This window comes from Nocardioides maradonensis (assembly GCF_054777115.1).
Genome location: NZ_BAAHAZ010000013.1, coordinates 1 through 108,996, shown reverse-complemented (window position 1 = coordinate 108,996; position 108,996 = coordinate 1). Strand labels below are relative to the sequence as shown.

At 70.9% G+C, this 108,996-nt stretch carries 128 protein-coding genes, 2 tRNA genes, 1 pseudogene and 1 riboswitch; of the genes and pseudogenes, 62 read left to right on the top strand and 69 right to left on the bottom strand.

Annotation, left to right across the window (positions count from 1 at the left end):
* Positions 1-2 precede the first annotated feature (2 nt).
* The 3 genes from ychF to ACYVAQ_RS16540 are packed head-to-tail and all read right to left on the bottom strand — an operon-like array spanning position 3 to position 2,519.
* Positions 3-1,076, bottom strand: coding sequence for a redox-regulated ATPase YchF (ychF, locus tag ACYVAQ_RS16550; protein ID WP_460791512.1), 1,074 nt, complete (start codon positions 1,074-1,076; stop codon positions 3-5).
* A 44-nt stretch (positions 1,077-1,120) separates the two neighbouring features.
* Positions 1,121-1,357: a hypothetical protein gene (locus ACYVAQ_RS16545; RefSeq protein WP_460791511.1), complete on the bottom strand. Its 237-nt coding sequence runs from the start codon at positions 1,355-1,357 to the stop codon at positions 1,121-1,123.
* A 55-nt stretch (positions 1,358-1,412) separates the two neighbouring features.
* On the bottom strand, positions 1,413-2,519 hold the full coding sequence (locus tag ACYVAQ_RS16540; protein ID WP_460791510.1) for an oxygenase MpaB family protein: 1,107 nt from the start codon (positions 2,517-2,519) through the stop codon (positions 1,413-1,415).
* A gap of 93 nt (positions 2,520-2,612) precedes the next feature.
* Here ACYVAQ_RS16540 and ACYVAQ_RS16535 point away from each other — a divergent pair, with 93 nt between their 5' ends.
* From ACYVAQ_RS16535 to ACYVAQ_RS16505, 7 genes are all read left to right on the top strand, one after another.
* A complete protein-coding gene (locus tag ACYVAQ_RS16535) occupies positions 2,613-3,257 on the top strand; it encodes a TetR/AcrR family transcriptional regulator (protein ID WP_460791509.1) in 645 nt (214 codons plus the stop codon).
* A 54-nt stretch (positions 3,258-3,311) separates the two neighbouring features.
* Positions 3,312-3,578, top strand: a complete 267-nt coding sequence (locus tag ACYVAQ_RS16530) for a hypothetical protein (protein ID WP_460791508.1) — start codon at positions 3,312-3,314, stop codon at positions 3,576-3,578.
* Between the two features lie 84 nt (positions 3,579-3,662).
* A complete protein-coding gene (locus ACYVAQ_RS16525; protein ID WP_460791507.1) occupies positions 3,663-3,899 on the top strand; it encodes a hypothetical protein in 237 nt (78 codons plus the stop codon).
* A gap of 17 nt (positions 3,900-3,916) precedes the next feature.
* Entirely contained in the window at positions 3,917-4,693 is a 777-nt protein-coding gene (locus tag ACYVAQ_RS16520; protein ID WP_460791506.1) for an exodeoxyribonuclease III, read from the top strand.
* 151 nt (positions 4,694-4,844) lie between these two features.
* Positions 4,845-5,270, top strand: a complete 426-nt coding sequence (locus ACYVAQ_RS16515; RefSeq protein ID WP_460791505.1) for a DUF6542 domain-containing protein — start codon at positions 4,845-4,847, stop codon at positions 5,268-5,270.
* Positions 5,271-5,351: 81 nt separating this feature from the next.
* Positions 5,352-5,933: a TetR/AcrR family transcriptional regulator gene (locus ACYVAQ_RS16510; RefSeq protein ID WP_460791504.1), complete on the top strand. Its 582-nt coding sequence runs from the start codon at positions 5,352-5,354 to the stop codon at positions 5,931-5,933.
* Positions 5,930-8,062 (top strand): alpha/beta fold hydrolase, encoded by a 2,133-nt coding sequence (locus ACYVAQ_RS16505; RefSeq protein ID WP_460791503.1) that lies wholly within the window; start codon positions 5,930-5,932, stop codon positions 8,060-8,062. The genes ACYVAQ_RS16510 and ACYVAQ_RS16505 overlap by 4 nt, the downstream gene beginning before the upstream one ends.
* A gap of 11 nt (positions 8,063-8,073) precedes the next feature.
* Here ACYVAQ_RS16505 and ACYVAQ_RS16500 read toward each other — a convergent pair whose 3' ends face one another.
* The 12 genes from ACYVAQ_RS16500 to ACYVAQ_RS16445 form a co-directional block, all read right to left on the bottom strand.
* Positions 8,074-9,231 (bottom strand): LCP family protein, encoded by a 1,158-nt coding sequence (locus ACYVAQ_RS16500; protein ID WP_460791502.1) that lies wholly within the window; start codon positions 9,229-9,231, stop codon positions 8,074-8,076.
* Between the two features lie 184 nt (positions 9,232-9,415).
* Positions 9,416-10,033, bottom strand: coding sequence for an L-threonylcarbamoyladenylate synthase (locus tag ACYVAQ_RS16495; protein ID WP_460791501.1), 618 nt, complete (start codon positions 10,031-10,033; stop codon positions 9,416-9,418).
* Position 10,034: 1 nt separating this feature from the next.
* A complete protein-coding gene (locus ACYVAQ_RS16490) occupies positions 10,035-11,027 on the bottom strand; it encodes a 4-hydroxy-3-methylbut-2-enyl diphosphate reductase (RefSeq protein ID WP_460791500.1) in 993 nt (330 codons plus the stop codon).
* A 96-nt stretch (positions 11,028-11,123) separates the two neighbouring features.
* The gene (gene rplQ / locus ACYVAQ_RS16485) at positions 11,124-11,705 is read right to left on the bottom strand and encodes a 50S ribosomal protein L17 (protein WP_460791499.1); all 582 of its coding nucleotides are present in this window, start codon (positions 11,703-11,705) and stop codon (positions 11,124-11,126) included.
* A 239-nt stretch (positions 11,706-11,944) separates the two neighbouring features.
* Positions 11,945-12,973 (bottom strand): DNA-directed RNA polymerase subunit alpha, encoded by a 1,029-nt coding sequence (locus tag ACYVAQ_RS16480; RefSeq protein WP_460791498.1) that lies wholly within the window; start codon positions 12,971-12,973, stop codon positions 11,945-11,947.
* Positions 12,974-13,133: 160 nt separating this feature from the next.
* A complete protein-coding gene (rpsD, locus tag ACYVAQ_RS16475) occupies positions 13,134-13,742 on the bottom strand; it encodes a 30S ribosomal protein S4 (RefSeq protein WP_460791497.1) in 609 nt (202 codons plus the stop codon).
* A 22-nt stretch (positions 13,743-13,764) separates the two neighbouring features.
* Positions 13,765-14,166, bottom strand: coding sequence for a 30S ribosomal protein S11 (rpsK, locus tag ACYVAQ_RS16470; protein ID WP_460791496.1), 402 nt, complete (start codon positions 14,164-14,166; stop codon positions 13,765-13,767).
* A 5-nt stretch (positions 14,167-14,171) separates the two neighbouring features.
* On the bottom strand, positions 14,172-14,546 hold the full coding sequence (gene rpsM / locus ACYVAQ_RS16465) for a 30S ribosomal protein S13 (protein ID WP_344772110.1): 375 nt from the start codon (positions 14,544-14,546) through the stop codon (positions 14,172-14,174).
* Positions 14,547-14,700: 154 nt separating this feature from the next.
* On the bottom strand, positions 14,701-14,814 hold the full coding sequence (gene rpmJ / locus ACYVAQ_RS16460) for a 50S ribosomal protein L36 (RefSeq protein ID WP_004008316.1): 114 nt from the start codon (positions 14,812-14,814) through the stop codon (positions 14,701-14,703).
* A gap of 43 nt (positions 14,815-14,857) precedes the next feature.
* Entirely contained in the window at positions 14,858-15,079 is a 222-nt protein-coding gene (gene infA, locus ACYVAQ_RS16455; protein ID WP_028656368.1) for a translation initiation factor IF-1, read from the bottom strand.
* 163 nt (positions 15,080-15,242) lie between these two features.
* The gene (locus ACYVAQ_RS16450) at positions 15,243-16,289 is read right to left on the bottom strand and encodes an LLM class flavin-dependent oxidoreductase (protein WP_460791495.1); all 1,047 of its coding nucleotides are present in this window, start codon (positions 16,287-16,289) and stop codon (positions 15,243-15,245) included.
* Positions 16,286-17,731, bottom strand: a complete 1,446-nt coding sequence (locus ACYVAQ_RS16445; protein ID WP_460791494.1) for an MFS transporter — start codon at positions 17,729-17,731, stop codon at positions 16,286-16,288. The genes ACYVAQ_RS16450 and ACYVAQ_RS16445 overlap by 4 nt, the downstream gene beginning before the upstream one ends.
* Positions 17,732-17,810: 79 nt before the next feature.
* Here ACYVAQ_RS16445 and ACYVAQ_RS16440 point away from each other — a divergent pair, with 79 nt between their 5' ends.
* Positions 17,811-18,614 carry a MerR family transcriptional regulator gene (locus ACYVAQ_RS16440; protein ID WP_460791493.1) on the top strand — a complete coding sequence of 268 codons (804 nt, stop codon included), beginning with the start codon at positions 17,811-17,813 and terminating at the stop codon, positions 18,612-18,614.
* Between the two features lie 78 nt (positions 18,615-18,692).
* Here ACYVAQ_RS16440 and ACYVAQ_RS16435 read toward each other — a convergent pair whose 3' ends face one another.
* The 27 genes and pseudogenes from ACYVAQ_RS16435 to rpsJ all read right to left on the bottom strand — a co-directional run bounded on the left by ACYVAQ_RS16435 (position 18,693) and on the right by rpsJ (position 35,838).
* Positions 18,693-21,098 carry an ATP-binding cassette domain-containing protein gene (locus ACYVAQ_RS16435; RefSeq protein WP_460791492.1) on the bottom strand — a complete coding sequence of 802 codons (2,406 nt, stop codon included), beginning with the start codon at positions 21,096-21,098 and terminating at the stop codon, positions 18,693-18,695.
* Between the two features lie 47 nt (positions 21,099-21,145).
* Entirely contained in the window at positions 21,146-22,135 is a 990-nt protein-coding gene (locus tag ACYVAQ_RS16430) for a TerC/Alx family metal homeostasis membrane protein (protein ID WP_460791491.1), read from the bottom strand.
* A gap of 155 nt (positions 22,136-22,290) precedes the next feature.
* Positions 22,291-23,430: an isochorismate synthase gene (locus tag ACYVAQ_RS16425; protein WP_460791490.1), complete on the bottom strand. Its 1,140-nt coding sequence runs from the start codon at positions 23,428-23,430 to the stop codon at positions 22,291-22,293.
* Positions 23,431-23,434: 4 nt separating this feature from the next.
* Positions 23,435-24,262, bottom strand: a complete 828-nt coding sequence (gene map, locus ACYVAQ_RS16420) for a type I methionyl aminopeptidase (RefSeq protein ID WP_460791520.1) — start codon at positions 24,260-24,262, stop codon at positions 23,435-23,437.
* An 11-nt stretch (positions 24,263-24,273) separates the two neighbouring features.
* Positions 24,274-24,849: an adenylate kinase gene (locus ACYVAQ_RS16415; protein ID WP_460791489.1), complete on the bottom strand. Its 576-nt coding sequence runs from the start codon at positions 24,847-24,849 to the stop codon at positions 24,274-24,276.
* A 6-nt stretch (positions 24,850-24,855) separates the two neighbouring features.
* Positions 24,856-26,163 (bottom strand): preprotein translocase subunit SecY, encoded by a 1,308-nt coding sequence (gene secY / locus ACYVAQ_RS16410; RefSeq protein WP_460791488.1) that lies wholly within the window; start codon positions 26,161-26,163, stop codon positions 24,856-24,858.
* A 131-nt stretch (positions 26,164-26,294) separates the two neighbouring features.
* Positions 26,295-26,735, bottom strand: a complete 441-nt coding sequence (gene rplO, locus ACYVAQ_RS16405) for a 50S ribosomal protein L15 (RefSeq protein WP_460791487.1) — start codon at positions 26,733-26,735, stop codon at positions 26,295-26,297.
* 2 nt (positions 26,736-26,737) lie between these two features.
* Positions 26,738-26,926, bottom strand: a complete 189-nt coding sequence (gene rpmD, locus ACYVAQ_RS16400; protein ID WP_460791486.1) for a 50S ribosomal protein L30 — start codon at positions 26,924-26,926, stop codon at positions 26,738-26,740.
* Complete coding sequence (gene rpsE / locus ACYVAQ_RS16395) at positions 26,926-27,582, bottom strand: 30S ribosomal protein S5 (protein WP_460791485.1); 657 nt, start codon at positions 27,580-27,582, stop codon at positions 26,926-26,928. Before rpsE ends, rpmD begins: the two co-directional genes overlap by 1 nt.
* 25 nt (positions 27,583-27,607) lie before the next feature.
* Positions 27,608-27,991 (bottom strand): 50S ribosomal protein L18, encoded by a 384-nt coding sequence (gene rplR, locus ACYVAQ_RS16390; protein ID WP_460791484.1) that lies wholly within the window; start codon positions 27,989-27,991, stop codon positions 27,608-27,610.
* Between the two features lie 2 nt (positions 27,992-27,993).
* A complete protein-coding gene (gene rplF / locus ACYVAQ_RS16385; RefSeq protein WP_460791483.1) occupies positions 27,994-28,533 on the bottom strand; it encodes a 50S ribosomal protein L6 in 540 nt (179 codons plus the stop codon).
* 29 nt (positions 28,534-28,562) lie between these two features.
* Complete coding sequence (gene rpsH / locus ACYVAQ_RS16380; RefSeq protein ID WP_460791482.1) at positions 28,563-28,967, bottom strand: 30S ribosomal protein S8; 405 nt, start codon at positions 28,965-28,967, stop codon at positions 28,563-28,565.
* A gap of 78 nt (positions 28,968-29,045) precedes the next feature.
* Complete coding sequence (locus ACYVAQ_RS16375) at positions 29,046-29,231, bottom strand: type Z 30S ribosomal protein S14 (protein ID WP_011757321.1); 186 nt, start codon at positions 29,229-29,231, stop codon at positions 29,046-29,048.
* 9 nt (positions 29,232-29,240) lie between these two features.
* Positions 29,241-29,810, bottom strand: coding sequence for a 50S ribosomal protein L5 (rplE, locus tag ACYVAQ_RS16370; RefSeq protein ID WP_460791481.1), 570 nt, complete (start codon positions 29,808-29,810; stop codon positions 29,241-29,243).
* Positions 29,810-30,184, bottom strand: coding sequence for a 50S ribosomal protein L24 (gene rplX, locus ACYVAQ_RS16365; protein WP_460791480.1), 375 nt, complete (start codon positions 30,182-30,184; stop codon positions 29,810-29,812). The genes rplE and rplX overlap by 1 nt, the downstream gene beginning before the upstream one ends.
* Positions 30,184-30,552 (bottom strand): 50S ribosomal protein L14, encoded by a 369-nt coding sequence (rplN, locus tag ACYVAQ_RS16360; RefSeq protein WP_460791479.1) that lies wholly within the window; start codon positions 30,550-30,552, stop codon positions 30,184-30,186. Before rplN ends, rplX begins: the two co-directional genes overlap by 1 nt.
* 66 nt (positions 30,553-30,618) lie before the next feature.
* Positions 30,619-30,894: a 30S ribosomal protein S17 gene (gene rpsQ / locus ACYVAQ_RS16355; protein WP_460791478.1), complete on the bottom strand. Its 276-nt coding sequence runs from the start codon at positions 30,892-30,894 to the stop codon at positions 30,619-30,621.
* On the bottom strand, positions 30,894-31,130 hold the full coding sequence (rpmC, locus tag ACYVAQ_RS16350; RefSeq protein ID WP_460791477.1) for a 50S ribosomal protein L29: 237 nt from the start codon (positions 31,128-31,130) through the stop codon (positions 30,894-30,896). The genes rpsQ and rpmC overlap by 1 nt, the downstream gene beginning before the upstream one ends.
* Positions 31,130-31,549 (bottom strand): 50S ribosomal protein L16, encoded by a 420-nt coding sequence (rplP, locus tag ACYVAQ_RS16345; protein WP_460791476.1) that lies wholly within the window; start codon positions 31,547-31,549, stop codon positions 31,130-31,132. The genes rpmC and rplP overlap by 1 nt, the downstream gene beginning before the upstream one ends.
* Before the next feature lie 3 nt (positions 31,550-31,552).
* Positions 31,553-32,377: a 30S ribosomal protein S3 gene (gene rpsC / locus ACYVAQ_RS16340; protein ID WP_460791475.1), complete on the bottom strand. Its 825-nt coding sequence runs from the start codon at positions 32,375-32,377 to the stop codon at positions 31,553-31,555.
* The gene (rplV, locus tag ACYVAQ_RS16335; RefSeq protein ID WP_460791474.1) at positions 32,377-32,784 is read right to left on the bottom strand and encodes a 50S ribosomal protein L22; all 408 of its coding nucleotides are present in this window, start codon (positions 32,782-32,784) and stop codon (positions 32,377-32,379) included. The genes rpsC and rplV overlap by 1 nt, the downstream gene beginning before the upstream one ends.
* Positions 32,781-33,062: a 30S ribosomal protein S19 gene (gene rpsS, locus ACYVAQ_RS16330; protein ID WP_460791473.1), complete on the bottom strand. Its 282-nt coding sequence runs from the start codon at positions 33,060-33,062 to the stop codon at positions 32,781-32,783. The genes rplV and rpsS overlap by 4 nt, the downstream gene beginning before the upstream one ends.
* Before the next feature lie 5 nt (positions 33,063-33,067).
* Positions 33,068-33,904 carry a 50S ribosomal protein L2 gene (gene rplB, locus ACYVAQ_RS16325; RefSeq protein ID WP_460791472.1) on the bottom strand — a complete coding sequence of 279 codons (837 nt, stop codon included), beginning with the start codon at positions 33,902-33,904 and terminating at the stop codon, positions 33,068-33,070.
* 29 nt (positions 33,905-33,933) lie between these two features.
* Entirely contained in the window at positions 33,934-34,239 is a 306-nt protein-coding gene (gene rplW, locus ACYVAQ_RS16320) for a 50S ribosomal protein L23 (RefSeq protein WP_460791471.1), read from the bottom strand.
* An 8-nt stretch (positions 34,240-34,247) separates the two neighbouring features.
* Positions 34,248-34,856, bottom strand: a pseudogene (gene rplD / locus ACYVAQ_RS16315) (50S ribosomal protein L4); the annotation flags it as partial.
* Positions 34,857-34,861: 5 nt separating this feature from the next.
* The gene (rplC, locus tag ACYVAQ_RS16310) at positions 34,862-35,512 is read right to left on the bottom strand and encodes a 50S ribosomal protein L3 (RefSeq protein WP_460791470.1); all 651 of its coding nucleotides are present in this window, start codon (positions 35,510-35,512) and stop codon (positions 34,862-34,864) included.
* A 17-nt stretch (positions 35,513-35,529) separates the two neighbouring features.
* The gene (rpsJ, locus tag ACYVAQ_RS16305; protein ID WP_007078637.1) at positions 35,530-35,838 is read right to left on the bottom strand and encodes a 30S ribosomal protein S10; all 309 of its coding nucleotides are present in this window, start codon (positions 35,836-35,838) and stop codon (positions 35,530-35,532) included.
* Between the two features lie 548 nt (positions 35,839-36,386).
* Here rpsJ and ACYVAQ_RS16300 point away from each other — a divergent pair.
* The 5 genes from ACYVAQ_RS16300 to ACYVAQ_RS16280 are packed head-to-tail and all read left to right on the top strand — an operon-like array spanning position 36,387 to position 41,333.
* On the top strand, positions 36,387-37,271 hold the full coding sequence (locus ACYVAQ_RS16300; RefSeq protein WP_460791469.1) for a hypothetical protein: 885 nt from the start codon (positions 36,387-36,389) through the stop codon (positions 37,269-37,271).
* Positions 37,268-37,873 (top strand): DUF4129 domain-containing protein, encoded by a 606-nt coding sequence (locus ACYVAQ_RS16295; RefSeq protein ID WP_460791468.1) that lies wholly within the window; start codon positions 37,268-37,270, stop codon positions 37,871-37,873. Before ACYVAQ_RS16300 ends, ACYVAQ_RS16295 begins: the two co-directional genes overlap by 4 nt.
* Complete coding sequence (locus ACYVAQ_RS16290) at positions 37,870-39,039, top strand: DUF4350 domain-containing protein (protein ID WP_460791467.1); 1,170 nt, start codon at positions 37,870-37,872, stop codon at positions 39,037-39,039. The genes ACYVAQ_RS16295 and ACYVAQ_RS16290 overlap by 4 nt, the downstream gene beginning before the upstream one ends.
* A complete protein-coding gene (locus ACYVAQ_RS16285) occupies positions 39,036-39,986 on the top strand; it encodes an AAA family ATPase (RefSeq protein WP_460791466.1) in 951 nt (316 codons plus the stop codon). The genes ACYVAQ_RS16290 and ACYVAQ_RS16285 overlap by 4 nt, the downstream gene beginning before the upstream one ends.
* A 15-nt stretch (positions 39,987-40,001) precedes the next feature.
* Complete coding sequence (locus tag ACYVAQ_RS16280) at positions 40,002-41,333, top strand: DUF58 domain-containing protein (protein ID WP_460791465.1); 1,332 nt, start codon at positions 40,002-40,004, stop codon at positions 41,331-41,333.
* A 78-nt stretch (positions 41,334-41,411) separates the two neighbouring features.
* On the opposite strand, the gene ACYVAQ_RS16275 is transcribed toward ACYVAQ_RS16280, so the two are convergent.
* Positions 41,412-42,416, bottom strand: a complete 1,005-nt coding sequence (locus ACYVAQ_RS16275; RefSeq protein ID WP_460791464.1) for a stage II sporulation protein M — start codon at positions 42,414-42,416, stop codon at positions 41,412-41,414.
* 32 nt (positions 42,417-42,448) lie between these two features.
* Between ACYVAQ_RS16275 and ACYVAQ_RS16270 the strand changes: the two genes are divergently transcribed.
* The 7 genes from ACYVAQ_RS16270 (at position 42,449) to ACYVAQ_RS16240 (ending at position 48,442) form a co-directional block, all read left to right on the top strand.
* Complete coding sequence (locus ACYVAQ_RS16270) at positions 42,449-43,261, top strand: RDD family protein (protein WP_460791463.1); 813 nt, start codon at positions 42,449-42,451, stop codon at positions 43,259-43,261.
* An 82-nt stretch (positions 43,262-43,343) separates the two neighbouring features.
* Positions 43,344-44,387, top strand: coding sequence for an AAA family ATPase (locus ACYVAQ_RS16265; protein ID WP_460791462.1), 1,044 nt, complete (start codon positions 43,344-43,346; stop codon positions 44,385-44,387).
* Between the two features lie 7 nt (positions 44,388-44,394).
* Complete coding sequence (locus ACYVAQ_RS16260) at positions 44,395-45,291, top strand: DUF58 domain-containing protein (RefSeq protein WP_460791461.1); 897 nt, start codon at positions 44,395-44,397, stop codon at positions 45,289-45,291.
* The gene (locus ACYVAQ_RS16255; protein WP_460791460.1) at positions 45,275-45,769 is read left to right on the top strand and encodes a hypothetical protein; all 495 of its coding nucleotides are present in this window, start codon (positions 45,275-45,277) and stop codon (positions 45,767-45,769) included. The genes ACYVAQ_RS16260 and ACYVAQ_RS16255 overlap by 17 nt, the downstream gene beginning before the upstream one ends.
* Positions 45,757-46,809, top strand: coding sequence for a VWA domain-containing protein (locus tag ACYVAQ_RS16250; protein WP_460791459.1), 1,053 nt, complete (start codon positions 45,757-45,759; stop codon positions 46,807-46,809). The genes ACYVAQ_RS16255 and ACYVAQ_RS16250 overlap by 13 nt, the downstream gene beginning before the upstream one ends.
* Positions 46,806-47,702, top strand: coding sequence for a vWA domain-containing protein (locus ACYVAQ_RS16245; protein ID WP_460791458.1), 897 nt, complete (start codon positions 46,806-46,808; stop codon positions 47,700-47,702). Before ACYVAQ_RS16250 ends, ACYVAQ_RS16245 begins: the two co-directional genes overlap by 4 nt.
* Positions 47,699-48,442 (top strand): hypothetical protein, encoded by a 744-nt coding sequence (locus tag ACYVAQ_RS16240; protein WP_460791457.1) that lies wholly within the window; start codon positions 47,699-47,701, stop codon positions 48,440-48,442. The genes ACYVAQ_RS16245 and ACYVAQ_RS16240 overlap by 4 nt, the downstream gene beginning before the upstream one ends.
* A gap of 1 nt (position 48,443) precedes the next feature.
* On the opposite strand, the gene ACYVAQ_RS16235 is transcribed toward ACYVAQ_RS16240, so the two are convergent.
* The 12 genes from ACYVAQ_RS16235 to ACYVAQ_RS16180 form a co-directional block, all read right to left on the bottom strand.
* Positions 48,444-49,136, bottom strand: a complete 693-nt coding sequence (locus tag ACYVAQ_RS16235) for an SRPBCC family protein (RefSeq protein WP_460791456.1) — start codon at positions 49,134-49,136, stop codon at positions 48,444-48,446.
* Between the two features lies 1 nt (position 49,137).
* Entirely contained in the window at positions 49,138-49,995 is an 858-nt protein-coding gene (locus ACYVAQ_RS16230; RefSeq protein WP_460791455.1) for an FAD binding domain-containing protein, read from the bottom strand.
* Positions 49,992-52,481 (bottom strand): xanthine dehydrogenase family protein molybdopterin-binding subunit, encoded by a 2,490-nt coding sequence (locus tag ACYVAQ_RS16225; protein ID WP_460791454.1) that lies wholly within the window; start codon positions 52,479-52,481, stop codon positions 49,992-49,994. The genes ACYVAQ_RS16230 and ACYVAQ_RS16225 overlap by 4 nt, the downstream gene beginning before the upstream one ends.
* A complete protein-coding gene (locus ACYVAQ_RS16220) occupies positions 52,478-52,951 on the bottom strand; it encodes a (2Fe-2S)-binding protein (RefSeq protein ID WP_460791453.1) in 474 nt (157 codons plus the stop codon). Before ACYVAQ_RS16220 ends, ACYVAQ_RS16225 begins: the two co-directional genes overlap by 4 nt.
* A 70-nt stretch (positions 52,952-53,021) precedes the next feature.
* Complete coding sequence (locus ACYVAQ_RS16215; RefSeq protein ID WP_460791452.1) at positions 53,022-54,269, bottom strand: transcriptional regulator; 1,248 nt, start codon at positions 54,267-54,269, stop codon at positions 53,022-53,024.
* A gap of 30 nt (positions 54,270-54,299) precedes the next feature.
* Complete coding sequence (locus ACYVAQ_RS16210; RefSeq protein ID WP_460791451.1) at positions 54,300-55,436, bottom strand: XdhC family protein; 1,137 nt, start codon at positions 55,434-55,436, stop codon at positions 54,300-54,302.
* Positions 55,429-56,553, bottom strand: a complete 1,125-nt coding sequence (locus tag ACYVAQ_RS16205) for a vWA domain-containing protein (protein ID WP_460791450.1) — start codon at positions 56,551-56,553, stop codon at positions 55,429-55,431. The genes ACYVAQ_RS16210 and ACYVAQ_RS16205 overlap by 8 nt, the downstream gene beginning before the upstream one ends.
* Entirely contained in the window at positions 56,550-57,425 is an 876-nt protein-coding gene (locus ACYVAQ_RS16200; RefSeq protein ID WP_460791449.1) for an AAA family ATPase, read from the bottom strand. The genes ACYVAQ_RS16205 and ACYVAQ_RS16200 overlap by 4 nt, the downstream gene beginning before the upstream one ends.
* A 148-nt stretch (positions 57,426-57,573) precedes the next feature.
* Positions 57,574-59,205, bottom strand: a complete 1,632-nt coding sequence (gene groL / locus ACYVAQ_RS16195; protein ID WP_460791448.1) for a chaperonin GroEL — start codon at positions 59,203-59,205, stop codon at positions 57,574-57,576.
* A 214-nt stretch (positions 59,206-59,419) separates the two neighbouring features.
* The gene (locus tag ACYVAQ_RS16190; RefSeq protein WP_460791447.1) at positions 59,420-59,959 is read right to left on the bottom strand and encodes a GNAT family N-acetyltransferase; all 540 of its coding nucleotides are present in this window, start codon (positions 59,957-59,959) and stop codon (positions 59,420-59,422) included.
* A gap of 30 nt (positions 59,960-59,989) precedes the next feature.
* The gene (locus ACYVAQ_RS16185) at positions 59,990-60,865 is read right to left on the bottom strand and encodes an SGNH/GDSL hydrolase family protein (RefSeq protein ID WP_460791446.1); all 876 of its coding nucleotides are present in this window, start codon (positions 60,863-60,865) and stop codon (positions 59,990-59,992) included.
* 72 nt (positions 60,866-60,937) lie between these two features.
* Positions 60,938-61,408 (bottom strand): OsmC family protein, encoded by a 471-nt coding sequence (locus ACYVAQ_RS16180; RefSeq protein ID WP_460791445.1) that lies wholly within the window; start codon positions 61,406-61,408, stop codon positions 60,938-60,940.
* A 54-nt stretch (positions 61,409-61,462) separates the two neighbouring features.
* Here ACYVAQ_RS16180 and ACYVAQ_RS16175 point away from each other — a divergent pair, with 54 nt between their 5' ends.
* Positions 61,463-63,049, top strand: coding sequence for an AMP-binding protein (locus ACYVAQ_RS16175; protein ID WP_460791444.1), 1,587 nt, complete (start codon positions 61,463-61,465; stop codon positions 63,047-63,049).
* Positions 63,050-63,123: 74 nt separating this feature from the next.
* On the opposite strand, the gene thrC is transcribed toward ACYVAQ_RS16175, so the two are convergent.
* The 4 genes from thrC to ACYVAQ_RS16155 form a co-directional block, all read right to left on the bottom strand.
* A complete protein-coding gene (thrC, locus tag ACYVAQ_RS16170) occupies positions 63,124-64,410 on the bottom strand; it encodes a threonine synthase (RefSeq protein ID WP_460791443.1) in 1,287 nt (428 codons plus the stop codon).
* An 11-nt stretch (positions 64,411-64,421) separates the two neighbouring features.
* Positions 64,422-64,564: riboswitch (SAM riboswitch) on the bottom strand.
* Positions 64,565-64,640: 76 nt separating this feature from the next.
* Entirely contained in the window at positions 64,641-65,495 is an 855-nt protein-coding gene (gene otsB, locus ACYVAQ_RS16165; protein ID WP_460791442.1) for a trehalose-phosphatase, read from the bottom strand.
* Positions 65,496-65,733: 238 nt separating this feature from the next.
* On the bottom strand, positions 65,734-66,285 hold the full coding sequence (locus ACYVAQ_RS16160) for a LytR C-terminal domain-containing protein (protein WP_460791441.1): 552 nt from the start codon (positions 66,283-66,285) through the stop codon (positions 65,734-65,736).
* Positions 66,286-66,287: 2 nt separating this feature from the next.
* Positions 66,288-66,590 (bottom strand): DUF3263 domain-containing protein, encoded by a 303-nt coding sequence (locus ACYVAQ_RS16155; protein WP_460791440.1) that lies wholly within the window; start codon positions 66,588-66,590, stop codon positions 66,288-66,290.
* Positions 66,591-66,696: 106 nt separating this feature from the next.
* Between ACYVAQ_RS16155 and ACYVAQ_RS16150 the strand changes: the two genes are divergently transcribed.
* The 11 genes from ACYVAQ_RS16150 (at position 66,697) to ACYVAQ_RS16100 (ending at position 79,861) form a co-directional block, all read left to right on the top strand.
* Complete coding sequence (locus ACYVAQ_RS16150) at positions 66,697-67,698, top strand: Gfo/Idh/MocA family protein (RefSeq protein ID WP_460791439.1); 1,002 nt, start codon at positions 66,697-66,699, stop codon at positions 67,696-67,698.
* 4 nt (positions 67,699-67,702) lie between these two features.
* The gene (locus ACYVAQ_RS16145; RefSeq protein WP_460791438.1) at positions 67,703-69,118 is read left to right on the top strand and encodes an alpha,alpha-trehalose-phosphate synthase (UDP-forming); all 1,416 of its coding nucleotides are present in this window, start codon (positions 67,703-67,705) and stop codon (positions 69,116-69,118) included.
* Positions 69,119-69,128: 10 nt separating this feature from the next.
* A complete protein-coding gene (locus tag ACYVAQ_RS16140) occupies positions 69,129-70,352 on the top strand; it encodes an alpha/beta fold hydrolase (RefSeq protein WP_460791437.1) in 1,224 nt (407 codons plus the stop codon).
* 386 nt (positions 70,353-70,738) lie between these two features.
* Positions 70,739-71,437, top strand: coding sequence for a uracil-DNA glycosylase (locus ACYVAQ_RS16135; RefSeq protein ID WP_460791436.1), 699 nt, complete (start codon positions 70,739-70,741; stop codon positions 71,435-71,437).
* A 44-nt stretch (positions 71,438-71,481) separates the two neighbouring features.
* A complete protein-coding gene (locus ACYVAQ_RS16130; RefSeq protein WP_460791435.1) occupies positions 71,482-72,255 on the top strand; it encodes a dioxygenase family protein in 774 nt (257 codons plus the stop codon).
* 147 nt (positions 72,256-72,402) lie between these two features.
* Complete coding sequence (locus tag ACYVAQ_RS16125) at positions 72,403-74,901, top strand: type 2 periplasmic-binding domain-containing protein (protein WP_460791434.1); 2,499 nt, start codon at positions 72,403-72,405, stop codon at positions 74,899-74,901.
* On the top strand, positions 74,898-75,803 hold the full coding sequence (locus ACYVAQ_RS16120) for a sortase (RefSeq protein ID WP_460791433.1): 906 nt from the start codon (positions 74,898-74,900) through the stop codon (positions 75,801-75,803). Before ACYVAQ_RS16125 ends, ACYVAQ_RS16120 begins: the two co-directional genes overlap by 4 nt.
* Positions 75,804-75,945: 142 nt before the next feature.
* Positions 75,946-77,187, top strand: coding sequence for a hypothetical protein (locus tag ACYVAQ_RS16115; RefSeq protein ID WP_460791432.1), 1,242 nt, complete (start codon positions 75,946-75,948; stop codon positions 77,185-77,187).
* A gap of 80 nt (positions 77,188-77,267) precedes the next feature.
* Positions 77,268-77,852 carry a hypothetical protein gene (locus ACYVAQ_RS16110; RefSeq protein WP_460791431.1) on the top strand — a complete coding sequence of 195 codons (585 nt, stop codon included), beginning with the start codon at positions 77,268-77,270 and terminating at the stop codon, positions 77,850-77,852.
* Positions 77,853-77,875: 23 nt separating this feature from the next.
* Positions 77,876-78,973, top strand: a complete 1,098-nt coding sequence (locus ACYVAQ_RS16105; RefSeq protein ID WP_460791430.1) for an Ig-like domain repeat protein — start codon at positions 77,876-77,878, stop codon at positions 78,971-78,973.
* A 66-nt stretch (positions 78,974-79,039) separates the two neighbouring features.
* The gene (locus tag ACYVAQ_RS16100; RefSeq protein WP_460791429.1) at positions 79,040-79,861 is read left to right on the top strand and encodes a phosphate ABC transporter ATP-binding protein; all 822 of its coding nucleotides are present in this window, start codon (positions 79,040-79,042) and stop codon (positions 79,859-79,861) included.
* On the opposite strand, the gene ACYVAQ_RS16095 is transcribed toward ACYVAQ_RS16100, so the two are convergent.
* Entirely contained in the window at positions 79,837-80,127 is a 291-nt protein-coding gene (locus tag ACYVAQ_RS16095) for a MerR family transcriptional regulator (RefSeq protein ID WP_460791428.1), read from the bottom strand. The two genes, ACYVAQ_RS16100 and ACYVAQ_RS16095, sit on opposite strands and share 25 nt — an antisense overlap.
* A gap of 121 nt (positions 80,128-80,248) precedes the next feature.
* On the opposite strand from ACYVAQ_RS16095, the gene ACYVAQ_RS16090 reads away from it, so the two are divergent.
* Positions 80,249-80,686: an Hsp20/alpha crystallin family protein gene (locus ACYVAQ_RS16090; protein ID WP_460791427.1), complete on the top strand. Its 438-nt coding sequence runs from the start codon at positions 80,249-80,251 to the stop codon at positions 80,684-80,686.
* A gap of 103 nt (positions 80,687-80,789) precedes the next feature.
* On the opposite strand, the gene ACYVAQ_RS16085 is transcribed toward ACYVAQ_RS16090, so the two are convergent.
* From ACYVAQ_RS16085 to ACYVAQ_RS16075, 3 genes are read right to left on the bottom strand one after another with little or no spacing between them, the layout of a single operon-like run.
* Positions 80,790-82,349: a succinic semialdehyde dehydrogenase gene (locus ACYVAQ_RS16085; RefSeq protein ID WP_460791426.1), complete on the bottom strand. Its 1,560-nt coding sequence runs from the start codon at positions 82,347-82,349 to the stop codon at positions 80,790-80,792.
* A gap of 2 nt (positions 82,350-82,351) precedes the next feature.
* Positions 82,352-84,004: a GMC family oxidoreductase gene (locus ACYVAQ_RS16080; protein WP_460791425.1), complete on the bottom strand. Its 1,653-nt coding sequence runs from the start codon at positions 84,002-84,004 to the stop codon at positions 82,352-82,354.
* Between the two features lie 58 nt (positions 84,005-84,062).
* On the bottom strand, positions 84,063-84,701 hold the full coding sequence (locus ACYVAQ_RS16075) for a PadR family transcriptional regulator (protein WP_460791424.1): 639 nt from the start codon (positions 84,699-84,701) through the stop codon (positions 84,063-84,065).
* Positions 84,702-84,770: 69 nt separating this feature from the next.
* Between ACYVAQ_RS16075 and ACYVAQ_RS16070 the strand changes: the two genes are divergently transcribed.
* Positions 84,771-85,589 (top strand): maleylpyruvate isomerase family mycothiol-dependent enzyme, encoded by an 819-nt coding sequence (locus tag ACYVAQ_RS16070; RefSeq protein ID WP_460791423.1) that lies wholly within the window; start codon positions 84,771-84,773, stop codon positions 85,587-85,589.
* 21 nt (positions 85,590-85,610) lie between these two features.
* On the opposite strand, the gene ACYVAQ_RS16065 is transcribed toward ACYVAQ_RS16070, so the two are convergent.
* Positions 85,611-85,802, bottom strand: a complete 192-nt coding sequence (locus tag ACYVAQ_RS16065) for a hypothetical protein (RefSeq protein ID WP_460791422.1) — start codon at positions 85,800-85,802, stop codon at positions 85,611-85,613.
* Positions 85,803-85,939: 137 nt separating this feature from the next.
* On the opposite strand from ACYVAQ_RS16065, the gene ACYVAQ_RS16060 reads away from it, so the two are divergent.
* A tRNA-Thr gene (locus ACYVAQ_RS16060) sits at positions 85,940-86,010 on the top strand.
* A gap of 161 nt (positions 86,011-86,171) precedes the next feature.
* Positions 86,172-86,447 (top strand): HNH endonuclease signature motif containing protein, encoded by a 276-nt coding sequence (locus tag ACYVAQ_RS16055; RefSeq protein WP_460791421.1) that lies wholly within the window; start codon positions 86,172-86,174, stop codon positions 86,445-86,447.
* Positions 86,448-86,451: 4 nt separating this feature from the next.
* On the opposite strand, the gene ACYVAQ_RS16050 is transcribed toward ACYVAQ_RS16055, so the two are convergent.
* Positions 86,452-88,092 (bottom strand): ABC-F family ATP-binding cassette domain-containing protein, encoded by a 1,641-nt coding sequence (locus ACYVAQ_RS16050; protein ID WP_460791420.1) that lies wholly within the window; start codon positions 88,090-88,092, stop codon positions 86,452-86,454.
* A gap of 263 nt (positions 88,093-88,355) precedes the next feature.
* Here ACYVAQ_RS16050 and ACYVAQ_RS16045 point away from each other — a divergent pair, with 263 nt between their 5' ends.
* The 8 genes from ACYVAQ_RS16045 (at position 88,356) to ACYVAQ_RS16010 (ending at position 95,834) form a co-directional block, all read left to right on the top strand.
* Entirely contained in the window at positions 88,356-88,940 is a 585-nt protein-coding gene (locus ACYVAQ_RS16045) for a hypothetical protein (protein WP_460791419.1), read from the top strand.
* Positions 88,931-90,445 carry a hypothetical protein gene (locus tag ACYVAQ_RS16040; protein WP_460791418.1) on the top strand — a complete coding sequence of 505 codons (1,515 nt, stop codon included), beginning with the start codon at positions 88,931-88,933 and terminating at the stop codon, positions 90,443-90,445. Before ACYVAQ_RS16045 ends, ACYVAQ_RS16040 begins: the two co-directional genes overlap by 10 nt.
* A gap of 11 nt (positions 90,446-90,456) precedes the next feature.
* Positions 90,457-91,428, top strand: a complete 972-nt coding sequence (locus ACYVAQ_RS16035) for a glycosyltransferase family 2 protein (protein ID WP_460791417.1) — start codon at positions 90,457-90,459, stop codon at positions 91,426-91,428.
* 30 nt (positions 91,429-91,458) lie between these two features.
* On the top strand, positions 91,459-92,562 hold the full coding sequence (locus ACYVAQ_RS16030) for an ATP-dependent DNA ligase (RefSeq protein WP_460791416.1): 1,104 nt from the start codon (positions 91,459-91,461) through the stop codon (positions 92,560-92,562).
* 25 nt (positions 92,563-92,587) lie between these two features.
* Positions 92,588-93,091 carry a hypothetical protein gene (locus ACYVAQ_RS16025; protein WP_460791415.1) on the top strand — a complete coding sequence of 168 codons (504 nt, stop codon included), beginning with the start codon at positions 92,588-92,590 and terminating at the stop codon, positions 93,089-93,091.
* Between the two features lie 48 nt (positions 93,092-93,139).
* On the top strand, positions 93,140-93,760 hold the full coding sequence (locus tag ACYVAQ_RS16020; RefSeq protein WP_460791414.1) for a hypothetical protein: 621 nt from the start codon (positions 93,140-93,142) through the stop codon (positions 93,758-93,760).
* A 139-nt stretch (positions 93,761-93,899) separates the two neighbouring features.
* Positions 93,900-94,280 (top strand): DUF1304 domain-containing protein, encoded by a 381-nt coding sequence (locus ACYVAQ_RS16015; RefSeq protein WP_460791413.1) that lies wholly within the window; start codon positions 93,900-93,902, stop codon positions 94,278-94,280.
* A gap of 69 nt (positions 94,281-94,349) precedes the next feature.
* A complete protein-coding gene (locus ACYVAQ_RS16010) occupies positions 94,350-95,834 on the top strand; it encodes a serine/threonine-protein kinase (RefSeq protein WP_460791412.1) in 1,485 nt (494 codons plus the stop codon).
* Positions 95,835-95,837: 3 nt separating this feature from the next.
* On the opposite strand, the gene ACYVAQ_RS16005 is transcribed toward ACYVAQ_RS16010, so the two are convergent.
* Entirely contained in the window at positions 95,838-96,419 is a 582-nt protein-coding gene (locus tag ACYVAQ_RS16005; RefSeq protein ID WP_460791411.1) for a DNA-3-methyladenine glycosylase, read from the bottom strand.
* Positions 96,420-96,438: 19 nt separating this feature from the next.
* Positions 96,439-96,987, bottom strand: coding sequence for a hemerythrin domain-containing protein (locus ACYVAQ_RS16000; protein ID WP_460791410.1), 549 nt, complete (start codon positions 96,985-96,987; stop codon positions 96,439-96,441).
* 53 nt (positions 96,988-97,040) lie between these two features.
* Between ACYVAQ_RS16000 and ppnP the strand changes: the two genes are divergently transcribed.
* The 4 genes from ppnP (at position 97,041) to ACYVAQ_RS15980 (ending at position 100,085) form a co-directional block, all read left to right on the top strand.
* Complete coding sequence (ppnP, locus tag ACYVAQ_RS15995) at positions 97,041-97,349, top strand: pyrimidine/purine nucleoside phosphorylase (RefSeq protein WP_460791409.1); 309 nt, start codon at positions 97,041-97,043, stop codon at positions 97,347-97,349.
* A 21-nt stretch (positions 97,350-97,370) separates the two neighbouring features.
* A complete protein-coding gene (locus tag ACYVAQ_RS15990) occupies positions 97,371-98,468 on the top strand; it encodes an ABC transporter permease (RefSeq protein WP_460791408.1) in 1,098 nt (365 codons plus the stop codon).
* A gap of 9 nt (positions 98,469-98,477) precedes the next feature.
* Complete coding sequence (locus ACYVAQ_RS15985) at positions 98,478-99,773, top strand: MFS transporter (protein WP_460791407.1); 1,296 nt, start codon at positions 98,478-98,480, stop codon at positions 99,771-99,773.
* Between the two features lie 99 nt (positions 99,774-99,872).
* Positions 99,873-100,085, top strand: coding sequence for a DUF4332 domain-containing protein (locus ACYVAQ_RS15980; protein WP_460791406.1), 213 nt, complete (start codon positions 99,873-99,875; stop codon positions 100,083-100,085).
* Positions 100,086-100,145: 60 nt separating this feature from the next.
* Here the strand turns inward: ACYVAQ_RS15980 and ACYVAQ_RS15975 are convergent, their stop codons facing one another.
* Together ACYVAQ_RS15975 and ACYVAQ_RS15970 are read right to left on the bottom strand one after the other, a co-directional pair.
* Entirely contained in the window at positions 100,146-100,955 is an 810-nt protein-coding gene (locus tag ACYVAQ_RS15975; protein ID WP_460791405.1) for a DUF1206 domain-containing protein, read from the bottom strand.
* A gap of 46 nt (positions 100,956-101,001) precedes the next feature.
* Positions 101,002-101,439, bottom strand: a complete 438-nt coding sequence (locus tag ACYVAQ_RS15970; RefSeq protein WP_460791404.1) for a VOC family protein — start codon at positions 101,437-101,439, stop codon at positions 101,002-101,004.
* 22 nt (positions 101,440-101,461) lie between these two features.
* Between ACYVAQ_RS15970 and ACYVAQ_RS15965 the strand changes: the two genes are divergently transcribed.
* From ACYVAQ_RS15965 to ACYVAQ_RS15900, 14 genes are all read left to right on the top strand, one after another.
* Positions 101,462-101,893, top strand: a complete 432-nt coding sequence (locus tag ACYVAQ_RS15965; protein WP_460791403.1) for a hypothetical protein — start codon at positions 101,462-101,464, stop codon at positions 101,891-101,893.
* A 1-nt stretch (position 101,894) separates the two neighbouring features.
* Positions 101,895-102,248 (top strand): iron chaperone, encoded by a 354-nt coding sequence (locus ACYVAQ_RS15960; protein ID WP_460791402.1) that lies wholly within the window; start codon positions 101,895-101,897, stop codon positions 102,246-102,248.
* 37 nt (positions 102,249-102,285) lie between these two features.
* Entirely contained in the window at positions 102,286-102,660 is a 375-nt protein-coding gene (locus ACYVAQ_RS15955; RefSeq protein WP_460791401.1) for a YccF domain-containing protein, read from the top strand.
* A gap of 50 nt (positions 102,661-102,710) precedes the next feature.
* On the top strand, positions 102,711-103,151 hold the full coding sequence (locus ACYVAQ_RS15950; RefSeq protein ID WP_460791519.1) for an HNH endonuclease: 441 nt from the start codon (positions 102,711-102,713) through the stop codon (positions 103,149-103,151).
* Positions 103,152-103,220: 69 nt separating this feature from the next.
* Positions 103,221-103,613, top strand: coding sequence for a DUF2237 family protein (locus ACYVAQ_RS15945; protein WP_460791400.1), 393 nt, complete (start codon positions 103,221-103,223; stop codon positions 103,611-103,613).
* A 37-nt stretch (positions 103,614-103,650) separates the two neighbouring features.
* Positions 103,651-104,094, top strand: a complete 444-nt coding sequence (locus tag ACYVAQ_RS15940) for a PPOX class F420-dependent oxidoreductase (RefSeq protein WP_460791399.1) — start codon at positions 103,651-103,653, stop codon at positions 104,092-104,094.
* Between the two features lie 51 nt (positions 104,095-104,145).
* Complete coding sequence (locus ACYVAQ_RS15935) at positions 104,146-104,541, top strand: (deoxy)nucleoside triphosphate pyrophosphohydrolase (RefSeq protein ID WP_460791398.1); 396 nt, start codon at positions 104,146-104,148, stop codon at positions 104,539-104,541.
* 8 nt (positions 104,542-104,549) lie between these two features.
* Positions 104,550-105,158 carry an Imm63 family immunity protein gene (locus tag ACYVAQ_RS15930; protein ID WP_460791397.1) on the top strand — a complete coding sequence of 203 codons (609 nt, stop codon included), beginning with the start codon at positions 104,550-104,552 and terminating at the stop codon, positions 105,156-105,158.
* A 181-nt stretch (positions 105,159-105,339) separates the two neighbouring features.
* Positions 105,340-105,413 (top strand) — tRNA-Arg (locus tag ACYVAQ_RS15925).
* A 47-nt stretch (positions 105,414-105,460) separates the two neighbouring features.
* On the top strand, positions 105,461-106,672 hold the full coding sequence (locus ACYVAQ_RS15920; RefSeq protein ID WP_460791396.1) for an RtcB family protein: 1,212 nt from the start codon (positions 105,461-105,463) through the stop codon (positions 106,670-106,672).
* Between the two features lie 112 nt (positions 106,673-106,784).
* Positions 106,785-107,981, top strand: coding sequence for a CorA family divalent cation transporter (locus tag ACYVAQ_RS15915; protein ID WP_460791395.1), 1,197 nt, complete (start codon positions 106,785-106,787; stop codon positions 107,979-107,981).
* 19 nt (positions 107,982-108,000) lie between these two features.
* Positions 108,001-108,105, top strand: a complete 105-nt coding sequence (locus ACYVAQ_RS15910; protein WP_460791394.1) for a hypothetical protein — start codon at positions 108,001-108,003, stop codon at positions 108,103-108,105.
* Between the two features lie 90 nt (positions 108,106-108,195).
* Positions 108,196-108,426: a type II toxin-antitoxin system VapB family antitoxin gene (vapB, locus tag ACYVAQ_RS15905; RefSeq protein WP_460791393.1), complete on the top strand. Its 231-nt coding sequence runs from the start codon at positions 108,196-108,198 to the stop codon at positions 108,424-108,426.
* On the top strand, positions 108,423-108,818 hold the full coding sequence (locus ACYVAQ_RS15900; protein WP_460791392.1) for a PIN domain-containing protein: 396 nt from the start codon (positions 108,423-108,425) through the stop codon (positions 108,816-108,818). The genes vapB and ACYVAQ_RS15900 overlap by 4 nt, the downstream gene beginning before the upstream one ends.
* Positions 108,819-108,996: the final 178 nt, after the last annotated feature.

The following is a 108,996-nucleotide window of genomic DNA, read 5'->3' as shown; positions in this document are numbered from 1 at the left end:
ACTCACACGTTGAAGCGGAACTCCACCACGTCCCCGTCGGCCATGACGTAGTCCTTGCCCTCCATCCGGACCTTGCCCGCCTCCTTGGCCTTGGCCATGGATCCGGCGGCGTCGAGGTCGGAGAAGGTGACGATCTCGGCCTTGATGAAGCCCTTCTCGAAGTCGGTGTGGATCACGCCGGCGGCCTGCGGGGCGGTGTCGCCCTTGCGGATCGTCCAGGCGCGCGACTCCTTGGGGCCGGCGGTGAGGTAGGTCTGCAGGCCGAGGGTGTCGAAGCCGACCCGGGCCAGCACCTCGAGACCGGGCTCGGTAACGCCGGCCTCGGCGAGGAACTCGGCGGCCTCCTCGTCGTCGAGCTCGATCAGCTCGGACTCGAACTTCGCGTCGAGGAAGATCGCCTCGGCGGGCGCGACGATCTCGCGCATCTTCGCCTTGAGGTCCTCGTCCTGGAGCTCGTCGGCGTCGCAGTTGAAGACGTAGATGAACGGCTTCGCGGTGAGCAGGGAGAGCTCGCGCAGCAGGGCGCGGTCGATGGAGGTCGCGATGATCGGCGTACCGGCCTCGAGGGCGGCCTTGGCCTCCACCGCGGCGGCGAGGTTGGCGGCGAGGTCCTTCGACTTCCGCGCCTCCTTCTCCAGCCGTACGACGGACTTATCGACCGTCTCGAGGTCGGCGAGGATCAGCTCGGTCTGGATCGTGGAGATGTCGTTCGCGGGGTTGACCTCGCCGTCGACGTGGGTGACGTCCTCGTCGCGGAAGACCCGCGTGACCTGGCAGATCGCCGCCGACTCGCGGATGTGCGCGAGGAACTTGTTGCCCAGGCCCTCACCCTGCGACGCGCCGCGGACGATGCCCGCGATGTCGACGAACTCGACGGTGGCCGGCAGGATCCGCTCCGAGCCGAAGATCTCCGCGAGCCGGTCGAGGCGCGGGTCGGGCACGCCGACGACACCGACGTTCGGCTCGATCGTCGCGAACGGGTAGTTCGCCGCGAGCACGTTGTTCTTGGTCAGTGCGTTGAAGAGCGTCGACTTGCCCGCGTTCGGGAGACCGACGATGCCGATGGTGAGTGCCACGGGTGGCCATCCTAGGTGCGGGATCGGCCCCCGCACGATTCGCCTCAGTCGCGCCTCTCGATGACCACGCGGCGCTCGGTCACCTCCGGCCCGGCACCGCTGTCGGTCTGTTCCTCCTCGACGACGACCTCGCGCCTCCCCACCAGCGAGCGGGCGATGAAGGCGAGCCCGCCGAGCATCAGGATCGCGCCCAGCGCGCGGGTGTCGATCCAGGTGCCGTCGGAGCGGATCGCGAAGGCGAACACCGCACCGAGGATCAGCAGCACGATTCCGGGGACCATGCGGCCGAGGTACCCCAAGGCCCCGGCCGCATGCCCGGAACAGGCGTCCGGAGCCTCAGGCGCCGAGGACCTCGGGGTGCAGCACGTCCATCGAACCGATGTGCTGCTGCGACTCCTCGAGCCCCTCGTCGGACGGCTTGACGCCCTGGTTGAAGACCCGGTCCCGCTGCTTCGCGCGGAGGTCGTGGTGCGCCTCGGCCGGGTAGGCGAAGCCGAAGTGGTCCTGCGCCTCGCGCACGCCCCAGACCCGGTCGCTCAACGGCTCGATGCCCAGGATCGCCGGCGCGGCGATGTCGACGGCGGCGGGGGCGAGCACCTGGAACAGTGCGAGCCGGGCGTTCATCGACCGCGCGAGCGCCGTGTGCAGCAGCTTGTTGGCGACCCGCGCATAGAGATCGAGGAGGCGGCCCTGCGGCAGGTTCGCCATGTCCCGCATGTGCTTCGGGTACGTCGAGATGACGCCCTTGCTCATCGTCCAGACCGCCGGTCGCAGCAGCGTCTTCTGCCAGGTCGGCATCGTCGGCGGCAGCGCGACCATCAGCGGCATGATGAAGTGGATCATGTCTTGCGCGCCCTCGGACGCGGCCAGCCGCGGGCGCCACTCCTCGAAGTAGCGGTGCACCTCGGCGCGGTTCGTCGGCACGTCGTCCGGGTTGATCGTCTGCAGCTTCGCGATCTCGCCCATCTCGGCCCAGAACTGGTTCTCCTCGGCCTCGGTGAGCTTGCCGGGGCCGAACATCTCGTAGCACTTGAGGATCGAGTGCCACGCGGTCACGTGGATCCACAGCTGCGAGGACGGGTCGTTGGCGTCGTACGTGCCACCCGTGACGGGGTCGTTGCCGACCGCCTTGGAGTGGACCTTGACCAGCACGTCGGCGGCCTTCGCGGTCTGCTCGGCACCACCGAAGAGCTGCATCGCGAAGTAGCGCAGGGTGCGGCCGTAGCGCGTCGAGGGGCGGTACTTCACGCCACCGGACTGGATGACGGCCGCGGCCAGGTTGGGATCGAAGTGCTCGATGGTGACCGCACGCGCGAAGCCGAGCACGTACGACGTGGGGTGCGACCACACCTTCCACGAGACCGAGTCCGGGCCGAGGAAGCCGTAGTCGGCCATCGGCTCGTACTTCGCCAGCATCTGGTTGCGGGTCATGATCCCGAACATCGGGGCCTCCTCACTGCGACCGCGACACGGTGTCGCAATTGCTACAGATCCGTAGGTTCGCACAATTTTACGGCGCTGTATATTGTCGGTAACGTGACGGAGGCCACGCCCGGGAAGCGCCGCTACGCACCTCGCCAACCCGTCGAGGTACGCCGCGAGCACCTGCTCGACGCCGCGCTCCGCCTCCTCGCCCGCGACGGCTACGACAAGCTCACCGTCGAGGCCATCGCCCGCGAGGCCGAGGTGACCCGGCCGGTCGTCTACACGGCGTACGACGGCCTCGAACCGCTCCTCAACGCCCTGCTCGACCGCACCCAGCGTCGCGCCCTCGCCTCGGTCATCCACCTGCTCCCCCAGGGCACGCCCGACCACATCGACGTGTGGCTGGTGCAGATGCTGCGCGCCTTCCTCGACGTGGTGCAGAAGGAGCCGGAGGTGTGGCGACCGGTCCTCGGCCTGACCCGCAACGCCCCCGACGTGGTGCGCGAGCGGATCGAGAGCACCAAGGACCTGATCCGCGGCTACATCGCGGACGCGGTCGAGGTCGGCCTCGAGCGGCGGGGCGGGCCGTTCCTCGACGCCGAGGTCCTGGCCTTCATGGTGATGGCCGCGGCCGAGGAGTTCGCACGGCTCGTCCTCGCCGATCCCGAGGCGTTCCCGCCCGAGCGGCTGATCGGCACCTTCGAGGGCATGCTCGCCGCCCGATTCCTCGTCGACGGTGCTTCCCCCGAGGCCTGACCTGGCGTAACTTCGGCCGCACCAACCCCGGAACCCCCGGAACAGAGGGTGTCAATGACGACTCATTCGGTTCACTACTGGTTCAACCGCCGCAACCTGGGTCAGCTGCTCGTGCCGGTGACCTGGCAGGCGTTCGTCCTGATCGCGATCCAGGCGGTCATCGTGGTGACGGGTGGTCTCCTGGTCTTCGACGCCGGCTCGACGCTGGAGGCGTTGGGGTGGGTGGCGCTCTTCGGGTTCCTGCTGATGTGCACGTTCGCGGTCGCCATCGCGCGCAGTCCCATGCCGCACTGGCTGCGCAGCTTCGGTCACGACGACTGACCCTGTTGGCGAGTGAGGACATCGTTACCGACGGTGTCCTCGTCGGTGACCGGTGGCGGTCGCCCGCTTCCTAGGTTCGGCCGCATGAACAGGCGGCACTGGTTCGGACGCAGGCGGACGTCGTACGGCGGCGTGCCGATCACGTGGCAGGGGTGGGTGTCGGTCGCGGTCCTCGTCCTCCTGACCGTGCTGGCCGGCGTGCTGCTGCCCTGGCCCGCGTCGGTGCCGGTGGGGGCTGTGGCGCTGCTGGCGTTCCTCGTGCTGTCGGTGGCCAAGGGCCCCATCCACACCCGGTGGCACGGGTCGGGCCAGGACGACTGACCCGCTAGCCTCGCCGGGTGCGGATCGCCACCTGGAACGTCAACTCCCTCCGTTCGCGCATCGACCGGGTCGAGGCCTTCCTCGAGCGGCACGACATCGACGTGCTCGCCGTGCAGGAGACGAAGGCCCGCGAGGAGCAGCTGCCGCTGATGGGCCTGCAGGCGCGTGGGTACGACATCGCCGCGGTCGGCTACGACCAGTGGAACGGTGTCGCGCTGATCAGCCGCGTCGGCATCGAGGACGTGACGGCCGGGTTCCCGGGGATGCCCGCGTTCAACGAGAAGGCGGAAGCGCGGGCCCTCGGCGCGACCTGCGGCGGCGTACGCATCTGGAGCCTGTACGTCCCCAACGGCCGCAAGCCCGACGACCCGCACTACGTCTACAAGCTCGACTGGCTGCAGCGGCTCCGCGAGGCCGCCGCGGGCTGGCTCGACGCGCCCGCCGCCCTGGTGGGCGACTGGAACATCTGCCCCACCGACGACGACGTCTTCGACGTCGCCCAGTTCGCCAGTTCGACCCACGTGACCCCGGCCGAGCGCGCCTCGTTCCAGGCCTTCCTCGACGGCGGCTGGACCGAGGTCACCCGCTCCTACGCGCCCGGCTACACCTACTGGGACTACTACCGCCAGCGCTTCGAGCGCGACCGCGGCCTGAAGATCGACTTCGTCCTCGGCTCCCCCGCCCTCGCCACCCGCGTCACCGGCGCCTTCGTCGACCGCGACGAGCGCAACCCCGCGATCGGCACCGGCTCCCCCTCCGACCACGCCCCCGTCGTGGTCGACCTCGCCGACTGACCGTCCCAGGAGCGGACCAACCGGGACTGCTGAGGCAGCACGCGACCCCGCACCTGCCGCCGAGTCCCACCCGTCACGATTCGTCCGCGCCAGGGCCGCCCATCGGCGTGCCGACCCCGGACTCCGGCCGTCCGGGCCTACCGTGGAGAGCGTGAGCCAAGTGGCACAGCCACGGCCCCGCACGCTGTGGGAAGAAGGACGCGAACCTGGGCGGGAGGTCGCGGCGCTGACCGCTGCCCTGCTGCTGACGGTGACAGCGGTCGAGGTCGGCATGGCCGACCACCTGGGCGGCCTCTTCGACGTCGTCTTCGTCGCGCTCTGCCTGTACGCCGCCCTGTCGGTCCGCCCCACCGACTTCTTCACCGTCGGGGTGCTGCCGCCTCTCGCGATGGCCGGCGTCGTCGCCCTGCTGGGCTTCTGCCAGCCCGGATCCGTCGCCCAGGCATCCGACGGCACGGTCCAGGCCACGGTCACCGGCCTCTCCCACCACAGCCTGGCGCTCGTCGCGGGCTACCTGGCCTGCCTCGCCATCCTGGCGGTACGCCGGCGGGTGCTCACCCGCCTCGGCGCGATCTGAACGCACCTCGCGACCTGCCGTCAGCCGGCCGTCCGGGGCTGACCCCTTGACGCGCGTGCCCGTCGGTGCGATTTTAGTCGAGTGACTAAACCGGACGGCCCCGCACGGATCCAGCTGCTCGACGCGGCCGAGCGGATCCTGGTGCGCGAGGGGCATGCGGGCGTCACGACGCGGCGCGTGGGTGCCGAGGCGGGCCTGAACCACGGCCTGATCCACTACTACTTCGGCAGCCTCGACGAGCTGTTCGTGCAGGTCTTCGAGCGGTTCACCGCCAACCTGCTGGAGCGCCAACGCGACCTCTACTCCAGCGGCCGACCGTTCATCGAGGTGTGGCGCGACGCGATGTCCTACCTCGACAAGGACGTGGCCGACGGCTACCAGAAGGTCTGGGGCGAGCTCTCCTCGCGTTCGCTCAACTCCCCCTCGCTCGCCCCGCGCGTCGCGGCGGCGTACGAGGCATGGCGGCAGGTCCTGCGCGACGGCTTCAGGCAGCCGTACGACGACCTCGGGATGGCCGAGCTCGGCCTCAGCCTGGAGAGCGTGGTGACCCTGGTGATCACCTTCAACGCCGGGCTCGGGATGGAACAGCTGGCGGGAGTCCGGACCGGACATGCCGAGCTCCTCGCCGATCTCGATCGATGGATGGAAGGACGAGCACGATGAAGGTGGACCGCACCATCGAACCCACCCGATCAGGCCGCTGCGAGCGTGGCGGCGTGGAGCTGGCGTGGGAGGTCTTCGGCGACGGCGCACGCACCGTCGTCCTGCTGCCCCCGTGGAACCTGCAGGACTCCCGGGTGTGGCGCCTGGTGATCGGGTGCCTCTGGCCCGGCTTCACGGTCCTCACCTTCGACCCGCCGGGCAACGGCCGGTCGTCGCCGTCCCCCGACCCTGCACGCCACACCCCGGCAGCGCTGACCGCCGACACCCTGGCCGTGATGGACGCGGCGGGCATCGACCGAGCGGTCGCGGTCGCCCACTCCCGCTCCTGCCAGGCGCTGCTCCTGCTCGCCGCACACCATGCGGATCGGATCGCCGGTGCCGCGTTCCTCGGCCCCTTCATCCCCTACACGCGATCGGTCCTGCGGCTCCTCACCAGCCCGGCCCTGCGGCCGGCGTTCGAGCGGCCCTCGGTCGTCCACTCTGGCTGGGCGCGGTTGAATGCGCCGTACATCCGCAGCCACCCGCGGGCCTTCAGCCGGTGGTTCATGCGCAAGGCGCTGTCCGCCCCGCACAGCGAGTGGATCATCGACACCGCCTGCGAGCGAGCGGCCGACGCCGATCTCGAGTCGATGATCGCAGCACTCCGCGCTCCGGTCCTGCGCAGCCGGAAGGTCCTCGACGGGCTCGCCCGCCAGGTGTCGGTGCCCGTGGTGGTGGTGACCGGCACCGAGGACGAGGTGACGCCGCACGCCGACGCCGTCTGGCTCGCGGACGCCACGCGCGGCGAGCTGGTGACGCTGCCCGGCGCCGACCACTGCCCGCACGGACGCAAGGTGGCGACGACGGCAGCCGCCATCCAGGCCCTCGCCGACCGCGTGCTGGTCGGGGCCGCTCCCGACGCGCCCCCACGGCCGACCGGGTCCGGGCGCCCGAAGATCCTGGTCGTCTGCTCCCCCATCGGCCTCGGCCACGCCCGCCGCGACATCGCGATCGTCAAGGAGCTGCGCCGCCAGCGACCTGACGTCGAGATCACCTGGCTCGCCCAGCATCCCGTCACGACGGTGCTCGAGGCCAACGACGAGCCCGTGCACCCCCCGAGCCGGCACCTGCTCAGCGAGTGCCGCCACTTCGAGCTCGAGTCCGTGGGTCACGAGCTGGACGTCTTCGGTGCGTTCCGCCGGGCCGACGACCTGATGGCCCGCAACTTCGCCGTGTTCCGCGAGGTCATGCGCGAGGAGCGCTTCGACCTGGTGATCGGCGACGAGGCCTGGGAGGTCGACCTGTTCCTGCACGAGAACCCCGGCGAGAAGCGCGCGCCCTTCGTCTGGATGACCGACTACGTCGGCCTGCTTCCCGTCGACGACGCGAGCGACCGCGAGCGCGCGATCATCGCCGACACGAATGCGCTGATGGTCGAGCAGTGCACGACCAACCCCGTCCGCGACGCCTCCCTGTTCATCGGCAACCCGTCCGACGCCCTCGACGTGCCCCTCGGCCCCGGGCTGCCCACCGTGCGCGCATTCGCCGAGAAGAACTTCACCTTCACCGGGTACGTCGGCACCCGCGCCTCGACCGCCGTCGAGCGCGACGAGGCCCGCAGCCGGGTCGGCGCTCGCCCCGACCAACCGCTGTGCGTGGTCGCCGTCGGCGGATCCGGGATCGGGAGCGCGCTGCTGGACCGGGCGGTGGCCGCACATCAGCTGGCGCGACGCACCGAACCCGACCTCCGCACGATGGTCGTCACCGGGCCGCGGCTCACCCTCGCGGACCCGGGCGAGAGCGGGCTCACCGTCGCCGGCTACGTCCCCGACCTCGACCACCTCCTCGCCGCGGCCGACATGGCGGTCGTGCAGGGCGGGCTGGCCACCGCGATGGAGCTGACGTCGAGTCGCACCCCGTTCGCCTACGTCCCGCTGCAGCGACACTTCGAGCAGAACCTGCACGTCCCGCACCGGCTCGACAACTACCGCTCCGGCATCCGGGTCGACTATCCCGACGCCGATCCCGAGCACCTCGCCGACCTGATCACCACCCACCTCGGTGCACGCTCCGACGCCCTGCCGATCGAACCCGACGGTCACGAGCGGGCCGCACGCGAGATCCTCCGGGTGCTCGACGCCCACGCCTGAGCGGGAGCTCCTCAGGTGAGGTTGGCGCAGGGGTTCATGCTGGCGGTCCGGCCTCCCGCCAGCACCGCCTTCGGCACGCCCGCGGCCCGGCGGTGGTGGTGCGGCGCCGTCCCCGCCACCGGCTGGTCGTTGCGCAGGGCGGCCCACAACCGGCGGGCGGCCGGCTCGACGATGGCGACCCGGTAGCCGTCGTACCGCCAGGGCACGGTGACGAAGTCGATGTCGGAGGGCTGCAGGTGCCGCAGACCCATGGCGAAGGACAGCAGCTTGAGCGGCGACCCGAGGCCGGAGTCGAAGGTCAGGTTGGCCGTGGCCGCGTCGACCAGCGGGAGCAGGTGGCTCGACGACAGGCCCTGCTTGCGGATGGTGTCGATCATCGACGACAGGAAGGCCTGCTGCCGCTTGATCCGGCCGATGTCGGACCCGTCGCCGAGCCCGTGCCGGATCCGGACGTAGTCGAGTGCCTTCGTCCCCTCGACCAGCTGCCGGCCCGCGTGGAACAGCAGCCGTCCGCGGGTGGTCATCTGCGGGCGCAGGTCGTCCTGGTAGACCGCGTTGGGCACGCACACCGGGACGCCGCCGACCGCGTCGGAGAGGGCGGCGAAGCCCGCGAAGTTGGCCACCACGGTGTGGTCGATGCGCAGGCCGGTCAGCTTCTCGACGGTGTTCTGGGTGCAGGCCGGGTTGCCGGCGACGGTGTCGCCGACGCTGAACGCCGAGTTGAACATGACGTCGTGCTGCGGCTGGGTCCACGTGCCGTCGGGCAGCCGGCACGACGGGATCGTCACCAGCGAGTCGCGCGGGATCGACACCGCCACCGCACGGTGGCTCCCCGAGAAGACGTGCACGAGGATCGTGGTGTCGGAACGCCCGATCGCGTCACCGCGACCACCGAGCACCCCGCTCTCCCCGGCCCGGGAGTCGGTGCCGATGAGCAGCACGTTCTCGCCGCTGGTCGGGTTCGGCCGGTGCGCGGAGACGCCCGCGGCGTCGAAGGTGTGGATCTTGCCGGCCATCGTGCGGTAGCCCCAGAACGCCGCCCCGCCCAGCAGCACGAGCAGCACCGTCAGCCCGATCAGGGTTGGGCGGACCCAGCGTCGCTGGCGCCGACGACGACGGCGGCCCGGCTTCGCAGCCGGCACCGGTGTCGCAGGCGGCAGGTCACTCATGTCAAGCAGGCTAGGCACGCCCACCTTGAGAGAAGATGAAGGGCGCGGCAGCGCGGCGCCGCCGGCGCCGGTTGCCGAGCCTGCGCGACGAGGCGACGGAGGGAGCGAGGAACGAGCGACCGAAGGACCGAGGAGCGCAGGTGAGGCAAGGCGCCGATCAGCGGCGACGCGCTCGCGCCGATGATCAGAACCTGTCGGGGTCCCCCGCGCCGCGGCGCACGACCTCGGGGGCGCCCTCGGACCAGTCGACGACCGTGGTCGGCTCGGGCTTGACCTCACCGGCCTCGACGACGATGTCGACCTCGTGGTCGAGGTCCTCCTTGATCTCCCAACCCATGGTCCGCGGCTCGGTCTCGCCGGGCAGGATCAGCGTCGAGGACAGCAGCGGCTCGCCGAGCTCCTCGAGCAGCGCCTGCACGAAGACGTGGTCCGGGATGCGTACGCCGACGGTGCGCTTCTTCGGGTGCAGCAGCCGCTTCGGCACCTCCGGCATCGCCGGCAGGATGAAGGTGTACGGACCGGGCGTGGCCGACCGGATCGCCCGGAACGCCGAGTTGTCGACGTGGACGAGCTGGCCGAGCTGGGAGAAGTCCCGGCACACCAGGGTGAAGTGGTGCTTGTCGTCGAGGCCACGGATCTTGAGGATCCGGTCACGGCCCTCGCGGTTGCCGATCCGGCAGCCGAGCGCGTAGCCGGAGTCGGTCGGGTACGCGATGAGCGCGTCGTCCTGCAGCGCCGCCACGATCTGCTGGAGCGCACGCGGCTGCGGGTTGTCCGGGTGGACGTCGAGATACCGGGCCATCTCAGCGACCGGCTGCCTTCAGGTCCTTGTGCAGCTCCTTCGGCAGCGAGAACGCGAGCGTCTCCTCCGCGGTCTGCACCGGCCGCGCGTCCGGGAAGCCACGCTCCGCCAGATAGCCCAGGACCTCCTGCACCAGGTGGTCGGGCACGGACGCACCCGAGGTGACCGACACCGACGCGACGCCGTCGAGCCAGGTCTCGTCCAGCTCGGTCACGTCGTCGATGCGGTACGACGACTTCGCGCCGGCCTCCAGCGCGACCTCGACCAGCCGCACCGAGTTCGAGGAGTTCGCCGAGCCCACCACGATGACCAGGTCGGCGGCAGCGCCGATCTCCTTGACCGCGACCTGGCGGTTCTGGGTGGCGTAGCAGATGTCGTCGGACGGCGGGTCCTCGAGCTGCGGGAACTTGGCGCGGAGGCGGCGTACGGTCTCCATCGTCTCGTCGACCGACAGGGTGGTCTGGGAGAGCCAGGCGAGCTTGGCGTCGTCGGGGAACTCGAGCTTGTCGACGTCGTCGGGGTGCTCGACGAGCACGGTCTGGTCGGGCGCCTCACCGGCGGTGCCCTCGACCTCCTCGTGACCGGCGTGGCCGATCAGCAGGATGGTGTAGCCCTCGCGCGCGAAGCGGACCGCCTCGCGGTGCACCTTGGTGACCAGCGGGCAGGTCGCGTCGATGGTCTTGAGCGAGCGCTCCTCGGCCTGGCGGTGGACCGCCGGCGAGACGCCGTGGGCGGAGAAGACGACGGTCTCTCCCTCGGGCACCTCGTCGAGCTCCTCGACGAAGATCGCACCGCGCGACTCGAGGTTGGCCACGACGTGCTTGTTGTGCACGATCTGCTTGCGCACGTAGACGGGGGCGCCGTACAGGTCCAGGGCCTGCTCCACGGTCACCACGGCCCGGTCGACGCCGGCGCAGTAGCCCCGCGGGTCGGCGAGCAGCACCTGCCGCTCGGACTCGTCGATCAGGCGCGGGGTGCCGAGGTCGATGCTCATGGCTCCAGTCTAGGTGGGGCAGAGGCGGCCCCGAAAAAGCACGAAGGCCCGCCCCCGCATGAGCGGGAACGGGCCTTCGACGCTTGCGAGCGGAGCTCAGGCCTCCTCGGAGGTCTCCTCCGTGGCAGTCTCCTCGGCCTCGGCCACGGGGGCCTCGTCCGCGAGGACCTCCTCGGCCGGAGCCTCGGTGGTGACGTCGGCCTCGACCTCGGCGGTCTCCTCGACCGGAGCCTCCTCGACCGGAGCGGCGGCAGCCGGCTCGGCCTTCCTCTCGGTCTTGGCGGCCTTGGCCGGGGCCGGGGTGAAGGCCTCGGTCACGAGCTCGATGACGGCCATCGGGGCGTTGTCACCCTGACGGTTGCCGATCTTGGTGATCCGGGTGTAGCCGCCGGGACGCTCCGCGACGAGGGGCGCGATCTCGGTGAACAGGGTGTGCACGACACCCTTGTCCCGGATGTCCTTGAGGACCTCGCGGCGCTGGTGCAGCGGGTTCTCGCCGGCGTGGGCCTTCTTGGCCTTGGTCACCAGCTTCTCGGCGTACGGCCGCAGCATGCGGGCCTTGGCCTCGGTGGTGGTGATCCGGCCGTGCTCGAAGAGCGCGGTGGCCAGGTTCGACAGGATGAGCCGCTGGTGGGCGGCCGAGCCGCCGAGGCGGTAACCCTTCTTGGGCTTGGGCATTGTTCTCTCTCTATCTCCGAAGCCGTGTCAGGTACTTCGGTAGTGGTCCGGCCGTGTCAGGTACCGGAGGTTGGAACTGCGTGTGTCGTGCCGCCAAGCGATCTGGCCCCGAGACCAACTCGACCGCGAGGCCGGCAGCGTGGCGCCGCCGATGCCGAGGCCGGGTTCTTACTGGAGCGTCAGCGACGGGAAGAACCCGGCGAGCGCATCGATCAGCGGCGACACGCTCGGCCCATCAATCAGAAGGACTCGTCCTCGAGGGCCGACTCGTCGTCCTCGTCGTCGTAGTCGTCGCCGTACGCCGCGAGCGCAGCGGTCGGGTCGAAGCCGGGCGCGCTGTCCTTGAGGGACAGACCCATCTCGACCAGCTTGGCCTTGACCTCGTCGATCGACTTGGCACCGAAGTTGCGGATGTCCAGCAGGTCCTGCTCCGAGCGGCTGATGAGCTCACCCACGGTGTGGATGCCCTCGCGCTTGAGGCAGTTGTAGGACCGGACGGTCAGCTGCAGGTCCTCGACCGGGAGGGCGAGGTCGGCGGCGAGCTGCTCGTCGACGGGCGACGGGCCGATGTCGATGCCCTCGGCCTCGACGTTGAGCTCACGGGCCAGGCCGAAGAGCTCGACCAGGGTCTTTCCGGCCGACGCGATGGCGTCGCGGGGCAGGATCGACGGCTTGGTCTCGACGTCGATGACGAGCTTGTCGAAGTCGGTGCGCTGCTCGACACGGGTGGCCTCGACCTTGTAGCTGACCTTCAGCACGGGGCTGTAGATCGAGTCGACGGGCATCCGGCCGATCTCGTTGTCGGCACCCTTGTTCTGGACGGCGGAGACGTAGCCACGGCCACGCTCGACGACGAGCTCCATCTCGAGCTTGCCGTTGTCGCCCAGGGTGGCGATCTTCAGGTCGGGGTTGTGCACCTCGACGCCGGCCGGCGGCGCGATGTCCGCGGCGGTGACGTCACCGGCACCCGACTTGCGCAGGTACATCGTGACGGGCTCGTCGTGCTCGGAGGAGACGACCAGGCCCTTGAGGTTCAGGATGATCTCGGTGACGTCCTCCTTGACGCCCTCGATCGTCGAGAACTCGTGGAGGACGCTGTCGATCTTGATGCTCGTGACGGCAGCACCGGGGATCGAGGACAGCAGGGTGCGCCGGAGCGAGTTGCCCAGCGTGTAGCCGAAGCCCGGCTCCAGCGGCTCGATGACGAAGCGCGAGCGGAACTGGTCGACGGTCTCTTCCGACAGGGTGGGGCGCTGTGCGATGAGCACTGTTTCTTTTCCTTTCCGGGCCGACCGCTATATGAGGACCCAGACTGTTTTTCGAGGTTGGAGAAGAACGTGGGTGCCGCACTGGGGACTCAGCCACGGACCCGGGGGTCTGGGGGCGGAGCCCCCAGTGGGGGCACTCGGGGGCGGAGCCCCCGAGCGATTACTTCTTGGAGTAGTACTCCACGATGAACTGCTCCTGGATGGGCAGGTCGATCTGCTCACGCACGGGGCGCTGGTGCACCAGGATCCGCATGCGGTTGGGGTACACCTGCAGCCAGGCCGGCACGATCCGCTCGCCGTGGGTCTCGCGAGCCACGATGAACGGGGTCGTCTCGAGCGACTTCGGGCGGACATCGATGATGTCGTACTGGCTCACCTGGTACGACGGGATGTCGACCTTCTTGCCGTTGACCAGGAAGTGTCCGTGGGACACGAGCTGGCGGGCGTGGCGGCGGGTGCGCGCGAAGCCGGCACGGTAGACCACGTTGTCGAGACGGCACTCGAGCAGCTGGAGCAGGTTGTCGCCGGTCTTGCCCTGGCGACGAGCGGCCTCCACGTAGTACTTGTGGAACTGCTTCTCGAGGACGCCGTAGGTGTAGCGCGCCTTCTGCTTCTCCTGCAGCTGGTTGCGGAACTCGCTCTCCTTGATCCGCGCGCGGCCGTGCTGGCCGGGCGGGTAGGGGCGCTTCTCGAAGGCGGAGTCGCCTCCGATGAGGTCGACGCCGAGACGGCGCGACTTCTTGGTCAGGGGTCCGGTGTAACGGGCCATTGGTCAGTCTCCTTCGCGAGTCTCAGACGCGGCGACGCTTGGGCGGGCGGCAGCCGTTGTGCGGGGCGGGGGTCACGTCCTGGATGGTGCCGACCTCGAGGCCGATCGCACCCAGCGAGCGGATCGCCGTCTCGCGACCCGAACCCGGGCCCTTGACGAAGACGTCGATCTTCTTCATGCCGTGCTCCATCGCCCGACGACCGGCGGCCTCAGCGGCCATCTGCGCGGCGTACGGCGTGGACTTGCGGGAGCCCTTGAAGCCGACGGTGCCGGCGGAGGCCCACGAGATCACCGCACCGGTCGGGTCGGTGATCGTGACGATGGTGTTGTTGAACGTGCTCTTGATGTGGGCCTCGCCCTGAGCGACGTTCTTCTTCTCCTTGCGGCGGATCTTCTTAGCGGCCGCGCGAACCTTGGGAGGCACTCAGATCACTTCGCCTTCTTCTTGCCGGCAACGGTGCGCTTCGGACCCTTGCGGGTGCGAGCGTTGGTCTTGGTGCGCTGACCGCGGACCGGGAGGCCCATGCGGTGGCGACGACCCTGGTAGGAGCCGATCTCGATCTTGCGGCGGATGTCGGCCTGGACCTCGCGACGGAGGTCACCCTCGATCTTGAAGTTGGCTTCGATCTCGTCGCGGAGCTTGACCAGCTCCTCGTCGCCCAGCTCGTGGACGCGGAGATCCGGGTTGACCCCGGTGGCGGCCAGCAGCTGCTGGGCGCGGGTACGGCCGATGCCGTAGATGTAGGTGAGAGCGACCTCGATGCGCTTGTCGCGCGGGAGGTCAACACCAACGAGGCGTGCCATGAATGGCTGTCCCTTCGGTACACGGTGGTCTGGTCACGATGCGTTCCGGGACATCTGGTCCCAGCTCCGGCCATCCGTTCCGGAGGTGATCGGTGGGCTCGTGTGCCCACCTAGCGATCGCGTTGTCGTCGTATTCAGTTGTACGGCGCTGGGCTCAGCCCTGGCGCTGCTTGTGGCGCGGGTTCTCGCAGATCACCATGACGCGGCCGTGGCGACGGATCACCTTGCACTTGTCACAGATCGGCTTCACGCTCGGGTTGACCTTCATGAGTCAGCCCTTTCTCCTAGTGGCGTCAAGCGAGCCGGAGGGCTCACTTGTAGCGGTAGACGATCCGTCCGCGGGACAGGTCGTAGGGCGAGAGCTCCACCACCACGCGGTCCTCGGGGAGGATCCGGATGTAGTGCTGGCGCATCTTTCCGCTGATGTGAGCGAGGACCTTGTGGCCGTTGCTCAGCTCCACGCGGAACATGGCGTTCGGGAGGGCCTCCACGACGGAGCCCTCCATCTCGATGACGCCTTCTTTCTTCGCCATGCCGTCCTTCGGGTTGGGGTTGTCTACCGGTGGTCCGGGAACCTCTCCCCGCCGCAGCAGGGAGTGGACCTCGTCGGGTCCTTGCACCACCGCAAGAACCCACGTTGGACCGACACGCCAGTCTACGAGTGCTCTTGACAGAATGCCGAATCGGCGCTGCGGTTCAGTCCGCGAGGAGGCGCACGGTGGTCTCCCGGGCCTCCGCCCGGCGGGTGTCGGTGCCGGTCAGGGCACCCGAGACGGGGTTCACCATCACCTCGTCGACGCCGTACGTCGCCGCGAGCGACTCGATCTCCTGCCGAGCCGACTCGGGGTCGCCGATGACCCAGCGGCGGCTCATCGCGTCGACCAGTCCCTGGCGTGTGGCGTCCAGGCCCGCCTCGACCTGGTCCTCGGCGTCCTCGACCAAGAGCTGCGGCCCGAGCGGGCGACCGGTGCGCAGCGCCGCCATCTGGAGCAGCTGCGGCAGGGCGAGCCGGTGGGCCTGCTCGGCGGTGGTGGCGACCGAGGCGTTGACGGTGAGGAAGGTCCTCGGCTCGTGGAGCTCGGGCGACGGGCGGAACGTGGAGCGGTAGAGCTCGAGTGCCTCCGCCGTACCGCTGCCGGAGAAGTGGTGCGCGAAGACGTAGGGCATGCCCTTCTCCGCGGCCAGCCGCGCGGAGTAGTCCGAGGAGCCGAGCAACCAGATCTCGGGCACCGACGCCGCGGCGGGCGTGGCGCGCAGGGTGTGGGTGCGGTCGCGCAGGGACAGCCCGACGCCGGCCGGCTCCATCATGGCGAGCACGTTGTCGACGTACTCGGGGAAGCGGGTGACGGCCTCGTCGTCCACTCCCCCGGCACCGTGCCGCAGCGCCCAGCTGGTGACCGGGTCGGTGCCGGGCGCGCGGCCGATGCCGAGGTCGATGCGGCCGGGGAAGGCCGCCTCGAGGAGTGCGAACTGCTCGGCGACGACGAGCGGGGCGTGGTTGGGCAGCATCACGCCGCCGGATCCGACGCGGATCCGCTCGGTCCGGGCGGCGAGGAGCGAGATGAGGACCGGCGGGTTGGTCGCCGCGACCGCGGGCATGTTGTGGTGCTCGGCCACCCAGTAGCGCCGGTAGCCGAGCTCGTCCGCCGTCCGCGCCAGCCGGACCGAGGCGGCGACGGCGTCACCGGTGGTCTGGTCGGCGCGGACGGGGACGAGGTCGAGGACGGAGAGCGCAAGGGTCACCTCGACCCAAGTCCGGAGACCGGCTCCGCATTCCCGGCTCTCCGGGCCGCGAGGACCGCCGGGACGCACGTCCCCGCAGCCAGGCAGGTCAGGCTCCGGGCGAAGGCCACGTCGATGCCGTGCGCGGCGGCGCCGAAGAACACCAGCCCGATCAGGGCCACCCCGATGGAGTTGCCGAGCTGCTGGACCGTCGACAGGGTCCCGCTGACGGTGGCCGCGTGGACCGGCGGAACCGCGCCCATCACCGAGCCGACGAGCGAGCTGAGGCAGATCCCCATCCCGGCGCCCGCGACGACCAGACCCGGCACCAGGGCGAGGACGCTGCCGCCGTTGCCCTCCACCTCGACCGCCGCGAGGAGCAGCAGGTGGCCGAGGGTGAACAGCACGGCGCCGCCGGCGACCGTGCGAGTGCCGTGGCGGGCGACCAGGGCGTTCGCACGCCGGGTCCCGACCATGTAGGCCAGCGCCACCGGGGTGAAGACCACGCCGGAGGCCAGCGGGCTGAGACCGCGACCGACCTGGAGGTAGAGCGCGAGCACCAGGAAGTACGACGCCATCCCGCAGAACAGCAGGAGCTGACCGGCCAGTCCGCGGCGGACCGCCGGGGACGCGAAGGCGGCCGGGTCGAACAGCGGCGTACCGCCGCGCCGGACGACGCTCGCGGACCAGCGCGCGAAGGCCACCGCGATGACCGCGCCGGCCGCGAGGCTGGCCCAGGTCCACAGCGGCCACCCGAGCCGACGCCCCTCGAGCAGCGGCAGGATGACGGCCGTCGTGGCTGCGGTGACCATGAGCAGGCCCGGTACGTCGACGCGGGCGCTGCGGTCCGCGGGGATCCGCGGCAGCACGCGCGGGACGGCGACCAGCACGAGCAGCCCGAGCGGGACGTTGACGAGGAAGACCGAGCGCCAGGCGAGGCCCGCGGGGTCGGCCTGGATGAGCAGGCCGCCGACGAGCTGGCCGCCGGCCGCGGCGATGCCCATCACCGTCGAGTAGGTGCCGAGCGCCCGCAGCCGAGCCGGCCCCTGGTAGATGTCACCGATCAGCGCGAGCACCATCGGCGCCAGCATTGCGGCGCCGACGCCTTGCGCCACCCGCGCCGCCACGAGCACGCCGATGGTGGGGGCGGCGCCGCAGAGCGCGGAGGCGACGACGAAGACGAGCACGCCGGCGGCGTACGTACGACGGCGGCCCCAGCGCTCGCCGAGGCGGCTGGCCGCCATCAGCAGGGCGCCGAAGCTGAGCCCGTAGCCCGCGACCACCCACTCCAGGCCGCTCTCGCCGGCATGGAGGTCGGTCTGCAGCTGGGGCAGGGCGACGTTGACGATGAAGAAGTCGAGGACGACGAGGAAGGTGCCGCCGAGGAGGACGGCCAAGGGCAGAGGGCTGGGCCCGGCGGGCGCCACCGCGGGACGGTGGTCGAGGATGTCTGTCGTGGTCATGGCACTGTTCTCCGGCCTCCCGTAACGGGAGGGTCAAGCCCGTTGACCCTCCCCCTCCGGGAGGGTGTTGGCTGGAGCCATGACGGAGCTGCTCAGCATCGGGGACTTCTCGCGGATGACCTTCCTGTCGGTCAAGGCGCTGCGGCACTACCACGACGTGGGCCTGCTGGCGCCGGCCCGCGTCGACGACCACAGCGGCTACCGCTACTACGGCACCGACCAGGTCGCGCAGGCGCAGCTGATCCGGCGGCTGCGGTCCCTGGACATGCCGGTCGACGAGGTCCGGACGGTGCTCACCGCGCCCGACCAGAGCACCCTCAACGACACCGTTGCCGCGCACCTGGAGCGGATGAGCCGGCAGCTGCGCGAGACCCAGGAGACCGTCGACTCGCTGCGCCGGCTGCTCACCTCACCCTCACCCGCGCAGGTGGAGTACCGGGACGAGCCCGCCACGACCGTGCTCGCGATCCGGGAGACCGTGCGGGCCGCCGAGTGGGTCGCGTGGTGGATGGGCGCGTTCGCCGAGCTGCACGGCACCCTCATCTCCTCGGGCCTCACCCGCACCGGCCCCGACGGGGCGCTCTTCCCCACCGAGGCCTTCACCGACGAGGTCGGCGAGCTCGTCGCCTTCGTCCCGGTCGACGCCGGCGGCTTCCGGCCCACCGGCCGGATCGAGGTCACCGAGCTGCCCGCGGCGCGCCTCGCCGTGACCCGGTACGACGGCCCGATGGTCGACCTCGACCAGGCGTACAGCGCGGTCGGGCTGTGGGTGGCCGAGCAGGCCCGCACCGCGGGCGGCCCGGTCCGCGAGCGCTACCACCCCACCGGTGACCCGACCGACCTGCTCGCCCACGTCACCGACGTCTGCTGGCCCGTCCCCTGACGCCTCTGACTCCGCGAGTTCTGGATTCTGGTCGACCGAATCGAGGGTTTCGGTCGACCAGAGTCCTGAACTCGCGGGTCAGGTGTCGGCGGTGGCGCTGCGGCGGACCAGGATCAGGCCGGAGATGAAGGCGACGACGCAGAGCGCGCCGAGCATGGCGAGGTCGAAGGCGTAGTGGCTGCCGCCGGACAGGGCGATCCAGTCCTGGTGGCTCCGCTCGTCCTGGCCGCGGACGAGGTTGATGGCAGAGGCGGAGGCGGCGTACGCCCAGCGTGACGGGGACAGCCACGCGACCTGCTCGAGGACGGGGCGGCCGGCGATCTCGAACAGCGCGCCGGACAGCACCAGCTGCAGCATGATGATGCCGACCAGCGACGGCATCGTCTGCTCGTTGCTGGTGACCACCGCCGAGAGCGCGAGTCCCACGACCGACATCGTGAACGCGAGCGCGGCGATCGCCAGGGCCACCCGGACCGCTCCTGCCGCGCCGTCCGGGGGCGGCAGGCCGACGGTGGCGATGAACGTGACGACGAGGCCCTGCACGAAGGCGGCCGTGCCGAGGACGAGCACCTTGCTGGTGAAGTAGACGCCGGGCGAGAGGCCGACGGCGTACTCCCGCCGGAAGATCGGTCGCTCCCCCACCAGCTCCCGGATCGCGATCGCGGCGCCCATCAGGCAGGCCGCGACGATGAGCACGGTGAGGCGTTGGGTCGCCTCGGTGGCGACGTACAGCGCATGGACGGTGTGGCCGTCGGGACCGCGGCACTGGCCGTGCGCGATCCGCTTCAGGCCGTCGGCGCACCTCAGCGAGCGCCACAGCGACAGGCCGGCGTGCCCGGGGACGAGACGGCTCAGCCCGCCCAGGATCAGCGGCAGGAGCAGCAGCATCCCGAGCAGCAGCCGGTCGGCCATCACGACGGCGACGTTGCGCGAGACCAGGGTGGTGAGCTGGCGACCGACCGACTGCCGGTGCGGAGCCGGTACGCCGGATCCCTGCCGGGCCGTCACCGGAGCGGGAGCCTGCTGCGGCCGCTCGGGGATCCGGCTCCAGAGGTCGGGCGCGTCGAGGAGGTCGAAGACCTCGGGGTAGCTGGATCGCCCGAAGTGCGCCAGGACGCCGGACGGCGGTCCGAAGTAGGCGATCCTCCCGCCCGGGGCGAGCACCATGACGTTGTCGCACAGGTCGAGTGCCAGCACCGAGTGCGTGACGACCACGACCACGCGGCCGTCGTCGGCGAGGGTGCGCAGCTGGCGCATCACCTCGAGGTCGAGGCCGGGGTCCAGCCCCGAGGTCGGCTCGTCGAGGAACAGCAGCGGCGGCGCGGTGAGCAGCTCGGTCGCGATGGAGACCCGCTTGCGCTGTCCCCCGGAGAGCTGGGTGCCGATCCGGTTGTCGAGCCGCTCGGTCAGCTGCAGCTGGTGGGCGACCTGCTGCACCCGGTGCGCGCGCTCCTGCGCAGTGGTGTCAGGCGGCAGGCGGAGCTGGGCGGCGTACCCGAGGCCCTGCTTGACCTTCAGCTGGGGATGCAGGATGTCCTGCTGCGGCACCAGGCCGATCTGGAACCGGAGCTGGTCGTAGCTCGCGTAGAGGTCGTGGCCCTGCCACACGACGCGGCCGTGCGAGGCGGGTCGGAGGCCGGTGAGGGCGCCGAGCAAGGTCGACTTGCCCGCTCCGGACGGGCCGATCACGGCGGTCAGGGTCGACGGCGCGAGCTGGAAGCTGACGTTGTCGATGAGCTTCTTGCCGCCGGCCACCACCTGGGTGAGCGCGTCGGCGTACAGGGTGAACTCGTGGGTCGTCGCCGAGGCGACCAGCTCGCGCCCGTCCCAGTGGAAGCTCTGGTTGCCGAGCGTCACCTCGACGCCCGGCGGCAGGTGCGCAGCGCCATGGATCCGGCGGCCCGCGACGAAGACGCCGTTGAAGCTGCCGAGGTCGTGGATCACCGCGGGGCTGTTCGGCGAGCCGAGGTCGAGGCGGGCGTGCCGACGGCTGACCAGCGGGTCGTCGAGCACGATGTCGTTGCCCGCCTCGCGGCCGATGGTCAGGCTGCGGCCGGCCTGCTGGTGCTGCGGGCGCACGATCGAGTGGCCGTGCGGGACGTGGCCCGGCGGCAGGACCGCGACGGGTCGGGACACGTCCGGCGGGCCCGGCGCCGAAGCGGGGGGCGGAGCCGCGGGGGCCGCCACCGGGTTCGGTACGACGACCGCCACGACCACCGGCTCCCCCGCCGGGTCGCCGAGGTTCAGCGTGACCGGCTGCACGCCGATGTTGACCCGGGTGATCCGCTGTCCGGCGACGTACGTGCCGTTGCTGCTGGCATCGGTGAGCACCCACCCCGAGGGCTCGCGCTGCAGGTACACGTGGTGCCGTGACGCGCGGCCGTCGGAGACGAGGACGTCGCAGTCGGACTCCCGGCCGACGACGACGCGCGGTCCGTCGAAGGTGCGGGCGGAGCCTGCCCATCGCACCTGCAGTCGGTCCACGGATCCCCCTCGCCCGGCGTCGGTGGACAGCACCCTAGGGCACGCGATCAGACCGCGGAGGACTCCCGCTCGTCGCGCGCCGACCGGCGCAGGCTGGCCACGGCGGTGACCACCAGCGTCACCACGATGACCGCCAGGCTGGTCAGCGATCCGATGTCGGGGACGTGCACGCCGTGCCCACCGTTGATGAACGGCAGCTCGTTCTCGTGCAGGGCGTGCAGGACCAGCTTCACGCCGATGAAGGCCAGGATGAAGGCGAGGCCGAGCGAGAGGTACACCAGTCGTTGCAGCAGCCCCCCGAGCAGGAAGTAGAGCTGGCGCAGGCCCATCAGCGCGAACACGTTGGCGGTGAGCACCAGGTAGGGCTCCTGGGTGATGCCGAAGATCGCGGGGATCGAGTCGAGCGCGAACAGCAGGTCGGTCACGCCGAGCGCGACGATGACGACGACCATCGGCGAGAGGACCCGGCCGGCGGACGTGCGGTACCAGGGACGCAGGCCGTGGAACTCGTCACCGACGTTCAGGTGGGTCCGGGCGAAGCGGACCAGGGCGCCGTCCTCGGGGTGCTCGTCCTCGTCCTCGCCGTAGGAGCGCACCAGCTTGGCGGCCGTGTAGACGAGGAACGCACCGAAGACGTAGAACATCGCGGAGAAGTTCTGCACCAGCGTGTAGCCGAGCGCGATGAACACGCCACGGAAGAGCAGCGCCAGCACGATGCCCACCAGCAGCGCCTGCTGCTGGAAGTGGCGCGGCACCTTGAGCGCGGCCATCAGCAGCAGGAAGACGAAGAGGTTGTCGATCGACAGGCTGTACTCGGTCAGCCAGCCGGCGAAGAACTGCACCCCGTAGTCGTGGCCGTGGTCGAGGAAGACCCAGGTGCCGAAGGCGACGGCGCCGCCGACGTACGCCGCGAGCGCGAGGGCGCACTCCCGCATCGAGGGCTCACGCGGGTTGCGGGCGATGGCGACGAGGTCGAACAGCAGGACGCCGATGGTGACGGCGACGGTGATTCCCCATTCGAGGGCGGTGACATGCATGGGAGCTCCCTGAGCGGTCGGTGGATCGCTCGAGGTCTCTTCCGCCGTACCTCGCGGCACGACCCACGGGACCGGAACCTCATCGGAGGTCCGTGATGACGAGCCCGTGGCGAAGGAGTACTCCCCCCGTCAGGAGGAGTATCCCATGCGGGTGCTCACGCGCCGAACTCGGACAGCCCGGTCACGCGGCCCATGGTGGCCAGCTTGGCGCCGGTCTCGATGACCTCGAGCGCCGGGTCGGAGCCCGCGACGATGCCCGCGCCCGCGAACAGCCGCAGCCGGTCGCCGTCGATGACCGCGGAGCGGATGGTGACCGCGAATTCGCCGTCGCCGTTGCCGTCGACCCAGCCGACGCATCCGGCGAAGTAGTCGCGCAGGTCGCCCTCGAGGGCCGCGATGGTGGCGTTCGCAGCCTCGGTCGGTACGCCGCCGACGGCCGGTGTCGGGTGCAGCATCTGCGCCAGTCGCAGCGCGCTCGGCCCCTCCAGCCCGGCGGCCAGACGCGCCCGGATCGGCGAGGCCAGGTGCCATACGGTGTCGGTCGCCATCAGCTCGGGGCCTGCGGGCGAATCGATCTCGACGCAGACGTCCTTGAGGGCGCGCACGATCGCCTCGACCACGAAGGCGTGCTCGGCGAGGTCCTTGGCGGAGGCGAGCAGCCCGGCCGCACGGACCTGGTCCTCGTCGGGGTCCGCCGCGCGCGGGGCCGACCCGGCCAGCGGCGTGCAGGTGATCAGGTCGCCCTCGCGCCGGACCAGCAGTTCCGGGCTCGCGCCCAGCAGCAGCGGACCCGGGGCCTGGGGCTCCTGGAGCGGGACCGAGAAGACGTAGCGGCCGGGCCGGGTGGCGAGCAGCCGGTCGATGACCTCAGCAGCGACCAGGGGCGGGTCGCTCACGACGTCCAGGCAGCGGCCGAGGACGACCTTGTGCAGCGCCCCGGTGGCGATCTGCTCGAGCGCGGCGGCCACCATCTCGGCGTACCGCTCCGCCGTGGGGAACTCCGTGACTCGGTACGCCCGCTCAGGACGTACGCCGGTCGGGCCCACCAGGGCCCGCTCACCGCCGACGACCCGGTGGAAGATGCCCGGGGCACCCGCCGCGAAGGACAGCGCCCCGAGCGCGCGCTGGCCGGGCGCGATGGCCGCGACCACGTGGTCGGCCCACGCGGTGTCGGAGCCGTCCGGGGTCGTCAGCGTCTCGAGCACCTCGTCGGCGACGTACGCCTGGGCGCCGGAGGCGAACAGCAGCGGCCGGGTCGGCAGCGCCGCCGGGGTGATGACGGGGATGTCTCCCATGCAGTCAGTCTGCCTCGCCACCGAAGGCCACGCCGAGGGCGGTCAGCCGCTCCTCGCCGCCGTCGAGCGCGGTCAGCACCCAGACGCCGCGCTCGGTCAGGGCGAAGGTGTGCTCGAAGTGGGCGGCCCACGAGCCGTCGCTGGTGACGACGGTCCAGTCGTCCTCAGCCACGTCGGTGTGCTTGCCGCCGAGCGTGATCATGGGCTCGACGGCCAGTGCCACGCCCGGCTTGAGGCGCGGGCCTCGCCCCGCTCGGCCGTAGTTGGGCACGTCGGGCTCCATGTGCATCTGGGTGCCGATGCCGTGGCCGGTGTAGTCCTCGACGATCCCGTAGCCGCCGTGGCTGCGCACCGACTGCTCCACGGCTGCGGAGATGTCGGTGACCCGACCGCCGTCACGCGCGGCCGCGAGGCCGGCCCAGAGCGACTCCGCGGTGACGTGCAGCAGCTCGGCGACCTCCGGACGGACGGTCCCGACCGGGACCGTGATCGCGGCGTCACCGTGCCACCCGTCCACGATGGCACCGCAGTCGATCGAGACGACGTCACCATCGGCGAGCACCCGGGCGCCGGGGATGCCGTGCACGACCTCGTCGTTGACCGAGGTGCAGATCGTGGCGGGGAACGGCGGCTCGCCGTACCCCAGGAAGGAGGGTACGGCGCCGGCGCCGCGGATGGTGTCCTCCGCGAGCCGGTCGAGGTCGGCGGTGCTCACACCGGCGACCGCGGCCTCGCGGAGGACCTCCAGCGTCCGACCGACGACCAGGCCGGCGCGCCTCATGAGGCGCACCTGCTCCGGCGTCTTGACCTCGATCCGACGCGAGCCGAGCAGCGACAAAACGCTCAGCTCTGCGGGACGACGTCGAGCGCGTCGAAGATGCGCTTGGTGACGTCCTGGACCTCGCCCATGCCGTCGACCTCGTGCACCAGACCGCGCGCCTTGTAGACGGCGATCAGCGGCTCGGTCTCCTCGACGTACAGCTCCTGGCGACGCCGGATGACCTCTTCGGTGTCGTCGGCGCGACCCTCGATCTGCGCCCGCTGCAGCAGCCGCGCCACGAGCTCGTCCTGGTCGGCGGTGATGACCACGACCGCGTCGAGCTGGTGCCCGGTGTGCTTGATCATGCCGTCGAGCTCCTCGACCTGCGCGAGGGTGCGCGGGTAGCCGTCCAGCAGGAAGCCGGGCTCGGCGTCGGGCTCGTCGATGCGGTTGCGCACCATCAGGTTCGTGACCGAGTCCGGGACGTACTCACCCTTGTCCATGTAGGACTTGGCCTCGATGCCCAGCGGCGTCCCCTGCGAGACGTTGGCCCGGAAGATGTCGCCGGTGGAGATCGCCGGGATGCCGAAGTGCTCGGCAACGCCCTTGGCCTGCGTGCCCTTGCCGGCGCCCGGCGGGCCCATGAGCAGAAGTCTCATCGCGTGCTACCTCAAGAATCCTTCGTAGTTGCGCTGCTGGAGCTGGCTCTCGATCTGCTTCACCGTGTCCAGCGCGACACCCACCATGATCAGGATGGAGGTACCGCCGAAGGGGAAGTTCGAGTTCGCACCGATCAGGACGAACGCGATGATCGGGATGAGCGAGATCAACCCGAGGTAGAGAGCACCCGGCAGCGTGATGCGGGAAAGGACGTAGGACAGGTAGTCCTGAGTCGGCTTGCCCGCCCGGATCCCGGGGATGAAGCCGCCGTACTTCTTCATGTTGTCCGACACCTCTGCGGGGTCGAAGGTGATCGAGACGTAGAAGTAGGTGAAGAAGATGATCAGCAGGAAGTACGCCGCCATGTGCAGCGGGTGCGACTGGTTGACGAAGTACTTGTTGAGCCAGGTGACCCAGGCCGCGCTGCTGTTCTGGTTGAACTGGACGATCATCGCCGGCAGGTAGAGCAGCGACGACGCGAAGATGACCGGGATGACACCGGCCTGGTTGACCTTGAGCGGGATGTACGTCGAGGAGCCGCCGAACATCTTGCGCCCGACCATCCGACGCGCGTACTGCACGGGGATCCGGCGCTGGGCCTGCTCGATGAAGATGACCGCCGCGACGATCACCATGCCGATCAGGATGACGACGGCGAAGGTCCACCAGCCGTTCGTCTTCTGCACCTGCCAGATCGAGGCGGGGAAGGTCGCGACGACCTGGGTGAAGATGAGGATCGACATGCCGTTGCCGATGCCGCGCTCGGTGATGAGCTCACCGAGCCACATGATCACGGCCGTGCCGGCCGTCATCGTCACGACCAGCACGAGGAACGTCTTGGTCGAGTCGTTGTTGTGCAGCAGCGGCTGGCTGCAGCCCGCGAGCAGGTTGCCGGAGCGGGCGAGCGCGACGATGCCGGTCGCCTGCAGCACGGCGAGGCCGAGCGTGAGGTAGCGGGTGTACTGGGTGATCTTCGTCTGACCGGCCTGGCCCTCCTTCTTGAGGGCCTCCAGGCGCGGGATGACCACGACCAGCAGCTGCAGGATGATGCTCGCGGTGATGTACGGCATGATCCCGAGCGCGAAGATGGTGAGCTGCAGCAGCGCACCACCGGAGAAAAGGTTCACCAGGCTGTAGAGGCTGGCGTTGGCGCCATGCGTCGCCTGGTCCACGCAGGCGTGGACGTTGCCGACGTCGACCCCCGGTGCCGGGATCTGCGATCCGGCGCGGAAGACGACGATGATGCCGAGCACGAACAGCAGCTTGCGTCGCAGATCCGGGGTCCGGAATGCGTTCAGGAACGCGGTGAGCACTCGGGTCCTCTCATCGAAATAGCCAGTCGGGAGACTGGCCGCTGGGAAGCCTAACAGGGCACCTTGCGGTGGAGACGGGAAGAGCGCGGCCGCCTGCGAACAGGCCGCGCCGCGCTCTTCTCACAGACGTCTCACAGGACCGTGACGGTCCCGCCGGCGCCCTCGATCTTCTCCTTGGCCGCACCGGAGAACGCCTGAGCGCTCACCGCGACCTTGACGGTCAGGTCACCCTGGCCGAGGACCTTGACCGGCTCGCCCTTGCGGACGGCGCCGCGCGCCACCAGCGTCTCCGGGGTGACGTCGCCGCCCTCCGGGAAGAGCTTGCTGATCCGGTCGAGGTTGACGACCTGGTAGGTCACCTTGAAGGGGTTCTTGAAGCCCTTCAGCTTGGGAAGGCGCATGTGCAGCGGCATCTGGCCACCCTCGAACGCCACCGGAACCTGGTAGCGCGCCTTGGTGCCCTTGGTGCCTCGGCCCGCGGTCTTACCCTTCGAGCCCTCACCGCGACCCACACGGGTCTTGGCCTTCTTCGCACCCTCCGCCGGGCGGAGGTGGTGAAGCTTGAGAGTCATGGTCACTCGCCTCCGACAACCTCGAACGTCACCAGGTGACGAACGGTGTTCACCATGCCCCGGATCTCGGGACGGTCTTCCTTGATCACGACGTCGCCGATGCGCTTGAGGCCGAGCGTGCGCATGGTCTCGCGCTGGTTGGCCTTCGCGCCGATCGTCGACTTGGTCTGCTGGACCTTCAGCTGTGCCATCAGACCGACACCGCCTCGGTGGCCTCAGCGGCCTTGGTCTTCGCCTCTTCCTCGCCCAGGGCCTTGGCCTTGAGCAGAGCAGCGGGGGCGACGTCCTCGACCGGGAGGCCACGACGCGCGGCGACAGCCTCGGGCTGCTCCAGCATCTTCAGGGCCTCGACGGTGGCGTGGACGATGTTGATCTGGTTCGACGAGCCCAGCGACTTGCTGAGGACGTCGTGGATGCCGGCGCACTCGAGCACGGCGCGCACCGGACCACCGGCGATGACACCGGTACCGGGGGCGGCCGGGCGCAGGAAGACCACACCGGCGGCCTTCTCACCCTGGACCGGGTGCGGGATCGTGCCCTGGATGCGGGGGACGCGGAAGAAGTTCTTCTTCGCCTCCTCGACACCCTTGGCGATCGCGGCCGGCACCTCCTTGGCCTTGCCGTAGCCGACGCCGACCAGGCCGTCGCCATCGCCGACGATCACGAGGGCGGTGAAGCTGAAGCGACGACCACCCTTCACGACCTTGGCGACACGGTTGATCGCGACGACGCGCTCGACGTACTGGCTCTTCTCGGCGCCACCGCGACGGTCGTCACGACCGCCACGGCCACCGCGCTGGCCGCGCTCGCCGCCCGCGCGCTGTCCGCGCTGCTGGGTCTCACTCATGATGACTCCTTGGTCCTCTTCGCGATCAGAAGCTCAGGCCGCCCTCACGGGCGGCGTCAGCCAGGGCCGCGATGCGACCGTGGTACTTGTTTCCGGCACGGTCGAAGACCACGGACTCGACGCCCGCTGCCTTGGCCCGCTCGGCGACGAGCTCGCCGACCTTCTTGGCCTTGGCGGTCTTGTCGCCGCTGAAGGAGCGCAGCTCGCCCTCCATGGTCGACGCCGACGCGAGCGTCTTGCCGACCAGGTCGTCGACGACCTGGACGCTGATGTGCTTGGTCGAACGGGTGACGACCAGGCGCGGACGCTCGGCGGTGCCGTTGATCTTCTTGCGGCCCCGGATCTGGCGACGCAGCTTGGAGCTGGCGCGCTTGGACAGGTTCCGCTGGTGCTTGAGCGTGATGGCCATGATCACTTACCAGCCTTTCCGACCTTCTTGCGGACGTTCTCGCCGGCGTACCGGACACCCTTGCCCTTGTACGGCTCGGGCTTGCGCAGCTTGCGGATGTTCGCGGCGACCTCGCCGACCAGCTGCTTGTCGATACCCACGACGCCGAGCTTGGTCGGCCCGTCCGTGGTGAACGTGATGCCCTCGGGGGCATCGAAGATGATCGGGTGCGAGTAACCGAGCTGGAACTCCAGCTGGACCGGGCTCTTGGGGAGCACGCGGTAACCGACACCGACGATCTCGAGCTTCTTCTCGTAGCCCTCGGTGACGCCCACGACCATGTTATTGATCAGGGTGCGCGACAGACCGTGCAGCGACTTCGACACACGCTCGTCGTCGGGGCGGTTGACGTCCAGGACGCCCTCACCCTTCACGACGGTGATCGGAGCGGCGACGGTGTGCGTCAGCGAGCCCTTAGGGCCCTTGACGGTCACGACCGGACCCTCGATCTGGACATCCACGCCGGCCGGAACCGGGACGGGGAGCTTGCCAATGCGCGACATGTTCTCTCTCCTTCCTCAGTGGTTCCGGGTCACCAGACGTAGGCGAGGACTTCCCCACCCACGCCCTTCTGGTTCGCCTGGCGGTCGGTGAGCAGGCCCTGGCTGGTCGAGATGATCGCGACGCCGAGGCCGCCGAGCACCTTGGGCAGGCCGGTGTGCTTGGCGTACACGCGCAGACCGGGCTTGCTGATCCGGCGGACGCCGGCGATGGAGCGCTCACGGCTGCGGCCGTACTTGAGCGTGATGGTCAGCGTCTTGCCGACACCGTTCTCGTTGTCCGCGACCTCGAAGGAGGTGATGTAGCCCTCCTGCTTGAGGATCTCCGCAACACCCTGCTTGAGCTTGCTGTGCGGCATCGCGACCGTGTCGTGGTACGCCTGGTTGGCGTTGCGCAGACGCGTGAGCATGTCTGCGATCGGGTCAGTCATCGTCATGATGTGTGTTCCTTCTGCTGTGGTTTCCGACCGCTCGCGGCGGCGCGGACCTTCAGCTGTTGTGGTGGTAGATCCTGGTCACCAGGAGGACTTGGTGACGCCGGGCAGCTCGCCGCGGTGAGCCATCTCGCGCAGGCAGATGCGGCACAGGCCGAACTTCCTGTAGACGGCCTTCGGACGGCCACACCGCTGGCAGCGCGTGTAGCCACGCACCGCGAACTTCGGCTTGCGGGCTGCCTTGACCTTGAGCGCGGTCTTCGCCATGTCAGTTCCTCACTTCTCCGCGAACGGGAAGCCAAGCTGCTTGAGAAGCGCCCGTCCCTGCTCGTCGTTGGTGGCCGTGGTGACGATCGTGATGTCCATGCCCCGCTGACGGTCGACCTTGTCCTGGTCGATCTCGTGGAACATGACCTGCTCGGTCAGGCCGAAGGTGTAGTTGCCACGACCGTCGAACTGCTTGGGCGAGAGGCCCCGGAAGTCGCGGATGCGCGGCAGCGCCAGGGACAGCAGCCGGTCGAGGAACTCCCACATCCGGTCGCCACGCAGCGTGACGTGCGTGCCGATCGGCATGCCCTCACGCAGCTTGAACTGGGCGATCGACTTGCGGGCCTTGGTCACGGCCGGCTTCTGGCCGGTGATCGCGGTGAGGTCCTTGATGGCGCCCTCGATCAGCTTCGAGTCACGAGCCGCCTCGCCGACACCCATGTTGACCACGATCTTGGTCAGGCCGGGGACCTGCATGACGTTGGCGATCTCGAACTCGTCGCGCAGCGCCGGGAGGATCTCCTCGCGGTACTTCGTCTTGAGCCGCGGGGTCACCTTCTCGATGGTGGACTCGCTCATCAGATTTCCTTCCCGGTCTTGCGGGAGACACGCACGCTCCGGCTCGAGGAGTACTCGGAGCCGTCGGGGCGACGCTTGGTGACGTCCACGCGCTTGAAGCCGACGCGGACGGGCTTGCCGTCCTCGAGCAGCATCACGTTGGACACGTGGATCGGAGCCTCGGTGGTGATGATGCCGCCGGTGACACCGGCGCGGCCACCCTGGTCGAGGACCTTGGTGTGCTTCTTGATCCGGTTGACGCCCTCGACGATCACGCGCTCTTCCTCGCGGATGACCTTGATGACCTTGCCCTCGGCGCCCTTGTCCTTGCCCGCGATCACCTTGACGGTGTCGCCCTTCTTGATCTTCAGGTTGGGCTTGTTGCGGTCGGTCATCACAGCACCTCCGGCGCGAGCGAGATGATCTTCATGAACTTCTTGTCACGCAGCTCGCGACCCACCGGGCCGAAGATGCGGGTGCCGCGCGGCTCGCCGTCGTTCTTGAGGATCACCGCAGCGTTCTCGTCGAACTTGATGTAGGAACCGTCCGGACGACGGCGCTCCTTGACGGTGCGGACGACGACCGCCTTGACGACGTCACCCTTCTTGACGTTGCCGCCCGGGATCGCGTCCTTGACGGTGGCGACGATGATGTCACCGATACCGGCGTAGCGACGACCGGAGCCGCCGAGCACACGGATGCAGAGGATCTCCTTGGCACCCGTGTTGTCGGCGACCTTGAGTCGCGACTCCTGCTGAATCATTTCTTCTCCTGGTTGTCGTGCCGGTTCTCAACGCGTCGCTGCGCGGTGAGCCTGGCCGAACGGGAATTACTTGGCGCGCTCGAGGATCTCGACGACGCGCCAGCGCTTGGTGGCGGACAGCGGCCGGGTCTCCATGATCAGGACGCGGTCGCCGATGCCACACTCGTTCTGCTCGTCGTGGGCCTTGAGCCGCGTGTTGCGGCGCATGACCTTGCCGTAGAGCGCGTGCTTGACGCGGTCCTCGACGGACACGACCACGGTCTTGTCCATCTTGTCGCTCACGACCAGACCCTCGCGGGTCTTGCGGAAGTTGCGGTCGACGGTCTCGGTGGACTCAGTCATCAGTTCTCCTCCTCGGCACCCGGCGCGGTCCGGATCCCGAGCTCGCGCTCACGGACCACGGTGTAGATGCGGGCGATGTCCTTCTTGACCGTGCGGAGCCGGCCGTGGCTCTCCAGCTGACCGGTGGCGGCCTGGAAGCGCAGGTTGAACAGCTCCTCCTTGGCCTCGCGCAGCTTGGCCTCGAGGTCGACGTCGTTGAGCTCGTCGAGCTCGTGAGCGTGAACGGCGTTGCTCATCAGAACTCACCGGCCTCTCGGGTGATGAAGCGGCACTTCATGGGCAGCTTGTGGATGGCCCGACGCATCGCCTCGCGGGCGACGTCCTCCGGGACACCGGACAGCTCGAACATGACGCGGCCCGGCTTGACGTTGGCGACCCACCACTCCGGCGAACCCTTACCGGAACCCATGCGGGTCTCGGCGGGCTTCTTCGTGAGCGGGCGGTCCGGGTAGATGTTGATCCAGACCTTGCCGCCACGCTTGATGTGGCGGGTCATGGCGATACGAGCGGACTCGATCTGGCGGTTGGTGACGTAGTGGCCCTCGATGGCCTGGATCCCGAAGTCACCGAACGCGAGCGAGGTGCCACCCTTCGCAACACCCCGACGCTTGGGGTGGTGCTGCTTGCGGTGCTTGACGCGACGCGGCATCAACATGGGTCAGCTCTCCTGGTTCGGTGCTGCGGTCTCCGAGGCGACCGACTCGGTGAGCGGAGCCTCGGCGGCGGGAGCCTCGGTGCGACCACCGCGCGAGCCACGGCTCGGGCGGTCGCCCCCACGCTCGCCACCACGGGACGGACGGCCGCTGCGGCCGGGGACACCGGCGCGCGCAGCCTGCTGGGCCTGGCGCTCGGCACGCGAGCCGGCGACCTCACCCTTGTAGATCCACACCTTCACGCCGATGCGGCCGAAGGTGGTGCGGGCCTCGTAGAAGCCGTAGTCGATGTCGGCACGCAGCGTGTGCAGCGGGACGCGGCCCTCGCGGTAGAACTCGGTGCGCGACATCTCGGCGCCGTTGAGGCGACCCGAGCACTGGATCCGGATGCCCTTGGCACCCGAACGCATCGAGGTCTGCATGGCCTTGCGCATCGCGCGGCGGAACTGGACGCGGCCGGACAGCTGCTCGGCGACACCCTGGGCGACGAGCTGAGCGTCGATCTCGGGGTTCTTGACCTCGAGGATGTTCAGCTGGACCTGCTTGCCGGTGAGCTTCTCGAGCTCGCCACGGATGCGGTCGGCCTCGGCGCCACGGCGACCGATGACGATGCCCGGACGCGCCGTGTGGATGTCGACCCGCACGCGGTCACGGGTGCGCTCGATCTCGACCTTGGCGATGCCGGCCCGCTCCATGCCCTTGGAGAGCAGCTTGCGGATGGCGACGTCCTCGCCGACGTACGACTTGTAGAGCTTGTCGGCGTACCAACGCGACTTGTGGTCGGTCGAGATGCCGAGGCGGAAGCCGTTCGGGTTGATCTTCTGACCCATTACTTCACCTTCTTAGCGGCCGGCGCGACGACCAGCGTGATGTGGCTGGTGCGCTTGTTGATCCGGGTGGCCCGGCCCTGCGCACGCGGACGCCACCGCTTCATGGTCGGACCCTCGTCGACGAGAGCGGCGGAGACGATCAGGTCGGCAGCGTTGAGACCCTCGGTGGTCTCCGCGTTGGCGACGGCGCTCTCCAGGACCTTGTAGACGGTGTCCGAAGCAGCCTGCGGCGCGAACTGCAGGAGCGTCAGGGCCTCGTCCACGGGCAGGCCGCGGACCATGTCCACGACCCGGCGGGCCTTCATCGGGGTGATGCGCTGGTAGCGGGCGACCGCGAAGGCACCCGGCTGGTCACCCAGCAGGCGCTCCCGGCGGTGGCTGATGTTGCTGCGCTCGGAGGTGGTCATCGACGACGTCCCTTCCGGTCTTCCTTGACGTGACCCTTGTAGGTGCGGGTCGGCGCGAACTCGCCGAGCTTGTGGCCGACCATCGAGTCGGACACGAAGACCGGGACGTGCTTGCGGCCGTCGTGGACGGCGATGGTGTGACCGATCATCGAGGGGATGATCATCGACCGACGCGACCAGGTCTTGATGACGTTGTGGGTGCCCTTCTCGTTCTCGGCGTCCACCTTCTTGAGGAGGTGGCCGTCGATGAAGGGGCCCTTCTTCAGGCTGCGAGGCATGTCAGTTACTTCCTACCCTTGCCGGACTTGCGACGACGGATGATCTGGGAGTCCGAGGCCTTGCGCTTGCGCGTGCGACCCTCGGGCTTGCCCCACGGGCTGACCGGGTGGCGACCACCAGAGGTCTTGCCCTCACCACCACCGTGCGGGTGGTCGACCGGGTTCATGACGACACCGCGGACGGTCGGGCGGACGCCCTTCCACCGCATGCGGCCGGCCTTGCCCCAGTTGATGTTCGACTGCTCGGCGTTGCCGACCTCGCCGATCGTGGCGCGGCAGCGGACGTCGACGTACCGCATCTCGCCGGACGGCAGACGCAGCGTGGCGCGGCTGCCCTCACGGGCGACCAGCTGGGCGCTGTTGCCGGCCGAGCGGGCCAGCTTGGCGCCGCCACCCGGACGCAGCTCGACGCAGTGGATGGTCGAACCGACAGGGATGTTGCGCAGCGGCAGGTTGTTGCCCGGCTTGATGTCGGCGGTGACACCCGACTCCACGACCGTGCCCTGCTCGATGCCCTTCGGCGCGATGATGTAGCGCTTCTCGCCGTCGGCGTAGTGCAGCAGCGCGATGCGCGCGGTGCGGTTGGGGTCGTACTCGATGTGAGCGACCTTGGCCGGCACGCCGTCCTTGTCGTAGCGACGGAAGTCGATGACGCGGTAGGCACGCTTGTGGCCGCCACCGATGTGCCGGGTGGTGATCCGGCCCTGGTTGTTGCGACCGCCGGTCTTCGGCAGCGGGCGGGTCAGCGACTTCTCCGGCGTGGTCCGGGTGATCTCGACGAAGTCGGCCACCGAGGAGCCGCGACGGCCCGGGGTGGTCGGCTTGTACTTGCGAATAGCCATTGTTCGATCAGTCCTTACTCAAGACCCGGTCAGGCGACCGGACCTCCGAAGATGTCGATGCGGTGACCCTCGGCCAGGCTGACGATGGCGCGCTTGGTGTCCTTGCGCTTGCCCTCGCCGGTGCGGGTCCGGCGGGTCTTGCCCGGGCGGTTGAGGGTGTTCACCGAGGTGACCTTGACGTTGAAGACCTTCTCGACCGCGATCTTGATCTCGGTCTTGTTCGCGTCCGGGTGCACCAGGAAGGTGTACTTGTTCGCGTCGAGGAGGCTGTAGCTCTTCTCGGACACGACCGGCGCGAGCAGGATGTCGCGGTGGTCCTTGTGCAGGGTGCTCACTTGTCGCCCTCCTTGGTGGACTCGGTGCCGGCGACGAAGGCGTCGTAGGCGGCCTTGGAGAAGACCACGTCGTCGCTGGCGAGCACGTCGTAGGTGTTCAGCTGGTCGACGGCCACCAGGTGGACCTCGGGCGCATTGCGCAGCGAGAGCCAGGTGACGACGTCGTTGCGCTCGAGCACGACGAGGAACTTGCGGCGGGTGGTCAGCTCGAGCAGAGCGGCCAGCGCGGCCTTGGTCGACGGCTTGTCGCCGGCGACGAGGGACTCGACGACGTGGATGCGCTCGTTGCGGGCCCGGTCGGACAGCGCGCCCTTGAGGGCGGCGGCCTTCATCTTCTTGGGCGTGCGCTGGCTGTAGTCACGCGGCTGCGGGCCGTGGACCGTGCCACCGCCGGCGAACTGCGGGGCGCGGGTCGAGCCCTGGCGGGCGCGACCGGTGCCCTTCTGCTTGTAGGGCTTCTTGCCACCACCGCGGACCTCGCCGCGGGTCTTGGTGGCGTGCGTGCCCTGGCGCGCAGCGGCCTGCTGGGCCACGACGACCTGGTGGATCAGGGGGACGTTGAGCTCGACGTCGAAGATCTCGGCGGGGAACTCGACAGCGACAGTCTTGGCAGCCATGGTGATCAGCCCTTCTTCGCAGCCGTGCGGAGGACGATCACGCCACCCTTGGGGCCGGGGACGGCGCCCTTGAGCAGGATGAGGCCCTTCTCCACGTCGACCGCGTGCACGGTGACGTTCTGGGTGGTGACGGTGTCCGTACCCATCCGACCGGCCATGCGGAGGCCCTTGAAGACGCGACCGGGGGTCGCGCAGGCGCCGATGGAACCCGGCTTGCGGTGGTTGCGGTGGGCACCGTGGGAGGCGCTGACGCCGGCGAAGCCGTGACGCTTCATCGTGCCGGCGAAGCCCTTGCCCTTGCTGGTGCCGGTGACGTCGATGGCCTCGCCCACCTCGAAGGTGTCGACGGGCAGCTCCTGGCCGATCTCGTACGTCGACGCGTCGGCGGTACGGATCTCGACCAGGTGACGGCGCGGCGTGGTGCCGGCCTTGGCGAAGTGGCCGGCCTGCGGCTTGTTGACCTTGCGGCCCTCGATCTCGCCGTAGCCGATCTGGATGGCGTTGTAGCCGTCCGGCTCGGGCTGGCGGACCTGCGTGACGACGTTGGTCGGCGCGGCGACGACGGTCACCGGGACGACGCGGTTGTTCTCGTCCCAGACCTGGGTCATGCCGAGCTTGGTGCCGACCAGGCCCTTGACGTTGCGTTCGAAAGTCATGTCCATCTACCTCAGGCTCAGAGCTTGATCTCGATGTCGACACCAGCCGGCAGGTCGAGCCGCATGAGGCTGTCGACGGTCTTCGGCGTGGGGTCGATGATGTCGATGAGGCGCTTGTGCGTACGCATCTCGAAGTGCTCGCGCGAGTCCTTGTACTTGTGCGGCGAGCGGATGACGCAGAAGACGTTCTTCTCCGTGGGCAGCGGCACCGGACCGGCGACCTTCGCGCCCGTACGGGTGACCGTGTCAACGATCTTGCGCGCCGAGGTGTCGATCACCTCGTGGTCATAGGCCTTGAGCCTGATGCGGATCTTCTGTCCCGCCATAGGTCTCTCTCGTCCTTACTCGTCGTACCAACCGGAATCTGTGGGCTTCCCTCCGACCCCCGAGGTCGGGCGTGTCGCACTGGGCGAGGCACGCGACGATCCGAGGATCGCCGGGAACTGCTGTTGCGGGCCGTCCCGCACCCGTAGGGTTCGGGAACTGATCGGGTCACCCGGAGCGCCGCGCAGAGACACTGAGCACGCTCGTCGCAGCGAAAGCTCGCCGCGAGCGGAGACACGATTCAGTAGTCAAGGTTGACGCACCCCAGCGACCCACGCCGGAGCAACCTGGATATCTTGGCAGAACGCCGAGGGGTGCGCCAAATCGCGGGAGGGTTCGGATGACGGAGGGTCGGGACTTCCCGCCACCGGGAGGTTTTCCCCCTCCCACGAGCCAACCGCTGGCCCCACCAGCCCCGTACGCCCCGTCCGCCCCAGCGGGTCCGGCCACGTCCTGGGCCCCGCTGCCGCCCGGTGTCCCGAGGCCTGGGTTCGCCGGCGCCGTGCACCGGCCGGGCGCCGTACCTCTGCGGCCGTTGAACCTGGGGGCGATGTACGACGGGGCGTTCCGGATCATCCGCTACAACCCGAAGGCGACGATCGGCGCCACCGTCCTGGTGTGCGCCTTCTTCATGCTCATCCCGGTCCTCGTCAGCAGCGCCGTGGCCCTGTCCCTCGGCACGACCTTCGACCCGGGAGCCGCCCATCCGTCGGTCACCGCAGGTGACGTCGTGAGCATCGTGTCGCTGGTCGTCGGGCTCTACGGCAGCCAGATCGGTCTGATCTTCGTGACGGGCATGGTCGCCCACGTCACGCACGCGGCCGCCGTCGGCCGCCGCCTCACCCTGGGCGAGGCCTGGACCGCGACGCACGGCAAGCGCTGGCGGCTGGTCGGGCTCGCGCTGCTGCTCGGCCTCGGCACGGTCGCCGTGGCAGCCCTCGCCGTCGGCGCCGTCGCGGTGGTCGGGGTGACCACCCACGACGCCCTCGTCACCGTCCTGGTGGGCATCGTGGTCGGGATCAGCCTCCTCGTCGGGATGGTCGTGCTCTGGACGCGCGTAATCTGCCTGGCCAGCACGGCCCTCGTGCTCGAGCCGGTCGGCGTCTTCGGCGCGATGGGTCGCGCGGCGGCCCTGACCCGGTCCCAGTTCTGGCGGGTGTTCGGCATCGCCCTGCTCACGGCGGTCGTGGCCGGGTTCGCCGGCGGGATGATCGCCACCCCGATCAACATCGTGGGCGAGGTGATGATGGCCGTCTCCCCCACCCATGCCCTGCTGATCCTCTCGATCATGTACGCGCTCGCCACGGTGACCTCGAACGCGTTCACGGCTCCGTTCAAGGGAGCGGTCGCCGCTCTGCAGTACCTCGACCAGCGCATCCGCAAGGAGGGGTACGACGTGGAGCTGATGCGCGAGGCAGGGCTGCTCGACCGATGAGCGGTCCGCCGCTCGACCCGACCGGGGACCAGGCACGCTCGCTGCTGCGTGAGGAGCTCGCGAAGCCCGAGTACCTGCGCTCGGACCTGCCCGACCGGATCCTGCGCTGGTTGGAGCGGCTGATCCGGCACACGACGGGCGCGGTCAGCCACGTGCCGCTGCTCACCACCCTCGCTGCCGTCGTGGTGGTCGTGGCGCTGCTGGTCGCGGTGCTGCTCGTGGCGTCGCGGGCGCGCCGCAGCGCCCGCTCGTCCGCGGCCGACCGGGCCGTGCTGACCGATCGCACCACCACTGCCGCCGAGCTCCGGGACCGCGCCGAGGCGCACCTCGCCGCCGGGCGGTACGACGACGCGCTCGTCGACGCCTACCGGGCGCTCGCCCGGCGACAGGTCGAGCGGGGGACGATCGAGGACGTCCCGCAGGCCACGGCCCACGAGATCGCGCGCGCCATCGCCGCTGCGGGACGGGGTGACGACGCGGTCGACGCCGCGGCCGACCTCTTCGACGCGGTCCTCTACGGCGACCACCCGGCCACCCGCAACCAGGCCGCCGGGGTGCTCCTCCTCGACCAGCGTCTCGCCGGCCGGGCGGTGGCGCGATGACGACCAGCGCGATGGCGACCGGCGCGATGGCCACCACCGTGGCGACGCCGGCGGCCGGTCGGCGTGGGTGGCGGCCGAACCGGTGGACGTTCCTCGTCGCGGCCGCCGTGCTGGTGTCGGTCGGCCTCACCCTCTGGCTGCAGCGCGGCCACGTCGCCCACCCGGGCGACCTGGACCCGGAGAACCCGGCGAGCAACGGCGCCCGGGCCGTCGCGCGGGTGCTGAGCGGTCAGGGCGTCGACGTGCGGATCGCCCGCTCGGCGGCCGACCTCGAGCACCTCCGGCCCGGCCCGGACGCGACCGTGGTCGTGACCAGCACCGACGAGCTGGTGCCCAGCACCGTCCAGCGGCTGCTGCACGCGGCGGCCGGCGCGGACGTGGTCGTGGTCGACCCGGACCAGCGCACCGTGCGGTGGTTCGACCCGCGGCAGCAGGCCGTCCCGGTCGGCGGCGCGGGGATCCCCGCGACGTGCGCGGCCGGCGTCGGCGTACCTCTCGAGGGGTTGCGGCTGACCGTCGACGGGGCCGTCACCTACCGCGGGGCGGGGTGCTTCGGCGGTCCGCACCGCTCGGTACTCGTGCGCGACCGGGGCGTCCTGCTGTTCGGGGCGGGTGAGGCGCTGACGAACGACCAGGTGCTGCGGTCCGACGACGCCGCCATCGCCCTGCGGCTGCTCGGGCAGCGGTCGCGGCTGATCTGGTACGTCCCCACCGCGGCGGACGCCGCGCCGCACGAGCTGGCGAGCGCGTCGCTGCTGCCACGGTGGCTCGGGCCGTCGCTGGCCCTCGTCGCGATCGCGGTGATCGGGCTGCTGCTGTGGCGCGGCCGGCGGCTCGGCCCGCTGAGCGTCGAGCCGCTGCCGGCGGTGGTCCGGGCCGCGGAGACGGCGTACAGCCGGGGCCGGCTGTACCGACGTACCGGCGACCGGGCGCATGCCGCCCGCATCCTGCGCCGGGCTACGCAGCGGGCGGTCGTGCGCTCGCTGCGCCTCGACCCGTCTCTGGGCGAGGACGAGGTCGCCGCCGAGGTCGCGACCCGGCTGGACCTCCCCACGGCGTACGTCGCCGGGATCCTGACCACCCGCGGGCGAGTGCCCACCACCGACAAGGAGCTCATCGGCCTGGCCGAGGAGCTCGAGCGCATCGAACGAGAGGTACGCCGATGACCGACCCCCGTGAGCGACTGCTGGCCGTCCGGGCGGAGGTGGCCAAGGCCGTCGTCGGGCAGGACGCGGCCGTGTCCGGGCTGCTGGTCGCGCTGCTGTGCGGCGGGCACGTGCTGCTCGAGGGCGTGCCCGGCACCGCCAAGACGCTGCTGGTGCGCAGCCTCGCGGCGAGCCTGCAGGTCCAGACCCGGCGCGTGCAGTTCACGCCCGACCTGATGCCCGGCGACATCACCGGCTCGCTCGTCATCGACGGCACAACCCGCGAGCTGTCCTTCCGCGAGGGGCCGGTGTTCACGAACCTGCTGCTCGCCGACGAGATCAACCGGACCCCGCCGAAGACGCAGTCGGCGCTGCTCGAGGCCATGGAGGAGGGGCAGGTGTCGGCCGACGGGGTGACCCGCCCGCTGCCGCGGCCGTTCCTCGTCGCCGCCACCCAGAACCCGGTCGAGCAGGAGGGCACCTACCCGCTGCCCGAGGCCCAGCTCGACCGCTTCCTGCTCAAGGTGGTGCTGCCGATCCCGCCCCGCGAGGACGAGGTCGCGATCCTCGAGCGGCACGCCGCCGGGTTCGACCCGCGCGACGTCGCGGCGGCCGGGGTCACGGCGGTCGCGTCCGCCGACGACCTCGCCGCCGCCCGGGCCGCGGTCGGGGAGGTGCAGGTGGCGGCCGACGTGGCGGCGTACATCGTCGACATCGCGCGGGCGACGCGGGCGCTGCCCTCGGTGCTCTTCGGGGTGAGCCCGCGCGGCGCCACCGCGCTGCTGCACGCGGCGCGGGCGTGGGCGTGGCTGTCCGGCCGCGACTTCGTCACCCCGGACGACGTGAAGGCGCTGGCCAACGCCACGCTCGCGCACCGGATCGGGCTGCGGCCCGAGGCCGAGCTCGAGGGGGTCGGCGTCGCGCAGGTGCTCGCGTCGGCGCTCGGATCCGTCCCGGTCCCCCGCTGATCCCGGCTGGTCCCGATGGCCATCTCCGGTCGCGTTCCGCTGCTGCTCCTGCTGGGGGTGGTGGCGGTCGTCCTCCGCCCGACCGCCGGGACGGTGACGCTCTGGACGCTCGTCGTCGTGGCGTTCACGCTGGTGGACCTGTGGCTGGCGCGGAGCCCACGGACGGTCACGCTGCGTCGCGGCGAGGTGGGGTCGGTGCGGCTCGGCGACCCGGCCTCCTCGCGGCTGGTGGTCGGCAACGGATCGCGCCGGCGGGTGCGCCTGCAGGTGCGGGACGCCTGGCAGCCGACCGCGGGACCTCGCGACAACCGGCACCGCGTCTCGCTCGCGGCGGGTGAGGAGCGCGCGCTCGTCACGCCCCTGCTCCCCCGCCGTCGCGGCGACCTGCGCGCCGCCGGCGTCACCGTGAGGTCGTGGGGTCCGTTGGGTCTCGCCGCCCGGCAGCGGACGTACGACGTGCCCGGGTCGGTCCGTGCCCTGCCGCCGTTCGGCGCGCGCAAGCACCTGCCGTCCCGGCTGGCCCGGCTCCGCGAGCTGGACGGTCGGGCGGCGGTCCGGGTGCGGGGCGCCGGGACCGAGTTCGACTCGCTGCGCGAGTACGTCCGCGGAGACGACGTACGCTCGATCGACTGGCGTGCGTCGGCGCGGAGCACCCACGTCGTCGTACGCACCTGGCAGCCGGAGCGCGACCGCCGGGTCGTGCTGGTCCTCGACACCGGACGTACGTCGGCCGGGCGGGTCGGCAGCGGCGTCGACGCCGACACGGCCACGGCCGCGGTCCCGCGGCTGGATGCCGCGATGGACGCCGCCCTGCTCCTGGCCGCCCTCGCGTCACGAGCCGGGGACCGCGTCGACTTCGTGGCCGGTGACCGCCAGGTGCGATCGCGCGAGCGACTGGCGGGCGCGCGCGACATCGTGGCCCGGCTGCAGGACGCCATGGCCACCCTCGACCCGACGCTCGTCGAGGCGGACTGGGACGCGCTGGCCGGCGCCGTCCAGGGCCTCGGCCGGCACCGGGCCCTGCTCTGCCTGCTCACGCCCCTGGAACCGTCCGCCATCGCCGAGGGGCTACTGCCGGTCCTGCCGGCCCTGCTGCGCCACCACCACGTGGTGATCGCGTCCGTGCGCGACCCCGAGCTCACCCGGCTCACCGACCTGTCGTCGCCCTCCGTCACCGCCGAGCAGGTGTACGACGCCGCGGCCGCGTCCCGAGAGCTCGAGGCCCGCGAGCGGATCGCCGCCGCGCTGCGCGGGCTCGGGGTGGACATCGTCGAGGCGGACGCCGAGCACCTCCCACCCGTGCTCGCCGACCACTACCTGGCGCTCAAGGCCGCGGGCCGCCTCTGACCCGATCCGCGAGTTCAGGCTTGTGGTCGACCGAAACCACCGATTCGGTCGACCACAAGCCTGAACTCGCGGTGGGGGTCAGCCTTGGGTGGCGACCCGGTCCTCGAGCTGGTCGGCGGAGAGGTCGCCCGTGACACCTCGCCGCGCCGCGGCCCGGCCGACCATGAAGACGTAGAGGAAGAAGACGGTCTCGGCGAGCAGGCCGATGGCGATGCGGGCCCAGGTGGGCAGGCCGGAGGGGGTCACGAAGGCCTCGATGGCGCCGCTCACGGCGAGGACGGCAACCAGCCCCATCGACACGGTGATCGCGGAGCGGCCGGCGCGGGCGATCGCGGTGCTGCGCGCGACGTCGCCCGGCGCGATCCACGACCAGAACAGCTGGAGGCCGGTGCCGGCGGCGACGAAGACGGCGGTCAGCTCGAGCATCCCGTGCGGCAGGATCATCCCCCAGAACAGACCGGCCCGGTCGTGCCGCGTCATGATCGATCCGATCACCGCGAGGTTCGCGATGTTGTTGAACAGCAGCAGCACGATGGGGAACCCGAGGATCCCGAATGCGATGCAGAGCGCGGCGACCCAGGAGTTGTTGAGCCAGACGTGGGTCGCGAAGGAGCTCGCGGCGTCGGCGCTGTAGTAGCCGGTGAACTCGTGGTTGACGAGCTGGTCCACCTGCTCCTTCGACAGCAGGCTCTGCTCGACGCGCGGGTGGTCGAGGAGCCACAGCATCATCACGGCGGTGACGACGACGTTGGCGACGAGGGTGCCGAGCCACCACCAGCGCAGCCGGTAGAGGGCCGCCGGGAAGCGCTCGGTGAAGAAGCGCCCCACCTCGCGCCAGCGCGGCACCCGCGAGGCGAGCATCGCGATCCGCGCCCGGCCGAGCAGGGAGGAGAGGTAGGCGATGACGGTGGCGTCCGGCGCCGAGGTGCGTACGACGGACAGGTCGGTCGCGACCTCCTGGTACAGGTCGACCAGCCGGTCGGCGTCCGGCCCGGTCCGCGGGCGCTGCTTGACGAGCTGCTCGAGCTGGAGCCAGGCAGGACGGTGCGCGATGACGTAGGCGTCCAGGTCGATCCGCGGCACGGGCTCAGCGTATTCGGGATAGGTTCGCCCCGATGGCACTGTCGGACTTCGCCTCCGTGACCGCCGATGACCTCGTCACCGGCGAGGGGGTCGCGCTCGACCTGCCCCCGGCCTCGGTCGGCCTGCGGATGGCGTCGGGCCTGATCGACGTGGTGCTCACCTTCGCGGTCCTGGTCGCCCTGGTGCTGCTGCTGTTCGCCGCGACGGTCTCCACCGACGACGCCCTGATGCAGGCGGCACTCGTCGTCGGCACCGTCGGCGCGTTCGTCGCGCTGCCGACCACGATCGAGACGCTGACCCGGGGTCGCTCGGTGGGCCACCTCGCGCTGGGCCTGCGCACCGTGCGCGACGACGGGGGCGCGATCAGCTTCCAGCACGCCCTGGTGCGCGCGCTCATCGGCTTCGTGGAGATCTACTCCTTCTACGGTGTGCCGGCGTTCTTCAGCGTGCTCGTCAGCTCCCGCGGCAAGCGGCTCGGCGACTTCGCGGCCGGCACCGTCGTCGTACGGGAACGCCAGCCACTGGTCCTGCCGCCGCCGGTGCAGGCCCACCCCCAGCTGCTCGCGTGGGCGCGCGGGGCCGACATCAGGCCGCTGCCCGTCGGCGTCGCCCTCGCGGCGCGCCAGCTCCTCACCCGGAGCGAGACGATCGATCCCGCCGCGCGACAGCGGGTGGCCGCCGAGCTGCTCGCCCGGGTCGCGCCGTACGTCGCTCCCCCGCCGCCCGCCGACGCGCCACCGGACCTGGTGCTGGCGGCCGTGATCGCCGAGCGCCGCGAGCGCGACCTGCGCCGGCTGTCCCGCGACCGCGCGCATCGCGCGCGCCTCCTGGGCCCCCGTCAGTAGGTTTGGTGGCACTCGCGCACGGCGACCATCACCGCGTCGCCGACCAGACCGCGACCGAGACGCGAAGAGGAGACCGGCCGAGATGACGCAGCTGCGCCCCGATCCCACGAACCCGGGCGGTGCGCGCCCGGCGGACGGTCCACTCACGCCCGACGACGTCGCCCGCGCGACCGAGATGATCGGCCGGGTCTCCTCCACCTTCGGCAGCCGCGTCGTCGGCCAGGAGCGGGTGCGCACGGCCCTGCTGGTCACCCTGCTGGCCGAGGGCCACATCCTGCTGGAGAGCGTGCCGGGCCTGGCGAAGACGCTCGCCGCCTCGACGCTGGCGCGGTCGGTGAGCGCCCACTTCTCGCGGATCCAGTGCACGCCCGACCTGCTGCCCAGCGACATCATCGGGACCCAGGTCTACGACCCGCGCCGGCACGAGTTCGAGACGCAGCTCGGCCCGGTGCACGCCAACTTCGTGCTCCTCGACGAGATCAACCGGGCCAGCGCGAAGACCCAGTCGGCGCTGCTCGAGGCGATGCAGGAGCGGCAGACCTCGATCGCGGGCACGATCCACCCGCTGCCCCAGCCGTTCATGGTCCTGGCGACGCAGAACCCGATCGAGGAGGAGGGCACCTACGTCCTCCCACACGCGCAGATGGACCGCTTCCTGGTCAAGGAGGTCGTCGACTACCCGTCGGAGGCCGAGGAGCTGCGGGTCCTGGACCGCTTCGACGACGGCACGCTGGGCCAGCACATGGCGCAGGTCGCCCCCGCGATCAGCACCGCGGACGTCGCGGACCTGCAGGACCTCGTCCGTCGGGTGTACGTCGACCCCGCCATCAAGCGCTACGTCATCACCGTCATCCGCGCGACGCGCGACCTCAGCCGGACCGTCGGGCCCGAGCTCGGCAACTACGTGGAGATCGGCGCGAGCCCGCGCGGGTCGATCGCGTTCTTCCAGGCGGCGCGCGCGATGGCGCTGGTCCAGGGCCGGCACTACGTGATCCCCGAGGACATCCGCGAGCTGCGGCACGGCGTGCTGCGCCACCGGCTGCACCTGTCCTTCGAGGCGCTCGCCGACCGGGTCGCGCCCGAGACCATCATCGACGCGCTCTTCCGCACGGTCCCGACGCCCTGACCGCGCCATGACGTACCTGCAGAAGGTCAAGGCCCCGCTGTCGATCCACGCCCACCGCAAGACGCTGGGACTGCTCGAGGGCGAGTACGCCGCCGCACAGGTCGGCCGGGGCATGGACTTCAACGACCTGCGCGAGTACGTCCGGGGCGACGACGTGAAGGACATCGACTGGAAGGCGTCGGCCCGCGGCCGGCAGCTCCTGGTGAAGAGGTACGTCGCCGAGCGCAAGCACACCGTGCTCCTCTGCGTCTCGACCGGGCGGTCGATGGCGGCGCTCAACGAGGTCGAGGGCGGCCGGTCCGTGCCGAAGCGTGACCTCGCGATCTTCGTGGCCGGCCTGCTGGGCTACCTGGCGGTCCGGCACGGCGACCTGGTCTCGCTCGTCCACGGCGACACGACCGCGCAGCACATCCGGCCGCGCGGCTCGACCGAGGTGCACCTGGAGCGGCTGCTCACCACGATCCACGACAGCACCACCCTGCGGTCCGGGGCGAGCGACCTCGGCGCGGTGCTGCACTACGCCGCGCGCGTCGTACGCCGCCGGACGATCCTGCTCGTCGTCAGCGACGAGGTCGCGATCTCCGACCCGCTCGCCGACGTCCTGCGCCGGCTGGCCGTGCAGCACGAGATCCTCTTCGTCACCATCGGCGACCTCGACCCGACGCTGGCCCGCGCCGGCGGCCCGCTCTACGACGTCGACGCCGGCGCCGAGGTCCCCGACTGGGTGCAGGGCGACCGCCGGCTGCACGCCGAGTACGCCGCCCTGGTCGGCGCCGAGGAGGACGGGCTGCGTCGCCGGCTGGACCAGCTCGGCATCGTCCACGAGCGCGTCCGCGACACCGACTCGGCGATCACCGCCGTGTTCCGGCTGCTGGAGAGGCACCGCCATGCGCGCCGTCGGTGACCTGGTGCTGGTGGGGGTCCCGAAGGAGTTCCACGGCCCGATCGACTACCAGGACCGCTGGATCTGGCTGGCCCTGCTCGGCCTGCTGCTGGTCGGCGCCTACTACCTCGGCGTCGTCTGGTTCACCCGCACCCCGCCGCCTCCTCCTCCGGAGCCGGTGGCCCTGCCCGACGTCCGCACCCAGCACCTCGGCCGGCTCGACGCGATCGAGGCCGCCGTCCGCAGCGGCGAGGCGACGCCGCGCGACGGCCACCAGCAGCTCAGCGAGGTGGTGCGCTCCTACGTCGAGGCGATCACCCCGCTGCCGGCGCGCACGATGACCCTGGCCGACCTGCGGCTGCGCGCGCCCCGCCCGCTCGCGGACATCATCGAGGAGGTCTACCCGCCGGAGTTCTCCCCCGACCCGGGCGAGGCGGAGGCCCGGTTCGAGCACGCGCTGGGTCAGGCGCGAGGGCTGGTGTCCACGTGGCGCCGCTGACCATCGCGACCGCGTCGGATCGCCACCTGCACTGGCCGTGGGCGGTGGTGGGTCTCACGGTCCTCGTCTGCGCGCTGCTGGTCTGGTGGGCCCTGGACCGGCGCCGACGCGCACCCCGGACGGCGGCGTACGTCGCCCACGCCACCCGGCTCGCCGCCCTCCCCCGCTTCCGCGCGCTGGTACGCCGCCGGATGGTGCTCGGTGCCGCCCTGAGCCTGACCGCGCTCGTCGCGTGCAGCGGAGCCGTCATCCTGGCCGGCCGGATGCAAGAGACCCGCACGACGAACCAGGACGAGAGCTCGCGCGACATCATGCTCTGCCTGGACTCGTCCGGCTCGATGATCAACATCGACCACCAGGTGCTGGAGCAGTTCCAGGAGATCGTCGACGGGCTGCACGGTGACCGGGTCGGGCTCACGATCTGGAGTGGCGCGGCCGTCACGGTCTTCCCGCTGACCGACGACTACTCCTTCATCTCCGACCAGCTCACCCAGGCCGAGGCGGCCTTCGCGTCGGCTGACGTCTTCGCCGACGCCTACCAGAAGTTCACCGAGGGGACGCTGGTCAACGACAAGGCGGCCTCCCAGGCCGGCGACGGCCTGGCATCCTGCGTCCAGCGCTTCGACCGCTCCGACGAGAACCGCTCCCGCGCGATCGTGCTGGCCACCGACAACGAGCCGTACGGCAAGGGCGTGTTCACGCTGGCCCAGGCGGCGGCGTACGCCAAGGAGCACCACGTGGTGGTGCACGGCATCTGCGCCCCGACGACCGCGGCACGACCCGTGGCGCTCGCGGAGTACAAGGACGCCGTGCTGTCGACCGGCGGCACGTTCTCGCTGCTCGGACAGGACGGCAGCGTCCCCGCGGTCGTCGACTCCATCGAGGCGCTCGCGGCCAAGCGGATCGCGAAGCCGCCGCTGGTCCAGACCGTCGACGACCCGCACCTCGGCACCGTGCTGGCCGGCGTCGGCGTCGGGCTGCTCGTGGTCGTGTGGCTGGTGCAGGGCCTGTTCTTCCTCCTCGACCGGGACCCGGCATGAGCGCCACGACGAGGCTCGGCCTCCTGATCGCCCGCCGGATCGGCATCGTGGTCGCGCTGGTCCTGGTGCTCATCCACCCCGGCGTCGGTCACGCCAAGGTGCCGACGCAGGTCGCCGACCTGCAGGTGCTCGTGGTGGTCGACCGCACGCGGTCGATGGCCGCCGAGGACTACGACGGCCGCCAGCACCGCATCGACGGCGTCCGGCGCGACCTGAAGGAGCTCGCCTACGACCTCCCCGGCGCCCGCTTCGCCCTGCTCACCTTCGGGTTCGACGCGCGACTCGAGCTGCCGTTCACCGACGACGCCAACGCCTTCGACGCCGGCGTCGACACGCTCACCCTCGAGCAGCCGACCGCCGGCATCGGGTCGAGCATGGACCGGCCCAAGGAGGAGATGGTCCAGGTCCTGGAGGCCGCGCAGGAGCAGTACCCGGACCGACGCCAGGTGGTCGTCTTCGTGAGCGACGGGGAGAACACCAGCCCGACGCCGATGACGTCGATGGCCGATGTCGGGACGTACGTCGAGGGCGGCGTGGTCCTCGGCTACGGCACCCCGGCCGGCGGCCCGATGCCCAATGCCGACGACCTCAGGAACGACCAGGGCCTGATCACCGACCCGAAGACCGGGCAGACCGCGATCTCGCACGAGGACCCGGCGACGCTGCGGACGCTCGCGCAGCAGCTCGGCGTGCCCTTCGTGCAGCGTGACCGGCCCGGTGGGATGGCGGACATCGCGGACTCGTTCAAGGCCAGCTACGTCTCCAGCGACGAGGGCAGCACCGCGGCCCACGACCTGACCTGGGTGTTCGGCCTGGTGCTGCTGGGTCTGGTGCTGCTGGAGCTGCGCGACGGCTGGCGGGCGTTGTGGGGAACCAGGAGGGCACTGCGATGACGCGCGACCGGCTCAAGACGGTCCTGCTGCTCGCGGGCATCCTGCCCGCGCTCGCCGCGCTGCTGTTCGCGGCGATGGTGCTGCGGTTCCTCGCGGTCCAGCACTCCGGCAACAACGCCTACGACGACGGCCACTACCTCGACGCGGCCGGGCACTACCGGTCCGCCGGTCACCTCAACCCGTTCCAGGACTGGCTGGCCGCGTTCGACGCCGGCGCCGCCCGGCACGTGGATGGCGAGTACGACGCCGCGATCCGCGCGTACCGCGAGGCGCTGGGTCTCGGCGTACCGCACCAGGACGAGTGCACCGTCCGGATCAACCTGGCGCTGGCCGAGGAGGCGATCGGGGACGCCGCGACCCGGGCGAAGCGGCTCGACGCCGCCAACGACGCCTACCGGGCGGGCATCTCCGCGCTCGAGGACGGCCACTGCCCGATCGACTCCGGGCGCGGCGCCCAGCAGACCAAGGACGCCAAGGCCGTCGACGACCGGCTGCACAAGAAGACCCAGCAGAACCAGCAGGAGAAGAAGAAGCAGGAACAGCAGAGGAAGCGCCAGCAGCAGCAGGAGAAGAACAAGACCCCCCGGCAGAAGAAGCAGGAGCAGCGGCAGCGGGAGAAGCAACAGCGCGAGCAGCGGCAGCGCGAGCGGAGGCTCAACCAGCTCAACCAGCAGGGCCTGCGGGACCGCAAGGACCAGCAGAACCGCGACGGCGGGGCGGGCTACCAGCCCAGCTGGTGAGTCAGCGGCGCCGGCGGCGCAGCAGGAGCACCAGCCCGAGGACGACCACCAGGCCGGCGGCGACCTGCTTGCCATAGCTCTTCAGCAGGATCGGCAGCACGGCGGCCCCGAGGTCCAGCGCCTCGTCGTCACCCGCGGCAGGTGCGGGCGACGACGAGGCGGGAGAAGACGGAGCCGAGGGTGTGACCGAGTCAGCCGCGGGAGCTGACTCCCCATCTGCCGGCTGTACCCCCGACTCCGCCGCCAGCTTCTGCTCCAGGCATGCGACGAACTGCCCGAGCAGCTTGTCCGACACGTCCTGCATCACTCCGCGCCCGAATTGGGCGGGCTTGCCGGTGATCGCCAGGTCGGTCCGGACGTCGACCTGGGTGCCCTGCTCCGCGGACGCCATGGTCACGGTGACCGTGGCGCCCGCGGTGCCGTTGCCGCGCTTGTCCCGGCCCTTGGCCTCGACCACGAACCGGTGGCCGGGCTCGTCGCGCTCGACGAACGAGCCGGCGCCGGCGTACACCAGGGCGATCGGGCCGAGCTTGACCTTGCAGGTGCCCTCGAAGGTCGGCGACCCGTCCTCGGTCTCGCCCACGGCGGTGACCTGGGCGCCGGGGAAGCACTCCGCGAGCGCGGCGATGTCCTGGAACGACGCCCAGGTGGCGTCGACCGACGACGGGACGGCGAAGGAGTGGGTCAGCTCCACGTCAGCTCCTGCCGGCGGCCGCCAGGACCGCGCGCCGGGTGAGGACCGTGGCGAGGTGCCGGCGGTAGTCGGCGTCGCCGTTGAGGTCGCTGGGCGGCTCGGTGCCGTCCGCCGCGTGGGCCGCGGCGGCCGCCACCGCCTCCTCCGTCGCCGGCTGACCGGCCAGCGCCTCCTCGACCGCGCGCGCCCGCAGCGGCGTGGATCCCATGTTGGTCAGCCCGACCCGGGCCTCCGCGATGGTGTCCCCGTCGAGCCGGACCGTCGCCGCGACCGCGACGATCGGCCACTGGTGCGCCACCCGCACGAACTTCTGGTACGCCGCCCCCCAGCCGGTGTGCTTGGGCAGGTGGACCTCGGTGAGGAGCTCGTCGTCGTCGATCGCGGTCTCGAAGAGGTCGACGAAGAAGTCGTCGGCAGCCACCTCGCGGGTTCCGCCGGGGCCTTGGATCACGAAGGTCGCGTCCAGGGCCCGGGCGGGAGCCCCGAGATCTCCCGCCGGGTCTGCGTGGGCGAGCGCCCCGCCGAACGTCCCGCGGTGCCGGACCTGCGCGTCGGCGAGCTCGGCCATCGCCTTCGTGACGAGCAGTGCGTGCTCGCGGACCCCCGGGTCGTTCGCGACGTCGTGGTGCGTGGTCATCGCGCCGACGACGAGGTGGTCGCCGGCGTCGCGGACGCCGCGCAGCGCGTCGATCCGGCCGAGGTCGATCACCCACTCCGGGGCGTTGAGCCGCATGCGCAGCACCGGCAGCAGGCTCTGCCCGCCGGCGATGATCTTGGCCTCGTCGCCGTGCTCGGCGAGGGCGGCCAGCGCCTCCTCTACCGATGTCGGGGCGACGTACTCGAAGGCTGCGGGGATCATTCGGCACCTCCCGTGCTGCGGTCGACCGTCCCGCTCATACCGGTCGATGGGTCGAAGTGGGGCGCGGCGGCGCCCGTGGTGGCACCTCCGGCCGAGCCCTCCCAGATCGCGCGCCAGACGCGTTCGGGCGTGCAGGGCATGCGGACGTCGTTGACGCCGAGGTGCCGGATCGCGTCGACGACCGCGTTGACCACGGCCGGGGTCGAGGCGATGGTGCCCGCCTCGCCGACGCCCTTGGTGCCGAGCGAGTTCGTGGTCGCCGGCGAGGTGGTGTGGTCGAGGTCGAAGCTGATCGTGTCGGCCGACGTCGGCAGCAGGTAGTCGACGAACGAGCCGGTCACGAGGGTGCCGTTCTCGTCGTACACCGCCTCCTCCCAGAGCGCCTGGGCGATGCCCTGGACCAGGCCGCCGTGCACCTGACCGGCCACGATCAGCGGGTTGATGATGTGCCCGATGTCGTCGCAGGCGGCGTACTTGCGCATCGTGACCTGGCCGGTCTCGGTGTCGACCTCGACCGCGCACAGGTGGGTGCCGTGCGGGTAGTTGAAGTTCACCGGGTCGTAGGTGGCCTCCGCGTCGATCGACGCCTCCATCCCGTCCGGGAGGTTGTGCGCGGCGAAGACCGCCGTCGCGATCTCGGTGATCGCCATCCCCTGGTCGGTGCCGCGGACGGTGAACCGTCCGCCGCCGAACTCCAGGTCGTCGATCGACGCCTCGAGCAGGTGCGCGGCGACCGGCTTGGCCTTCTCGATCACCTTGTCGACGGCCCGCACGAGCGCCTCGCCGCCGACGACGAGGCTGCGGGAGCCGTAGGTGTCGAGGCCCTTGTGCGCGATGGCGGTGTCGCCGTGCAGGATCTCGACGTCCTCGAACGGTACGCCGAGCCGGTCGGCCACGATCTGGCTGAACGCCGTCTCGTGGCCCTGCCCGTGGGCGCTGGCACCGGTGACGACCTCGACCTTGCCTGTCGGCAGCATCCGCACCTCGGCGTGCTCCCACCCGCCCGCGCCGTAGTTGAGGCTGCCGAGCACCCGGGACGGCGCCAGCCCGCACATCTCGGTGAAGGTCGAGACGCCGATGCCGAGCTGCACCCGGTCACCGCTCTCGCGGCGCTGCTTCTGCTCGGCGCGGAGGGCGTCGTACCCGAAGAGCTCCTTGGCCCGGGCCGTGGCCGCCTCGTAGTTGCCCGAGTCGTACTCCAGCCCCGCCACCGTGGTGAACGGGAACTCCTCGTGCTTGATCCAGTTCCGCTCGCGGATCTCCAGCGGGTCCACGCCCACCTCGGCGGCGAGCTCGTCCATCAACCGCTCGATGGCGTACGTCGCCTCCGGCCGCCCCGCGCCGCGGTAGGCATCGGTCCACGCCTTGTTGGTGAGGATGTTGGTGGTCTGGAAGCGGTACGCCGGGAACTTGTAGATCGCGTTGAACATGAACGCTCCGAGCACGGGCACACCGCCGCCGACGATGGCGACGTACGCACCGAGGTCGGCGAGCAGGTCGACCTTCAGCCCGGTGACGTGGCCGTCCTTGTCGGCCGCGAGCGTCAGCCGCTGCCACTGGTCGCGGCCGTGGTGGGCCGAGACGAGGGACTCGCTGCGAGTCTCGGTGTACTTGACCGGCTTGCCGAGCCGGCGGGCGACCGCGAACGCGATCATCTCCTCGGGGGTCTGCTGCAGCTTGCCGCCGAAGCCGCCGCCGACGTCGGGGGCGATGACCCGGATCTTGGACTCGGGCACCCCGGTGGTGGCCGCCAGCGCGAACCGCATGATGTGCGGGACCTGGGTCGCGGACCACATGGTGATCTGCTCGCCGGTGGGATCGACCACGACGCTGCGGGGCTCCATGAACGCGGGGATCAGCCGCTGCTGGCGGTACTCCCGCTCGATCACGATGCCGCTCTCGCGGGCTGTTGCGATGGCTTCCTCGACGTCGCCGCCGGTGCCGGCCTCGGCCGAGTCGAACGCCCACACCGCCGACACGTTCGTGCCGAGGTCGGGGTGGGCCAGCACCCCGCCGTTCTCATGGGCGGCCGCGGCTTCTTTCAGGTCGAGGGCGGCCGGCAGGTCGTCGTACTCCACCTCGACGAGCTCGACCGCGTCGCGGGCCGCGGCCGCGCTGCGGGCGACGACGACCGCCACGATCTCGCCGGCGAAGGCGACCCGGTCGCTCGGCATCGGCAGGTGCGGCGGCGTGACCTGGTCGGGGACGATGGGCCAGGCGTTGATGCAGGCACCCTGCGCCTCGCCGAGGTCGGCGCCGGTCAGGACCGCGACCACGTTGGGGCTGGCCTTGGCGTTGGCGGTGTCGATGCTGGTGATCGTGGCGTGCGGCAGCGGGCTGCGGACCATCGCGAGGTGCAGCATCCCGGGCAGCGTCAGGTTGTCGGTCCAGCGGGTGCGACCCGTGATCAGCCGCTGGTCCTCCTTGCGGCGGCGGTCGCGGCCGATCTCGGCCTGCTCCTGCGCCGGCTCCTGCAGGGCGGTCATGCCGTCGCCCCCGCCCCGGCCGCCGTCTGCACCGCGCGCACGATGTTGTGGTAGCCGGTGCACCGGCACAGGTTGCCCTCGAGGCCGAGCCGGATCTCCTCCTCGGAGGGGTTCGGGTTCTCGTTGAGCAGGTCGATGCTCTGCATGATCATGCCGGGCGTGCAGTAGCCGCACTGCAGGCCGTGGCACTCGTGGAAGGCGGCCTGCACGGGGTGCAGCGTGCCGTCCTCGCCCGCGAGCCCCTCGATCGTGGTGACCTCGGCGCCGTCGGCCTGCACGGCAAGGACGTTGCACGACTTCACGCTGAGGCCGTTGAGGTGGACCGTGCAGGCGCCGCAATTGCTGGTGTCGCAGCCGACGACGGTGCCGGTCTTGCCGAGCGTCTCGCGGAGGTACTGCACCAGCAGCATCCGCGGCTCGACGTCGTCGACCACCCGCTGTCCGTCGACGGTGAGGTTGATCCGGGTCATGACACTCCCCTCGCGAGATCGGTGATGCCGATCACGCTAGGGAGGGTGGGTTGGTCGAAGGTTGCTCTGCCTAGTCCAGCTGCTGGGAGGCCACCACGAGCCGGGCCCGCAGCAGCGGGATCGCCGGGTGGTGGGCGTCGCCGTCGCGCAGCAGGGCGGCGAGCGCCACCTCGAGCACCTCGGTGTCGTCGGGGGCGAGCTCGCTGTAGCGGACGACCGCGTCGGGTTCCGGGTCGCGCAGGAGCGCCTCGCGCACGGCGACCGCGACGTACTCGCCGAACTGGATGAGGGCCGGGGAGTCGGTGCCCGGGAGCAGGTCACCGCCGTACGCCTCCACGGCCGCGCGGACCCGGCCACGGCGCAGCAGGGACAGCACCAGGTCGACGTCGGTCGAGACCGGGAGCAGGAGCCGGTAGGGGCGGGAGGAGAGCTGGCCGCCCAGGGCGTGCCGCAGGTGCGAGACCTCGGCCTTCAGCGTGGAGAAGGTGACGGCGTGGTCGCCGTACAGGGCGGCGTGGAGCTGCTCGAGGGAGAGGCCGTCGGGGTGCAGCGCGAGGAGCGCGAGGACCTCGGTCTGCCGGCGGGTCAGGAGCAGCCGCTGGCCGTCGAGGCGGACCTCCGCGTTGCCGAGCAGCGTCATCACGATGCCGGGGTCGGCGGTCTCCTCGTCGCCCACGTAGTGGCGCGAGCGGGGCATGGCCTGCTCGATCAACGTGGCCAGGACGCGGGCGGTGGCCAGCCCGATCGGGTGGGTGCGGTCCCAGGTCGTGGAGAGGTCGATGACGCCGAGCCGGGCGCCGGTCACCGGGTCGTGCAGAGGCGCGGCCCAGCACACCCACTGGTGCACGAACGGCGCGAAGTGCTCGGCGCTGAAGACCATGGCGGGGGCAGCGGTGCGGTTGGCGAGGTCGAGCGCGTTGGTGCCGACCGAGCGGTCGTCCCAGCGGCCGCCCGGCACGAAGTTGACGCTCTCGGCGCGGCGGCGCATGACGCGGCCGCCGTACGTCCACAGCACCCGGGTCTCCTGGTCGGTCACGCCGATGACGAGGTCGCCGTCCTCCGCCGTACGACGCAGCTCGGACTCGATCCGCTCCACGGCCGCCTGGAGCGGCGAGTCCAGCCAGGACGCGCGGGTCTCGGACTCGTCGTCGAGCGGGGCCGCGGCGACGTGGTCGGCGTCCACCGCCACCCGCGACCGCTGCCAGCTGGTGAGGATCTCCGGGCGCACGAGCCGGTCGTAGTCGTCCGACTCGTCCATGAACGCGGTCCAGGCGCGCACCGTGGCGAGCCGCCTGTCCTGCAGCTCCTGCTGCGTCATGCCGTCACGCTACACCGCGCGTGATCGGCGTCACACGGGGTCGTCGGGACCGCCGTGGATGCGCCCCTCGGCCTCCGCGAGCGGCCGGCCGGTCCCACCCCAGCGACCGGCCACCATCTCCGCGGCGATGCTGATCGCGGTCTCCTCGGGTGTCCGCGCACCGATGTCCAGGCCGATCGGGCTGTGCAGCCGGCCGATCTCCTCGTCGGTGACGCCGGCCTCCTTCAGCCGGACCAGCCGGTCGTCGTGGGTACGCCGGGAGCCCATCGCCCCCACGTAGGCCAGCTCGGGCATCCGCAGCGCCCTCTCCAGCACCGGTACGTCGAACTTCGGGTCATGCGTCAGCACGGCGACCACCGTGCGGGCGTCCAGCCGCCCGGCCTCGTGCTCGGCGGCCAGGTAGCGGTGCGGCCACTCCACGACGACCTCGTCGGCGTCCGGGAAGCGGGTGTTGGTGGCGAACACCGGGCGGGCGTCGCAGACCGTCACCCGGTAGCCGAGGAAGGTGCCGACCCGCGCGACGGCGGCCGCGAAGTCGATCGCGCCGAACACGAGCATGCGGGGGGCGGGCGCGAACGCCCACACGAACACCCGCATGCCCTCACCGCGTCGCTCCCCGTCCGGGCCGTAGGTGAGCAGCGCGTCGTGACCGGTGGCGAGGATGCCGAGCGCGTCGTCGCGGACGGCGTCGTCGGCGCGGGGCGAGCCGAGGGACCCGGACACCTCGCCACCCGGCCGGATGATCGCCCGCAGCCCGACCCGGCTCGGGTCCGGGTGGTCGACGACCGTGGCGACCGCGACGGGCCGGCCGGCCTCCACGTCGGCCGCGATCTCGGCCAGCTCGGGGAAGGTGGTGCGGTCGACCTTCTCGACGTACACGTCGAGGATGCCGCCGCAGGCGAGCCCGACCGCGAAGGCGTCGTCGTCGGAGACGCCGTACCGCTGCAGCTGCGGGGTGCCCGACCCGACGACCTCCTGGGCGAGGTCGTAGACGGCGCCCTCGACGCAGCCGCCCGACACCGATCCGACCGCCGAGTCGTCGGGGCCGACGAGCATCGAGGCCCCCGGCGGGCGCGGGGCGGAGCGGAAGGTCGCGACGACGGTCCCCATGCCGACCGTCTCGCCGGCCTCCCACCACTCCATCAGTGCGGGCAGCACCTCACGCACGCCGCACCACCTCCATCAGCTCGTCGTAGGTCGCGAGCGAGTGGCCCGCGAGGAAGTCGTCGACGTGCGGCAGCACCGCCGCGATCCCGCCCTGCACCGGCGCGTAGCCCGGCTTGCCGCGGTGCGGGTTGACCCAGACCACCCGGTGCGCGAGCAGGTGGAGGTCGGCGACGGCGGCGCGCAGGGCGGTCGGGTCGCCACGCTCCCAGCCGTCGCTGATGACCACGACCACCGCCCCGCGGGCCAGGCCGCGCCGGCCCCAGCGGCGGTTGAAGGCGACCAGCGTCTCGCCGAGGCGGGTCCCGCCGGACCAGTCGGGCACCAGGTCGCCGGCCTGGGCGATGGCACGGTCCGGGTCGCGCAGCCGCAGCGCGCGGGTGAGCCGGGTGAGCCGGGTGCCGAGGCTGAACACCTCGACCGCGCCCGGCGTCGCTCCGCTGGTGATCCGGTGCGCGAGGCGGAGCAGCGGATCGGCGTACGCCTGCATGGAGCCGGACACGTCGATCAGGAGCACTACCCGGCGGACGCGGGTGCCGCGGCGTCGGTGCTGGATGGGTGCCGGTTCGCCCAGCCGTCGCAGGCTGGCGCGGAGGGTGCGGGAGACGTCGACGTCGCCCCGCCGGTGAGGGGTACGCCGAGCGGCCGGCCGCCGGGGCAGCACGACCGGGAGCGTGGCGAATAGGGCGGCGAGCTCGCGTCGCTCCGCCGCGCTCAGCGAGGCCACGTCGCGGTGGCGGAGGGCCTCGCGGGCGCTGGCAGCCGCGCGCACCACGTCCTCGTCGGTGCCCTCCTGCTCGACGCCGAAGCCGTCGTCCGCGGGGACCATCCTCAGCCGCGTCGTCGCCTTCCGGCCCAGCGGCCGGGAGCGCAGGGCGCCGAGATCAGGGGAGAACCACTCGTCGAAGACCCGGTCGTGGCGCGCCAGGTCATCGGGGTGGCCGCAGAGCGTGGCATGCCCGGCCACCCGGGTGGCGGCGCGGTCCGCGATGCCGAGGGCGGCCACCGCGTCGACGTACGCCTGGGTGCGGTCGGGCGTGACCGCCACCCCGGCCGCCCGCAACGCCGCGGCGAAGCCGACCAGGATCTCGTCGCCGCCGCGGACCCGCGAGGCGGTCATGGGGTCAGCATCCGGTCGAGCGCCGACCGCACGCGCTCGGCGTCGTCGCGGTGCTTGACCAGCGCACCCAGGGTGCGGGCCGCGGTCGCGACGTCGAGCTCGGCGGTGCCCAGGTGGTGCAGCGCCCGCGCCCAGTCGAGGGTCTCGGCGACCCCGGGCGGCTTGAGCAGGTCGGCACCGGCCCGCAGCTGCTGCACGACGCCCACCACCTGGCGCGCGAGCTCCTCGCTGACCTCGGGCGCGCGGGAGCGGAGGATCGCGACCTCGCGCTCCAACCCCGGGTGGTCGATCCAGTGGTAGAGGCACCGGCGCTTGAGCGCGTCGTGCAGCTCGCGGGTCCGGTTGGAGGTGAGCACCACGATCGGCGGCGTCGCGGCGGCGACCGTGCCCAGCTCCGGGATCGTCACCTGGTACGTCGACAGCACCTCGAGCAGGAACGCCTCGAACTCGTCGTCGGCGCGGTCGACCTCGTCGACCAGGAGCACGCTCGGGCCGTGCTGCAGGGCGGTCAGCACCGGACGGGCGAGCAGGAAGCGCTCGTCGTACAGGCTCTTCTCGGCCTCGGCGACGTCCGCTCCGCCGGCACCGAGCGCCTCGAGCGCGCGCAGGTGCAGGATCTGGCGCGGGAAGTCCCAGTCGTAGAGGGCCTGCGTGGCGTCGATGCCCTCGTAGCACTGCATCCGCACCAGCGGCCGGTCCAGCGCGGCGGCGACCGCCTCGGCCAGCGCGGTCTTGCCGGTGCCGGGCTCGCCCTCGAGCAGCAGTGGCCGCCGCATCTCCAGGGCGAGGAACAGGACGGTGGCGAGGTCGTCGTCGGCCAGGTAGCCCGTCTCCTCGAGACGGCGCGCCAGGTCCGCGACACGGGTGTCCATGGGCCCAGGTTAGGGGCGCCGCGTTGGTGCGGGGTTGGTGCTGGGCTCCAAGGATCCGGGGGTGACGCTCCGCGGGCCAGCACGCAGGAACGCCACAGGGCCCCCGCCGGAGCGAGGGCCCTGTGGATGGAGCAGTCGAGCGCTGGACTCAGAAGTCCATGCCGCCCATGCCGCCGGTGGGGTCGCCACCCATGGGGGCGGCCTTCTCCGGCTTGTCCGCCACGACGGCCTCGGTGGTGAGGAACAGCGCGGCGATCGACGCGGCGTTCTGCAGCGCCGAGCGGGTCACCTTGGCCGGGTCGATGATGCCGTTGGCCAGCAGGTCGACGTACTCACCGGTGGCCGCGTTGAGGCCCTGGCCGGCGGGGAGGTTCGCGACCTTCTCCGCCACGACGCCGCCCTCGAGGCCGGCGTTGATCGCGATCTGCTTGAGCGGAGCGGACAGGGCGACACGAACGATGTTCGCACCGGTGGCCTCGTCACCCTCGAGCTCGAGCTTGTCGAAGGCCGACGCGCCGGCCTGGACCGGCGCGACGCCACCACCGGGGAGGATGCCCTCCTCGACGGCCGCCTTCGCGTTCCGGACGGCGTCCTCGATGCGGTGCTTGCGCTCCTTGAGCTCGACCTCGGTGGCCGCGCCGACCTTGATGACGGCCACGCCGCCGGCCAGCTTGGCGAGGCGCTCCTGGAGCTTCTCGCGGTCGTAGTCGGAGTCCGACTTCTCGATCTCGGCGCGGATCTGGTTGACCCGGCCCTCGATCTGGGCGGTGTCGCCGGCACCCTCGACGATGGTGGTCTCGTCCTTGGTGATGACGACCTTGCGGGCCTGGCCGAGCAGCTCGAGACCGGCGGTCTCCAGCTTGAGGCCGACCTCCTCGGAGATGACCTGGCCACCGGTCAGGATCGCGATGTCCTGCAGCATGGCCTTGCGGCGGTCACCGAAGCCCGGGGCCTTGACGGCGACGGACTTGAAGGTGCCACGGATCTTGTTGACGACCAGGGTCGACAGCGCCTCGCCGTCGACGTCCTCGGCGATGATGACCAGCGGCTTGCCCGACTGCATGACCTTCTCGAGCAGCGGCAGCAGGTCCTTGACGTTGCTGATCTTGGAGTTGGCGATGAGGACGTAGGGGTCCTCGAGCACGGTCTCCATGCGCTCCGGGTCGGTGACGAAGTACGCCGAGATGTAGCCCTTGTCGAACCGCATGCCCTCGGTGAGCTCCAGGTCGATGCCGAACGTGTTCGACTCCTCGACCGTGATGACGCCCTCCTTGCCGACCTTGTCCATCGCCTCGGCGATGGCGTCTCCGACGGTGGTGTCGCCACCGGCGGAGATGGTCGCGGTGGCCGCGATCTGCTCGCGGGTCTCGACGTCCTTGGCCTGGGCGAGCAGCTGCTCGGTCACGGCGGCCACGGCGGCCTCGATGCCGCGCTTGAGGCCCATCGGGTTCGCACCCGCGGCCACGTTGCGCAGACCCTCGCGGACGAGCGCCTGAGCGAGGACGGTCGCCGTCGTCGTGCCGTCACCGGCGACGTCGTCGGTCTTCTTCGCGACCTCCTTGACCAGCTCGGCGCCGATCTTCTCGTAGGGGTCCTCGAGCTCGATCTCCTTGGCGATGGACACACCATCGTTGGTGATCGTGGGGGCGCCCCACTTCTTCTCGAGGACGACGTTGCGGCCCTTCGGGCCGAGGGTGACCTTGACGGCGTCGGCGAGGGTGTTCATACCCCGCTCGAGACCGCGACGGGCCTCCTCGTTGAAAGCAATCAGCTTCGGCATTGCCTGGCGATCCTTCACTGGGAAGTTCGGTGGTCCGGAGCGGCGGGTTGCCCGCGACGGCCAGGTGCGTGCGCCCGACGAACCCTTTCTCGCCGGCCCCACGAACCTCAATCCCGACGGTCCGGTGGTGGCACTCTCATGCTGAGAGTGCCAGCGTCATGTTTAGCACTCGACCCACGAGAGTGCAAGGCCGGGGCCGAGTGGCGGCAGGGCCTCAGAGGACCTTCTCGAGGCGGGCGAAGCGGAGGTCGTCGCGCAGCGGGCGGCCGAACCGCTCGTCGCCGTACGGGAACGGCTCGAACTCCCCCGTACGCCCGTAGCCGCGGCGCTCGTAGAACGCGATGAGGTCCTCGCGCTGCTCGATCACGGTCATCTCCATCCGGACCGCACCCCACTCCTCGCGCGCGACGCGCTCGGCCTCGGCCAGGACGACCTTGCCCAGTCCGCCGCCCTGGCTGTCGGGCCGCACCGCGAACATGCCGAAGTACGCCGCGTCGCCGCGGGGCTCGAGCTGGCAGCAGGCCACGAGCGCTCCGTCGCGCTCGGCGAGGAGGAGGCGGCCGGCGGACGACCCGACGATCTCGCGCACGGCGTCCGCGTCGGTGCGCTGCCCCTCGAGCAGCGCCGCCTCGGTCGTCCACCCCACCCGGCTGGCGTCACCTCGGTAGGCCGACTCGACGAGCGGCACGACCGCGTGCACGTCCTCGATCCGGGCGGTCCGGAAGGTCAGCGCGGGCGCGGCGTCCGTGGTCACGCCGCCATCGTACGGAGGCTGCCGCACCGCTCAGCGCTGCTCGATCTCCTCGGGGAGCGGCCCGACAGGGGTCGGGACGTCCTCGACCGGGTCGGGGGCGAGGTGCCCGAACGGAGCCTCCTCCTGCATCCCGAGCGCGGTCAGGATCGAGGGCAGCAGGGCCTTCGCCGTACGTCGGTAGCCCAGAGCGCTGGGGTGGAACCGGTCGACGCTGAACATCTCCTCGGGGTCCTTGACGAACATCGGGCCCACGACGTGGGCCAGCGAGACCGCGTGGGCACCTCCCTCGACCGCGGCGACGGCCTGCGCCGCGGCCAGCTGGCGCGAGAGCCGCGACCCGATCGAGCGGAGCGGCTGCGGGACCGGGCGGACCGCCCGCAGGTCGGGGCAGGTGCCGACGACGACCTCGGCTCCCCGCGCCCGCATCCGGCGGATCGCCTCCTCCAGGTAGGCGACCGACTTCGCGACCGGGACCCGGTGCGTCACGTCGTTGCCACCGATGACGATGACCACCACGTCCGGCGCGTAGTCGTGGGGCAGGCTGTCGATCTGCTCTCCGAGCGCCGACGACTCCGAGCCGACGATCGCCGCGGTCCGCAGCCGGACCGAGCGGTGTGTGTGCTTCGCCAGGCCCTTGGCCAGGCGGGCACCCAGCGTGTCCTTGCGCCGCTCCGCCCCCAACCCGGCGGCGATCGAGTCGCCGAGCATCAGCAGGTCGAGGCGATCGCCGTACGCCGGCTTCCAGGTCTTGTCCGCGTCGATGGCGTCCTCGCCGAGCGGCTTGCCGATGGCACGACGGGCGACGGCGGCCTGGCGGCGCAACAGCTCGCGCGCCCCGCCGACGGTGAGGACGGCGCCGGCGGTGAGGACGCCGGCGGAGACCAGTCCGGAACGAACACGCGACATGGTCCCCTTGATCGCACACCAGCCTGAACGGATGCCGACATCGAGGTGGCCCGCGGTCGTCCGGATGCACCCCTACGGACCCGCGACCACCACCGTCGGCTCGTGGGTGACCGGGAACGCGACCGACGCTGCGATGAAGCAGTTCTCGCTCGCCTCGTGGTGGATGGCCTGGGCGACCTCGACCATCGACGCGTCGGCGACGGTGACCCGCGGCCTCAGCACGACCGAGGTGAACCGGCCACCCTGGCCGACCTGCTCCATGGTGCCGACGGGCTCGTCGTCGTACGCCGTCACCACGATGCCGTGGTTGACCGCGGAGTGCAGGTAGGACAGCAGGTGGCACTGGCTCAGCGCGGCGACCAGGAGCTCCTCGGGGTTCCAGCGGTCGGCGTCGCCGCGGAAGGTCGGATCGGCGGATCCGAGCAGGTCGGCCTTGCCCTCGGCGCGGAGCAGCACGTTGCGGCCGTAGTCGCGGTAGCCGGTGGTGCCGGTGCCCCGGTTGCCCTGCCACTGGACGATGAGGGTGTAGCGGTGGTCGGTCACGCGCCCATTGTCCGCCACGGCCCGAACAGGAACACGTTCTACTACAGTCGGGCCATGGTGACCGAGCGGCCCCTGAACCTCGCGGACGTCTTCGAGGCGATCGCCGACGCCGTGCCCGACCGCCGCTGCGTGGTGACGACCGACCGGACCTCCACCTACGCCGAGGTCGACGAGCGCGCGACGCGGCTGGCGAACGCGCTGATCGACCTCGGCGTCCAGCCCGGCGAGCACGTCGCGGTCCACTCGGCGAACCGGATCGAGTGGGTGGACGCCTTCTACGGCTGCCTCAAGGCGCGGGCCGTCCCGATCAACATCAACTTCAAGTACCTCCACGACGAGCTGGCCTACCTCTACGACAACGCCGACTGCGTGCTCGCCGTGATCGCGCCCGAGTACGTCGACGCGGTGCGGGCCGTCGGTCCGGAGACGCTGCGGTCGATGCTCGTCCTCGGCGAGGAGTACGACGCCGCACTGGACGCCGCCTCGACCGACCGGACCCTCGGCGGCCGCGCGGCCTCGCGCAGCGCGGCGGACACCTACGTCCTCTACACCGGCGGCACCACGGGCAACCCGAAGGGCGTCGTCTGGCGCCACGACGACCTGATCCGCGCCGCGCTCAATTCCGCCCGCTTCGGCGCCCCGATCACCTCGGTCGAGGCCCTCGGCGCCGAGGCCGCCGCCAACGAGAACCCGATGACGCTGCTCGCCTGCGGCCCGATGATGCACGGCGGCAGCCAGTGGATCCTGGGCAACGGCCACGTCGCGGGCTATACCATCGCGCTCTACACCGAGCCGAGCTTCTCGGCGAGCGGCGTGCTCGACCTGGTCCAGCACGCCGGGGTGAACTCGCTGACCTTCCTGGGCGACGCGATGGGCCGGCCGGTGGCCGAGGCGATCCTCGCCGAGCCCGCGCGGTGGGACCTCTCCTCGCTGGCCGCTGTCTCCAACGGCGCCGCTCCCCTGTCCGACGGCGTGCGCGCCGAGATCCGCCGCGCCCTGCCGGGCCGCTTCATCCTCGACACCTACGGCGCATCCGAGTCGGGCGCGACCGCCTCCCGCGTCGACGACGGCAGCGAGGGGGCGGCGGGCGCCCCGCGCTTCGACGCCGGCGACGACGTGCGGGTCTTCACCGCGACCTTCGAACCGGCCGCCGTCGGCGAGGAGGGCCTGCTCGGGCGCTCCGGCCCGATCCCGCTCGGCTACTACAAGGACCCGGTGAAGACGGCCGCCACTTTCAGGGAGATCGACGGTCGTCGCTGGTCCGTCCCCGGCGACGCGGCCCGCCTCGAGGCCGACGGCTCGATCACCGTGCTCGGTCGCGGCTCGGTCTGCATCAACACCGGCGGCGAGAAGGTGCACCCGGAGGAGGTCGAGGCCGTGCTGCTGCGGCACGAGGACGTCTTCGACGCGGTCGTGGTCGGCGTACCCCATGAGCGGTGGGGGCAGCAGGTCACCGCGCTCGTGCAGGTGCGACCGGGCGCGACGGTCTCCGCCGACGACCTCCGCGACCACTGCCGCGCTCTGATCTCCAACTACAAGGTGCCCAAGGTCGTGCTCTTCGTCGACGCGGTGCCGCGCACCCCGGTCAGCAAGGTCGACTACCCCGCCAGCTCGGAGCTGGCCCGCACGCTGCTCGCCTGAAATGCGTCGTACCTGACCAACGCGTTGGTTTTTCGCCCCGGAGGCAACGCGTTGGTCAGGTACGACGGAAGAGGTCAGACGATCCCGGCGGCCGTGAAGGCGTCGTACGTCGGGGCGATGGTGGCCGCCGCGCCGACCTGGCCGGAGATCGCGTCGAGCGTCTTGAGTCCGTGACCGGTGTTGATCACGACGGTCTCGAGCGTGGGGTCGAGCGCGCCGGTCTCGACGAGCTTCTTGGTGACGGCGACGGTGGTGCCGCCGGCGGTCTCGGTGAAGATGCCCTCGGTCCGGGCGAGCAGGACGATGCCGGCGCGGATCTCGTCGTCGGTGACCTCCTCGACGGCACCGCCGGAACGACGGGTGATGTCGAGGACGTAGATGCCGTCGGCCGGGTTGCCGATCGCGAGCGACTTGGCGATGGTGTCCGGCTTGACCGGGCGGATCGCGTCCACGCCGGCCTTGTACGCCGTCGAGACCGGGTTGCAGCCCGTCGCCTGCGCACCGAAGATCTTGTAGGGCTTGTCCTCGACGAGCCCGAGCTTGATCAGCTCCTGGAAGGCCTTGTCGACCTTGGTCAGCTGCGATCCGGACGCGACCGGGATGACGACCTGGTCGGGCAGCCGCCAGCCGAGCTGCTCGGCGATCTCGTAGCCCAGCGTCTTGGAGCCCTCGGCGTAGTAGGGGCGAACGTTGACGTTGACGAACGCCCAGCCCTCCTCCTCGGCCGCGATCTCCTGGGCGAGCTTGTTGACGTCGTCGTAGTTGCCGTCGACCGCGACCAGCTTCTCGGTGAAGATCGCGGAGTTGACCTGCTTGGGCTGCTCGAGGTTGCTCGGGATGAACACCACGGTCGGGATGCCGGCGCGGGCGCCGGCGGCGGCCACGGCGTTGGCCAGGTTGCCGGTCGAGGGGCAGGCGAAGACCTTCGCGTCGAGCTCACGGGCGGCCGAGAGGGCGCAGGCGACGACGCGGTCCTTGAAGGAGTTGGTCGGGTTGGTGGAGTCGTCCTTGACCCAGAGCTTCTCGATGCCGAGCGCCTTGCCGAGGTTGTGCGCCTCGAGCAGCCGGGTGAAGCCGGGCTCCATGTTGGGCGACTCGGCGATGTCGGCGGGTACCGGCAGCAGGGCCTGGTAGCGCCAGATGTTGCGCGGGCCGGCCTCGATCTCCTCGCGGGTGATGGCCGGGAAGTCGTAGGCGATCTCCAGCGGACCGAAGCACTCCGGACACGCGTAGAAGGGCCCGAGGTCGATCCGGTGGCCACACTCACGACACGACAGCGCGGTCGCGTTGCCGAACGCGCCGGCGCGGGGGCCGTCGGTCGTGCCGGTCGTCGTGGCGGTCTCGGTCACAGCGGCGCTCATGGGGGTCCTCTCTCTCATCTGCCCGGGCGGACCCCTCTGGTCCGCCTGGTCGGAATTGGCACCGAATGTCCGCGACCGAACCGTGTGGTTCGGGAGGTTCGCGGCGGTTGCCGGGACGTCGTCGGGCCGTTCCCTCAGTCCCTCTGGATGAGCACGCTCAGCCTACGGGCTGGTTGCCATGGCACCGAATCCGAATCTCGCATGTCAGGACGCGAGTCCGGATGTTGAGATCAGGCGTTGGCGAGCCGCTCAGCGCGCGCGTCGTGGGCGAACTGACGCAGCAGGTCGAGCACGCCGTCGGGTCCGGCGACCACGACGTCGGACAGCGGCAGCAGCGCGCTCTGCTCGTTCGACGCCGAGCAGACGCGCAGCGGCGTGATGTCGCGCTCGGGCAGCCGACCGAGCGCCTCGAAGGCCTCGAGGTCGCCGAGGTCGTCGCCCGCGAACAGGAAGCCCGCGGGGTCCAGCCGGTCGACGAGCGCCTCGACGACCTGGCCCTTGTGGATCCCCGGCGAGCGGATCTCGACCACGTTGCGTCCGGGCTCGACCTGCAGCCCGTTGCGCCCGGCGAGCTCGACGAGGCCCGGCAGGACCCGTTCGTACGCCGCCTCCGGGTCGGGCATCCGGCGCGTGTGCACCGCGACGCCCAGCCCCTTGTCCTCGACGTAGGCGTCCGCAGCCGCCGCCTCGCGGAGGACGCGCGGGAGGTCGCGCTCGAAGGTCGCCAGACCGCGGGCGGGCCGCGGCGCCACGATCCGCCGCTCGTGGGTGCTCCACCGCTCGTTGCCGTACTGGCCGAAGAGGTAGAGCTCCTTGCCGAGCTCGGACAGCGCGTCACCGACCTCCTCGAGGCCGCCGAGGTCGAGGGCCTGCCGTGCGGGGCGCCCGGTGATCACCGCGATCGCGGAGACCTCGCGCGCCACCTCGACGAGCACCTGCCCGGCATCGGGGTGGATGTGCGCGGCCGCCGGGTCGTCCACGATCGGGGACAGCGTGCCGTCGAAGTCGAGGCCGACCAGGGTGCGCGACGCACACCGCACGAGTGCGGCGTACCGGTGTTCACCCTCGATCGACGAGAAGTCCACTCCCCCATCCCACCATGGCCGAGGTCATGGGCGGCAACCGGCGGCTCCGACGGCGCCAGCGCCAGAGGCTTGCCGCCACGACAACGCCACCACCTACGCAACTCGACCGCGAGGCCGGCAGCGTGGCGCCGCAGCGACCGAGGCCGGGTCCAGGCCGGAGCGCCAGCGACGGACTGGACCCGGCGAGGGAGCGATCAGCGGCGACACGCTCGGCCCAACAAGGAGTCGTGTCAGGAGATCAGGACAAGGGACCCGTCAGGATCAAGGTGAGGTTGGTCGTGCTCATGTTGCTGCTGATGTCCGCCGGCATGACGCGCTGGACGCCCAGGTCCAGGGCCAGCTGCTTGGCGGCCGGCTTCATCCCGTGCGGGTAGTAGACGGTGGTCGAGACGACCGTGCCGTACCAGTTGTCGGCGGCGACGAAGTGCCAGCCGGCCTGGGCGACCTTGGCGCCGACCGAGGCGGCCAGGCCCTTGATCGAGGTGTCGTTGAAGACGACGACGCCGATCTTCGCGCGGTGGATGACCTTGGGCTTGGGCGGCGCGGTGGTCGCGGTGGTGGTCGGCGAGGCGGGCTCGGTCGTGGTCGTCGCCCCCGAGGACGGGGCGCCGGTCGCCACGTCGGTCGACTGCGGGGCCGCGACCGGGGTGATGTCCTTCTCCTTCGGGCCGTCGCCGCGCGTGACCACGAAGGTCAGCGCCGCGAGGGCCACAGCCACGATGCTGAGGATGACCACCGGGGAGGGCAGCACCGCTCCCCGGTGGGAGCCGGACCGTGCGGGGGCACCCATGATCAGACCTCGAAGCCCAGTCGGCGGGCGGAGCGCTGCCGCTGCCGCTGGGCGCGCAGACGGCGCAGGCGGCGGACCAGCAGCGGGTCGGCCTCGAGCGCCTCGGGGCGGTCGATCAGCGCGTTGAGGACCTGGTAGTAGCGCGTCGAGCTCATGTCGAACTGCTCGCGGACCGCGGTCTCCTTGGCGCCGGCGTACTTCCACCACTGGCGCTCGAACTCGAGGATGCCCCGATCGCGCTCGCTGAGGACGCCGTCGACGGCGCCGTCGGCGAGGTCGGGCTGGGTGCTCCGCTCCGCATTCATCGCGTGCTGTCCCCCAAGGATCGGTGTACGCGTGGTCTGGCTTCCCACTGTAGCGACCGAATCACACCGATGTCATTCCCACGCCGGGCCGACTAGGGTCGTCGAGGTGAGCGTCTCGAGAGCCACCCGTCCGATCGGCTGGGGGATCCTCGCGCCCGGCCGGATCGCTGCCAAGCTCGCCCACGACCTGGCGCTGGTGCCCGACGCCCGCCTGGTGGCCGTCGCGTCCCGCGACCTGTCCCGGGCGGAGGCGTTCGTGGCCGAGCACGGCCCCGGCGCGACGGCGTACGCCGACTACAGCGCCCTCGTCGCGGATCCCGCCGTCGACGTGGTCTACGTCGCCTCGCCGCACTCGCTCCACGTCGAGCACGCCGGCCTGGCGCTGGCCGCCGGCAAGGCGGTCCTGTGCGAGAAGCCGCTGGGCCTCGACCGCGCGAGTGCCGCAGCGCTGGTCGCGAGCGCGGGTGACCGCTTCCTGATGGAGGCGATGTGGAGCGCCTGCAACCCGGTGTGGCGGGACCTGGCCGCGCGGCTCCGCGCCGGTGACTTCGGTACGCCGCGCCACCTGTCCGCCGACCTGTCCTTCGCCGCCGGCGTGGGGCCGGAGCACCGGCTGCTCAACCCCGCGCTCGGCGGCGGGGCGCTGCTCGACATCGGCATCTACCCGCTGACCTTCGCGCACGTGATGCTCGGCGAGGCGCTCGAGCTGCGGGCCACCGGCGCGCTCGACGCCGCCGGACTGGTCGACGTGGACGTGGCGGTCGCGGGGCGCTACCCGGGCGAGGTGCTCGCGGAGCTGAAGTGCAGCCTGACGTCGTACTCCCCCAACGCGGCGGTGATCGGCACCGACCAGGGCTGGATCGAGGTGCCCGGCGACTTCCACTCGCCGACCTTCTTCACCTTCCACCGGATCGCCGCCCGCCACCAACCGGTGGAGGTGACCCGGTTCGACCCGCCGGAGCCGGTCGTCGGGCTGGGCTACGGCAACGAGATCGCGCACGTCGGCGACTGCCTGCGGCAGGGGCTCACCGCCTCGCCGTGGGTGCCGCACGCGCAGACCCTCGCCGTGCTCGGCCAGATCGACGACCTGCGCGCCCAGGTAGGGTGACGACGTGGCCCATGATCTGGTCATCGTCGCCAACCGACTCCCCGTCGACAGGGTCGCCGGCCCGGACGGGAAGATGACCTGGCGCGCCTCGCCGGGCGGCCTCGTCTCTGCGATCGAGCCCGTGATGCGCGCCGGCGACGGCGTGTGGATCGGCTGGCCCGGCGGCACCGAGCAGCACCTGAAGCCCTTCGAGATCGACGGACTCAACCTGGTGCCGATGACGATGACGGCCGAGGAGATCGAGCGCCACTACGAGGGCATGTCGAACGGCACCCTGTGGCCGCTCTACCACGACGTCGTGGCCAAGCCGGAGTTCCACCGCGAGTGGTGGCACGAGTACGTCGAGGTCAACCGCCGCTTCGCCGAGAGGGCCGCCGAGCTCGCGAACCCGCACGCCACCGTATGGGTGCACGACTACCAGATGCAGCTGGTGCCGCAGATGCTGCGCGACCTGCGCCCCGACCTGCGGATCGGCTTCTACCTGCACATCCCCTTCCCGCCGGCCGAGCTGTTCCAGCAGCTCCCGTGGCGCCGGCAGATCCTCGAGGGCCTGCTCGGCGCAGACCTGGTCGGCTTCCAGCTCCCCGGTGCGGCGCAGAACTTCGTCCGGCTGGTGCGCCAGCGCGTCGGCCACAAGACGCACCGCGACCTGGTCTACCTGCCCGACGGCCGCACCGTCCGGGCGGCCGCCTTCCCGATCTCGATCGACGCGGCCGGCTTCGAGGAGCTGGCCGCCTCCCCCATCGTCGAGCAGCGCGCCAAGACCATCCGCGAGCTCCTCGGCAACCCGCGCAAGGTCTTCCTCGGCATCGACCGGCTCGACTACACCAAGGGCATCTACGCCCGGCTGCGCGCGTTCGGCGAGCTCATCCGAGACGGCGCGATCGACGTCGAGGACGCCGTCTTCGTGCAGGTCGCCGTGCCGAGCCGCGAGCAGGTCGAGCAGTACCGCCTCCTGCGTGACGAGATCGACCGCCTGGTCGGCCGGCTCAACGGCGACCTGGGCCGCATCGGCAAGCCGGTGATCAGCTACCTGCACTCCTCCTACCCGCGCGAGGAGATGGCCGCCTTCTACCGCGCCGCCGACATCATGGTCGTCACGCCCTACCGCGACGGCATGAACCTGGTCGCCAAGGAGTACGTCGCCTGCCGGGTCGAGGAGGACGGCGCACTGGTCCTCTCCGAGTTCGCGGGCGCCGCCGACGAGCTGCGGCAGGCGTGGCTGGTCAACCCCTACGACATCGACGGGATGAAGTCGGCGCTGCTGGCGGCGTACACCGCGGACGAGGCGGAGCTGACCAAGCGGATGAAGGCGATGCGCAAGCAGATCCGGCAGCACGACGTACAGGCCTGGGCGCAGAGCTTCATGACCGAGCTGGACGACGGACACTTCCTGCACAGCAAGGACGTCCGGGGGTAGTTTTCGCCCCATGGACCTCGTGCCCGTGCGCTCCCTCACCTCGGCCCCCGCGTCCCTGGTGAGCCGGGTGACGCCCGGGCCCGACCAGGTCGTCGCGGCCGCCAGCAACGTCGCCCACAAGCTGCTGTACGGCGGCCTCGCCGACCTGCGCCCGATGCCGCGGACGCTCATCGACGAGGGCCGGCTGCGCGAGGTCTACCACTACCGCCCGGTCGGCACCGTCAAGGAGCAGGGCGACCCGGTGCTGCTGGTGACGCCACTCGCCGCGCCCGCGATCTGCTACGACCTGCGCCGCGGCTGCTCCCTGGTCGAGCACTTCGTGAACGAGGGGCGGCCGACGTACCTGCTGGAGTACGGCGAGGTCTCCTTCAAGGACCGCAACCTCGGCATGGAGCACTGGGTCGACGAGGTCGTCCCCACGGCCATCCGCGAGGTGTCCGCGCACGCCGGCGGCCGGCCGGTGCACGTGATGGGCTGGAGCCTGGGCGGCATCTTCTCGATGCTGACGCTGGCCGACAAGCGCTCCGGCGACCTGCCGGTCGCGTCGCTGACGGTCGTCGGCTCCCCCGTCGACATCACCCAGGTGCCGCTGATCGCACCGCTGCGGCCGCTGCTCAACTGGTTCAACGGGCGCGGCCCGATCACCAAGGGCTACCAGTGGATGGGCGGCGCGCCGAAGCCGCTGGTGAAGTGGGCGTTCCAGCTCTCGGCCGCGCAGAAGCTGATCACCAAGCCGATCGCGCTCGCGACCCACATCGACGACCGGGAGTTCCTCGCGCAGATCGAGGCGGTCGACCGGTTCACCGACAACATGATCGCCTACCCGGGACGCACGTTCGGGCAGCTCTACCACCGCTTCGCGAAGGGCAACCAGCTCGCCTCCGGCGAGTTCGAGCTCGACGACCGGACCATCTCGCTCGGCGACATCTCGGTGCCGACGCTGGTGTTCGCGGGCTCCACGGACGGCATCGCGCCGGTCGGGTCGGTCCGCGCCGTCGTACCCCTGCTGACGGGGGTGCCGGAGGTGCGCTTCGAGATCGTGCCCGGCGGGCACCTCGGGATGCTGACCGGCCGGGCCGCCCGGCGGACGACCTGGCTGGTCATGGACGAGTGGGTGGCCCGCTGGTCCACCGACGCACAGCAGCCGGAGCCCGAGCCGGAGAAGCCGGCCGCCATCGGCACCAACCGCAAGCGCCGGCACTCCTCCTCGGCGTCGCGGTCCCTCGCGAAGTAGGGACCCCTCGCCCGGCCCTTCTAGTCACAAAGGACTAGAAGGTAAAGGTCGGTAGCCCGATTCCCCGGCGTCGCCGGATCCGTAGATTTCTCACTACCGACGCGGATCTCGATACACCGCCGGAGGGAGCCCCTCCGGAAGGCCCCGTCATGGAGAGCCACCGGAGGACCGGCAGGCCTCGAGATCCGCGTCGGAGCTATGCCTGGCAGCCCCCAGCTGCCGAGTGGCGCCCCTGGGAGGGAGAGGGGCGCCGCAGGCATTTTTCACGCCGCCGCGGCTGAGCTCGCGAAGCCGCGGATCACGGTGGGAGGTCGAGTAGGCGCGCGGGCGTGAGCCTGCGAGCGCCCGCGACCGCCGTATCGAGACTGCGGTCTATCTTGTGGGCCATGGGTGCGCTGGGCGGACTGGTCGACAAGGGACTCATGGCACCGGACTGGGCCCAGGCGCTCGCGCCGGTGGAGTCGCACGTGACCGCCCTCGGTGAGTTCCTGCGCGCCGAGCTCGCCGCGGGCCGGCCGTACCTCCCCGCAGGTGACGCGATCTTCCGCGCGTTCCGGCAGCCGCTCGCGTCGGTCCGTGTACTCATCGTCGGCCAGGACCCCTACCCGACGCCGGGCCACCCGATCGGGCTGTGCTTCGCGGTGGAGCGCTCGGTCCGCCCGATCCCGCGCTCGCTCGCGAACATCTACCGCGAGCTCGCCAACGACGCCGGCGTCGCCACCCCGGCGCACGGCGACCTGACCGCCTGGACCGAGCGGGGCGTGATGCTCCTCAACCGCGTCCTCACCGTGGCGCCGGGCGCACCCGCGTCGCACCGCGGCCAGGGCTGGGAGCACGTCACCGCCTGCGCGATCAGCGCGTTGGTACGCCGCGCGGAGGCCGGCTCGCCGATGGCCGCCGTGCTGTGGGGACGCGATGCGCAGGAGCTGAAGCCGCACCTCGGCCCGATCCCGTACGTCGAGTCGGCGCATCCCTCGCCGCTGTCGGCCTCGCGTGGGTTCTTCGGGTCGCGGCCCTTCACCCGGGTCAACGAGCTGCTCGTCGAGCAGGGAGCACAGCCGGTGGACTGGACCCTCCCCGCGTAGACACCCAGCGGAATAAAGTGCAATCTTCAATCATTGGAGTGGACATGAACGACCTGATGCCGGCCCTGTACATCGGCCACGGTGCCCCGCCGCTGCTCGACGACCCGATCTGGTCCGGCCAGCTGGCCGCCTGGGCGAGCGACCTGCCGCGCCCGAAGGCGATCCTCATCGTCAGCGCGCACTGGGAGTCGGCCCCGGTCTCCCTGTCAGCGAACGGCGCTCCCCTGGTCTACGACTTCGGCGGCTTCGCCGAGAAGTACTACCGGATGACCTACCAGACGCCCGACTCCACCGCGCTCGCCGCGCGGATCGCGGCGATGATGCCGGACACCGAGCCGGTCCACCAGCACACCTCCCGCGGCCTCGACCACGGCGCCTGGGTCCCGCTGAGGATCATGTACCCCGACGCCGACATCCCGGTGCTGCAGATGTCGCTGCCCACGCACGACCCGGAGAAGCTGCTGGCCCTCGGCGAGCGCCTGCGGCCGCTGCGCGAGGAGGGCGTCCTGATCGTCGGCTCCGGCTTCCTCACCCACGGCCTGCCCTTCCTCAAGGACTGGCGGATCGAGGCCGACGCCCCCGGCTGGTCGGTCGAGTTCGACGCCTGGGCAGGCGACGCGATGGCCCGCGGCGACGTCGACACCCTGGCGGCGTACCGATCGAAGGCGCCGGGGATGCCCTACGCGCACCCCACCGTCGAGCACTACAGCCCGCTCTTCGTCACCCTCGGCGCGGCGAGCGACCCCTCCGCGCCCGGCATCCAGGTGATCGACGGGTTCTGGATGGGCCTGTCGAAGCGCTCCCTCCAGGTGGCCTGAGACGCCGAGACCCGGGTTTGTCACGTCCGAGACCCGGCAATGTCGCTGCGACATTGCCGGGTCTCGGACGTGACAAACCCGGGTCTCGGCTCAACGGGAGGCTTCTTTCGCGGGCGTGGGCCGCATCACGCGTGATCGGTTTGACCGATGTACCCCTTCGTCCTGATGGAGTGCCGCGGCACGGCCGCGACCGTCTCCCCGGAGACCTGCTGGACCCAGACGTCCAGCGAGCGCACCCAGCTCGACGGCAGTGTGGCCGCCCGGCCCGTCTGGCGCGCGGACGGCTACGAGACCCCGGCCGACCGCGGGACCTCGGTGGGCGCCCCGCCGGCCTCCGAGCGCCCGTCGTCGTGCCCCGTGCGCCGCTTCGAGCGCTGGGTCCCGATGCGGTCGGCCAGCGGTGCGACGTACGACGGCGGCCCGGTGGGCTGCCTGACGCGCGCGCCCGAGGCGTCGGAAGAGGACCCCGGCGGCGTACCGAACAACACGACGTACGGCATCACCGGCACCGACGGCAGCGGCTCGGCCCAGTTCGCGGTCTGGACCGCGGAGGACAACGCCACGCTCGGCTGCTCGCGCAAGGTCGCGTGCTCGCTGGTCGCGGTGCCGATCATCGGGATCAGCTGCGACGGCTTCTGGAGCCGCGACGCGGGTGACGCCACGAAGCCGAGCGCCTTCCAGCAGGCGCAGTACCAGAGCGGCTTCACCGCCGACGACGTCTACGCGCCCGGCCAGACCTCCAACGGCGCGACCTTCAACGAGGCCACCTCGGGCCAGCTGTGGTGGTCGGCGTCGAACTGGCGCAACCGCATCGTCGTACCGCTGCACTTCGCGGTCGCCGCCAACGCCTGCTCGGTCGTCAGCAACACCGCTCCCCTGCTCGGCTACGGCTCGATCCTGATGGACGAGGTCAGCGCGCAGTGGCAGCCGGAGTTCTGCACGGGCGCGGGCCTGAAGCCCTTCCTGCACGTGGACGCGACCGACGCCGAGGCGCGCACGCTGGTGGAGGCCGGCTCCATCAAGCTCGGCTTCACCTCGCGCCCCCCGGACACCGGGTTCACCTCGCCGGTGGCGCAGGCGCCGATCGCGATGACCGGATTCGCGATCGCCTACAACGTCGACGGAGCCGACGGACAGCCCTACGACCACCTGCGGCTCGACGCCCGGCTGCTGGCCAAGCTGCTGACCCAGTCCTACCAGGGCGAGTCGGAGACGCTCACGCCGAACCCGGACCTCGCGGGCAACCCGGCGACGATCTTCGCCGACCCCGAGTTCCAGGCCCTCAACCCCGGCATCGCGCACAGCATCAACGGGGTCGGCAACGCCGCGTCGGCGCTGATCGCGCTGTCCAGCGACTCCGACATGACCCACGCGCTCAGCGAGTACGTCGCCGCGGACCCCGAGGCCTCCCGCTGGCTGCAGGGCTCCCCCGACCCGTGGGGCATGCGCGTCAACCCGCACTACGAGATCGACCTGCCGGCCAGCGACACCTCGGTCGGTCAGCGCTTCGCCCTGCCGGTCGACTCCTGGCCGCTGCTCGACACCTTCGAGCTCGGCTCGGCCGCGCTGGTGAACCTGCCCTGCCTCAAGGGCATGCCGTACTTCGCGCAGATCGCCCACCCGGTGTCCCTCATCTCCACCATCGAGCAGGACATCGAGTTCGCCCTGTCGAACTCGCAGACCTCCTGCCCGGTGAGCGACCCCAACGACCCGGCGTACCACGTGCCGAAGACGGCCGGCCGCCAGCCGATCGGCAAGCGCTTCGTCATCGGCATCGTGCCGCTGACCTCGGTCGACCGCTACGGCCTGCACGCCGCGGCGCTGCAGACCACGTCGTCGGTGGGGACCCGCACCCGGTTCACCACCAGCGCCGGACGGCAGTTCGTCGCCCCGACCACGGCCGGGCTCGAGTCCGCGGCCGCGCTGCTGACGCCCGACACCACCACCGGCGCCTGGACCTTCCCCTACGACGAGCTGTCGACGCCGACCGGCCAGGCGGCGTACCCCGGGTTCATGCCGGTGTACGCCGACGTGCCCACCTCCGGCCTGAGCGCCTCGGACGCGACACGCGCCGCCGCCCTGCTGCGGTACGCCGCAGGGCGCGGTCAGGTGCCCGGCGGTGACGTCGGGCAGCTGCCCGGTGGCGCCCTGCCGATGACCTCGGCGCACGGCCTGGCCAAGCAGGTCGCGTACACCCTGTGCGCTGCGGACCAGGTCGAGGCGCAGACCGGCAAGCTGCCGACGCTGGACGGCACCTGCCCGAAGATCGCCAAGCCCACCCACTCCGGCGGCGGCCACACCGGTGGCGGAGGCGGCACCACCACCGGTGGCGGTGGCGTCCCGAGCAGCGTGCCGGCCGCGCCCGGCGGCAGCAGCCCGTCGTCCGCCGCGCCGGGCACCGGCAACGCGCCGGTCGTCACGGTGAGCGACCTGAAGACCGTCGGCGCGTACTCGGCCCTGGGCCACTTCGGGCTCCCGGTCGCGCTGATCTTCATGCTGTGGCTCGCCCTCGCGGGCTTCACGCTGCGCTGGGGCGACCAGGTGCTGCGCGTGGCCCGGCTGGCCGGACCCGCCGGCGCCCGGCTGTGGGCGCGCCGCTCGCGCCGCTCGGTCGGCAAGCGACGCCGTGAAGGAGACGAGCTGTGAGCACGCTGACCGACGGACCCAGGACGCAGGTCCGCACCGACCGGATCGACGGCACCCCGCTCGGCGCGGGCAGCACCGCGCGCTACCGCCAGCTCGCCTCGACGCTGTGCCTGGTCCTGGCGGGCGCCCTGGTGTGGGTGTTCGCGTTCCTCTTCCTGCTCAGCGGTTTCTCGGAGCGGCACGCGCAGGGAGAGCTCTACGGCCAGATCCGTGAGCAGCTCGCCGCCGGCACGGCCCCGACCGGCGCACCGATCGCGAACGGCGCGCCGATCGGCGTGATCGACGCACCCGCTCTCGGGCTGCACCGCACGGTGGTCCTCGAGGGCACCACGCCGTACGACCTCCAGCGGGCACCCGGCCACCTGACGGGCAGCGTGCTGCCCGGCCAGCAGGGCGTCTCGGTGCTGCTCGGGCGCTCCCGCTCCTTCGGCGCACCGTTCGGGAAGCTCGTGCACCTGGCGGCCGGCACGGGCATCGACGTGACCATGGGCGAGGGCACCTTCCACTACGTCGTGACCGGCCTGCGCACGGCGGGCGACCCGGTCCCGCCGGCACCGGTCTCCGGGGGCGCGCGGCTGACCCTGGTGACGTCGTACGGCGGGACGCTGACCCCCTCGCACACCGTGTACGCCGACGCGACCCTGCAGGGGAAGGCGCAGCCGGCCGGCGCGGTCGGCGCCCAGAACACGGCCGGCGCCCCGATGGCCCGCGACCGGTCCACGCTGACCCTCGCCCTGCTCGCGCTCAGCCTGCAGCTGCTGGTCCTCGCCCTGGTGGCGACGGTGTGGGCGCAGCACCGCTGGACCCGCGTGGCGGCCTGGGTGACCGGCGCACCGGTCGTGCTGGCGAGCCTGTGGATCGTCTCCACGGTCGCCTCGCGACTGCTGCCCAACCTGGTCTGACCTGGTCTGGCCCCGCACCCCGGTGACGCAGCCGTTCGAAACTTTACCTTCCACGTCTTCAAAGTCGAGTAATCCACTAAATTTAACCGGTAGAGTCGCCCGCGCGAGCAGGTGCTCGCCCCACGAAGAAAGAGGCACCACCATGTCGAAGACCCGGATCGCAGCAGCGGTCACCCTCACGGGGATCGTCGCCGGCGCGGCCCTGTCGGCCACGACCATCGCGGCCCACGCCGATGCTGCCCCGCAGGCCAAGGACGTCGTCGGCGTCGGTTCCGACATCGTCCAGAACTCCCTGGACTTCCTCGCCGACGGCACCACCCAGGGCGACCCGGGCTACAACAGCGCCGGCAACAAGTACCGCCTCTTCAGCTTCGACGCCTCAGCGGACGCCAACGGCCGCGGCGCATTCACCGACCCGGCCCTCGGCTCGTCGGTCACTCTCAACCCGACGGCCGTCCTGCGCGCCGGCACCTCGCCCGTGCAGCGCCCCAACGGTGGCGGCGCCGGCATCAGCGCGATCCTCGCCGACGGCAGCGCCGGCACCTCGGCGAACCTGATCCAGTTCGTCCGCAGCCCCAACCTGCCGACCGCGAACAACCAGACCACCGCGCAGGCGAACCTCGGCACGCAGCTGCACTCCGTGCGCATCGCCACCGACGCGCAGTACATCGCCACCGCGGCGACGACCAACGCGCCCGCCGCCGGTCTCACCAACGTCCAGCTCGCCGAGATCTACTGCTCCAACGCGAGCACCCACATCACCAAGTGGAGCGACATCGACCCGAGCTTCTCGACCGACAACATCATCCCGGAGGCACCGCAGGACGGCGCCGGCGTGCTGAAGATCTTCCAGGCCGGCCTCAGCGCGGGCCTGAGCGGCGCGACCTGCACGTTCAACGCCAACGTCCTGCGCGTGCAGCAGAACGACCCGACCACGATCACCAGCGCGACCTCGCCGGCCGACGCGATCGTGCCCTTCCCGAAGGGTCGCTACGACCTCTACAACGCGGGCTACTTCCACAACCCGAACCAGGCCTACAACTCGACCACGTCGTTCGGCAACGGCACCGCGCTGAGCGCCGCGGGCATCAAGCTCCAGGTGCCGGGCGCGGGCAGCGTGTCCGCGAACGCCTTCTCGGCGACGATCCCCTACTACATCGTCTTCCGTGACGCCGACTCCTCCTCGAGCACCGCGTGGCAGCCGGGCAGCACCCTGAACTGGGTCCAGACGCTGTTCTTCAACGCCAACTACGACTTCACCAACCCGACGGACCCGACCAACCCGCCGGCGCCGTTCGTCGCCAGCCAGCAGGGACAGCAGCTGCTGACCAACATCGGCCTCACGCCGGCGTACAAGGACTGCGGCACCGCGTCCACCTGCTGACGAACCCCGGCGGCCGGGAGATCGCACCCCTCCCGGCCGCCGGTCAGCCCCACCCGATCACCCCGACCCGAAGGACCACGATGAGCACGCTGACCCAGGACCGCACCGCACCCGTGGCGCGCACCCGCATCGTCCTGCTGCTCACCCTCCTGGTCGCGGTGGTGCTCGGCGGCACGATCTGGCACTTCGTCAGCGCGCCCGCGAAGCCGCCGTACACGGACCCGTCCGCGGTCGGGCACCTCACCATCTGCACCACCGACGGCAAGGCCGTGACGTCCGGCTCGACCACCCAGCCCCTGGGCGCGGTCGTGGTCAGCGACGCGGCCGCCCCGGCGGCGTACGCCGGCAACGGCCACACCGCCGCGCTGATGGTGTACCAACCCCGCGAGGGCGTCGAACCGGACGAGTGGACCGGGCTGCAGCTCAACGCCGCCGCGGGCTACGGCTCCACCGACCACCCCGCGACCACGATCGACGCCGCGAGCACGACGATCGGCCAGTTCGTGCGCGGCTACCCCGCCGTCGACGACGGCTGGCTGCAGCTGCGACTGGTCCTCGGCGCCGCCGGCGCCGCCCAGGGCCGGGCCGGCTACGCCGCCGGCGACCTGCACGTCGACGGCACCACCTGGACCCTGTCCGACCCCGGCGCCGCGCCGTGCCCGTGACATCCCTTCCCGAGAGGAACACCATGAAGACCCTCCCCCTCCGCCTCGCCGCCGTGACCGGCACCGTCGCGGTCGCGTCGATCGCGCTCGGCGGCTCGCTGGCGGGCGCCGCGGACACGTCCCACGTCGACGCCGACAGCGTCGGCACGATCGCGCTGTACGACGCCACCGGCAACCCGGTCACGACCGGCAACCTGGGCGACCCGATCGCGGCGTACGCCGTGGGTTCGGGGGGCCTCGCCCCCGGCACCAAGGCCGCGCTGTTCGCGTACGTCGCCGATCCGTCGACCAACCCGGGCGACTGGACGGGCGGTCAGCTCAGCGCCGCGACCACCACCCCGGCCGCGGGCGCGCCGGCCGCCCTTCCGTCGGGCCCGACCGCCACGATCACGCCGACCTCGACCTCGCTCGCTCAGTTCCTCGCGGGCTACCCGACGGTGTCCAACGGTGAGGTCGAGCTGCGGCTGCGGACCACGACGCCCGGCGCGCCGGCCGCGACGACGTACGACACGCTCGACGTCTTCGTCAGCGGCAGCACCTGGAGCACCGCGCAGACCGCCGCGTCCACCACGACGACGCTGGCCGTCACGCCGAGCGGCGCCAAGGCGGGCACCAAGCTCACCCTGACCGCCCACACGACCACGGGCGTCGCCGGCAGCGTGCAGTTCTACGACGGCACGACCGCGCTCGGCGCCGCCAAGGCCGTCGCGGCCGACACCGCGACCACCACGTACGTCGTGAAGACGGCAGGCTCGCACACGTTCAAGGCGACCTTCACGCCCACCGACACCACGAGCTTCCTACCGTCGACCGGCACCAAGACGGTCAGCATCGCGAAGGCCACGCCGAGCGTCGTCCTCACCGTGCCGACCACCGCGGTCAGCCACACCAAGCAGGCCAAGGTGACCGTCAGGGTCACGGCTCCCAACCTGGTCGTGGGCGGCAGCGTGAAGGTCTTCGAGGGCACCAAGCTGCTGGGCAAGGGGACCCTCGTCGGCGGCAAGGTCGTGATCACCCTTCCCAAGCTGGCGAAGGGGACCCACTCGCTCAAGGCGACCTACGCCGCCACGGCCAACGTCGCTGCCGGCCAGAGCGCGATCGTCAAGCTCAAGATCAGCTGAAACCGGTCGGTCCGCCGGTCGCGGCCGGCGGACCGACCACACAGAAGGGTGCAGAAGAAGATGACCATGTTGCTCGAGCACACGCAGGAGATCCCTGCGGCTCCCGCCGTCGTACCCCACGCGCTGGAGGCCGACTCGATCTCGGCCTGGTTCGGGCGCCGCAAGGTGCTGGACCGCGTCTCCCTGGAGATGCCCGCCGGCCAGGTGACCGCCCTGATCGGGCCGTCCGGCTGCGGCAAGTCGACGTTCCTGCGCATCCTCAACCGGATGCACGAGCTCGTGCCGGGCGCTGCCTTGGCGGGCCGGGTGCTGCTCGACGGCGAGGACATCTACGACGCCGACCGTCGGCTGACCGATGCGCGCAAGTCGATCGGCATGGTCTTCCAGAAGCCCAACCCGTTCCCGGCGATGTCGATCGAGCAGAACGTGCTCGCCGGGCTGCACCTGACGGGCACCAAGGTGGCCAAGGGGGACCGCGAGCAGCTGGTGGAGACGTCGCTGCGTCGCGCCGGCCTCTGGAACGAGGTGAAGGACCGACTCACGCAGCCCGGTTCGGCCCTCTCCGGTGGCCAGCAGCAGCGGCTGTGCATCGCCCGCTCGCTCGCGGTCGCTCCGCGGGTCCTGCTGATGGACGAGCCCTGCTCGGCCCTGGACCCGACCTCGACCCGCGTCGTCGAGGAGACGATCAAGGAGATCGGCCACGAGGTGACGATCGTGATCGTCACGCACAACATGCAGCAGGCCCGCCGCGTGTCCGACCAGTGCGCCTTCTTCCTCGCCGAGATGGGGACGCCGGGCGCGATCGTGGAGCACGGCGAGACCGAGGCGATGTTCACCGACCCGATCGACCCGCGCACGGCCGACTACGTCAACGGCCGCTTCGGCTGAGCCGCGAGCCTCCTGCGCAACGAGGCCACCTCGGCCTCGAGGGCCAGCACCCTCCGGATGCCCTCGAGGTTGAGGCCTTCGGCGAGCAGGTCGCGGATGCGGTGCAGGGTGTCGATGTCAGCGCGGCTGTAGAGCCGGGTGCCGCCGGCGGAGCGGTCGGGGGCGAGCAGCCCGCGACGCTCGTACACGCGCAGGTTCTGGATCTCCATCTGGACCAGCTCGGCCGCGACCGAGATGGCGAAGACGCCACGGGTGTGCTCCGACACCGACCTCACCTCCTTGGGGAACCGATCGTACCTTGAACGTCCGAATCAGATGATCTATAACAACTAGTACAGATCGTTCCCGCATCGATCTCCCCATCCAGAGACTGAAGGAGGAAGCACCATGTTGCTGCGCACCACCGACCCGTTCCGTGACTTCGACCGGCTGACGAGCCAGCTGCTCGGCAACGGGACCACCAACCGCCCGGCAGTGATGCCGATGGACGCCTGGCGCCAGGGCGACAAGTTCCTCATCGAGTTCGACCTGCCCGGCGTGGCGCCGGAGAGCATCGACATCGACGTCGAGCGCAACGTCCTCACCGTGCGGGCCGAGCGCGTCGCCGGCAACGGCGACTGGCAGCGCCTCGCCTCCGAGCGCGTCCACGGCCAGTTCAGCCGCCAGCTCGTGCTAGGCGACAACCTGGACCTGGAGCACATCGAGGCGGCGTACGACGCCGGCGTGCTGCGCCTGGCCGTCCCCGTCGCGGAGAAGGCGAAGCCCCGCAAGATCCAGATCGCCGGCGTCGCTCCCTCGGAGAAGCCCGAGGCGATCGAGGCCTGACCCGGCTGCCGAGACCCGGGTTTGTCACCCTCGAGACCCGACGATGTCGCGGGTTCCAGGGCGACAAACCCGGGTCTCGGGGTGACAAACCCGGGTCTCGGCGTCAGCGGATCCGGAGCCGCTTCATCATCTTCAGGCCGGACAGCATCTGCTTGACGTAGGCGTCGTAGTCCTGGCCCGGGCGGGCGCCGAGGACCTGCTTCTTGAGGACCGCGACGTTCTTGGCGTCGGTGTACTTGAGCAGGCCCTGGTCGCCGTGGCGGGCGCCGACGCCCGACTTCTTGACGCCGCCGGACGGCGAGGCCTTGGAGGCGTACGCCGTGGCGAGCGCGTCGTTGATGTTCACGTTGCCCGACTCGATCCGCGCGGCGACCGCCTCGGCCCGCTCGATCGAGCCGCTCCACACCGAGGCGTTGAGCCCGTAGTCGGTGTCGTTGGCGAGCTTCACGGCCTCGTCGACCGTGCGGTAGGGGTAGAGGCCCACCACCGGGCCGAAGGTCTCCGTGGACCCGGCGAGCATGTCCGGGGTGACGCCCTCGAGCACGGTCGGCTCGAAGAACGCGGGACCGATGTCGGGCCGCGACCTGCCGCCGGTGAGCACGGTCGCGCCCTTGGCCACCGCGTCGGCGACGTGCGAGGCCACGCGCTCCATGTGGTCGGGCGAGACCAGCGAGCCGATCTCCGGCCCGAAGTCGTACGCCGCCCCGATCCGCAGGGTGCTCGCCCGCTCGACGAGGGCGTCGCGGAGCTCGTCGTACCGGCTCTCGGGGAGGTAGATCCGCTCGATGTGCATGCAGATCTGGCCGGTGTTGCCGAACACGCCGAAGGTCGCGGACTCCACCCACTCGTCGCGATCGACGTCGTCGAGCACGATCATCGGGTTCTTGCCGCCGAGCTCCAGGCAGCACCCGATCAGGTTCCTCCCGGCCCGCTCGCCGATGACGCGACCGGTCGCGGTCGAGCCGGTGAACATGACGTAGTCGGCGTTGTCGATGAGGGTCGGGCCGACATCGGGGCCCTCACCGCACACGACCTGGAAGAGGTCCTTCGGCAGGCCGGCCTCCTCCAGCAGGGAGATGCCGTAGAGCGGGGAGAGCGCGGTCTTGTTGTCCGGCTTCACCACGACCGCGTTGCCGGCCATGAGCGCGGGGATGGCGTCGGAGAGGCCCGTGGCGAACGGGAAGTTCCACGGCGCGATGATGCCGACGACGCCCTTGGGGACCCGCACCTCGGTCGAGGAGGACACGAGCGGGACCGGGCCGCCGTGCTTCCTCGGGGCGAGCAGCTTCGGGGCCCGCTTGAGGTAGTGGCTGATGATCATCGGCGGGTCGCAGGTCTCCTCGATCGCCATCCGCCGGTTCTTGCCGCTCTCGGCCTGGATCAGGTCCGCGGTCGTGTGCGCGTTGTCGACGAGCAGCGCGTGGGCGCGGTCGAAGACCTCGAGCCGCCTCTTGACCGGCCACTGCGCCCACAGCTCCTGCGCCTTGCGGGCCTTCGCGAAGGCCTCCTCGATGTCCTCGGGCGTGGACTGCGGCAGCTCGACGAGCACCTCGCCGGTGTAGACCTCGGTCAGCTTCCAGGTCGCGCCGGTCCGGCCGGGGACGCGGGCGACGAGGGCCTCGAGCAGCTCGTCGGTGATCGATGCGGGGCGCGTCGTACCCATGCTCAGACCCGACCCAGGATGAAGTCGACGGCCCGCTCGCCGATCATGTAGCAGGGCGCGTTCGTGTTGCCGCCGGTGATCGACGGCATGATCGAGGCGTCCGCGACGCGCAGGCCCTCGATGCCACGGACCTTGAGGTCCGGACCGACGACCGCACGCTCGTCCACGCCCATCCGGCAGGTGCCGACACCGTGGTAAACCGAGGTGGAGCGGTTCTTCAGCGCCGTGCGGAGCGCGGCGCCGTTGGGGATCGACGGGCCCGGGTGGATCTCCTCCTTCACTCCCCCGCCGAACGCGGCGCCGGCCATGATCTCCCGGATCATCTCGGTGCCCTGGGCGAGGACCTCGACGTCGTCGGGGTGGGTGAAGTAGCCGTAGTCGATGAGCGGCGCGGCGGTCGGGTCCGCCGATGCGAGGCGCAGCGTGCCGCGGCTCTTGGGATAGATCAGCGTCGAGAAGACCGTGAGCGCCGGGCGCGAGTCCGGGATGTGCCGGATCGGCTCGTCCTGGTTGGGGCTCGGGTAGGCCCACGGCAGCATGTGCAGCTGGATGTCGGGGATGTTGGTGGCCAGCGAGCTGCGCACGAAGCCGACCGACTCGAAGACCGAGTTGTCGAGGAACGAGCCGCCCACCGTCAGGTCGCGCGCCATGCCCTTGAAGAAGGTCCACGGGTTGCCGCGGTACTGCACCGACGGCACGTGGAAGCTCAGCGGGTGGAACAGGTGGTCGTGCAGGTTGTCGCCGACCGGGAGGTCCGCGACCACGTCGATGCCGAGGCTGGCGAGGTGATCGGCGTGACCGATGCCGGAGAGCATGAGCAGCTGCGGGCTGTTGACGAAGCCACCGGAGAGGATGACCTCCGTGCCGGCACGTACGACGCGACGCGTGCCGGCCGTCTTCTTGCCCTGGTCGAGCACCTCGACGCCCGTGGCCCGGCCGTTCTCGATGACGACCTTCGTCGCGAGGACCTCGGTCTGGACCTCGAGCCCGCGGGGGTTGTTCTGGTGGATGTGGCCGCGGGTCGAGGAGTAGCGCAGGCCGTCCTTGACGTTCTGCTGCATGCGGGCGATGCCCTCCTGCTCTGCAGCGTTGTAGTCGTCCAGGACCTTCACGCCGAGGGTGTCGGCGGTGGCCTGGATGAACTGGAGGGTGGCGTCCTGCGGCGTCTTGTTGCGGGTGATCTTGATCGGCCCGCCCGCGCCGCGGTACTCGTTCTCGCCGTCCTCGAAGTCCTCGTACCGCTTGAAGGCGCCGTTGACCTCGTCGGCGGACCAGCCGGTGTTGCCCTCGGCGGCCCACGAGTCGTAGTTGGCGCGGTTGCCGCGCACGTAGACCATGCCGTTGACCGAGCTGGAGCCGCCCATCACCTTGCCGCGCGGCGCGGGCATGCGGCGCCCGTCCAGGCCGGGCTGCGGCACCGAGCGGTAGCCCCAGTCGAAGAGGCGCTCGAGCTTCGGCTCGGAGTGCATCGGGCCGATCATGCCCGGCTTCTTGGTGAAGTAGCCGTGCATGCCCTTGTCGTCGGACTTCCCGGCCTCGAGCAGGATCACGCTCGCCCCGGACTCCGCCAGCCGGGCGGCGATGATGCCTCCGGAGCTGCCGGAACCGACCACCACGTAGTCGGCTTCGTTGCTGTACGACGGGCGCTTGGCCATGTCTCGATTCCCTCTCGCTGCCGGAACTGCCCGCTAACTGTAACGCGTTCTAGTTTCGTTACGAAAGGGTTTCGTGTCCGGGACGCGCCTCGTCGATGATCTGGCGCACCCGGGCGAGGTCCGCCTCGGACGGCGGACGCGGTCCCGTCGTCTCCCAGGCGGCGACCCGCTCGGCCGTCTCGTCCGCCCAACGGCCGAGCAGGCGGAAGAGATCTCGGTAGAGATCGGCGAGCGGCACGAGGAGGTGCAGCCGCTCGGGGAAGGGCCCCTCCCCCTCGGCGTACGGGCGCATGAGGGCCGGGCCGACCACCTCCCACGCCCCGGCCTGCGCACTCAACGTCGCCAACGACGCAGTCAGCTGCTCGGTCGTCCCCTGGTCGGCGAAGAACAGCCGCAGCACGGCCTCCATCTCCAGCAGCGGCACCGCCGGCGGGGTGCCGAGCCACTCCTCGAGCGCCTCCCGCCCGGCCGACGTGATCGAGTAGCGGGTGCGGCTGCGCTTCCCTGCAGGCTCCTCGGCAGCAGCCGCCCAACCCGCAGCCACGAGCCGCTTCACCTCGGCATAGACGTGCGCCTCCGAGCGGGGCCAGAAGAGCCGCATGCTCCGTTGCGACTGCTGCACCAGCTCGTAGGCGGTCCAGTCCCGCAGCGCGAGCAGGCCGAGGACGGCGTACGACGAAGAACTTGTCCGAACCACTCCTTGACACTACTCCATTGTGGAGTAACGCTGTACTCCACAATGGAGTACTGAGCCACGGGGGACGAGATGACCACGGACGCGATCCTGATGACGGACACCGACATCGACGAGCTCGACGCGGCGATCGCGTCCGCGCGCCGCGACTTCGTGGCGCTGGCCCGCTCCGCGGATCCCGAGGCACGCGTCAGCGACGCCTGGTCGGTGCGCGACGTGGTCGCGCACGTCCTCACCGTGGCACAGCGCTACACCAGCCTCGCGGCGACAGGAGCCTACGAACGGGCCGCAAGCCCGCGCGACCTCGACCGGATCAACAACGCCGAGATCGCGGCCCTCGCCGACCTGGCGTACACCGAGATCCTCACCCGCCTCGAGGACTCCGCGACGGAGATCAGCGACTTCCTCCGCCGCGCCACGGGACAGGGTCGGATCTTCCCCTTCCACGCCGGGGAGCTCATCGACGCGACCGCGGGCGCGGCGAACTGGATCGGCGAGCTGCGGATCCACGGGCACGACATCGCGAAGGCTGTCGGGGCACCGTGGACCATCCCGGAGCGCGACGCGCTGCTGATCCTGGCCGGCATCCAGCAGATCATCCCGGGCTACGTCCACCAGCAGAGGTCGGCCGGCAAGGACGTGATGGTCGAGATCCGGCTGTCGGGCGCCCGGCCGTGGATCACCCACGTCGTCGACAGGTGTGCCGTCAGTCGTCCGCGAGCCGCCGACGACCGGCCGCACGCGGTGATCACGGCGCCGGCGAGCACCCTGCTGCTCTCCCTCTACGGACGCTACGGGAACCTCGCCGCAGCCCGGCGCGGCCTCCGGGTCGTCGGAGGCCGGCGGCCGTGGCGCGCACTGTCCTTCCCGAGGCTGTTCGAGCAGCCCTGAGCAGGCCGGGCGCGCCCGTGGCTACTTCGCGCGCAGGCCCTTCGGCGCGGTCTCCGCGAACCACTGGGCGAAGGTGATCCGCTGCTCCAGGTTCACGTTGCGGTTGGCCGCCGCGTAGCGGTCGACGGCCGCGTCGAGGTCGCGGCCACTCCCCTCGATCAGCTCCTGGTAGGTCAGGAACATGCGGCGGCTGTAGGTCTTGGCGACGGACACGGGTGAGGGCCTTCCGAGTCGGCGGTGGGGGTGGGTCCATGGTGAACCATCGGCGTACCGGATCCCCAAACGGGAGGTGACCATCCGTCACGGCCGTGGCGCCAACTAGGCTCTGAGCCGCGACGGTCTTCCGCCGTGCCGGAGTGGCGTAGTGGTAACGCGGCTGCCTTGTAATCAGTTGTCGCGGGTTCGATTCCCGCCTCCGGCTCTCTGTCGGCGCCTCGGTCTAACGTCAATCCCGTGAAGCAGTGCCGGGGGTGCGGCGTACCGCTGACCAAACGCAGCCAGAAGGTGTTCTGCGGCGTTGCCTGCCAACGCTCCGTACAGCGGTCCGCGAGGACCCTTACCTGGCTGAGCACGGGTCAAGCGGTGTTGTCGGGACGCAAGGACCACTACATCCGGTTGTTCATCCTGGACGAGCACGACGCCTGTTGCGCCGTCTGCGGGATCGCCGACGAGTGGAACGGACAAGAGCTCGTTCTCGTGCTCGACCACATCGACGGCGACTCAACGAACAACGCCCGCGAGAACCTGCGCATGGTCTGCCCCAACTGCGACTCCCAGCTCCCGACCTTCAAGAACCGCAACCGTGGCAAGGGCCGGCACTTCCGCCGTGAGAGGTACGCCGAGGGCAAGTCCTACTGAGCCCTCAGCGCTCCCGCACCACCCGGCGCTCGTCCCAGACCGGCTCGTCGGCCTCGTAGACGGTGCCGTCGGCGCCGTACACGAGGAAGCGGTCGAAGCCGCGGGCGAACCAGCGGTCATGGGTGACCGCGACGACGGTGCCCTCGAAGGTCTCCAGGCCGGCCTCGAGCGCCTCGGCGCTCTGCACGTCGAGGTTGTCGGTCGGCTCGTCGAGGAGCAGCAGGGTCGCTCCGGAGAGCTCGAGCAGCAGGATCTGGAAGCGGGCCTGCTGCCCGCCGGAGAGGTTGTCGAAGGTCTGCTCGGCGGCGACGGCGAGCTCGTAGCGGTCGAGGACCCGGCTCGCCTCCTCGCGGCCCATCCCGGCGCGGTGGTCGTCGCCGCGGTGCAGGATCTCCAGCAGGGTGCGGCCGCGCAGCTCGGGGTGGTCGTGGGTCTGCACGAAGTAGCCGGGGTGGACGCGGGCGCCGAGCCGGGCGACGCCGGTGTGCGCGACCGGTTCACCGGCGAGCAGCCGCAGGAAGTGGCTCTTGCCGGATCCGTTGGAGCCGAGGACGGCGACGCGCTCGCCGTACCAGACCTCGAGGTCGAACGGGCGCATCAGACCGGTCAGCTCCAGCTGCTCGCAGATGACCGCGCGCTTGCCGGTGCGGCCGCCGCGCAGCCGCATGACGACGTTCTGCTGCCGGGGCTGCTCGGTGGGCGGGCCGGCCTCCTCGAACTTCCGCAGCCGGGTCTCGGCCGCGTGGTAGCGGCTCGACATGTCGCTGTTGTACGCCGCCTTCTGCTTGTACATCAGCATCTGCTCGCGCAGCTTGGCGTGCTCCTCGTCCCAGCGCTTGCGCAGCTCCTCGAAGCGCGCGAAGCGATCGGTGCGGGCTTGGTGGTACGTCGCGTAGCCACCCGCGTGGGTCCACACCAGGTTGCCGGCGGCGCCCAGCTCCACGGTGACCACGCGGGTCGCCGTGTTCCGCAGCAGCTCGCGGTCGTGGCTGATCACCATGATCGTCTTCGGGCTCTCCCGGATCCGGCTCTCGAGCCAGATCTTGGAAGGCACGTCGAGGTAGTTGTCCGGCTCGTCGAGGAGGAGCACGTCGTCGGGCCCACGCAGCAGGTACTCCAGCACCAGACGCTTCTGCTCGCCACCGCTCAGCGTCGACAGGCTGCGGTGCTGGGCGCGGTCGTACGGGATCGAGAGCGCGGCCATCGTCACGACGTCCCAGGTCACCTCGAGGTCGTAGCCGCCGGCGTCGGCGTACTCCGCCAGCGCGTGCGCGTAGTCCATCTGAAGCCGCTCGTCGTCGGCGTCCATCAGGGCGAGCTCGCAGCGGTCGACCTCGGCGGCAGCCGTGCGGACTCGGGCGGGCGCGACGCTGAGCAGCAGGTCCCGGACGGTCGGGTCGGCGATGCCGGCGACGCCGCGGCCGACGCTCTGGTGCATGACGCCGAGGCCGCCGGAGCGGGTGATCGCCCCCGCGTGCGGCTGGAGCCGGCCGGTGATCATCCGCATCAGCGTGGTCTTGCCGGCGCCGTTCGCGCCGACGAGCGCGACCTTGGCGCCCTCGCCGATCCGGAAGGACACGTCATCGAGGAGGACCCGGCCGTCGGGCAGCTCGTACCGCACGCCGGCGACCTCCACGTGACCCACGGCGACAGTGTTCCACCGCGACCATCGCGGTCGCGCGGGATTTCCCGGCCTCGGCTCGTCGGTGGCGCGTGGCCGTGCCCGGCCGATCGAGCGTCCGGAGGTGCCGGGCGGGTTCAGCTGGAGCAGGCGAGGTGGCGGCCGACGGCGCCGCACGCGACTCCCGCTGCGGACGATCACGCCCACGCCGAGGGCGGCGGCCGGTCGTCGGCGAGACGTGGCGCGACGGCCCCGGAAGCCACCCCGGCTGGTAGCGTCGCTCCGCTATGACGCGTGGGCACGACGACTCCGGGATCCGACGGCTGAGGATCGCTCTCGTCGGCACCGGCCTGCTGGTCTGCGCGGTCCTGGTCGCGCTGAGCCCGCAGTTCGGACGGGCCCAGCCGAGCGGTGCGTACCGGCCGCTGCTCCCCCCGGACGCCCTGAAGAACGGCTGCTACCCGCTGCCGGCCGGCGCGAAGCTGACCTTCGACTACCAGGTACGCCGCGACGGCGACGTCACGATCGCGGGCGAGGGCCGCCGGCGTCGGCTGCAGCTGCAGTACGACCTGATCGACATCGACGCGGCCGCCGCGGCCCTCACCACGTCCTTCACCCGCGTCGGGTTCCGGGTCGTTCCGGAGGCGACGGGCGCCGCACCCGCAGGTGGCCGGAGCGTGAGCCTCACCAAGCCGGGCATCGGCGCGATCAGCGCCGTGCTGACCCCGATGAGCCCGCTCCGTCCCGACCAGATCGTGCGCGGCACGATCGTCCTCGACCTGCCCGTCGCCCGGCGTGCCTCGAACGCCCCGGTCTGCTCGGACCCGGCCTCCACCAAGCGCTTCACCGCGGAGCCCACGACATGGTCCTGATCGAACGGTTCCGCACCGCGCCCCGGGCCACCCAGCTGCTGGTGGCCCTCGCCGCAGCGCACGTGCTGCTCAAGCTCTTCCTGCTCGCCTTCGTCGGCCAGGTGACCCTCTGCTGCGACCAGGTCGCCTACAACGACGGCGCCATGGCGCTGTCCAACCTCGTGCGCGACCTGGCGGGCGGCGGGCCGATCCACCTCGCCGAGCTGCAGCGCAACCTGGTCGGAGGTGGCTGGTTCACGCCCGGCAGCAGCATCGCGCTGGCCCCGCTGTACGTCGTCGACCCGCACGCCTCGACCTTGGCCGTGCGCGCCTACCTGGGTGTGTTCAGCTCGCTGCTGCTGCTCCTCACCGTGCTCCGGGTACGCCGGGTCCTCGGCGACCTCTTCGCGATCGTGCTCATGCTGCTGGTCGGCCTGAGCCCGACCTGGCTGCTCTTCTCCATGGCCGCCTGGGGCGACCTGATCGCCGGCCTGCTGGCCACGATCCTGCTGATGGAGCTGATCACCCTGATGCGCACCCTCGTCGCCGGCCGGGCCCCGCGCCTGCTCGACGGGGTCCGGTTCGGGCTCGCCGCCGTCGCGACGGTCTACGCCCGGTCCAGCTCGACGCTGCTGGTCCTCGGCATGGGGGTGGTCCTGGCGGTGACCGCGTTGGTCGCCCTGCGCGGACGGATCCGCCGGCGCGCGCTGCTCTCGTTCGTCGTCGGCGGCGTCTCCTTCGCGATGCTGCTGGCCCCGTGGTCGGCCTTCGCGTCGTACACCCTGAAGTCGCCCGTGCTCACCACCACGACCGTGCCGGTCGTCATGTCCATCACCTTCGGCGACCGCGACCGGGTCTGCTTCGGTCCGTGCGACCCGATGTTCAACCCCGGCACGACGACGGGCAACACCTGGTTCCCACCCATGCAGTACAGCCGCGAGGTGCAGCGCGCGACCGGCCGCAGCGAGGTCGAGGTCGAGAAGCAGATGTGGACCTACACCCGGCCGTCCGTGACGCCGCACAGCTACACCAAGGACGTCATCGGCGACTTCGGCCGGTACGCCGGCAAGCCGGCCTCGTTCGCGAAGCTGCTCATGCCCGGCGGTCCGCACGGCATCGTCTACTGGTTGGTCTTCGTCCTCACCTACCTGGCCTGGATCCCGCTGCTGCTCTCCGTCTTCGCGCTGATCCTGGCGCGCATCCGCGCCACGGTGGACCAGCAGGTGATCGCCCTGATGACGACGATCGGCCTGGGCGCGCTGTTCACCCAGCCGTTCGTCCACATCGGCACCGGTCGCTACTGGACGACCGCGGCGCCGCTGGCCGCGATCGGGGTCGCGCTGCTGATCCGCGCCTGGGACGCCCGGCGGGACACGCCCCGGTTCACCGGAGCGCCGTGGGTCGTGGACGTGCCTGCCGAGGCCGACGCACCCCCGGTGCGGACCTGGCTCACCTGGGCCCAGCGCGTGCTGGCCGCCCTCACCGTGCTGGCCGTGGTCGGCGTACTCCTCCTCGGGCTGACGTGATGGGAGACCCGATGACGATCGCCTACGTCCTGCCGGTCTACAACGAGGCCGAGAACATCGAGGCGTTCCACGCCGCCCTCCGGACGGCGACCGAGAGCCGCCCCGACCTCGCCTTCGAGTTCCTCTACGTCGACGACGGCAGCAAGGACGGCTCGCTCGAGGCGCTGCTGGCCCTGCGCGCCCAGGACACCCGCGTCACGGTGCTCAGCCTGTCGCGCAACTGCGGCCACCAGGTCGCCGTGACGGCCGGGCTGGACGCCGCCGCGAGCGCCGACGCGGTGATCGTGATGGACACCGACCTCCAGGACCCGCCGCGGGTCAGCATGGAGATGATCGACATGTGGGAGGACGGCGTCGACGTCGTCTACGCCCAGCGCCGCAGCCGCAAGGACGGACCGTTCAAACGCGCCACGGCGTACGGCTTCTACTGGGTCCTCGACCGGCTCGCCGACATCGAGATCCCCCGCAACGTGGGCGACTTCCGGCTGATGGACCGTCGCGTCGTCGAGGTCGTCAACCAGTACCGCGAGCAGGACCGCTTCCTGCGCGGCATCGTCGCGCACGTCGGCTTCCGCCAGGAGGCCCTGCTGTTCGACCGCGACGAGCGGTACGCCGGCGAGTCGGGCTACCCGCTGCGCAAGATGCTCCAGTTCGCGGCCAGCGGCATCACCGGCTTCTCGACCGCACCGCTGAAGCTGATCTCCCGGCTCGGCTTCGCCATCTCCGGCTTCAGCCTGCTGCTGGCCTGCTACGTCCTGGTGGTCCGGCTGTTCTTCCCGCAGGACGCCGTGCCCGGCTGGGCCTTCCTCGGCGTCGGCATGTTCCTGCTCAGCGGCCTGCAGCTGATCATGATGGGCGTCATCGGCAGCTACCTGGGACGCGTGTACGTCGAGGCCCAGAACCGGCCGCTCTACGCGCTCTCCCTGGTCGCGCGGGGCGACCATGCGGATCGCGACGACGCGCCACGCCGCCGGCGCCCCTGACCGTCGGCGGCCCGCTCTAGTCTGGCGGGCGTGGACCTGCCCGTGATGCCGCCGATCCAGCCGATGCTCGCGAAGCCGATCAAGGGGGTGCCCGACGCCGCCGCGATCGCGAAGCTGGACCCGGCCGGGCTGAGCTTCGAGCCGAAGTGGGACGGCTTCCGCTGCATCGTCTTCAAGGACGGGGACGAGATCGAGCTGGCCAGCCGCAACACCAAGCCGCTGACGCGGTACTTCCCCGAGCTGGTCGAGGCGATGCGCGCCCAGCTCCCGGCGAGGTGCGTGCTGGACGGCGAGATCTTCGTGGCGATCGGCCCCAGGCTGGAGTTCGAGGTGCTGCAGGAGCGGATCCACCCGGCCGCGTCGCGGATCGCGCTGCTGGCCGAGCAGACGCCGGCGTCGTACGTCGCCTTCGACGCCCTCGCCCTCGGCGAGGAGGACCTGACCGCGCGCCCCTTCGCCGAGCGGCGCGCGCGGCTCGAGGAGGCGCTCGCCGACCTGCCCGAGGACGGCCCCTGCCACCTCACCCGGACCTCCACCGACCCGGCCGTGGCCGAGGAGTGGTTCAACGTCTTCGAGGGTGCCGGGCTCGACGGCGTGGTGGCCAAGCCGCTGGGGTCGGCGTACGAGCCCAACAAGCGGACCATGCTGAAGATCAAGCACGAGCGCACGGCCGACGTCGTGCTGGCGGGCTACCGCGAGCACAAGACCTCGACGCCGGAGCGGCCGCTGATCGGGTCCCTCCTGCTCGGCCTGTACGACGGCGGCGAGCTGCAGCACATCGGCGTCTCGGCGTCCTTCACCGAGGCCCGGCGCGCCGAGCTGTGGCAGGAGCTGCAGCCGCTCGTCGTACCGATCGAGGAGCACCCGTGGGGCCGCTGGCAGGAGTTCCTGGTGGCCAACCCCGGTCGCCAGCCGGGCACGCAGAGCCGGTGGAGCCAGGGCAAGGACCTCTCCTTCACCCCGTTGCGACCCGAGCGCGTCATCGAGGTGAAGTACGACGCCATGGAGGGCCGGCGCTTCCGGCACACCGCCCACTTCAAGCGCTGGCGCACCGACCGCGACCCGGAGAGCTGCGGCTACGACCAGCTCGACCAGCCGGTGCGCTACGACCTCGCTGACGTGCTGGGCGGATGACCCGCCGCGGGTGTACTACTGAGACATGGCCACCGAACGCTACGACGTCGTCCTGCTGGTCGAGCAGGAGCTCAACGCCCAGGACGCAGGCCTGGTGCGGGATCTGCACGAGGGGCTCGACGACCAGCAGGTCGTCTACCACCTGCTGCTCCCGATGTCGGACGCCGCCGCGGCGGTCGAGGCGTCGATGACGGCGATGGGCGGCGGCGACCTCGTGATCCCCACCCCGAACGTCGCGGCCGCGGACATCAACGCGCTCCGCGAGGAGTGCCGCGCCGACGCCACGAAGGCGCTCGACAAGTCCTCCCAGGCGCTCGTCGACGCGGGAGCCGAGCTCGGCACGCGCACCGTGGTCGAGGAGTCGCCGCTGGATGCGCTGCAGAAGAAGGTCGCCGAGGTCGACGGCCGCGAGGTCATCATCCTGACCCGTCCGCACCTGGTCGCGGAGTTCTTCCACGTCGACTGGACCTCGCGGGCGAGGCGCCACCTCGGCGTACCGGTCCTGCACCTGCTCGAGCACACGGACTGACTCCGACCGTTCACCGCGGCTTCAGGCGGGCCGGATAGATTGGGCTCCGTGGTGGATGGTGCGTACCGGCGGGTCGTCGAAGCTCTCGAGGACCAGGAGTACGTCGTCACGCACCCGCACGACAGCGCACTCCTCGTCACGGGCCGGTTCTCCAACCCGGAGCGGATCGCCCTCCAGGCGGCGGCCTCCGCGGGCGACCTGCGGATCGCCGTGTGGGCACGCAGCCACCGCGACGACTGGGCGCTGGTCTGCTGGGACCGGCCGAACCTGGTGACCATCAACTCCCGCGACGCCGCGCCCCTGCGCTGGCGGCACCGGGTCCTGCCGCCGACCCTGCAGCCGAACGCGCAGACCTTCCTCGAGGGCGCGTCGTCGCCGTTCGACATCGAGACCCGCCCCAAGCACCAGCCGACCGACGCGGCCCGCGCGATCATGGCGAGCTTCGACATCACCGAGCCGGCCCCGCCCGGCTGGGAGCCGCCGGTCGTCGAGGCCCCGCGCATCGTCCGCACCACCGTGGCGACGGGCGCCGCCAAGCAGCGGGTCACCACCCCGCGTGCGCCCCGGGCGCCGCGCGAGCCGAAGGCCAAGCCCCAGCTCGAGGTCAAGGTCTGCCCGACCTGCTTCATGGCGATCCCGGCGACCGGGATCTGCGACAACTGCGGCTGAGCAGCCACAGTCGTCGATGGTTTCGATACGTCGCTCGCTGGCGCTCGCTCCTACTCAACCAACGACGTCGTTGGTTGAGTAGCCCGCCGCGAGGAACGAGCGTCGGGCGTATCGAAACCCCAGGCGGTAGCGTCCGGTCATGATCGTCGTCGCGTCGGTGTTCGCGGGGCTCGCCGCCCTCGTCCACGTCTATATCTTCTGGCTGGAGGCCATCGCCTTCGGCAGGGGCGGCTACAAGGTCTTCGGCGCGACCGCCGAGGACGCCGAGGTGATGAAGCCGTGGGCCTTCAACCAGGGCTTCTACAACCTCTTCCTCGCGATCGGGACCGCCGTCGGGGTCGTCATCGTCCACACCGACCACGCCGCCGGCGCCGCCCTCATCGCCTTCGGCTGCGGATCGATGGTGGCCGCCGCGCTGGTCCTGATCGGCTCGGACCGCACCAAGGCGCGGGCCGCCGCCGTCCAGGGGCTCTTCCCCCTCGTGGCGCTCGTCGCGGCCGGCCTGCACGGCCTCTCCTGACACCTCCCCCGACGCCTCCCCACCGCCGCCGAAAGCGGTCCGCGCCCACGATCCGGACATAATGACGAGGTGATCGCGGGGAGGTACGAGCTCGAGCGGGAGATCGGGCGGGGCGGCGCCGGGGTCGTCTGGCTGGCCCAGGACCACGTCCTCGGCCGGAAGGTCGCGCTCAAGCAGATCGGCCGGATGCCCGGTGCCACCGACGTCGACGTGGAGCGCGCCGAGCGCGAGGCACGGCTCAGCGCGAGCGTCCGGCACCCCAACGTCGTCGCCGCCTTCGACCTCGCCATCGACGAGGCGACGGGCGACCGCTGGCTGGTGATGGAGTACGTCGACGGAGCCAGCCTCGGCCAGCTCCTCCGCGAGCGCGGCCCGGTCCGGCACGAGCCGGCCGCTCGCATCATGGGCCAGGTCGCCGACGCCCTCGCCACGGCCCACGCCGCCGGCATCACCCACCGCGACGTGAAGCCCTCCAACATCCTCATCGAGCGCGACGGCACCGCGAAGCTCACCGACTTCGGCATCGCCCGGACCCTGTCCGACCCGCAGCTGACCCAGACCGGCATGCTGTCCGGCTCCCCCGCCTACCTGGCCCCCGAGGTCGCGAGCGGCCAGCGCGGCGACATGACCGCGGACGTGTGGTCGTGGGGCGCGACCCTGTTCCACGTGCTGGCCGGGCACCCGCCGTACGACATCGGCGACAACGTCATCGGCGCGCTGTACCGGATCGTCCACGAGGACCCGCCGCAGCTGCCGGACGCCGGCCCGCTCGCCCCCGTCCTCGCCGGCACGATGGTCAAGGACCCCGCCCAGCGGTGGCCGATGAGCCGGGTGCGCGACGAGCTGGCCGCGATCGGCCGGGGCGAGGTGGTCGGGCACACCCAGGTCCTCCCCGTCGTACCCATCGCCCAGGCCGTCCCGGACGCCCCCACCACCCCGATGCCGCCGATGCCTCCCGCACCGCCGGCCACCCCGGCCACCCCGGTCGCCGCCGTGGCCCCCGTCCCGCCCCGCTGGCGGCGTCCCCTGCTGGCCGTCGCGGCGGTCCTCGCCGCCGTCCTGGTGATCGCCGTCCTGGTCTCGGTGCTCCACGGCAACGGCAACGACAACCCCGCGGCGCAGGACCGGACGCCCCCCACCTCGAGCGCCCCGGCCGGCCCCACCGCCGCCGGGATGCGGCAGTTCATCCGCACCTACGTCACCACCGTCGCCGACGACCCCGCCGCCGCGTGGCCGATGCTGACGCCGCGGTTCCAGGTCGAGAGCGGCGGGTTCGAGAAGTACCGCCGGTTCTGGGACCCCGCACAGAACGGCACCGTCACCGCCATCCAGGCGGACCCGACGACGCTGCGCGTCAGCTACTTCCCGCACTTCGACCACTGGAACAACAGGCCGAACCCGACCCGGCTGGTGCTCGTCTACACCGACGGCCACTACCTGATCGACGCCGAGCACACCGTCGGCTTCACCCCGGCACCGACCACGGCCACCACGACGCCCAAGCCGCCGAAGCACGAGCCGCACGGCAAGGGCAAGGACCACAAGAAGAAGTAGGGGTCAGGGAGCCGGAGCCCGCGGGCTGCGTCGGTACGCCGAGACGCTCGGCTCCCCCATCAGCCAGAACCGCCACGGCACGTCGGCGGCCTTGGACACCCCGACCCGTGGCCCGGAGGCGATCGCCGCGCCGTGGTCGACGGCCGGGCCGAGCCGGACCGCGCTGCCGGGCTCGAGCAGCGGCGTCCCGAGGTCCTGGAGCGTGATCCCGAGCGCCTGCGCCAGGTTGCCCGGCCCCCGGGCCAGGTTCGCGTCGACCGGGTGCCCGCGCCGCTCGCGCGCGACCTCCAGCCCGGACACGACCGCACCGGCCCGGACCAGCACGGCGGCTCCGTGCTCGGCCGGGCCGGTGACGACGTTGGCGCAGAAGTGCATGCCGTAGGAGCGGTAGACGTAGAGCCGCCACGGCGGTCCGTACATGATCTCCGAGCGCGGCGTTCGGGTGTAGGCGTGCGAGGCCGGGTCGAGGTGTCCGCCGTACGCCTCGACCTCGGTGATCCGGACCGCGACGCCGTGGCCGGTCAGCGTGCGGCCGAGCAGCGACTGCGCCTGGACGACGACGTCCTCGACCGGCCCTCCTGTCATGGAGCCACCGTAGGGGCGATCAGGCGTCCTCGAGGACGCCGGCCCCCTTGGCCTCCTCGACGATCCGGCGCACGTTCTCGACCGAGCCGCACCCGGCGTCGATCAGCTCGTTGCGCCGCGCGGACCACTTCTCGCCGAGGTCGCGGCGCACCCGGTCACTGACCTCGGTGCGGGCCGGCGAGATGATCGTCAGCTCCTCCTCGGCGATGTGGTGGCTGACCAGCCTGGTCAGCTCCTCGACGGCGTCGCTGAACGCCTGGGTGTCGGTGCCCTTCAGCTCCAGGAGAGCGAGCAGCGCCTGGTTGCCCTCGGCGTGCTCCTCGTGGCCGTGCTCGACGTCGCCCTCGTCGACGTCGTCGGCCTGGTTGCGGATGACCGGGTAGACGAGCTCCTCCTCGGCCTCGCCGTGCGCGATCAGCACGTCGGCGAAGGCGGCGCGCACCGCCTCGCGGTCCGCGGTCGCGTCACGGAGCTGGGCGAGCATCCGCTCGAAGAGGCGGTGGTCGTCGGTGATGAGGTCGAGGACGTCGCCGCTGCTGGGCCGGCCGAGATCGATGCTGGTGGTCATGGTCACCGTTACCCGGAGGGCCCTTTTCGACACGCCGTCGCTACGATCCGGCCGTGACCTTCGAGAACGTGACGCTGGACCCGCAGGCCAACATCTACTTCGACGGCAAGTGCGTGAGCCACACGTTCTTCACCGCCGACGGCGAGCGGCTGTCGGCGGGCGTGATCTTCCCGGCCAGCCTCACCTTCGGCACCGCGGCGCCGGAGATCATGGAGCTGAACGCCGGTGCGTGCCGCGTGCGCCTGGCCGGCACCGAGAAGTGGGTGGCGTACGCCGCCGGCGACTCGTTCTCCGTGCCCGGCGACTCCAGCTTCGACATCGAGGTCACCGAGACGCTGGGCTACGTCTGCCGCTACGGCTGATCGTGCGACATCATGTCCGCCATGAAGGACGCACTGGCGGGGCATGACGTCGAGAAGATCCGCAGGGTCTCGCGGCTCGGGATCGCGATCGCGGTCGGAGGGGCGCTGATCCAGCTGCTGCTGGGCGTCTACTACCTCGCCATGGCGCACTCCCCGCACCCGCACGACCTCCCGGTCGGCCTCGTCGGCAGCGCCGCGCAGCAGGCCCAGCTCACCCCGCAGCTGGAGCAGGGCGGCCAGTTCAAGGTCGAGCCGTACGCCGACGCCGCATCGCTCACGCAGGCGATCAAGGAGCGCAAGGCCTACGGCGGCGCCGTGTTCACCGGCAGCACCGCCGAGCTGTACGTCGCCTCGGCGGCTACCCCGTCGGTGGCGAGCCTGCTGAAGGCGAGCTTCACGGCGGCGTACCAGCAGCAGGTGGCGAAGAACGTCGCGGCGGTGACCCAGGCCGGGAAGCCGGTGCCCGCGGCGACCGCGGCCGCGCTCGCGACCCCGCCGAAGATCACCGACGTCGTACCGCTCCCCAAGGACGACAGCGCCGGCGGCTCGCTGGGCTTCATCATCCAGGCGATCAGCCTCGGCGGATCGATCGCGTCGCTGGCGCTCGGCCGGCTCGGCGCGATGACGCAGCGCTCCCTGGTGCGCGGCCTGGGCCACGCCTTGCTCCTGGTCGTCTACGCGCTCGCGTCGGCCGGCGTCGCGCTGCTGGCCGCCTCGTGGTTCGGCGTGGGCGACGGCGCGGACCACGGCAAGCTCTTCCTCGGCCTGGCGCTGGTGTCCCTGGCGGTGACCGCCTCGACCGCGGCCGCCGTGATGATCTTCGGACCACCCGGGACGCTCGTCGGCGGCCTCTACTTCACCGTCGGCCTGATCATCTCCGGCGCCTCGATCGCACCGGAGATGCTGCCGCACTGGGGCGGCACGATCGGCAAGCTGCTGCCGCCCGGAGCCGGCGCGACCGTCGTCCGCGACGCGCTGTACTTCCCCGACGCGTCGACCGGTTCGCCCTTCGTCGTCCTGGGCCTGTACTCCGTCATCGGGCTGCTCGTCGTGATCGTGATCAACGCCGCTGCCAACCGCACCCACGCCACTTCGTTCGTAGCCGAACACGCTTCGTAGACTCCTCGGGTGACTCCCCCCAGCACCACGCCGCAGCGTGCGTGGGCGGTCTGGGGAGCCGCCCTCGGCGTCTACGTCCTGGCGATCTTCCACCGCACCAGCCTGGCCGTCGCCGGCATCGCGGCGACCGACCGCTTCAGCCTGTCCGCGAGCCAGCTCGGCACGTTCACCATGCTCCAGCTGCTCGTGTACGCCGGCATGCAGGTGCCCGTCGGCCTGCTGGTCGACCGCTTCGGCTCCCGCACGGTGCTGAGCACCGGGCTGGTCACGTTCAGCCTCGCGCAGGCCGGCTTCGCGCTCGCGACGACGTACCCGGAGGCGCTGGCGGCGCGGGTCCTGGTCGGGATGGGCGACGCGATGACCTTCATCTGCGTGATCCGGCTGGTGTCGAGCTGGTTCTCGAAGAAGCACATCCCGCTGGTCACCCAGCTGACCGGCAGCACCGGGCAGATCGGCGCGATCGCGGCCGCCGTACCGATGACGTGGGCGCTGGACCACTGGGGCTGGACGAAGTCCTACCTGGTCGCGGCCGCGCTCGGCTCGGTCGCGCTGATCGCGCTGCTGCTCGTGGTCGCCGACGACCCGGCCCAGCGGCACCGCCGCGGCCACGCGCTGTCCCGTGCCCAGCTGCAGGCCACGCTGCGCGAGTCGTGGCGCCAGCCCGGCACCAAGCTCGCCTTCTGGGTCCACTTCGCGACGCCGTTCAGCTCGAACGTGTTCGCGCTGCTGTGGGGCTTCCCGTTCCTCGTCCTCGGCGAGGGGCTGTCGAAGGGCACGGCGGGCTCGCTGCTGACGGTCCTCGTCGTCGCCACCATCGCGTCCGGCCCGGTGATGGGGTGGGTCGTCGGCTCGCACCCGTGGCACCGCTCGTCGGTCTCCCTCGGCGTGGTCGCGGCCATCGCGGTCATGTGGACCGTTGTGCTGACCTGGCCGGGGCACGCACCCCTGGCGGTGCTCGTCCTGCTCATCGTGATCACCGGCATCGGCGGCCCGACCTCGATGATCGGCTTCGACGTCGTCCGCACCAGCAACCCGCCCGAGCGCCTCGCCAGCGCGAGCGGCATCATCAACCAGGCCGGCTTCGTCGCCACCCTGGTCACGGTCTTCGCGATCGGCTTCGTGCTGGACGCGCTGACGCCCGGCTCCTCCTCGGACTACTCCTCGGGCGCGTTCAAGGCCGCCATGGCGGTTCAGTACGTCGTCTGGGCGCTCGGCGCCGCCATGATCTGGCGCTACCGGCGCCGGGTCCGCCAGCTCCTCCCGCGTGCCACAGTCGAGTCGGGCTCGACGATGGTCGACTTCTGATTGTTCATGTTGCTAACCCTTGGCGTGGTCCGTCAGCCGACCTAGGCTCCGCTCAGGCGCTGGGGGAATAGCCGCCGGCACTCTCGGAAGGAGCACCCCATGGGTGTGGAGAACGACCTCGCTGACATCAACGGCATCGGCCCGAAGTACGCCGAGATCCTCAAGGGCGTCGGCGTCGACTCCGTCAAGGAGCTGCAGCACCGCAACGCTGCCAACCTGATCAAGACGATCGAGGACAAGCACGGCGAGCTGCCCATCAACGAGAACACCGTCCAGGGATGGATCGACGAGGCCAAGAAGATCCACGCCTGACCTCCTCCTGCACGTCACGAGCCCGGGCCGTCCGCGGTCCGGGCTCGTCGCGTCTCCGGGTCAGCGCGACAGGTGCCGCGCCCGCGCGAAGCAGAACAGCCCGTACGACGCGATGCCCGCGGCCACCGCGCACAGCAGCACCGGGCCGAACGGCTGGTCGCGCACCGTCTGCAGCGCGCTGTCGATGCCGCCGGACTTCTGCGGGTCGTGGGTCAGGCCGGCGTACCCGACGAGAATCCCCGCGAGTCCGATGACCACGCCCTTGGCGGCGTACCCGACCTGCCCGAACGCCAGGTAGACCTTGCCGGACTCGCCGTCCCGGCCGCCGGCCGACAGCTCGTCGCGGAAGTCCTTGGTGAACGCGCGGTAGCAGTGCCGCACGCCCAGCGCGAGCAGGCCGACACCGACCACGACCACGACGACCTGGCCGCCCGGCAGGTCCATCATCCGCGCCGACATCGAGCGCTCCTTGCTGCTCCCGCCGCCGCTCGAGCCGAGGGCGATCTCGGCGGCGGAGGCACTGATGACGGCGTACACCACCGCCTTGCCCCCGGCGACGGCGCGGTGCTTCCACCGGTCGGCGTCCTCCTCGTCGCGGTGACCGATGCAGCCCTCGACGGCGCTCGCGATGCAGAACCCGGCCATGCCGAGCGCGATCGCCCCGACCAGCACGCGGCCGAACGGCTGGGCCGCGAGCTGACGCATGGCGCCCTGACCCGACGAGTCCCGCTGCCCACCACCGAAGGCGAGCTCGACCGCGACCCAGGCGACGAGGAGGTGCACGACGCCGTACGCGACCAGCCCGATCCGGCTGGAGAGCCTCACCCCTTCGCGGGCGGTGTGGTCGGCCCGCGCATCCACCTTGGTCACGCGGGCCAGTACCCCGGCGGGCCACCCGGCACGCGCCGCGCCGGGGTCAGGCGAGCCGTTCGGCCAGCGAGACCACGATCCCCTCCGGCCCGCGCACGTAGGCCATCGACCAGGTGTCCTCGTGCCGCCCGATCCCGCCGACCAGGCCGTACCCCTGCGCCGCGAGCCGCTCGACGGTCCCCTCCATGTCGTCGATCTCGAAGCACACGTTGCGCAGCCCGACCTCGTTGGCCATCGCCTGCGGGTTCCCCGCGACGTGGTCCGGCCGGACGAAGCTGGACAGCTCGACCGTCGTACCTCCGTCCGGCGGGCGCAGCATCACGATCACGGTCTTCGCGCCCCGCATCCCGATCACGGTGTCGAGGAACTCCCCCTCGACCTCCATCCGTCCCTCGGTCTCGAGCCCCAGGCCGACGAAGAACGCCTCGGCGGCGTCGAGGTCTTGGACGGTGATGCCGACGTGGTCGAACCGGATCTTCGTCATGTCCTCACGGTACGTTCGTCAGGTGGCCGTGGACCCGACCCTCGCCGACCGCCTCGCCGCCGCCCTCGCGACGACCCCCGACGGCACCTCCAGCTACGCGTCCGTGGTGCTCGACGAGTCGTCCTCGATCGACCTGATGCTGCAGACACCGGCCTCGTCGGTGCCCTTCGCGCTCTGGTACGGCGACAACCTCCCCCGCTCCGCCCACGACGACGGCTTCGCCGATGACGCGACCACCGAGGACCTCCCCGACGGCACCGTGCTCGCCTGGTACGAACAGGCCAACGACGACGGCGACGAGGTCTACGAGCTGGTCCGCATCCTCGTCGCCTACACCGCCGAGCGGGCCGTCACTGTCAACCGGTACGCCGACCCCGACACCCCCTCCGGCGCCGATGGCTGGGGCTGGGACGACCTCCGCGAGCTGGCCCTCGACCCGCGGTGGCAGGCCTGACATGGGTGCGGTCCAGGACCAGCTCGACCGGTACGACGGCCCCGACCGCGCCGCCCTCGAGCGCGTCTACGCGATCGCCCGCGAGGTCGTCCCGTCGGCCACGGAGGGCACCAGTTACGGGATGGCCGCACTCCTGCACCGCGACAAGGGCCTGGTCGCGACCGTCCGCGCCAAGAAGTTCCTGTCGCTCTACCCCTTCAGCGGCCAGGTCCTCGCTGGCCTCGCCGACCAGCTGGCCGGCTTCGAGACCATCAGCGGCAGCGTCCACTACTCAGTGGACCACCCGATCCCCGACGACCTGCTGCGCCGGATCGTCGAGGCGCGCCGCGACGAGATCGACGCAAAAGCCAGATAGGCCGACATGCGTCGGGGCCAGCCTCTACGGTTCCGGCATGAAGACGGTGCTGAACGTGATCTGGCTGGTGTTGTCGGGCTTCTGGATGTTCCTGGCCTACGTGGTGGCCGGCGTCGTCTGGTGCATCACGATCATCGGCATCCCGTTCGGGATCGCGTCGTTCAGGATCGGTCTCTACGCGCTCTGGCCGTTCGGCCGTGAGGTCGTACGCAAGCCGACGGCGGGCGCTGGCAGCGCCATCGGAAACGTCATCTGGTTCTGCCTCTCGGGCATCTGGCTGGCGATCGGCCACGCGATCACCGGCGTGCTCCTGTGCATCACCATCATCGGCATCCCCCTCGGGCTCGGCAGCTTCAAGCTGATCCCCGTTTCCCTGCTCCCTCTCGGACGCGAGATCGTCACGACCCCGTGACGGAGGTAGCGGGCGCTCTGCTCGCTGGCCTCGTTCCACTCCTACCCGTGATGCTGTCCGTCGGCATGCTGGTGCTGGTGGCGGTCTGTCCACTGCCAGGCCGAGGCCCCCGCGTTCTCCAGCGACGCGATCCGTGGCGCGGGTTCAAGTACGCCGCGCGCAGAGCGGTGATGGACCGAGCAGGCGGCCAGTGCGAGGCACCCGCGTTTCTCGTCTGGGGCCGCTGTCGCGACACTGCGGCCGAGGCCGACCACATCTATCCGTGGTCGAAAGGTGGTCCGACGGTGTTCAGCAACGGGCAGGCGCTGTGCCGCCGACACAACCGCCGAAAGTCCAACCTGCGCCCTCCCTGGTGGTACGTCCTGTCACTCGAGCGCCGCAGGCTGTCCTACTGCGACTCCGGCACGGAGGTGCACGTGCTGGCGCGAATGAACCCGGAGGAGCGGGCTGCTCGGCAGGCGTGGGCCGACGCTCGGCGCACCAAGGGCTAGGTCGCATCGCGTCGCCGCGTAGTCGACGAAGCTGCCGCTGCCGCGGCATCTGGGCGCTAGCCTGGCCGCGTGACGGAGCGCAACGTCCTCGGCGGCGAGCTCGAGCCGTGCGGGACCGACCCGATGACCGGCTTCTACCGCGACGGCAACTGCTCGTGCGGCCCCCAGGACCTCGGCCGGCACGCCGTGTGCGCGGTGATGACCGAGGAGTTCCTGGCCCACCAGAAGGCGGTCGGCAACGACCTCAGCACGCCACGACCCGAGTGGCAGTTCCCCGGCCTGAGGCCCGGCGACCGCTGGTGCGTGGTCGCGGCCCGTTGGATGCAGGCGTACGCCGACGGCGTACCCGCTCCCGTGGTGCTCGCCTCCACGAACGAGCGCGCCCTCGAGCTGATCCCGCTCTCCGCGCTCCAGGAGAACTCCGTCGACGTGCCCGACGACATCAGCCAGCTCGACGGCTGACGCGGAATGCGGCCGGCGCCGCGAGCGCTGTGCCGGTATGGAACTCGACGAGGCGCTCGCCGCTGCGCGGGCCAACAACCACTCCACGCTGACCACGATCCGCCGCAACGGCCGACCCCAGCTCTCGAACGTCGTCCACACGGTCGACGACACCGGCGTCATCCGCATCTCGACGACCGCCGACCGCGCGAAGTACCGCAACCTCAGCCGCGAGCCCTGGGCCGCCCTGCACGTGAACGGCGCCGACTTCTGGTCCTACGCCGTCCTCGAGGGCGAGGTCGAGCTGTCGCCTGTCGCGGCGGCTCCTGACGACGCCGCTGTCGACGAGCTCGTCGACCTCTACCGCGAGATCGCCGGCGAGCACGAGGACTGGGCGGCGTACCGCCGAGCGATGGTCGACGAGCAGCGCCTCGTCGTCCGGTTCCGACCCGCCCGTGCCTACGGCATGCTGCGCGACCTCCCCGCCGCCAGCGGAACCTGAGGGCGAGGGGCAGGTGGCGCGCGCGGCCACGCCTCCTAGGCTGTGCTCACCATGGGCACCAGGCACATCGACGTCGTCGGCGCGGTGATCGTGCATGACGGCAAGATCCTGTGTGCCCAGCGCGGCACCGGCGCGCTTGCCGGGATGTGGGAGTTCCCGGGCGGCAAGATCGAGCCCGGCGAGACGCACCACGACGCCCTGGTCCGCGAGATCGCCGAGGAGATCCACTGCGAGATCTCGATCGGCTCGCTCGTCACGACGACGCGGCACGAGTACGACGCCGGCGTGCTCACCCTGACCACGTACTACTGCACGCTGGTCGCCGGCAGCCCCGTCCTCACCGAGCACTCCGAGCTCGCCTGGCTGAGCCCCGCCGACCTCCACGACCTCGACTGGGCCCCCGCCGACCTGCCGACGGTCGAGGTCGTCCGACGCGACCTCGGCTGAGGGTCCCCATGGTCGAGAACGAGCTGGCGGCATCGCTGGAGGAGATCCGGCGCCGGCTCGTCACGCTCTCCGACGAAGCGCGGATCGCGGGTCCGGTGCGTGGCTTCGCCGACGACCGACTCGGCTACTTCCTGCCCCACGACACGGACAACCCGCGGCCCGGCCACTGGTGCACGGTCTACAGCGAGCGGGGCAGCCGTGAGGTCCGCGCCGTCCTGGACTCCGAGGACGACCTGCAGTGGTTGCTCGCCCGGTCGATGCTGCAGAGCGCCGCGACGAGCTGGGAGCTCCACCACCGGGTGCCGCACCGCGACTCCCGGCGCGGCTGGTTCGCGAAGATGGCCGAGTGGACCTCGGCGTACTGGCCGCAGTGGTCGGCACAGCTCGCTGCCGAGCAGGAGGCGATCCTCGCCATCGCACCCTTCGATGACGACAACACCGTGTTCGTGGAGTTCCTCGGCGTCCTGACGCAGAGCCAGAAGCGGGCGGTGTGGGCGCTGCGAGATGAGCTCGCCGACCGCTTCCGCGCCGCGGTCCTCGAGGGCTTCCGGGCGACCGGTGAGCTCCCCGACCTGCACCAGGTCGAGGCCGCGAGCGGGCTCACGCTCGGGTCCTGAGCCGGAAATGCGGTGGCGGGACCGCGGCCGGTTCCCTAACGTCGACCCGGACCGACCAACGAGACCGGAGCAGGCCATGAATCAGCGAGAGCGCAGCTACCCCGCGCCGCTGACGCCTGCCCGAGGTCGGTTCCTGCTCCTGCCCAGGGACTGAAACCGCGCGGCCTCACGCCGCCCACCCATCCCCTTGGCTCAGCTGGACAGAGCGCCGCGCTACGACCGCGGAGGTCCCGGGTTCGAGTCCCGGAGGGGGTACGTCGTACCCAACGACAGATCAGAATGCCCCGAAGGAGGCAACCACCATGAAGATCCTGCCCGTGCACCTGCCGGGCGCCCAGGCCGAGACCCTGATGTGGGCCCAGGTCGAGGACGTCGAGCCGCAGGCGCTTGACCAGCTGCGCAACATCTCCCGCCTGCCGTGGGTGGAGGGCGTCCGGGTCATGCCCGACGTCCACCTCGGCATGGGCGCGACCGTCGGGTCGGTCGTGGCGATGCGCAACGCCGTCTCCCCCGCGGCCGTCGGTGTCGACATCGGCTGCGGCATGCAGGCGGTGCGCACCTCGCTGACGACCGCGGACCTTCCCGAGTCGCTGCGCTCGATCCGGCGTGCCGTGGAGCGCGCGATCCCGGTCGGGTTCAAGGCCCACCGCGATGCTCCCGACGTACGCCGTCTGGGGCTCGCGCACGGTCGGTACGCCGACTGGGCCGGCTTCTGGTCGGGCTTCGGCGACCTGCACGCCCAGGTGCAGGACCGCGAGAAGCGTGCGCAGCAGCAGATGGGGTCGCTCGGTGGCGGCAACCACTTCATCGAGCTGACCTCGGACGAGGACGGCCAGGTGTGGCTGATGCTGCACTCGGGCTCGCGCAACATCGGCAAGGAGCTGGCCGAGCGGCACATCGCCGAGGCGAAGGGGCTGGACCACAACCTCTCGCTCCCCGATCGGGACCTGGCGGTGTTCCTGGCCGGCACCCCGCAGATGGACGCTTACCTGCGCGATCTCTACTGGGCGCAGGAGTACGCCGCCCGCAACCGCGCCGTCATGATGGCGCTGTTCTGCGCGGCGGTCCGCTCGGAGTTCGCTGCCCTCGGCAAGGACGTGGAGTTCGGTAAGCAGATCTCCGCGCACCACAACTACGTGGCGCAGGAGACCTACGACGGCGTCGACCTGATCGTGACCCGCAAGGGCGCGATCCGCGCCGGCTCGGGCGAGTACGGGCTGATCCCCGGCTCGATGGGCACCGGCTCGTACGTCGTCCGCGGCCTGGGCAACGAGGCGTCGTACTGCTCCGCGTCGCACGGCGCGGGCCGCCGGATGTCACGCACGAAGGCGAAGAAGACCTTCACCGTGACCGACCTGGAGGCCCAGACCCGAGGGGTGGAGTGCCGCAAGGACGCCGGCGTGATCGACGAGATCCCCGGCGCCTACAAGGACCTCGACTCGGTCATCGAGGCCCAGACCGACCTCGTCGAGGTCGTCGCGAAGCTCACCACGCTCATGTGCGTGAAGGGCTGATGGCGAAGGGGTCTTGGACAACCCAGCTTGTCCAAGACCCCTTTGCTTGGCCTCGACCACCGGTACTCGGAAAAGCGGGATCATGCGCGTCGGCCGTCACTAACATCGCGACATGAGCGCGGAACCCACAGGCGAACTCACCGAGGACGGGCACACCGTCACGTGGTGGTACCCGGATGGGTCGGTCTCCTTGGGCGGGACAGCGATGGATGAGCCCGCACTCGTCTGGGTGGACGTCAGCGAGTCCTCGGACGCGCCCGATCGTGCGGAGGCCGTACTGGCCCAGCTAGAACCGCTGTGCCCGGGCCTGACCCTTGAGGTTCTCATTGACCTGTTGGCCCCTGACGCGATCCCAGGAACTGACGACTACGTCGGATCGACCGGCACGACGCTCCGCAAGATCTCGACCTTCTCGATCGAGACGCGGAGCTTGCAACCGGCCGAGGAACGCGACGACTTCGAGCGCCCCGGCCTGCTCGTGCTCCAGCCGGCGGAGCTCGTCAGCGGCGACGGCTGGCTCGTGACCTGCTGGCACGCCTGCACGGTCTACAGCGGCATAGACATCGTCGGTGACGAGCCTTCTGTGGGACCCCACGTCACGCTTCGCGCCGTACGCGAGAGGTGGGCGACCGACGCCTCAACCTCGAGCCGCAACGCCGCCGACCTGGGACTACTGGTCGTGGAAGAGCTCGCGCTCACGTACGTGCCGACCATGCGCAAACTGCGGGAGTGGCTGGAGGCGTGGGAGATCAGCTTGTTTGTCGGCCGTCGCACGGAGAGGCAGCCCGTCGCCCAGCTCTGGGGATCCATCGCACTTCTGCGTCGCTGGCTGACGCCGCTCAACCCGCCGGGACTCCGCAAGGACATCAACAAGGCATGGCTTATCCCCGCCACAGATGCTGGCCTCTGCCACAGCATCGACGACCGGATAGATCGAGCGCTCGAAGCCGGCGGCAAGCTGTCCGACACACTCCGCTCCTCGTTGCCCATGCTGCACAACGAGATCGAGCAGCAGGCCCGAAAGACTCACGAACGAGGGCAACGGATCGTTGAAGTTCTCGCGGCGGTCTTCCTGATCCCGACCTTGATCGTTGGCTTCTTCGGCGCGAACACCTGGCTCCCCGGCCAGCAATCGACGCCTGCAAGCATGCACGCGTTCGACTTCATGCTCACGACGATGTTCGTGCTGACGCTCGCAGCAGTGGCGGTCCTGTGGATGTGGCGTGGCGCGCAACGCCGATCGGATCGTCAGGTCGAGGAGGAACTTGCTGAGATGCGGCGCATCCTCGGGTTCCGCAACCTCGGCTAGCTGCCACGAGGATGCCGGGGTGATCGACGAGATCCCCGGCGCCTACAAGGACCTCGACTCGGTCATCGAGGCCCGGACCGACCTCGTCGAGGTCGTCGCGAGCTCACCACGCTCATGTGCGTGAAGGGCTGAGCAACCGTGGCCGAGCGGCACCGCCGCTCGGCCACGGGCGGTCGAGAACCGCATCGCGATTCTCGACGTATATACTTTTTGTATGTCCGTGATCACGCGTCTCTTCCTCTCCAACAGGACGCAAGCGGTCCGGCTGCCCAAGCCAGTGGCGTTCGACCCGTCGGTCTCCGAGGTCGAGATCGATGTCGTCGGCGAGGCCCGGATCATCCGCCCCGCAGGCTCGAAGGTCGACACCTTCTGGAGCAGTGAGCTGCGGATCACCGACGACTTCGCGCGAGAGCAGCCGGATCCCCAGGAGCGGACCTGGGCATGACGATCCGCCACCTGGTCGACACCGACGTCGCCATCGAACTGCTCCGCAAGAGGGACACCGCGCTGCGCGACCGGTGGCGGGACGCCGGCAAGGTGGCGGCATCCACGATCACGCTGTCCGAGCTGCGGTACGGCGCGGCGCGCAGCGGGTCGCCCACCCACAACGACCTCGCCGTCGACGAGCTCATGTCGGCGGTCGAGGTCCTCGACTTCGATGCCGATGCGGCCGCGCACGCGGGCGACATCCGCGCCGACCTCGCCCGTCTGGGCACGCCGATCGGCGCGTACGACGTGCTGATCGCCGGACACGCGCGGTCGCGCGGCCTGATCGTGGTGACCCGCAACCAGCGCGAGTTCCGGCGGGTCGACGGGCTCCGCGTCGAGGCCTGGTGAGCCGCCCGCTAGCCTCGGCATTTCACGAGTAGGCCTGCGACACCGGGGCTGAAAGCACGGAAGTGCCTGTCCTGCTGGGGAAACTTGGGATTGCTGAAGTCTCAAGGTCCCTAGCGGAAGGCACTCCGTAGGTGAAGCGTAACCGTGTCCCGAGTCTGGTTCTCGATCCTGTCCGCGA

Coding starts and splice junctions, on each gene's coding strand:
- ACYVAQ_RS16545 (WP_460791511.1), bottom strand. CDS start 1,357: ATGGTCCCCGGAATCGTGCTGCTGATCCTCGGTGCGGTGTTCGCCTTC.
- ACYVAQ_RS16540 (WP_460791510.1), bottom strand. CDS start 2,519: ATGTTCGGGATCATGACCCGCAACCAGATGCTGGCGAAGTACGAGCCG.
- ACYVAQ_RS16530 (WP_460791508.1), top strand. CDS start 3,312: ATGACGACTCATTCGGTTCACTACTGGTTCAACCGCCGCAACCTGGGT.
- ACYVAQ_RS16525 (WP_460791507.1), top strand. CDS start 3,663: ATGAACAGGCGGCACTGGTTCGGACGCAGGCGGACGTCGTACGGCGGC.
- ACYVAQ_RS16505 (WP_460791503.1), top strand. CDS start 5,930: ATGAAGGTGGACCGCACCATCGAACCCACCCGATCAGGCCGCTGCGAG.
- ACYVAQ_RS16500 (WP_460791502.1), bottom strand. CDS start 9,231: ATGAGTGACCTGCCGCCTGCGACACCGGTGCCGGCTGCGAAGCCGGGC.
- ACYVAQ_RS16495 (WP_460791501.1), bottom strand. CDS start 10,033: ATGGCCCGGTATCTCGACGTCCACCCGGACAACCCGCAGCCGCGTGCG.
- ACYVAQ_RS16490 (WP_460791500.1), bottom strand. CDS start 11,027: ATGAGCATCGACCTCGGCACCCCGCGCCTGATCGACGAGTCCGAGCGG.
- rplQ (WP_460791499.1), bottom strand. CDS start 11,705: ATGCCCAAGCCCAAGAAGGGTTACCGCCTCGGCGGCTCGGCCGCCCAC.
- rpsD (WP_460791497.1), bottom strand. CDS start 13,742: ATGGCCCGTTACACCGGACCCCTGACCAAGAAGTCGCGCCGTCTCGGC.
- rpsM (WP_344772110.1), bottom strand. CDS start 14,546: ATGGCACGCCTCGTTGGTGTTGACCTCCCGCGCGACAAGCGCATCGAG.
- rpmJ (WP_004008316.1), bottom strand. CDS start 14,814: ATGAAGGTCAACCCGAGCGTGAAGCCGATCTGTGACAAGTGCAAGGTG.
- infA (WP_028656368.1), bottom strand. CDS start 15,079: ATGGCGAAGAAAGAAGGCGTCATCGAGATGGAGGGCTCCGTCGTGGAG.
- ACYVAQ_RS16445 (WP_460791494.1), bottom strand. CDS start 17,731: ATGACCACGACAGACATCCTCGACCACCGTCCCGCGGTGGCGCCCGCC.
- ACYVAQ_RS16440 (WP_460791493.1), top strand. CDS start 17,811: ATGACGGAGCTGCTCAGCATCGGGGACTTCTCGCGGATGACCTTCCTG.
- ACYVAQ_RS16430 (WP_460791491.1), bottom strand. CDS start 22,135: ATGCATGTCACCGCCCTCGAATGGGGAATCACCGTCGCCGTCACCATC.
- ACYVAQ_RS16425 (WP_460791490.1), bottom strand. CDS start 23,430: ATGGGAGACATCCCCGTCATCACCCCGGCGGCGCTGCCGACCCGGCCG.
- ACYVAQ_RS16415 (WP_460791489.1), bottom strand. CDS start 24,849: ATGAGACTTCTGCTCATGGGCCCGCCGGGCGCCGGCAAGGGCACGCAG.
- rplO (WP_460791487.1), bottom strand. CDS start 26,735: ATGACTCTCAAGCTTCACCACCTCCGCCCGGCGGAGGGTGCGAAGAAG.
- rpmD (WP_460791486.1), bottom strand. CDS start 26,926: ATGGCACAGCTGAAGGTCCAGCAGACCAAGTCGACGATCGGCGCGAAG.
- rpsE (WP_460791485.1), bottom strand. CDS start 27,582: ATGAGTGAGACCCAGCAGCGCGGACAGCGCGCGGGCGGCGAGCGCGGC.
- rplR (WP_460791484.1), bottom strand. CDS start 27,991: ATGGCCATCACGCTCAAGCACCAGCGGAACCTGTCCAAGCGCGCCAGC.
- rplF (WP_460791483.1), bottom strand. CDS start 28,533: ATGTCGCGCATTGGCAAGCTCCCCGTCCCGGTTCCGGCCGGCGTGGAT.
- rpsH (WP_460791482.1), bottom strand. CDS start 28,967: ATGACGATGACTGACCCGATCGCAGACATGCTCACGCGTCTGCGCAAC.
- ACYVAQ_RS16375 (WP_011757321.1), bottom strand. CDS start 29,231: ATGGCGAAGACCGCGCTCAAGGTCAAGGCAGCCCGCAAGCCGAAGTTC.
- rplE (WP_460791481.1), bottom strand. CDS start 29,810: ATGAGCGAGTCCACCATCGAGAAGGTGACCCCGCGGCTCAAGACGAAG.
- rplX (WP_460791480.1), bottom strand. CDS start 30,184: ATGACCGACCGCAACAAGCCCAACCTGAAGATCAAGAAGGGCGACACC.
- rplN (WP_460791479.1), bottom strand. CDS start 30,552: ATGATTCAGCAGGAGTCGCGACTCAAGGTCGCCGACAACACGGGTGCC.
- rpsQ (WP_460791478.1), bottom strand. CDS start 30,894: ATGACTGAGTCCACCGAGACCGTCGACCGCAACTTCCGCAAGACCCGC.
- rpmC (WP_460791477.1), bottom strand. CDS start 31,130: ATGAGCAACGCCGTTCACGCTCACGAGCTCGACGAGCTCAACGACGTC.
- rplP (WP_460791476.1), bottom strand. CDS start 31,549: ATGTTGATGCCGCGTCGCGTCAAGCACCGCAAGCAGCACCACCCCAAG.
- rpsC (WP_460791475.1), bottom strand. CDS start 32,377: ATGGGTCAGAAGATCAACCCGAACGGCTTCCGCCTCGGCATCTCGACC.
- rplV (WP_460791474.1), bottom strand. CDS start 32,784: ATGACCACCTCCGAGCGCAGCAACATCAGCCACCGCCGGGAGCGCCTG.
- rpsS (WP_460791473.1), bottom strand. CDS start 33,062: ATGCCTCGCAGCCTGAAGAAGGGCCCCTTCATCGACGGCCACCTCCTC.
- rplB (WP_460791472.1), bottom strand. CDS start 33,904: ATGGCTATTCGCAAGTACAAGCCGACCACCCCGGGCCGTCGCGGCTCC.
- rplC (WP_460791470.1), bottom strand. CDS start 35,512: ATGACTTTCGAACGCAACGTCAAGGGCCTGGTCGGCACCAAGCTCGGC.
- rpsJ (WP_007078637.1), bottom strand. CDS start 35,838: ATGGCGGGACAGAAGATCCGCATCAGGCTCAAGGCCTATGACCACGAG.
- ACYVAQ_RS16300 (WP_460791469.1), top strand. CDS start 36,387: ATGTACGACGGGGCGTTCCGGATCATCCGCTACAACCCGAAGGCGACG.
- ACYVAQ_RS16295 (WP_460791468.1), top strand. CDS start 37,268: ATGAGCGGTCCGCCGCTCGACCCGACCGGGGACCAGGCACGCTCGCTG.
- ACYVAQ_RS16290 (WP_460791467.1), top strand. CDS start 37,870: ATGACGACCAGCGCGATGGCGACCGGCGCGATGGCCACCACCGTGGCG.
- ACYVAQ_RS16285 (WP_460791466.1), top strand. CDS start 39,036: ATGACCGACCCCCGTGAGCGACTGCTGGCCGTCCGGGCGGAGGTGGCC.
- ACYVAQ_RS16280 (WP_460791465.1), top strand. CDS start 40,002: ATGGCCATCTCCGGTCGCGTTCCGCTGCTGCTCCTGCTGGGGGTGGTG.
- ACYVAQ_RS16270 (WP_460791463.1), top strand. CDS start 42,449: ATGGCACTGTCGGACTTCGCCTCCGTGACCGCCGATGACCTCGTCACC.
- ACYVAQ_RS16265 (WP_460791462.1), top strand. CDS start 43,344: ATGACGCAGCTGCGCCCCGATCCCACGAACCCGGGCGGTGCGCGCCCG.
- ACYVAQ_RS16260 (WP_460791461.1), top strand. CDS start 44,395: ATGACGTACCTGCAGAAGGTCAAGGCCCCGCTGTCGATCCACGCCCAC.
- ACYVAQ_RS16255 (WP_460791460.1), top strand. CDS start 45,275: ATGCGCGCCGTCGGTGACCTGGTGCTGGTGGGGGTCCCGAAGGAGTTC.
- ACYVAQ_RS16245 (WP_460791458.1), top strand. CDS start 46,806: ATGAGCGCCACGACGAGGCTCGGCCTCCTGATCGCCCGCCGGATCGGC.
- ACYVAQ_RS16240 (WP_460791457.1), top strand. CDS start 47,699: ATGACGCGCGACCGGCTCAAGACGGTCCTGCTGCTCGCGGGCATCCTG.
- ACYVAQ_RS16230 (WP_460791455.1), bottom strand. CDS start 49,995: ATGATCCCCGCAGCCTTCGAGTACGTCGCCCCGACATCGGTAGAGGAG.
- ACYVAQ_RS16225 (WP_460791454.1), bottom strand. CDS start 52,481: ATGACCGCCCTGCAGGAGCCGGCGCAGGAGCAGGCCGAGATCGGCCGC.
- ACYVAQ_RS16220 (WP_460791453.1), bottom strand. CDS start 52,951: ATGACCCGGATCAACCTCACCGTCGACGGACAGCGGGTGGTCGACGAC.
- ACYVAQ_RS16215 (WP_460791452.1), bottom strand. CDS start 54,269: ATGACGCAGCAGGAGCTGCAGGACAGGCGGCTCGCCACGGTGCGCGCC.
- ACYVAQ_RS16205 (WP_460791450.1), bottom strand. CDS start 56,553: ATGACCGCCTCGCGGGTCCGCGGCGGCGACGAGATCCTGGTCGGCTTC.
- ACYVAQ_RS16200 (WP_460791449.1), bottom strand. CDS start 57,425: ATGGACACCCGTGTCGCGGACCTGGCGCGCCGTCTCGAGGAGACGGGC.
- groL (WP_460791448.1), bottom strand. CDS start 59,205: ATGCCGAAGCTGATTGCTTTCAACGAGGAGGCCCGTCGCGGTCTCGAG.
- ACYVAQ_RS16185 (WP_460791446.1), bottom strand. CDS start 60,865: ATGTCGCGTGTTCGTTCCGGACTGGTCTCCGCCGGCGTCCTCACCGCC.
- ACYVAQ_RS16175 (WP_460791444.1), top strand. CDS start 61,463: ATGGTGACCGAGCGGCCCCTGAACCTCGCGGACGTCTTCGAGGCGATC.
- thrC (WP_460791443.1), bottom strand. CDS start 64,410: ATGAGCGCCGCTGTGACCGAGACCGCCACGACGACCGGCACGACCGAC.
- ACYVAQ_RS16160 (WP_460791441.1), bottom strand. CDS start 66,285: ATGGGTGCCCCCGCACGGTCCGGCTCCCACCGGGGAGCGGTGCTGCCC.
- ACYVAQ_RS16155 (WP_460791440.1), bottom strand. CDS start 66,590: ATGAATGCGGAGCGGAGCACCCAGCCCGACCTCGCCGACGGCGCCGTC.
- ACYVAQ_RS16140 (WP_460791437.1), top strand. CDS start 69,129: ATGGACCTCGTGCCCGTGCGCTCCCTCACCTCGGCCCCCGCGTCCCTG.
- ACYVAQ_RS16135 (WP_460791436.1), top strand. CDS start 70,739: ATGGGTGCGCTGGGCGGACTGGTCGACAAGGGACTCATGGCACCGGAC.
- ACYVAQ_RS16130 (WP_460791435.1), top strand. CDS start 71,482: ATGAACGACCTGATGCCGGCCCTGTACATCGGCCACGGTGCCCCGCCG.
- ACYVAQ_RS16125 (WP_460791434.1), top strand. CDS start 72,403: ATGTACCCCTTCGTCCTGATGGAGTGCCGCGGCACGGCCGCGACCGTC.
- ACYVAQ_RS16115 (WP_460791432.1), top strand. CDS start 75,946: ATGTCGAAGACCCGGATCGCAGCAGCGGTCACCCTCACGGGGATCGTC.
- ACYVAQ_RS16110 (WP_460791431.1), top strand. CDS start 77,268: ATGAGCACGCTGACCCAGGACCGCACCGCACCCGTGGCGCGCACCCGC.
- ACYVAQ_RS16105 (WP_460791430.1), top strand. CDS start 77,876: ATGAAGACCCTCCCCCTCCGCCTCGCCGCCGTGACCGGCACCGTCGCG.
- ACYVAQ_RS16100 (WP_460791429.1), top strand. CDS start 79,040: ATGTTGCTCGAGCACACGCAGGAGATCCCTGCGGCTCCCGCCGTCGTA.
- ACYVAQ_RS16090 (WP_460791427.1), top strand. CDS start 80,249: ATGTTGCTGCGCACCACCGACCCGTTCCGTGACTTCGACCGGCTGACG.
- ACYVAQ_RS16085 (WP_460791426.1), bottom strand. CDS start 82,349: ATGGGTACGACGCGCCCCGCATCGATCACCGACGAGCTGCTCGAGGCC.
- ACYVAQ_RS16080 (WP_460791425.1), bottom strand. CDS start 84,004: ATGGCCAAGCGCCCGTCGTACAGCAACGAAGCCGACTACGTGGTGGTC.
- ACYVAQ_RS16070 (WP_460791423.1), top strand. CDS start 84,771: ATGACCACGGACGCGATCCTGATGACGGACACCGACATCGACGAGCTC.
- ACYVAQ_RS16045 (WP_460791419.1), top strand. CDS start 88,356: ATGACGCGTGGGCACGACGACTCCGGGATCCGACGGCTGAGGATCGCT.
- ACYVAQ_RS16040 (WP_460791418.1), top strand. CDS start 88,931: ATGGTCCTGATCGAACGGTTCCGCACCGCGCCCCGGGCCACCCAGCTG.
- ACYVAQ_RS16035 (WP_460791417.1), top strand. CDS start 90,457: ATGACGATCGCCTACGTCCTGCCGGTCTACAACGAGGCCGAGAACATC.
- ACYVAQ_RS16025 (WP_460791415.1), top strand. CDS start 92,588: ATGGCCACCGAACGCTACGACGTCGTCCTGCTGGTCGAGCAGGAGCTC.
- ACYVAQ_RS16015 (WP_460791413.1), top strand. CDS start 93,900: ATGATCGTCGTCGCGTCGGTGTTCGCGGGGCTCGCCGCCCTCGTCCAC.
- ACYVAQ_RS16005 (WP_460791411.1), bottom strand. CDS start 96,419: ATGACAGGAGGGCCGGTCGAGGACGTCGTCGTCCAGGCGCAGTCGCTG.
- ACYVAQ_RS16000 (WP_460791410.1), bottom strand. CDS start 96,987: ATGACCACCAGCATCGATCTCGGCCGGCCCAGCAGCGGCGACGTCCTC.
- ACYVAQ_RS15990 (WP_460791408.1), top strand. CDS start 97,371: ATGAAGGACGCACTGGCGGGGCATGACGTCGAGAAGATCCGCAGGGTC.
- ACYVAQ_RS15980 (WP_460791406.1), top strand. CDS start 99,873: ATGGGTGTGGAGAACGACCTCGCTGACATCAACGGCATCGGCCCGAAG.
- ACYVAQ_RS15970 (WP_460791404.1), bottom strand. CDS start 101,439: ATGACGAAGATCCGGTTCGACCACGTCGGCATCACCGTCCAAGACCTC.
- ACYVAQ_RS15960 (WP_460791402.1), top strand. CDS start 101,895: ATGGGTGCGGTCCAGGACCAGCTCGACCGGTACGACGGCCCCGACCGC.
- ACYVAQ_RS15955 (WP_460791401.1), top strand. CDS start 102,286: ATGAAGACGGTGCTGAACGTGATCTGGCTGGTGTTGTCGGGCTTCTGG.
- ACYVAQ_RS15950 (WP_460791519.1), top strand. CDS start 102,711: ATGCTGTCCGTCGGCATGCTGGTGCTGGTGGCGGTCTGTCCACTGCCA.
- ACYVAQ_RS15940 (WP_460791399.1), top strand. CDS start 103,651: ATGGAACTCGACGAGGCGCTCGCCGCTGCGCGGGCCAACAACCACTCC.
- ACYVAQ_RS15935 (WP_460791398.1), top strand. CDS start 104,146: ATGGGCACCAGGCACATCGACGTCGTCGGCGCGGTGATCGTGCATGAC.
- ACYVAQ_RS15930 (WP_460791397.1), top strand. CDS start 104,550: ATGGTCGAGAACGAGCTGGCGGCATCGCTGGAGGAGATCCGGCGCCGG.
- ACYVAQ_RS15920 (WP_460791396.1), top strand. CDS start 105,461: ATGAAGATCCTGCCCGTGCACCTGCCGGGCGCCCAGGCCGAGACCCTG.
- ACYVAQ_RS15915 (WP_460791395.1), top strand. CDS start 106,785: ATGAGCGCGGAACCCACAGGCGAACTCACCGAGGACGGGCACACCGTC.
- vapB (WP_460791393.1), top strand. CDS start 108,196: ATGTCCGTGATCACGCGTCTCTTCCTCTCCAACAGGACGCAAGCGGTC.
- ACYVAQ_RS15900 (WP_460791392.1), top strand. CDS start 108,423: ATGACGATCCGCCACCTGGTCGACACCGACGTCGCCATCGAACTGCTC.